This window comes from Mycobacterium sp. OAS707, assembly GCF_014873705.1.
In the GTDB taxonomy this organism is placed as follows: Bacteria; Actinomycetota; Actinomycetes; order Mycobacteriales; family Mycobacteriaceae; genus Mycobacterium.
In genome coordinates, this window is the sequence record NZ_JADBDS010000005.1 from 229,248 (window position 1) to 343,349 (window position 114,102).

105 protein-coding genes and 1 pseudogene (2 of these 106 running past the window's edge) are annotated in these 114,102 nt (G+C 63.9%); 60 read left to right on the forward strand and 46 right to left on the reverse strand.

The window, feature by feature from the left end; translation table 11 throughout:
* The 3 genes in view from GGC64_RS29640 to GGC64_RS29650 are tightly spaced (at most 7 nt apart) and all read right to left on the reverse strand, a layout consistent with a single transcriptional unit that may run on beyond the window.
* On the reverse strand, window positions 1–308 hold the 5' portion of the coding sequence (locus tag GGC64_RS29640; RefSeq protein WP_192726167.1) for an acyl-CoA thioesterase. Its footprint begins 112 nt before the window's first position; 308 of the gene's 420 nt are visible here — the first part of the coding sequence; the start codon lies at window positions 306–308; its stop codon lies off the left edge, out of view.
* Entirely contained in the window at window positions 298–1,215 is a 918-nt protein-coding gene (locus tag GGC64_RS29645; RefSeq protein ID WP_192726168.1) for an SDR family NAD(P)-dependent oxidoreductase, read from the reverse strand. Before GGC64_RS29645 ends, GGC64_RS29640 begins: the two co-directional genes overlap by 11 nt.
* A 7-nt stretch (window positions 1,216–1,222) precedes the next feature.
* Window positions 1,223–2,698 carry an aldehyde dehydrogenase family protein gene (locus GGC64_RS29650; RefSeq protein WP_192726169.1) on the reverse strand — a complete coding sequence of 492 codons (1,476 nt, stop codon included), beginning with the start codon at window positions 2,696–2,698 and terminating at the stop codon, window positions 1,223–1,225.
* A 139-nt stretch (window positions 2,699–2,837) separates the two neighbouring features.
* On the opposite strand from GGC64_RS29650, the gene GGC64_RS29655 reads away from it, so the two are divergent.
* From GGC64_RS29655 to GGC64_RS29670, 4 genes are read left to right on the forward strand one after another with little or no spacing between them, the layout of a single operon-like run.
* Window positions 2,838–3,371, forward strand: coding sequence for a PaaI family thioesterase (locus tag GGC64_RS29655; RefSeq protein ID WP_192726170.1), 534 nt, complete (start codon window positions 2,838–2,840; stop codon window positions 3,369–3,371).
* On the forward strand, window positions 3,368–4,186 hold the full coding sequence (locus tag GGC64_RS29660) for a mycofactocin-coupled SDR family oxidoreductase (RefSeq protein ID WP_192726171.1): 819 nt from the start codon (window positions 3,368–3,370) through the stop codon (window positions 4,184–4,186). Before GGC64_RS29655 ends, GGC64_RS29660 begins: the two co-directional genes overlap by 4 nt.
* A 22-nt stretch (window positions 4,187–4,208) precedes the next feature.
* Window positions 4,209–4,931 (forward strand): FadR/GntR family transcriptional regulator, encoded by a 723-nt coding sequence (locus GGC64_RS29665; RefSeq protein WP_192726172.1) that lies wholly within the window; start codon window positions 4,209–4,211, stop codon window positions 4,929–4,931.
* A 39-nt stretch (window positions 4,932–4,970) separates the two neighbouring features.
* A complete protein-coding gene (locus tag GGC64_RS29670; protein WP_192726173.1) occupies window positions 4,971–5,720 on the forward strand; it encodes a FadR/GntR family transcriptional regulator in 750 nt (249 codons plus the stop codon).
* Here the strand turns inward: GGC64_RS29670 and GGC64_RS29675 are convergent.
* Genes GGC64_RS29675 through GGC64_RS29685 form a run of 3 tightly spaced genes read right to left on the reverse strand, consistent with a single transcriptional unit; the run spans window position 5,717 to window position 9,221 of the window.
* Window positions 5,717–6,760 carry a hypothetical protein gene (locus GGC64_RS29675; protein WP_192726174.1) on the reverse strand — a complete coding sequence of 348 codons (1,044 nt, stop codon included), beginning with the start codon at window positions 6,758–6,760 and terminating at the stop codon, window positions 5,717–5,719. The genes GGC64_RS29670 and GGC64_RS29675 overlap by 4 nt on opposite strands.
* A gap of 26 nt (window positions 6,761–6,786) precedes the next feature.
* On the reverse strand, window positions 6,787–8,001 hold the full coding sequence (locus GGC64_RS29680) for a CaiB/BaiF CoA-transferase family protein (RefSeq protein WP_192726175.1): 1,215 nt from the start codon (window positions 7,999–8,001) through the stop codon (window positions 6,787–6,789).
* Window positions 7,998–9,221 carry an acyl-CoA dehydrogenase family protein gene (locus GGC64_RS29685; protein WP_370582402.1) on the reverse strand — a complete coding sequence of 408 codons (1,224 nt, stop codon included), beginning with the start codon at window positions 9,219–9,221 and terminating at the stop codon, window positions 7,998–8,000. Before GGC64_RS29685 ends, GGC64_RS29680 begins: the two co-directional genes overlap by 4 nt.
* Window positions 9,222–9,313: 92 nt before the next feature.
* Here GGC64_RS29685 and GGC64_RS29690 point away from each other — a divergent pair, with 92 nt between their 5' ends.
* From GGC64_RS29690 to GGC64_RS29720, 7 genes are read left to right on the forward strand one after another with little or no spacing between them, the layout of a single operon-like run.
* Window positions 9,314–10,105: an enoyl-CoA hydratase-related protein gene (locus GGC64_RS29690; RefSeq protein WP_192726176.1), complete on the forward strand. Its 792-nt coding sequence runs from the start codon at window positions 9,314–9,316 to the stop codon at window positions 10,103–10,105.
* 10 nt (window positions 10,106–10,115) lie between these two features.
* The gene (locus tag GGC64_RS29695) at window positions 10,116–10,982 is read left to right on the forward strand and encodes an amidohydrolase family protein (RefSeq protein ID WP_370582404.1); all 867 of its coding nucleotides are present in this window, start codon (window positions 10,116–10,118) and stop codon (window positions 10,980–10,982) included.
* 20 nt (window positions 10,983–11,002) lie between these two features.
* Window positions 11,003–11,896: an SDR family oxidoreductase gene (locus tag GGC64_RS29700; protein WP_192726177.1), complete on the forward strand. Its 894-nt coding sequence runs from the start codon at window positions 11,003–11,005 to the stop codon at window positions 11,894–11,896.
* Entirely contained in the window at window positions 11,889–12,725 is an 837-nt protein-coding gene (locus GGC64_RS29705) for an enoyl-CoA hydratase-related protein (protein WP_192726178.1), read from the forward strand. Before GGC64_RS29700 ends, GGC64_RS29705 begins: the two co-directional genes overlap by 8 nt.
* Window positions 12,718–13,509, forward strand: coding sequence for an enoyl-CoA hydratase-related protein (locus GGC64_RS29710; protein ID WP_192726179.1), 792 nt, complete (start codon window positions 12,718–12,720; stop codon window positions 13,507–13,509). The genes GGC64_RS29705 and GGC64_RS29710 overlap by 8 nt, the downstream gene beginning before the upstream one ends.
* On the forward strand, window positions 13,509–14,675 hold the full coding sequence (locus tag GGC64_RS29715; protein ID WP_192726180.1) for an acyl-CoA dehydrogenase family protein: 1,167 nt from the start codon (window positions 13,509–13,511) through the stop codon (window positions 14,673–14,675). Before GGC64_RS29710 ends, GGC64_RS29715 begins: the two co-directional genes overlap by 1 nt.
* 7 nt (window positions 14,676–14,682) lie before the next feature.
* Window positions 14,683–15,798, forward strand: coding sequence for an acyl-CoA dehydrogenase family protein (locus GGC64_RS29720; RefSeq protein WP_192726181.1), 1,116 nt, complete (start codon window positions 14,683–14,685; stop codon window positions 15,796–15,798).
* On the opposite strand, the gene GGC64_RS29725 is transcribed toward GGC64_RS29720, so the two are convergent.
* On the reverse strand, window positions 15,795–16,598 hold the full coding sequence (locus tag GGC64_RS29725) for an enoyl-CoA hydratase/isomerase family protein (protein ID WP_192726182.1): 804 nt from the start codon (window positions 16,596–16,598) through the stop codon (window positions 15,795–15,797). The genes GGC64_RS29720 and GGC64_RS29725 overlap by 4 nt on opposite strands.
* Before the next feature lie 67 nt (window positions 16,599–16,665).
* Between GGC64_RS29725 and GGC64_RS29730 the strand changes: the two genes are divergently transcribed.
* The 6 genes from GGC64_RS29730 to GGC64_RS29755 all read left to right on the forward strand — a co-directional run bounded on the left by GGC64_RS29730 (window position 16,666) and on the right by GGC64_RS29755 (window position 22,037).
* Window positions 16,666–17,769, forward strand: coding sequence for a serine hydrolase (locus GGC64_RS29730; protein WP_192726183.1), 1,104 nt, complete (start codon window positions 16,666–16,668; stop codon window positions 17,767–17,769).
* Complete coding sequence (locus GGC64_RS29735) at window positions 17,769–18,569, forward strand: enoyl-CoA hydratase/isomerase family protein (protein WP_192726184.1); 801 nt, start codon at window positions 17,769–17,771, stop codon at window positions 18,567–18,569. Before GGC64_RS29730 ends, GGC64_RS29735 begins: the two co-directional genes overlap by 1 nt.
* A 178-nt stretch (window positions 18,570–18,747) precedes the next feature.
* A complete protein-coding gene (locus GGC64_RS29740) occupies window positions 18,748–19,956 on the forward strand; it encodes an amidohydrolase family protein (protein ID WP_192726465.1) in 1,209 nt (402 codons plus the stop codon).
* A 7-nt stretch (window positions 19,957–19,963) separates the two neighbouring features.
* The gene (locus GGC64_RS29745) at window positions 19,964–20,404 is read left to right on the forward strand and encodes a Zn-ribbon domain-containing OB-fold protein (RefSeq protein WP_192726185.1); all 441 of its coding nucleotides are present in this window, start codon (window positions 19,964–19,966) and stop codon (window positions 20,402–20,404) included.
* The gene (locus GGC64_RS29750; protein WP_225952639.1) at window positions 20,404–21,573 is read left to right on the forward strand and encodes a thiolase family protein; all 1,170 of its coding nucleotides are present in this window, start codon (window positions 20,404–20,406) and stop codon (window positions 21,571–21,573) included. Before GGC64_RS29745 ends, GGC64_RS29750 begins: the two co-directional genes overlap by 1 nt.
* Window positions 21,574–21,575: 2 nt before the next feature.
* Window positions 21,576–22,037: a hypothetical protein gene (locus tag GGC64_RS29755; protein ID WP_192726186.1), complete on the forward strand. Its 462-nt coding sequence runs from the start codon at window positions 21,576–21,578 to the stop codon at window positions 22,035–22,037.
* On the opposite strand, the gene GGC64_RS29760 is transcribed toward GGC64_RS29755, so the two are convergent.
* From GGC64_RS29760 to GGC64_RS29785, 6 genes are all read right to left on the reverse strand, one after another.
* Window positions 21,992–23,200, reverse strand: coding sequence for a cytochrome P450 (locus tag GGC64_RS29760; protein WP_192726187.1), 1,209 nt, complete (start codon window positions 23,198–23,200; stop codon window positions 21,992–21,994). The genes GGC64_RS29755 and GGC64_RS29760 overlap by 46 nt on opposite strands.
* A gap of 1 nt (window position 23,201) precedes the next feature.
* Entirely contained in the window at window positions 23,202–23,906 is a 705-nt protein-coding gene (locus GGC64_RS29765; RefSeq protein ID WP_370582406.1) for a TetR/AcrR family transcriptional regulator, read from the reverse strand.
* Entirely contained in the window at window positions 23,903–25,138 is a 1,236-nt protein-coding gene (locus GGC64_RS29770; RefSeq protein ID WP_192726188.1) for a CoA transferase, read from the reverse strand. The genes GGC64_RS29765 and GGC64_RS29770 overlap by 4 nt, the downstream gene beginning before the upstream one ends.
* A gap of 116 nt (window positions 25,139–25,254) precedes the next feature.
* Window positions 25,255–26,037: a GntR family transcriptional regulator gene (locus GGC64_RS29775; protein WP_192726189.1), complete on the reverse strand. Its 783-nt coding sequence runs from the start codon at window positions 26,035–26,037 to the stop codon at window positions 25,255–25,257.
* 43 nt (window positions 26,038–26,080) lie between these two features.
* Complete coding sequence (locus GGC64_RS29780) at window positions 26,081–27,076, reverse strand: LLM class flavin-dependent oxidoreductase (protein WP_192726190.1); 996 nt, start codon at window positions 27,074–27,076, stop codon at window positions 26,081–26,083.
* 134 nt (window positions 27,077–27,210) lie between these two features.
* Window positions 27,211–27,633: a hypothetical protein gene (locus GGC64_RS29785; protein WP_192726191.1), complete on the reverse strand. Its 423-nt coding sequence runs from the start codon at window positions 27,631–27,633 to the stop codon at window positions 27,211–27,213.
* A 1,224-nt stretch (window positions 27,634–28,857) separates the two neighbouring features.
* Between GGC64_RS29785 and GGC64_RS29790 the strand changes: the two genes are divergently transcribed.
* The 8 genes from GGC64_RS29790 to GGC64_RS29825 are packed head-to-tail and all read left to right on the forward strand — an operon-like array spanning window position 28,858 to window position 38,380.
* On the forward strand, window positions 28,858–29,574 hold the full coding sequence (locus GGC64_RS29790; RefSeq protein WP_225952700.1) for an ABC transporter permease: 717 nt from the start codon (window positions 28,858–28,860) through the stop codon (window positions 29,572–29,574).
* On the forward strand, window positions 29,571–30,425 hold the full coding sequence (locus tag GGC64_RS29795) for an ABC transporter permease (RefSeq protein WP_192726193.1): 855 nt from the start codon (window positions 29,571–29,573) through the stop codon (window positions 30,423–30,425). Before GGC64_RS29790 ends, GGC64_RS29795 begins: the two co-directional genes overlap by 4 nt.
* A gap of 5 nt (window positions 30,426–30,430) precedes the next feature.
* Window positions 30,431–31,981, forward strand: coding sequence for an MCE family protein (locus GGC64_RS29800; RefSeq protein WP_192726194.1), 1,551 nt, complete (start codon window positions 30,431–30,433; stop codon window positions 31,979–31,981).
* A complete protein-coding gene (locus GGC64_RS29805; RefSeq protein WP_192726195.1) occupies window positions 31,978–33,006 on the forward strand; it encodes an MCE family protein in 1,029 nt (342 codons plus the stop codon). Before GGC64_RS29800 ends, GGC64_RS29805 begins: the two co-directional genes overlap by 4 nt.
* On the forward strand, window positions 33,003–34,391 hold the full coding sequence (locus GGC64_RS29810) for an MCE family protein (RefSeq protein WP_192726196.1): 1,389 nt from the start codon (window positions 33,003–33,005) through the stop codon (window positions 34,389–34,391). Before GGC64_RS29805 ends, GGC64_RS29810 begins: the two co-directional genes overlap by 4 nt.
* The gene (locus GGC64_RS29815) at window positions 34,388–35,779 is read left to right on the forward strand and encodes an MCE family protein (RefSeq protein ID WP_192726197.1); all 1,392 of its coding nucleotides are present in this window, start codon (window positions 34,388–34,390) and stop codon (window positions 35,777–35,779) included. Before GGC64_RS29810 ends, GGC64_RS29815 begins: the two co-directional genes overlap by 4 nt.
* Window positions 35,776–36,912 (forward strand): virulence factor Mce family protein, encoded by a 1,137-nt coding sequence (locus tag GGC64_RS29820; protein ID WP_192726198.1) that lies wholly within the window; start codon window positions 35,776–35,778, stop codon window positions 36,910–36,912. The genes GGC64_RS29815 and GGC64_RS29820 overlap by 4 nt, the downstream gene beginning before the upstream one ends.
* A 1-nt stretch (window position 36,913) precedes the next feature.
* On the forward strand, window positions 36,914–38,380 hold the full coding sequence (locus tag GGC64_RS29825) for an MCE family protein (protein WP_192726199.1): 1,467 nt from the start codon (window positions 36,914–36,916) through the stop codon (window positions 38,378–38,380).
* Between the two features lie 4 nt (window positions 38,381–38,384).
* Here the strand turns inward: GGC64_RS29825 and GGC64_RS29830 are convergent, their stop codons facing one another.
* The 7 genes from GGC64_RS29830 to GGC64_RS29860 form a co-directional block, all read right to left on the reverse strand.
* On the reverse strand, window positions 38,385–38,993 hold the full coding sequence (locus GGC64_RS29830; RefSeq protein ID WP_192726468.1) for an isochorismatase family protein: 609 nt from the start codon (window positions 38,991–38,993) through the stop codon (window positions 38,385–38,387).
* Between the two features lie 8 nt (window positions 38,994–39,001).
* Window positions 39,002–40,180 carry a cytochrome P450 gene (locus GGC64_RS29835; RefSeq protein WP_370582407.1) on the reverse strand — a complete coding sequence of 393 codons (1,179 nt, stop codon included), beginning with the start codon at window positions 40,178–40,180 and terminating at the stop codon, window positions 39,002–39,004.
* A 371-nt stretch (window positions 40,181–40,551) separates the two neighbouring features.
* Complete coding sequence (locus GGC64_RS29840) at window positions 40,552–41,379, reverse strand: mycofactocin-coupled SDR family oxidoreductase (RefSeq protein WP_192726200.1); 828 nt, start codon at window positions 41,377–41,379, stop codon at window positions 40,552–40,554.
* A 417-nt stretch (window positions 41,380–41,796) separates the two neighbouring features.
* Entirely contained in the window at window positions 41,797–42,576 is a 780-nt protein-coding gene (locus GGC64_RS29845) for an SDR family oxidoreductase (protein ID WP_192726201.1), read from the reverse strand.
* A complete protein-coding gene (locus GGC64_RS29850) occupies window positions 42,573–43,661 on the reverse strand; it encodes an acyl-CoA dehydrogenase (RefSeq protein WP_192726202.1) in 1,089 nt (362 codons plus the stop codon). The genes GGC64_RS29845 and GGC64_RS29850 overlap by 4 nt, the downstream gene beginning before the upstream one ends.
* The gene (locus tag GGC64_RS29855; RefSeq protein WP_192726203.1) at window positions 43,658–44,806 is read right to left on the reverse strand and encodes an acyl-CoA dehydrogenase family protein; all 1,149 of its coding nucleotides are present in this window, start codon (window positions 44,804–44,806) and stop codon (window positions 43,658–43,660) included. The genes GGC64_RS29850 and GGC64_RS29855 overlap by 4 nt, the downstream gene beginning before the upstream one ends.
* A gap of 11 nt (window positions 44,807–44,817) precedes the next feature.
* Window positions 44,818–45,681: an SDR family oxidoreductase gene (locus GGC64_RS29860; protein WP_370582409.1), complete on the reverse strand. Its 864-nt coding sequence runs from the start codon at window positions 45,679–45,681 to the stop codon at window positions 44,818–44,820.
* 108 nt (window positions 45,682–45,789) lie between these two features.
* On the opposite strand from GGC64_RS29860, the gene GGC64_RS29865 reads away from it, so the two are divergent.
* The 3 genes from GGC64_RS29865 to GGC64_RS29875 are packed head-to-tail and all read left to right on the forward strand — an operon-like array spanning window position 45,790 to window position 48,993.
* The gene (locus GGC64_RS29865) at window positions 45,790–47,016 is read left to right on the forward strand and encodes a Zn-ribbon domain-containing OB-fold protein (protein ID WP_192726205.1); all 1,227 of its coding nucleotides are present in this window, start codon (window positions 45,790–45,792) and stop codon (window positions 47,014–47,016) included.
* Complete coding sequence (locus tag GGC64_RS29870; protein ID WP_192726206.1) at window positions 47,013–48,173, forward strand: beta-ketoacyl synthase N-terminal-like domain-containing protein; 1,161 nt, start codon at window positions 47,013–47,015, stop codon at window positions 48,171–48,173. Before GGC64_RS29865 ends, GGC64_RS29870 begins: the two co-directional genes overlap by 4 nt.
* A gap of 10 nt (window positions 48,174–48,183) precedes the next feature.
* Window positions 48,184–48,993, forward strand: coding sequence for an enoyl-CoA hydratase/isomerase family protein (locus tag GGC64_RS29875; RefSeq protein WP_192726207.1), 810 nt, complete (start codon window positions 48,184–48,186; stop codon window positions 48,991–48,993).
* Window positions 48,994–48,996: 3 nt separating this feature from the next.
* Here GGC64_RS29875 and GGC64_RS29880 read toward each other — a convergent pair whose 3' ends face one another.
* The 5 genes from GGC64_RS29880 to GGC64_RS29900 all read right to left on the reverse strand — a co-directional run bounded on the left by GGC64_RS29880 (window position 48,997) and on the right by GGC64_RS29900 (window position 54,022).
* Window positions 48,997–49,830: a PaaI family thioesterase gene (locus GGC64_RS29880; RefSeq protein ID WP_192726208.1), complete on the reverse strand. Its 834-nt coding sequence runs from the start codon at window positions 49,828–49,830 to the stop codon at window positions 48,997–48,999.
* The gene (locus GGC64_RS29885) at window positions 49,827–50,567 is read right to left on the reverse strand and encodes a FadR/GntR family transcriptional regulator (protein ID WP_192726209.1); all 741 of its coding nucleotides are present in this window, start codon (window positions 50,565–50,567) and stop codon (window positions 49,827–49,829) included. Before GGC64_RS29885 ends, GGC64_RS29880 begins: the two co-directional genes overlap by 4 nt.
* A gap of 103 nt (window positions 50,568–50,670) precedes the next feature.
* The gene (locus GGC64_RS29890) at window positions 50,671–51,813 is read right to left on the reverse strand and encodes an acyl-CoA dehydrogenase family protein (RefSeq protein ID WP_192726210.1); all 1,143 of its coding nucleotides are present in this window, start codon (window positions 51,811–51,813) and stop codon (window positions 50,671–50,673) included.
* Window positions 51,814–51,827: 14 nt separating this feature from the next.
* Entirely contained in the window at window positions 51,828–52,817 is a 990-nt protein-coding gene (locus tag GGC64_RS29895) for an acyl-CoA dehydrogenase family protein (RefSeq protein WP_225952640.1), read from the reverse strand.
* Window positions 52,814–54,022 (reverse strand): acyl-CoA dehydrogenase family protein, encoded by a 1,209-nt coding sequence (locus GGC64_RS29900; RefSeq protein ID WP_192726211.1) that lies wholly within the window; start codon window positions 54,020–54,022, stop codon window positions 52,814–52,816. Before GGC64_RS29900 ends, GGC64_RS29895 begins: the two co-directional genes overlap by 4 nt.
* A 114-nt stretch (window positions 54,023–54,136) precedes the next feature.
* Here GGC64_RS29900 and GGC64_RS29905 point away from each other — a divergent pair, with 114 nt between their 5' ends.
* Genes GGC64_RS29905 through GGC64_RS29915 form a run of 3 tightly spaced genes read left to right on the forward strand, consistent with a single transcriptional unit; the run spans window position 54,137 to window position 57,788 of the window.
* A complete protein-coding gene (locus GGC64_RS29905; protein ID WP_192726212.1) occupies window positions 54,137–55,633 on the forward strand; it encodes an aldehyde dehydrogenase family protein in 1,497 nt (498 codons plus the stop codon).
* Complete coding sequence (locus GGC64_RS29910) at window positions 55,630–56,841, forward strand: CaiB/BaiF CoA-transferase family protein (RefSeq protein WP_192726213.1); 1,212 nt, start codon at window positions 55,630–55,632, stop codon at window positions 56,839–56,841. The genes GGC64_RS29905 and GGC64_RS29910 overlap by 4 nt, the downstream gene beginning before the upstream one ends.
* Window positions 56,841–57,788, forward strand: a complete 948-nt coding sequence (locus GGC64_RS29915; RefSeq protein WP_192726214.1) for a VOC family protein — start codon at window positions 56,841–56,843, stop codon at window positions 57,786–57,788. The genes GGC64_RS29910 and GGC64_RS29915 overlap by 1 nt, the downstream gene beginning before the upstream one ends.
* Before the next feature lie 79 nt (window positions 57,789–57,867).
* Here the strand turns inward: GGC64_RS29915 and GGC64_RS29920 are convergent, their stop codons facing one another.
* From GGC64_RS29920 to GGC64_RS29935, 4 genes are all read right to left on the reverse strand, one after another.
* Entirely contained in the window at window positions 57,868–58,779 is a 912-nt protein-coding gene (locus tag GGC64_RS29920; RefSeq protein ID WP_192726215.1) for an SDR family NAD(P)-dependent oxidoreductase, read from the reverse strand.
* A 9-nt stretch (window positions 58,780–58,788) separates the two neighbouring features.
* The gene (locus GGC64_RS29925) at window positions 58,789–59,910 is read right to left on the reverse strand and encodes an acetyl-CoA hydrolase/transferase C-terminal domain-containing protein (protein ID WP_192726471.1); all 1,122 of its coding nucleotides are present in this window, start codon (window positions 59,908–59,910) and stop codon (window positions 58,789–58,791) included.
* A 112-nt stretch (window positions 59,911–60,022) separates the two neighbouring features.
* Window positions 60,023–61,165, reverse strand: a complete 1,143-nt coding sequence (locus GGC64_RS29930; RefSeq protein ID WP_370582411.1) for an acyl-CoA dehydrogenase family protein — start codon at window positions 61,163–61,165, stop codon at window positions 60,023–60,025.
* Between the two features lie 4 nt (window positions 61,166–61,169).
* The gene (locus GGC64_RS29935; RefSeq protein WP_192726506.1) at window positions 61,170–61,334 is read right to left on the reverse strand and encodes a hypothetical protein; all 165 of its coding nucleotides are present in this window, start codon (window positions 61,332–61,334) and stop codon (window positions 61,170–61,172) included.
* Between the two features lie 197 nt (window positions 61,335–61,531).
* Between GGC64_RS29935 and GGC64_RS29940 the strand changes: the two genes are divergently transcribed.
* Window positions 61,532–61,810 (forward strand): SDR family NAD(P)-dependent oxidoreductase, encoded by a 279-nt coding sequence (locus GGC64_RS29940; RefSeq protein WP_225952641.1) that lies wholly within the window; start codon window positions 61,532–61,534, stop codon window positions 61,808–61,810.
* Window positions 61,811–61,917: 107 nt separating this feature from the next.
* Here GGC64_RS29940 and GGC64_RS29945 read toward each other — a convergent pair whose 3' ends face one another.
* The 5 genes from GGC64_RS29945 to GGC64_RS29965 are packed head-to-tail and all read right to left on the reverse strand — an operon-like array spanning window position 61,918 to window position 67,796.
* Window positions 61,918–63,066: an acyl-CoA dehydrogenase family protein gene (locus GGC64_RS29945; RefSeq protein WP_192726216.1), complete on the reverse strand. Its 1,149-nt coding sequence runs from the start codon at window positions 63,064–63,066 to the stop codon at window positions 61,918–61,920.
* Window positions 63,063–64,556 carry a class I adenylate-forming enzyme family protein gene (locus GGC64_RS29950; RefSeq protein WP_192726217.1) on the reverse strand — a complete coding sequence of 498 codons (1,494 nt, stop codon included), beginning with the start codon at window positions 64,554–64,556 and terminating at the stop codon, window positions 63,063–63,065. The genes GGC64_RS29945 and GGC64_RS29950 overlap by 4 nt, the downstream gene beginning before the upstream one ends.
* A complete protein-coding gene (locus GGC64_RS29955) occupies window positions 64,553–65,407 on the reverse strand; it encodes an alpha/beta fold hydrolase (RefSeq protein ID WP_370582412.1) in 855 nt (284 codons plus the stop codon). Before GGC64_RS29955 ends, GGC64_RS29950 begins: the two co-directional genes overlap by 4 nt.
* A gap of 3 nt (window positions 65,408–65,410) precedes the next feature.
* The gene (locus tag GGC64_RS29960) at window positions 65,411–66,625 is read right to left on the reverse strand and encodes a cytochrome P450 (protein ID WP_192726218.1); all 1,215 of its coding nucleotides are present in this window, start codon (window positions 66,623–66,625) and stop codon (window positions 65,411–65,413) included.
* Window positions 66,626–66,641: 16 nt separating this feature from the next.
* On the reverse strand, window positions 66,642–67,796 hold the full coding sequence (locus tag GGC64_RS29965) for a thiolase family protein (protein ID WP_192726219.1): 1,155 nt from the start codon (window positions 67,794–67,796) through the stop codon (window positions 66,642–66,644).
* Window positions 67,797–67,943: 147 nt separating this feature from the next.
* Between GGC64_RS29965 and GGC64_RS29970 the strand changes: the two genes are divergently transcribed.
* From GGC64_RS29970 to GGC64_RS29980, 3 genes are read left to right on the forward strand one after another with little or no spacing between them, the layout of a single operon-like run.
* On the forward strand, window positions 67,944–69,437 hold the full coding sequence (locus GGC64_RS29970; protein ID WP_192726220.1) for a class I adenylate-forming enzyme family protein: 1,494 nt from the start codon (window positions 67,944–67,946) through the stop codon (window positions 69,435–69,437).
* 16 nt (window positions 69,438–69,453) lie between these two features.
* Window positions 69,454–69,753, forward strand: coding sequence for a hypothetical protein (locus GGC64_RS29975; RefSeq protein WP_192726221.1), 300 nt, complete (start codon window positions 69,454–69,456; stop codon window positions 69,751–69,753).
* Between the two features lie 2 nt (window positions 69,754–69,755).
* Window positions 69,756–70,637, forward strand: a complete 882-nt coding sequence (locus tag GGC64_RS29980; protein ID WP_192726222.1) for an alpha/beta fold hydrolase — start codon at window positions 69,756–69,758, stop codon at window positions 70,635–70,637.
* A 514-nt stretch (window positions 70,638–71,151) separates the two neighbouring features.
* Here the strand turns inward: GGC64_RS29980 and GGC64_RS29985 are convergent.
* Window positions 71,152–72,378 (reverse strand): amidohydrolase family protein, encoded by a 1,227-nt coding sequence (locus GGC64_RS29985; RefSeq protein WP_192726223.1) that lies wholly within the window; start codon window positions 72,376–72,378, stop codon window positions 71,152–71,154.
* A gap of 141 nt (window positions 72,379–72,519) precedes the next feature.
* Between GGC64_RS29985 and GGC64_RS29990 the strand changes: the two genes are divergently transcribed.
* A complete protein-coding gene (locus GGC64_RS29990) occupies window positions 72,520–73,116 on the forward strand; it encodes a TetR/AcrR family transcriptional regulator (protein WP_192726224.1) in 597 nt (198 codons plus the stop codon).
* Window positions 73,117–73,209: 93 nt separating this feature from the next.
* Here GGC64_RS29990 and GGC64_RS29995 read toward each other — a convergent pair whose 3' ends face one another.
* A complete protein-coding gene (locus tag GGC64_RS29995; protein WP_192726225.1) occupies window positions 73,210–73,848 on the reverse strand; it encodes a TetR/AcrR family transcriptional regulator in 639 nt (212 codons plus the stop codon).
* 118 nt (window positions 73,849–73,966) lie between these two features.
* Between GGC64_RS29995 and GGC64_RS30000 the strand changes: the two genes are divergently transcribed.
* A complete protein-coding gene (locus GGC64_RS30000; RefSeq protein ID WP_192726226.1) occupies window positions 73,967–74,968 on the forward strand; it encodes a Rieske 2Fe-2S domain-containing protein in 1,002 nt (333 codons plus the stop codon).
* Window positions 74,969–75,010: 42 nt separating this feature from the next.
* Here the strand turns inward: GGC64_RS30000 and GGC64_RS30005 are convergent, their stop codons facing one another.
* The gene (locus tag GGC64_RS30005; protein WP_192726227.1) at window positions 75,011–76,021 is read right to left on the reverse strand and encodes an acyl-CoA dehydrogenase family protein; all 1,011 of its coding nucleotides are present in this window, start codon (window positions 76,019–76,021) and stop codon (window positions 75,011–75,013) included.
* Window positions 76,022–76,864: 843 nt separating this feature from the next.
* On the opposite strand from GGC64_RS30005, the gene GGC64_RS30010 reads away from it, so the two are divergent.
* The 4 genes from GGC64_RS30010 to GGC64_RS30025 all read left to right on the forward strand — a co-directional run bounded on the left by GGC64_RS30010 (window position 76,865) and on the right by GGC64_RS30025 (window position 81,119).
* The gene (locus tag GGC64_RS30010; RefSeq protein ID WP_192726228.1) at window positions 76,865–78,049 is read left to right on the forward strand and encodes an amidohydrolase family protein; all 1,185 of its coding nucleotides are present in this window, start codon (window positions 76,865–76,867) and stop codon (window positions 78,047–78,049) included.
* Window positions 78,050–78,227: 178 nt separating this feature from the next.
* The gene (locus tag GGC64_RS30015; RefSeq protein WP_192726474.1) at window positions 78,228–79,079 is read left to right on the forward strand and encodes a mycofactocin-coupled SDR family oxidoreductase; all 852 of its coding nucleotides are present in this window, start codon (window positions 78,228–78,230) and stop codon (window positions 79,077–79,079) included.
* Between the two features lie 217 nt (window positions 79,080–79,296).
* Window positions 79,297–80,208: an LLM class F420-dependent oxidoreductase gene (locus GGC64_RS30020; RefSeq protein WP_192726229.1), complete on the forward strand. Its 912-nt coding sequence runs from the start codon at window positions 79,297–79,299 to the stop codon at window positions 80,206–80,208.
* Between the two features lie 77 nt (window positions 80,209–80,285).
* A complete protein-coding gene (locus tag GGC64_RS30025; protein ID WP_192726230.1) occupies window positions 80,286–81,119 on the forward strand; it encodes an enoyl-CoA hydratase-related protein in 834 nt (277 codons plus the stop codon).
* A 203-nt stretch (window positions 81,120–81,322) separates the two neighbouring features.
* Here GGC64_RS30025 and GGC64_RS30030 read toward each other — a convergent pair whose 3' ends face one another.
* On the reverse strand, window positions 81,323–81,775 hold the full coding sequence (locus GGC64_RS30030; RefSeq protein ID WP_192726231.1) for a Zn-ribbon domain-containing OB-fold protein: 453 nt from the start codon (window positions 81,773–81,775) through the stop codon (window positions 81,323–81,325).
* A gap of 776 nt (window positions 81,776–82,551) precedes the next feature.
* Between GGC64_RS30030 and GGC64_RS30035 the strand changes: the two genes are divergently transcribed.
* Window positions 82,552–83,331, forward strand: a complete 780-nt coding sequence (locus GGC64_RS30035) for an SDR family oxidoreductase (protein WP_192726475.1) — start codon at window positions 82,552–82,554, stop codon at window positions 83,329–83,331.
* A 6-nt stretch (window positions 83,332–83,337) separates the two neighbouring features.
* Window positions 83,338–83,970 (forward strand): cysteine hydrolase, encoded by a 633-nt coding sequence (locus tag GGC64_RS30040; protein WP_192726232.1) that lies wholly within the window; start codon window positions 83,338–83,340, stop codon window positions 83,968–83,970.
* Window positions 83,971–84,484: 514 nt separating this feature from the next.
* Here GGC64_RS30040 and GGC64_RS30045 read toward each other — a convergent pair.
* Window positions 84,485–85,678, reverse strand: coding sequence for a thiolase family protein (locus GGC64_RS30045; RefSeq protein WP_192726233.1), 1,194 nt, complete (start codon window positions 85,676–85,678; stop codon window positions 84,485–84,487).
* A gap of 591 nt (window positions 85,679–86,269) precedes the next feature.
* Here GGC64_RS30045 and GGC64_RS30050 point away from each other — a divergent pair.
* The 7 genes and pseudogenes from GGC64_RS30050 to GGC64_RS30080 all read left to right on the forward strand — a co-directional run bounded on the left by GGC64_RS30050 (window position 86,270) and on the right by GGC64_RS30080 (window position 94,222).
* Window positions 86,270–86,428 (forward strand): hypothetical protein, encoded by a 159-nt coding sequence (locus GGC64_RS30050; protein ID WP_192726234.1) that lies wholly within the window; start codon window positions 86,270–86,272, stop codon window positions 86,426–86,428.
* A 19-nt stretch (window positions 86,429–86,447) separates the two neighbouring features.
* The gene (locus GGC64_RS30055; RefSeq protein WP_192726235.1) at window positions 86,448–88,598 is read left to right on the forward strand and encodes an acyl-CoA dehydrogenase; all 2,151 of its coding nucleotides are present in this window, start codon (window positions 86,448–86,450) and stop codon (window positions 88,596–88,598) included.
* Between the two features lie 320 nt (window positions 88,599–88,918).
* On the forward strand, window positions 88,919–89,458 hold the full coding sequence (locus tag GGC64_RS30060; protein ID WP_192726236.1) for a hypothetical protein: 540 nt from the start codon (window positions 88,919–88,921) through the stop codon (window positions 89,456–89,458).
* Window positions 89,459–89,474: 16 nt separating this feature from the next.
* Window positions 89,475–90,515 (forward strand): hypothetical protein, encoded by a 1,041-nt coding sequence (locus GGC64_RS30065; RefSeq protein ID WP_192726237.1) that lies wholly within the window; start codon window positions 89,475–89,477, stop codon window positions 90,513–90,515.
* Window positions 90,516–90,895: 380 nt separating this feature from the next.
* Window positions 90,896–92,365, forward strand: coding sequence for an aldehyde dehydrogenase family protein (locus GGC64_RS30070; RefSeq protein ID WP_192726238.1), 1,470 nt, complete (start codon window positions 90,896–90,898; stop codon window positions 92,363–92,365).
* A 116-nt stretch (window positions 92,366–92,481) separates the two neighbouring features.
* The gene (locus GGC64_RS30075; RefSeq protein ID WP_225952642.1) at window positions 92,482–93,717 is read left to right on the forward strand and encodes a CaiB/BaiF CoA-transferase family protein; all 1,236 of its coding nucleotides are present in this window, start codon (window positions 92,482–92,484) and stop codon (window positions 93,715–93,717) included.
* 66 nt (window positions 93,718–93,783) lie between these two features.
* A pseudogene (locus GGC64_RS30080) lies at window positions 93,784–94,222 on the forward strand (hypothetical protein).
* A 52-nt stretch (window positions 94,223–94,274) separates the two neighbouring features.
* On the opposite strand, the gene GGC64_RS30085 reads toward GGC64_RS30080, so the two are convergent.
* From GGC64_RS30085 to GGC64_RS30100, 4 genes are all read right to left on the reverse strand, one after another.
* A complete protein-coding gene (locus GGC64_RS30085) occupies window positions 94,275–95,144 on the reverse strand; it encodes a hypothetical protein (protein WP_192726239.1) in 870 nt (289 codons plus the stop codon).
* 334 nt (window positions 95,145–95,478) lie between these two features.
* Window positions 95,479–95,991 carry a hypothetical protein gene (locus tag GGC64_RS30090; RefSeq protein ID WP_192726240.1) on the reverse strand — a complete coding sequence of 171 codons (513 nt, stop codon included), beginning with the start codon at window positions 95,989–95,991 and terminating at the stop codon, window positions 95,479–95,481.
* 34 nt (window positions 95,992–96,025) lie between these two features.
* Entirely contained in the window at window positions 96,026–98,350 is a 2,325-nt protein-coding gene (locus tag GGC64_RS30095) for a pyruvate dehydrogenase (RefSeq protein ID WP_192726241.1), read from the reverse strand.
* 58 nt (window positions 98,351–98,408) lie between these two features.
* A complete protein-coding gene (locus tag GGC64_RS30100; RefSeq protein WP_225952643.1) occupies window positions 98,409–99,638 on the reverse strand; it encodes a S9 family peptidase in 1,230 nt (409 codons plus the stop codon).
* A gap of 393 nt (window positions 99,639–100,031) precedes the next feature.
* Here GGC64_RS30100 and GGC64_RS30105 point away from each other — a divergent pair, with 393 nt between their 5' ends.
* From GGC64_RS30105 to GGC64_RS30115, 3 genes are all read left to right on the forward strand, one after another.
* Window positions 100,032–101,339, forward strand: a complete 1,308-nt coding sequence (locus tag GGC64_RS30105) for a response regulator transcription factor (RefSeq protein WP_192726242.1) — start codon at window positions 100,032–100,034, stop codon at window positions 101,337–101,339.
* Between the two features lie 159 nt (window positions 101,340–101,498).
* Window positions 101,499–102,140, forward strand: a complete 642-nt coding sequence (locus tag GGC64_RS30110) for a VOC family protein (RefSeq protein ID WP_192726243.1) — start codon at window positions 101,499–101,501, stop codon at window positions 102,138–102,140.
* A gap of 71 nt (window positions 102,141–102,211) precedes the next feature.
* Window positions 102,212–103,522 carry a TetR/AcrR family transcriptional regulator gene (locus tag GGC64_RS30115; protein ID WP_192726244.1) on the forward strand — a complete coding sequence of 437 codons (1,311 nt, stop codon included), beginning with the start codon at window positions 102,212–102,214 and terminating at the stop codon, window positions 103,520–103,522.
* Here GGC64_RS30115 and GGC64_RS30120 read toward each other — a convergent pair.
* The gene (locus GGC64_RS30120; RefSeq protein WP_192726245.1) at window positions 103,519–104,730 is read right to left on the reverse strand and encodes a CaiB/BaiF CoA-transferase family protein; all 1,212 of its coding nucleotides are present in this window, start codon (window positions 104,728–104,730) and stop codon (window positions 103,519–103,521) included. The genes GGC64_RS30115 and GGC64_RS30120 overlap by 4 nt on opposite strands.
* Before the next feature lie 301 nt (window positions 104,731–105,031).
* On the opposite strand from GGC64_RS30120, the gene GGC64_RS30125 reads away from it, so the two are divergent.
* The 3 genes from GGC64_RS30125 (at window position 105,032) to GGC64_RS30135 (ending at window position 107,533) form a co-directional block, all read left to right on the forward strand.
* Window positions 105,032–105,481, forward strand: coding sequence for a pyridoxamine 5'-phosphate oxidase family protein (locus GGC64_RS30125; RefSeq protein ID WP_192726246.1), 450 nt, complete (start codon window positions 105,032–105,034; stop codon window positions 105,479–105,481).
* Window positions 105,482–106,052: 571 nt separating this feature from the next.
* Complete coding sequence (locus GGC64_RS30130; RefSeq protein ID WP_192726247.1) at window positions 106,053–106,241, forward strand: ferredoxin; 189 nt, start codon at window positions 106,053–106,055, stop codon at window positions 106,239–106,241.
* Window positions 106,242–106,279: 38 nt separating this feature from the next.
* Complete coding sequence (locus tag GGC64_RS30135; protein WP_192726248.1) at window positions 106,280–107,533, forward strand: cytochrome P450; 1,254 nt, start codon at window positions 106,280–106,282, stop codon at window positions 107,531–107,533.
* Window positions 107,534–107,575: 42 nt separating this feature from the next.
* Here GGC64_RS30135 and GGC64_RS30140 read toward each other — a convergent pair whose 3' ends face one another.
* On the reverse strand, window positions 107,576–109,069 hold the full coding sequence (locus GGC64_RS30140; RefSeq protein ID WP_192726249.1) for a class I adenylate-forming enzyme family protein: 1,494 nt from the start codon (window positions 109,067–109,069) through the stop codon (window positions 107,576–107,578).
* Window positions 109,070–109,265: 196 nt separating this feature from the next.
* Here GGC64_RS30140 and GGC64_RS30145 point away from each other — a divergent pair, with 196 nt between their 5' ends.
* From GGC64_RS30145 to GGC64_RS30160, 4 genes are all read left to right on the forward strand, one after another.
* Window positions 109,266–110,438 carry an acyl-CoA dehydrogenase family protein gene (locus GGC64_RS30145; protein WP_192726250.1) on the forward strand — a complete coding sequence of 391 codons (1,173 nt, stop codon included), beginning with the start codon at window positions 109,266–109,268 and terminating at the stop codon, window positions 110,436–110,438.
* Window positions 110,439–110,519: 81 nt separating this feature from the next.
* Window positions 110,520–111,761: a cytochrome P450 gene (locus GGC64_RS30150; protein ID WP_192726251.1), complete on the forward strand. Its 1,242-nt coding sequence runs from the start codon at window positions 110,520–110,522 to the stop codon at window positions 111,759–111,761.
* Window positions 111,762–111,873: 112 nt separating this feature from the next.
* Complete coding sequence (locus GGC64_RS30155) at window positions 111,874–113,091, forward strand: CaiB/BaiF CoA-transferase family protein (RefSeq protein WP_192726252.1); 1,218 nt, start codon at window positions 111,874–111,876, stop codon at window positions 113,089–113,091.
* On the forward strand, window positions 113,091–113,999 hold the full coding sequence (locus GGC64_RS30160; protein ID WP_192726253.1) for a hydroxymethylglutaryl-CoA lyase: 909 nt from the start codon (window positions 113,091–113,093) through the stop codon (window positions 113,997–113,999). Before GGC64_RS30155 ends, GGC64_RS30160 begins: the two co-directional genes overlap by 1 nt.
* A gap of 20 nt (window positions 114,000–114,019) precedes the next feature.
* On the opposite strand, the gene GGC64_RS30165 is transcribed toward GGC64_RS30160, so the two are convergent.
* A protein-coding gene (locus tag GGC64_RS30165; RefSeq protein ID WP_192726254.1) for an acryloyl-CoA reductase crosses the window boundary here: on the reverse strand, window positions 114,020–114,102 show its end. It continues 1,813 nt past the right edge of the window; only the last 83 of its 1,896 coding nucleotides appear in the window; its start codon lies beyond the right edge, outside the window — the gene reads right to left on this strand; the stop codon is at window positions 114,020–114,022.

Below are 114,102 nucleotides of genomic sequence, written 5' to 3' on the forward strand. Positions count from 1 at the left end.
ACCGTCGAGCACTTTCCCTGGGCGGTCGCGATGACGCTCACCGTCGTCAGTGATGTGGTGCCGACACTGTCCACCACCGACGACACCTCGACGAGATCCAGTTCCTCGACCGGATGGTGATAGTCAACGGCGTTGTGGACCACCACAACCGAGTTCCATGCGTCAGGAAGCACATCGCGCAAGAAGACCGCTCGAGCTTCCTCCGCGTAGACCAGATAGACGCTGTTGTTGACGTGACCGACGGGATCGAGATCGGTCCACCGCGGGATGAGCCGTAGGACCGGGCCCCCGGTTCGGCTAGCGGCCAAGCTGACCGCGCAGCTCTTCGGGAATGGCTCCAGACGTGATGTCGTCGCTCTGGCCGAGGTCGGTGGGGAAGATGATGGATGTACGGGCGAAGTTTCCGCCGTCCGCGGACTGAATCACCTGTCCCGACATGTATGCCGACTCATCGGACGCCAGGAACAACGCGAGGTTCGCATTGTCGCGGATGACCGGCGGCCGGTCGAGGCGAAGCGGCATTGCCCGTTGTTCGGGCTCCCACGGCGTCATCTCCTCATACGACTTGCCCAGCACATCGGCTTCGGGTGGTAGTGCGAAGTTGACCGACATCCCATGTGTGGGCGCCAAACCATTGGCCCGGATCCCATACTTCCCAAGCTCGAGAGCGGCGGCCCGCACCAGACCGTTGGCGCCGGCCTTGGACGCCGTGTACATCGGAAATCCCGGATACGCGTTGAACGCTGCCGCCGAAGTGGTGGCCAGCAGCGTGCCCCCGCCATTGGCGATCATCCATTTCGCAGCGTGCTTCCACGCGAGGTAGATCCCGGTCAGGTTGACCGCGATGATGTCGTGCCAGTCGTCGAGTTCGGAGTCGGCGAACGAGTCCATGCCGAATCCGGGCTCTGGAACACCAGCATTGGCCCACATCACATCGATCCGCCCGTAAGCGTCGATCGCGGCTTCGACCAACCGCTTCATGTCCGCTTCGACGCGCACATCGGCGTCAATCGCGCTGGCCGTCCCGCCCGCAGCCTCGACCTCCTTGGCGACTGCCTGCGCCCGACCCGGAACCTTGTCGCTGGTGACGATGGTCGCGCCTTCGGCCGAGAACAGCAGCGCGCCTTCACGTCCCAGCCCGGAGCCTGACCCGGTGATCACCACCACCTTGTCGGCTAGCCGTAATGGCCTTGGGCTAGAAGTTATTTCGCTCATCCGGTCGTCACACCTTTGCCGGGCTGGCAACGGTCTTGATCCGCAGGTAATCGCGGAAACCCGCAAGGCCGTGCTCGCTACCTACGCCGCTGATACCCCAGCCACCGAACGGCGCGTCGGGAGACAGGTAGAACGAGTTGTTGATGTTCACCGTGCCCGCTCTCAGCCGATTCGCCACTCGCCACGCACGTTCCTCGTCGCGGGATTGGACGTACGCCGACAACCCGTAGCGGGTGTTGTTCGCGACGCGGACGGCCTCATCGTCGTCGCCGTCGTACCGGATCACGCTCAGCACCGGCCCGAAAACCTCTGACTGGGCGATCTCGGCGTTTTCGTCGACGTCGGCGAGAACGGTTGGCTCATACCAGAATCCCTTGCCCCCGCGATCAGCACGCTTGCCGCCGCACAGCACCCGGGCGCCGGCGTCCTTGGCGCGATCCACCAGCCCGACGATGCGCTCCAACTGCTCGCCGCGGATGATCGGTCCCACCACGTTGGTCGGGTCGGTCGGGTCGCCCCACGGTAGGTTGCTCACCATCGCCTCGAGACGCTGCAGCACCTCGTCGTAGATATCCGCGTGCACGATCATCCGGGTGGGGAGCGCGCAGCCCTGGCCGCTACTCGACATACACATCCCGACCCCGAGCGCGGCCGCCATGTCCAGATCGGCATCCGGAAGCAACACGTTCGCCGATTTCCCGCCGAGTTCCAGTACGACGTGGCGGATCCCATTCGCGGCGCGCTCCATGATCCGCTGACCGACGCCGGGTGAACCTGTGAAGTGGAACATGTCGACCCGCGGATCACCGGTCAGCGCGTCGCCTGCGATCGCTTTGTCTTCCGAGCTGATCATGTTCACGACGCCGGCTGGGATATCGGTCGATTCGCCGATGACCTGAGCCATCTTGGCCGCCGTCAGCGGGGTGTCCGGAGCGCTCTTGAGCACCACGGTGTTGCCGGTGGCCATCGAGTGCGTGACTTTCCAGATGGCGGTCATGAACGGAGCGTTCCATGGGGTGACGGCACCGACGACGCCGTACGGCTCGTACCGGACCCGCCGGTCGCTCTGCATGCCGAGCAGCTCGTAGGGCCCCAGATCTTCTTCCCACATGAACGACGTGGTCAGGTCGTTCCAAAAGTCCATCCCGTCGATCATCCTGTCGACGTGGGTCACGATGACCGAGCTGGCGACACCCGCCTCTGCGGTGACGAGTCTCTGGAATTCCTCGGCCTCATTGCGCAACGCCGCTTGAAGCTGCTCGAGGCAGTGCCGCCGGAACTTGTGATCGGTGCCCCACGACGTCTCGTCAGCGACCCGGCGTGCGGCCGTCACCGCGTCGTGAACGTCTTCCGGGCCCGCGTCGGCGGCACTGGCGACCACCGACTCGTCGGCGGGGTTGATGACGTCATAGCGGCGAGACGAGCGCGCCTCGCGGAACTCTCCGTCGATGAAAAGGCGACCCTCGTATTCGGTCCGCGCCATTGGTGACCTTCCTTCAGATACAGGCATAGAGGAGCTGTCCCGTTGAAACATCTAACTCCTTTACACTGTAACGTGGCGTGGGATACAGCACAACCGCTGTCTGCTGAGGGTGGTTCACCTTACGGTGTAAGGTCATGCCATGCGTGAGGAAGCGCCAGTCGAGACACTGGGTCGGATCCACCACGACGGCCCTGACGACGGCCTGCGCGCCGTCCAATCTTTCACCGGCGTGGTGTTGTGCGGTTCTTGCCAACGCCTCTCCCGATGTCGCTTGGGTATGCGCCGCGAAACACTCGGCGCCGACGGGGTCGTCGTCAGCGAGATCGAGTGCCCGCGTGACAACGAGGGCGGGCCGAACGTCGCGCACGGTGGCTGGACGGCCGGAATCCTCGACGAGATGGTCGGTCACGCGCTGCTGCTGCAGGGAGAGTTCGTGGTGACCGGGACCCTCCAGGTGAAATTCGTCAAGCCGGTGCCAATCGAGCGGCCACTGATCGGCCGCGCCTGGGAGGCGGGCCGAGAGGGCCGACGCGTGTTCGTCCATGCGGAAATCGTGTTGGCAGGCACGGATGTCGTCGTCGCGGCCGCAGAAGCGATCATGGTGCGCCGCCCTGCAGATCATTTCGCACGTCACGAGAAATGGCTGAAGAGTCTGAACGGAGAAGCACGATGACGTCTCTGCTATCTGACCGCGTGGCGTTCGTGACCGGTGCCGCACGCGGCCAGGGTCGAAGCCACGCCGTGCGGCTAGCGCGCGAGGGCGCCTCGATCATCGCAATCGACATCGCGGGCCCGGCTGCGAATGCCAACACCTATCCGGCACCGACGGAGGCCGACCTGAAGGAGACCGTGCGACTGGTCGAAGCCGAAGACGCGCCCATCATCTACCGGGTCGTCGATGTCCGCGACGGAGAGGCGCTGGGCGAGGTGCTCGGCACAGGGGTCGCTGAACTCGGTGGCCGGCTCGACGTCGTGGTGGCCAACGCGGGCATCTGCAACTGGGGGCGGTTCTGGGAGATGCCCGACGAGCAGTGGGAAACGCTGATCGACATCAACCTCACCGGCGTCTGGCGGACGATGAAAGCCGCTGTGCCGCACATGCTCTCAGCGGGCAACGGTGGCTCGATCGTCACTGTCAGCTCGGTCGCAGGCATCAAATCGCTGCCGGGTCAGGCGCACTACAGCGCCGCCAAGCACGGCGTGGTGGGTCTGACCAAGAGCGCGGCAATCGAACTCGGCGAGTACGGGATCCGGGTGAACTCCATCCACCCGTGGGGTGTGGCCACGGCGATGGCCGAGGATCCGATGACGGCGACCATGCTGACCGAGCATCCGGCGTACGTCATGTCGTTCGGCAGCGCCATGCCGCAGATTCCTCTCGCGGCCCCCGAGGACATCTCCGACGCCGTGGTGTGGCTGGCGTCCGACCTGTCACGCACCGTCACCGGGACGCAGTTGACTCTGGACATGGGTGCCACGAAGATCTGATTTCACTCGCTACTGTGTATCGATGAGCCTGAAGGCCGCCGATGTCGTTGCGACCGCACTGCGCAGGCGGATCATCCTCGGCGAACTCGAGGAGGGGGACTCACTGCCGCCGGAGAGCGAGTTGCTCGCCGATCTCGGAGTATCCAAACCGACCCTGCGGCAGGCCATCAGGATCCTGGAGTCGGAGTCATTGGTTTCGGTGCGCCGCGGTCCGCGTGGAGGAGTCCATGTCAGCGTGCCCAAGGTGGAGACCGCTGCCGGTTACGCGGCCACGGTGCTCGAGTATCGGCGAGCCACTACGGCCGATCTCTTCGCGGCCGCAGCGGCGCTGGAAGGGCCCTGCGTCGCGATGCTCGCGCGGTCGCACACCGTCGATCAGCTTCAACGGTTGAGGGCCGCCGTTGCGGCCGAGGCGGAGGCAGTCGGCGATCCGCAGCGGCTTTTGGCTCTGGAGAACGACTTTCACCGCCTGTTGATCGAGTGCGCGGGCAATGCCACGCTGCGGGTGCTGTGTGAGATGGTGCGCGTCGTCATCGACGCTGCGACGAGCCGGTACATGTCGGTCACCAGGCCCGCCGTTCACGGCCCGGCCCTAGCCGCGGGAGCCCGCACGCATCGCCGCGTCGTCGACCTGATCGAGCGCGGTGACTTCGCGGCAGCAGAGACTTTGTGGCGGAAGCACATCCGTGAAACCGCCGCGCAGGTTGGCGGCGGTGCGGAGAACCTAGTCGACATCCTCCGCTAATCCCTCAGATCGCTAGGTTGAGTTATATCATCTATCGATATGACCGGTAAATCGTCAGTGGTGACGGTGCCCAAGGCCAGCGCGCTCATCGCCGCTGACCTGCGCCGCCGCATCGTCACCGGAGATCTGGCCCCAGGGCGGATGCTTCCGAGCGAGACCATCCTGATGACGGAGTTCGGAGTGTCGCGCCCAACGCTGCGTGAAGCGTTCCGGATTCTGGAGGCCGAGTCGATCATCACCGTGGTTCGCGGACCGAGAGGCGGCGCCCGGGTGCTTGAACCCGATGGCTCCATGGCGGCGCGGTATGCGGGAACGCTTCTGCAATACCAGGGAACTCCGCTGAGTGACGTCTATCGTGCGCGGACAGAACTCGAGGTGTCGGCGGTTGGAATGATCGCGGGCGCCCGCGCCAAGGCGCCATTGCGCGCCCTTGAGGACCTGGTGCGCGAGGGCGACGCCATCATCGACGACGAGGCGGCGTTCGCCGATTACAGCCTGCGGTTCCACGTCGGCGTCGTCGAGAATGGGGGCAGCACAACGCTTGCCGTTCTCGGCCGCATGCTCTTCGACATTCTCGAGACACACAACGCTCAGTTCATCGCGTCTCATCCACCGGGCTATGAACGCGCAGCCAACAAGAAGGCGCAGAGCGCCTACCGCAAGCTCGTCAAGCTGCTGAAAAACGGTGAAGGCGCTGCAGCGCAACAACAGTGGCGACGTCACCTCGAAGCGGTCGAGAAGTTCATGGTCGGTAGGTCCGACGCTTCGTTGGTGGAGGTGTTGAGCTAACGCCTGCGGTTACCAGCCGCGGGAACCGTCTCGCCCCATGCCATCCAGACATCTGGCACCCGCGTGTCATCGACCCGATGGATTCGACCCTCTTGCTGCGGGTTGGGCATCTTGCCGAGCCCCTGCATCCTGCCTTGGGGATCGGGTTCACAGACCCAATCGATGCCATCGATCGTGTAGTTGATGCCGTCGTGCCAGTAACCGTCGTCGGCGCGGCTGATCACGGCATCCATCGTGCGCGCGGATGTGACATTGCCGGTGTTGTCTGCGATGACCCCGACGTGGAAATCCTTCTGGCCAAACAGAAAGTGCCCGACCTCGCACTGGCCGTCCGGCCACAGGTCCGCCCACGAATACCAGGTCAAGTACTCCGCGTCGTGCAAGGGATCCTTGGCAACGTAGAGCTGGCCGCCCGGCGGCATCCACGCCTCCTCCCAAAATAGAAAGCCGCGGGCCTGCTTGCCGAGCAATTCGCCGTCCACCAGCCAGGTATGGCTGATATAGAGCAGCGACGACTTCGGACCCGGCAGATACCACTGCAGCGGCGGCACCGCCAGCCGGCCCGTTACGTCGATGACGTCCTCCTCAACGTAGGAGAAATCGTCGTCGGACAGGAGCATCTGCATCGGCCTGCCCGGCGCGTCGGCTCCCGAGGCGAAGCGCACGGCATTGTCGTTGTGCGGCCGACGCTCGATGTCGGTGCTGTCGACGGCGCCGCGTGGCTCGCGCCGCAGCTGAAGTTGGCCCGCGGGCGTTCCCGTGGACACCACAAGCAACTTGCCCGCCAGCGATTGCCCGGCTCCCTGTGCGGCCCCCGGGGGCGCAATACGGCGCATCACGGAATACAGTTCGCCGTCCTCGTCGCGCAGCGTGCCCCAAATGTAGCCCGCTTCACGCTGTAACCCGAGCATCGGCTCGTCGGACAACAGCTCGACTGCGTCGAATCGCCTGCCGGAGGCCAGCGCGGCGCAGTTGAAGCTGCCGGTCGGCGACAGCTCAACCGAGTTTGAGAAGGCTTGCCTCGCATGCGTTGTCAACATTTGTGTCTCCTGTCGTCGGTTCTCTGTCAGATCGCTCCGCTCGCACGCAGCGCCGCGACCTCGTCGGGTGTCTTGCCGAGTCGTTGTGTGAGGATCTCGTCGGTGTGCCCGCCGAGCAGCGGTGGTGCGGTGTAGGCGGCCGCGCGGTGGATCGGGTTGGCGATCATGGCCACCGGGCCCGCCGTGGGATGGTCGACTTCAACCCGCATGCCCCGGTGCCGAATCTGGGGGTTGTCGAAGACCGCGTCCATCGAATTCACCGGGCTGACAGGCACATCGGCGGCTTCGAGCGCGGCGATCCAGTAAGCGGCCGAGTGCTGCGCGAAGATCGACGCGAGGCAGTCCAGGACCAGGTCGCGGTTGGCGATGCGCGCCGACACGGTCGCGAAGCGGGGGTCCTCGGCGAGTTCTGGCTGACCAAGCGCGCGGGTGAGCGCGGCCCACTGGCTGGGCGTGCTGGCGACAACGAAGATGTCGGCATCGGCGCATTGGAACGCCTGCGACGGAATGCCGCCGAATCCACCGTTGCCCCGCCGTGGCGCAGGCGTTCCCGATACCAGATAGTTCTGCGCGTAATGGGACAGTGCGGCGACCCCGCAGTCGAGCAGCGCGAGATCGATGAATGTGCCTCGCCCCGTTACCGTGTCGCGTTCGCGCAGGGCGGCCAGGATCGCCGACGAGGCGTACAGGCCTGCCAGAATGTCCACCATCGAGACGCCGACTTTCATCGGTCCCGCACCGGGCCGGCCGTCGGGTATTCCCGACACGCTCATCATGCCGCTCATCGCCTGGAACACGCCGTCGTACCCTGCGCGGGACGCATACGGACCGTCCTGGCCGAAGCCTGTCACAGAGCAGTAGACGAGACGGGGGTTGACCGCCTGCAGCGCCTGATAGCCCAGCCCATATTTGTCCAACACGCCTGCGCGGTAGTTCTCGACCAGGACGTCGGACACTGCGGCGAGTTCCCGGATGAGGTCGGCGCCCGCCGGGAGCGAATGGTCGATCGTGATCGACCGTTTGTTGCGATTGGCGCTCAGGTAGAAGCCGGACTCCAGTGAATCCCCGCCACCGTGTTCGTCGAGAAAGGGTGGCCCGTACTGGCGGGCGTCGTCGCCGACGCGCGGGCGCTCCACCTTGATGACGTCGGCGCCCAGGTCACCCAGAAGTTGGGTGGCGAAGGGGGCCGCCAGAATTCGGCTCAGGTCGAGAACGCGCAACCCTTCCAGCGGACGGCTCATGTTGCCGGCTTCGGCTCGCGCGGCATCCCCAGCACTCGCTCACTGATGATGTTCTTCTGTATCTCGCTGGTTCCCGCATAGATGGTCTCGGCGCGCGCCCGGAAGAACGCGCGTCGCATTCCCTCCGATGCGGCGTCAGGCCCGTCACCCCATGACGTGCCAAGGAGCGCATCCGGTCCCAGCACGTCCATCGCAAGTTCGGTAAACGACTGATGCCAGCGCGACCAGTAATACTTACCGATCGACGCCTCGGGTCCGAACTGTCCGTCGACCAGCGCACGGGCCAGCGAACGCATGTTGTTGTAGCCCATGATCTCGAGGCCGATGTAGGCGTCGATGAGCCGATCGCGGAGCAGTTCATCGTTCACCGCCCTGCGTCGGGCGGCCAGTTCGCGCAGCTGACTCATTTCTCGGACGAACGAGAACTGGTAGTTCAGTACCGAGGTGGCTCGCTCATGTCCGAGCGTGGTCATCGCTGCCGTCCAGCCGGCACCTTCGGCGCCGATCAGGTTGTCGGCCGACGTGCGAGCATCCTCGAAATAGACGCTGTTGAACCCGCTGTCGCCGAGCATCGTTCGGATCGGTCGGACCTGAATACCCTGCTGATCGAGCGGAATCAGCAGGTAGGACAAGCCTGCATGGCGCACTGACCCCGGCTCGGTTCGAACGATCGCGAAGATCCAGTCGGCGTGGTGGGCGAATGTCGTCCAGATTTTCTCGCCGGATACCACCCAGTCGGAGCCGTCTCTGTGGGCGCGGCATGCGACGTTCGCCAGATCGGATCCTGCGCCCGGCTCGGAATATCCCTGACACCACACCACTTCGGCACGCGCCATCGGCGGCAATAGCCGCCTGCGCTGCGCCTCTGTGCCGTGCGCGAGCACGGCTGGGGCCATCAGGGTTTCGCCGTGGAAGGCCGCACGCGGGGGCGCGCCCGCCTGCGCATACTCCATCGCGAAGACGATCTCCTGGGTGAGCGTTGCCTCCCGCCCACCGTACTCACGGGACCAGCTCAGACCCAGCCAGCCGCCTGCAGCCAGTTCGGCTTCCCAGGCGCGACGGAGATCCCAGTTGTCGTCGTCATCGGGCCCGCCTCGGTAGGCCTGACCGGTGAATTCGCCGACCAGATGTTCGTCCAGCCACGTTCGAACCTCGTCGCGGAACTCGACATCGGCCGCGGAGAGCGGCATCTCCGAGATGCACTCCAGTCGTCGCACCACGCCGTGTATCGTACAATGAGTTAACGATATAGATCGAGGGCCCGGCACAGATCAGCGACGTCGGATGTGCGATCCGAGGATGAGGAGGCGGGGTGGACGAGCTCGGCTGGGCGGTTGACGACGGGATAGGCACCATCCTGCTCAACAGGCCCCAAAGTCGAAACGCCTTCACGTTCCCGATGATTCGCGAGTGGGAGCGGTTGCTTCGCGAGGCAAAGAACGATGACGACGTTCGGGTGCTCGTGCTGACCGGAGCGGGGGACAAAGCGTTCTGCTCCGGGGTCGATCTGTCATCGATCTCGAACGCGAGTCCGAACCTGACGCCGCTGCAGCGCAAGGCGCAACTGCACGACGACATCCATCGCGTCGCACTGGCGTTGGAGGACCTCGACAAACCGATCATCGCCTCCATCAACGGGGTCGCCGTGGGCGCGGGCCTCGATATGGCGCTGATGTGCGACATGCGCGTCATGTCGACCTCGGCGCGGGTCTCCGAGGGATATGTGAAGATCGGCCTTATCCCCGGGGACGGCGGCGCGTACTACCTGCCCCGGATCGTGGGCACGGCCAAGGCCTTGGAACTGCTGCTCACCGGCGACTTCATCGATGCGGAGGAGGCGCTGCGGATCGGGCTCGTCAACCGCATCGCGGCTCCGGAGGCGCTAGCCGACGAGACCACCAGGCTGGCCAGGACGATCGCAGACCATGCGCCCATCACCGTGCGGATGATCAAGCGCGCCACCTACCAGTCCGCCAACACCGATCTGCGCACCTCGCTCGATCTGGTCTCGTCGCATTTCGCGGTGGTAGCGGCGACGGAGGACGCGGCAGAGGCGCTGGCCGCCATGAAAGAAAAGCGGACTCCGCGGTATCGCGGGCATTAGGGATGCGAACGTGAACGAACCAGAGGTCTTCGATGCCTGGCTGAACCTGCCCTATCTTCCGGGCGAGGTGACCCCCGATCCGTCGGTGGTGGCGCGATTCAAACGCGGCAACAGCGCCTACGAGGGCGGCGAAACGATGGCCGATGTCGTCGCTGAAATGGACAGGCTCGGGATCTGCGGCGGAGTCCTTTCGAAGGCTCCGCGCGACATCACGCCCGCGTTCGTGCACGGAACCAAGACCGGCGAGGCCGTATTGCGCGAAACATGCGAACGTCTGGCCGGGTTCCAGCGCGACTATCCCGGGCGGTTCGTCACGTCGGTCGGCATTGACCCCCGGCTTGGCTACGCGGCGGCTAAGCATGTGCGAATCGCCGTGCGCGAGTATGGCATCAAGTGCATCCGCGTCATCCCGATGTTCACCGGCATCGCGATCAACGACAAGCTGGCGTATCCGCTCTACACCGCGGCGTGCGACGAGGGCGCGGTGGTGTCGATCAACGTCGGTGTGCCAGGACCGATGAAGCCGGCCAAGCTGCAGCGCACCATTCTCGTCGACGAGGTCGCGCTGGCGTTCCCGGAATTGGCGATCGTGATGAGTCACCTTGGCGATCCGTGGATCTCCGAGACGATCGCCATGCTGCTCAAGCATCCCAATGTGTACGCCATGACGGCGGGATGGGCGCCCAAGTACGTACCGGAAGAGGTGCAGCGTTTCGCCGAACGGCGCAATCCCCGAAAGCTGATGTGGGCGTCGGACTACCCGATTCTGCCGCTGGACCGGACCGTGACCGAGGGCCGGGCGCTGGCGCTGACGGGGGACAGCCGCGCCGGATACCTGGGCGGCAATGCGCTCACGGTGTTCGGCCGCCCGAGATGAGCTGAAAGAAGAGGATTTTCATGGGACTGCATGACGGCCGCGTCGCGGTGATCACCGGCGCTGCAGGCGGGATCGGCCGTGAGCACGCGCTGGAGTTCGCGCGCCAGGGAGCAAGGGTCGTCGTCAACGACGTCGCTGCGGCACAAGAGGTCGTCGACGAAATCGTCGCCGCGGGCGGCGAAGCGGTGGCCAACGACGACGACATCTCCGACTGGGACGGTGCCGGGCGGTTGATCGCCACTGCCCTGGATAACTTCGGAAACCTCCATGTGCTCGTCAACAATGCGGGCATCCTGCGCGACAAGATGTTCGTCAACATGGACATCGACATGTGGGATGCGGTGATCCGCGTTCACCTGCGGGGGACGTTTGCGCCAACCAAACATGCGGTCGCGTACTGGCGTGAACAGCACAAGGCCGATGATCCCGTATCGCATCCCCGCGTGATCAACACGTCCTCGCCGTCGGGTCTTTATGGCAACCCGGGTCAGACCAACTACGGCGCGGCCAAAGCCGCGATAGCCGCCTTCACTGTCATCCTCGCCGACGAACTCGTACGAATGGGGATCACGGTCAACGCCATCGCCCCGAGCGCACTGACCCAGATGACCGAAGGTCTCGAGACCTACGTCGCGCGTATTAAGGAGATTCGAGAACGAACGGGTTTCGACGCGGGTTCGCCTGCCAACATCGCTCCACTGGTGGTGTGGCTGGCATCCGCCGAGGCGGCAGACGTCACCGGGCGCGTGTTCAACGTCAAGGGCGGCGCGATCTCGGTGGCCGAGACCTGGATGGCAGGTCCAGGCGTGGAGATCGAGGAACGCTGGGCCACTGAGGAACTCGGATCCGTCATCCCGGATCTCCTTGCGAAGGCGCGGCCTAACTCCGATGGGTCCGGACGCCCCCGTGCCTGACGGAATCACCATCGAGCCGGCCGGAGCCACCACGGTTCTCTGGCTGGATCGGCCCGAACACGGAAACGCGTTCATCTCGGCTATGCAGATCGAACTTCATCGCCAACTAGAACTGCTCGATGCCGACGAATCGGTCCGGGTCATCGTCGTCACCGGACGTGGACGGCATTTCTCGACCGGCGCCGCCATGGAACAGGGTGGTGTGAACTTCGCCTTCGACGATGAGCAACACCGCAGCGCCAGAGCGGAACTCGCCGAACGACCGCGACCCTGGCGGTTGCGCACACCGGTGATCGGAGCGCTGAACGGCTCGGCCGTCGGCATCGGCCTCACCTTCCCACTGCAGTGGGACATCCGGATCGTCAACGAGGCAGCCAAGTACGGCTTCGTCTTCACCAGGCGGGGCCTGATCCCCGAGCAGAACTCACTGTGGCTGCTGCCGCGGCTGGTCGGGTTCGGTCGCGCGTTGGAGCTGCTGCTGTCCGGACGAATCTTCTCCGGTGCCGAGGCCAAGGAGTACGGCCTCGCGACCGAAGCACTCCCAGGCGCCGAGGTGCTGCCGCGCGCGCTGCAGATCGCGGACGAGATCGCGCAGAACACCGCGCCCGCCGCCGTGGGGGTCACCAAATCGCTCGCGTACGAACTGCTCGGCGAGACCGACCGAGAAGCGGCGTTCTACTGCGAGTGGGAGGCGTTTCGTTGGCTCGGCCGTCAGGACGACGCCGCCGAGGGGGTGGCGTCATTCTTTGAACATCGCGCCCCGAACTTCACCTTGCCCAAACACATTCCGATACCGAAGTCGGATCGTGGCTGGAGGCCCGATGAGTGACACCACCGTGCTGTATGACGTCGACGACCACGGAGTGGCACTGTTGACTCTGAGCCGTCCCGACCGGCGCAACATGTGGACCGCGGCAATGGAAACCGAGTTCTACGACTGCCTCGACCGGGCCGCCGCGGACACCGACGTTCGTGTCATCGTGGTGACCGGCGCGGGATCGTCCTTCGTGCCAGGCCTCGACCCCGAGGTGCTCGCCGCGCTGAGCGCCGGGGACACATACACCAGCAACCGGCGCCCGCAGACCCACGCGACCACCGTGCCCAAGCCGATCATCGCCGCCATCAACGGGGCGTGCGCGGGCATCGGCCTGGCCCAGGCGTTGATGTTCGATTACCGATTCGCGGTGCACGGCGCGAAGTTCTGCACCGCGTTCGCCAAGCGCGGACTGCCCGCCGAAGACGCCACCGCCTGGATGCTCACCAGACTGTGCGGGCCATCGCACGCATTCGAAATACTCGCCAGCGCCAGGGTTTTCCTCGCTGAGGAAGCCGCTCAGATCGGTGTCGTGCAACAGCTTTCGGAACCCGGCCGCGTCGTCGCCGACGCCGTCGAGTTCGCTCGAGGGCTGGCCGCCAATGTGTCGCCGGTCGCGATGGCGATGATCAAGTCTCAGGTGTGGCGGGACAGCGAAAGCACCATCGAGGCCGCGCGCATCCGTGCCCAGTACCTGTTGAAACTCGCCAAGGAACAACCGGACTTCGCTGAAGGCACGGCCAGCCTTAAGGAAGAGCGCACTCCGGCGTTCCTCCCATACCCGGGCCTGAACCTCTGATGGACCCGATCCATGCACCGGAGTACAGGGACTTCCGAGAGGAGGTGCGGACGTGGCTTGCCGAGCATCTGGTTGGCGAGTTCCATGCGCACCGGGGTGTCGGGGGCCCGACAGACGACACCGCGTGGGAGGTTCGCCTGGCATGGGAACGCGAACTCGCCGAAGGCAATTGGCTGGGGCTGAGCTGGCCGGTGGAATACGGAGGTAGAGGCGCAGGGCTCGCTGAGGAGATTGTCTTCGAGTACGAGTACGCGCGGGCAGCGGCGCCAGCACGGGTGAACATCCAGGCTCTGGAGCTTCTCGGACCGACGCTGCTGGCGCACGGCACGGAAGAACAGAAGCGACGTTTCCTACCGCGGATCCTCGCCGTCGAGGAGATGTGGGGACAAGGCTTCTCCGAGCCGGGCGCCGGGTCCGACCTGGCGTCAGTGCGGACCAAGGCTGCCCTTGCCGACGGTGACTGGCACATCGACGGCCAGAAGGTGTGGACCACGTTCGGTGATCGCGCCGATTGGCTGTATGTGTTGTGCCGCAGCGACCCTGACCCGTCACTGCGTCACCGCGGGCTGACTTTGCTGCTGGTTCCGGCGGACCAGCCGGGTGTCGAGATCAGGCCGATCGCCAACTTGGCGCGGTCGAGGGAGTTCAGTGAGTGCTTCTTCAACGACGCGCGAACCTCGGAGGACATGGTCGTCGGCGGCATCGGTGAGGGCTGGCCCGTGGTGATGACCACGTTGAGCCGCGAACGCGGCAGTGCGCTGATGCCGATGCAGTTGGCGGTCGAGAGAGAGGTGGGCGAGCTGATCGAGGCGGCAAGGAATTCCGGCGCCCTCGATGACCGCCGGGTGCGCCAGCGTTTGGTCGATGCCCTGATCGTTGTGCACATAATGCGCTCCACCAACCTGCGCGTGGTGAGCGACCTGCTCGACCCGCGCGCGTCGGGCGCCGCGACCGCGGCGGCGACAACGAGCAAGCTGTTCGCATCGACACACCATCAGCGGTTGGGCGAGCTGGCTATCGAAATCCTCGGAGCAGAGGTGATTTTCGGTAGCGACGGCAGCGCCCGCAAGCTGTTCCTGCAGAGCCGGGCCGAAACAATCTACGGCGGCACGTCGGAGATCCAGCGCAACATCATCGCCGAACGCGTACTCGGCTTACCCCGCTAGGAGTGACATGGCGTTGATCACCACTGACGAGCAGGAAGCACTGCGCGAGGTGATGCGTGGCTTTCTGCAGAAGTTCTCGGCCGAATCGGATGTCCGCACGGTCATGGACGGCGACACCGGCTACGACCCAGCAGCCTGGCGAACGGCCGCCGAACAGATCGGCGTACAGGGATTGGCCATTCCTGAGGAGATGGGCGGCGGTGGTTACGGTTTCGACGAGCTCGCCATCGTGATGGAGGAGTCCGGCCGGACCTTGTTCCCGTCGCCGTTGCTGTCGACTGCTGTGTTGGCGACGGGCGCGCTGCTGTCGGCCGGAGGCTCGCAAGCGGGCGAACTACTGGCCCGGATCGCCGGCGGCGACCTGATCGCTACGGTAGCCGTGCCCGAGGCGAAGTTGCACTGGGATCAGGACGACATCACCACGGTCGCTTCGGAATCCGATGGGCGGTGGGCCTTGTCGGGGAAAAAGCCGTACGTCCTCGACGGCGCGCAAGCCGACGTGATCCTCGTCGCTGCCCGCACACCCGCGGGGCTCTCGTTGTTCGCGGTGAAATCCGGGGCCGACGGACTGTCGGTCGACCCACTCGACGCGATGGACCAGACCCGCCGCGTGGCGTCCGTTGTCTTCGGCGACACCCCGGCCGTCCTGCTAGGCGAGGACGGTTCGGCATGGGAGATATTGCACGGCGTGTACGACCGTGCGCTCGCGGCATTGGCCTGCGAGCAGGTCGGGGGGGCGCAGGCCGTACTCGAGATGACGCTCGAGTACCTCAACGTGCGCCACCAGTTCGGGCGGCCCATCGGGTCATTCCAGGCGATCAAACACCGCTGCGCGGACCTGTTGGTGGAGGTGGAGTCGGCCCGTTCGGCTGCTGCGTATGCCAGTGCGGCCGTGACTGCCGGCAGCGATGACGCCTCTGTCGCGGCGTCGATCGCCAAGGTGTACTGCTCGCAGGCGTTCTATCACGTGGCCGCGGAGAGCATCCAGATGCACGGCGGCATCGGGTTCACCTGGGAACACCCCGCGCATCTGTACTTCAAACGCGCGAAGAGTTCGGAGGCGCTGTTCGGCTGGCCTGCCGACCACCGCGACCGCATTGCAAAGCTGATCGGTCTCGTCTAGGCGTTCTTGGCGCGGGCGTTCGCTACGGCATCGCGGTGCTCAACTGACCCCATGCTGTGCAGCTCGCCGGTGAGCGCCGACTCGAACGCCCCGTCGAGCTGGGCTTCGAGATAGCCGTTGAGCGCGGACTTCGTCCGCTGCAACGCCGCAGGGGGGACAAGCGCCAGTCGGTTCGCCAGCGCTAACGCCTCAGGCATCAGCTCGTCGGGCGCCAGAACGCGACTGGCGAGACCGAATTCGACTGCCTTGTCGGGCGGAATTCGCGATCCGAGGAAAAGGTATTCCTTCGCCCGGGACAACCCGATCAGCGCGGGCCACACCATTCCGCCGTCGCCGGGCACGAGGCCCATCCGCAGGTGCGGGTCGGCCAGAAAGCTGCTCTCCGCCATCAGCACGATGTCGCACAGTAGCGCGATGCTGCAACCCAGCCCGACGGCTGGACCGTTCACCGCGGCGATCACCGGCAGGGGACAACCCACCATGCCCCGGATGATGGCGCGCCCCTCACCGATTGTCTGCGCACGCATGGCTTCGTCGTCAATGTTCTCCTGCATATAGTCGAAATCGCCGCCCGCGCTGAAGGTGGGCCCCGTGCCGGTGACGATGACCGCTTGGGCGTCGGCGTCATTGCTGAGGTGCTCCCACACCCGGGCCAGCGACTGATGCATCGCCCGATTCGTGCCATTGAGCTGGTCGGGACGGTTCAGCCGGACAACTCGCACAGGGCCCTCCGTGGTAACGACCAACTCATCGCCGAGGCCGTACAACGTCTCGGACCGCTCGGAAACTCGCTGAACCATGGCCACCTTCTTTCGCCGCACCGGTATTTACTTTACGGTGTACATGAGCTGGCGGAAAGGGCACGCGATGACTGACAGGCAGCACATCAAACCCGACCAGAAACGTCTCGACGTACTGATCGACCGCTGCAGGCTCGAAGTGGAGAACGGCGCGCTGCCATCGGTCCAATTGGCCCTCCACGTCGACGGCCAGGAGTACGTCTCGGAGACGTTCGGCACCGCAACGCCATCAACCCGTTATGTGCTGCAGTCCACCGGCCGCAGCATCGTCGCTGGTGTGCTGTGGAAACTCATTTCCGACGGGTTGCTCGACACATCGCGAACGGTTGCGTCCTACATCCCCGAATTCGGCACGAACGGAAAGGATTCCGTCACCGTCGAACAGGCCGTCACCCACGTCGGTGGGTTTCCGCTGGCGCCACTGGGATACCCGGCGATGCTCGATCGTGATGAACGCCTCAAATCTTTCTCGAAGTGGCGGTTGACCTATGAACCGGGCACCGAACTGCAGTTCCATCTGACGTCGGCGGCCTGGGTCATCGCCGAGTTGTGCGAACGACTGACCGGCAAGGCGATCGGCGACTACCTTCGATCGACACTGACCGGCCCACTGGGATTCGACAGCATCGAGGTCGGACCGTCGATTGAACGTCAGCATGACGTCGCGCCGTTCGTTCGAACAGACCGCGGCTCTGACGACGATGTCTACGTCTGGGGCCCTTGGTATCTCGCGAGGCCGGAGATCCTGGCCGCGGGCGAACCGAGCCATTCGACCGTCGCGACGGCGTCCAATCTCGCTGGTTGGTATCAGGCTCTGATGTCGTCCGACTTGTGGCGCCGTGAGGTCGTCGAGGACGCGACGAGGATCCGGGTGACGCTGCCGGTCACTGGAGAACGCGGCGGCAGTCCCAGCGTCGCAGGCAATGTCGCGTTGTTCATCCAGGTCGTGGGCGACGACGGCCTGTCCCATGGTTTCCTGCCGACCGCAACGGGACCGCAGACATTCGGTCACGGCGGGGCCCCGTGTCAGCTCGGATTCGCCGACCCGGAAACCGGGCTGTCGTTCGCATTTCTGACAAACGGATATCCGAGCACCGGTTACGAGCAGTCACGGATGGGCCTGAACCGCATCATCAACATCGGCAACCTCGCCGCGGACTGCTTCAGCTGATGGCCGGTCGGCATGCCCGCTTCGACGTGCCGGAAGAGGGGATAGCACGCATCACCCTCAACCGCCCTGAGCGGCTCGGCGCGTACACCCCGCGGATGTGCGCCGAGATGCTGGTCGGCCTGCGCACCGTACGTCTCGACGACGCCATCCGCGTTCTTGTGCTGACAGGGACGGGCCGGGGGTTCTGCACTGGTGGCGACGTCTCCGTCGATGCCGGCTTCGACGACCACACCAGCCACCAGATCGGCAGGGCCCGCGAGCTGCGGGAGGACGCCCACGCGGTGATCACGACACTGCACAAGCTCGACAAGCCGGTCGTGTGCGCAGTGAACGGCATCGCGGTCAACGGCGGGCTCGCCTTCGCGCTGTCGTGTGACATCCGAATCGTCGCCGCAAGCGCGCGGCTCGGCGACACCAGCGCCCGCGTCAGTCTACTGCCCGACGAAGGCGGCGCCTGGCTTTTCCCCCGAACCATGGGCTACGACAAGGCTTTTCGGATGGTAGCGTTGTCCGAAGTCTATGACGCGCAGACCGCACTCGACTTCGGGCTCGCTACCGAGGTGGTGCCAGACGACGATCTCGAGGCACGCACGCTGGAGGTCGCGCGCGGGCTCGCCGCGGGCGCACCGTTGGCGCTGCGCGCGGTGAAGATGATGATGCGGCGCGCGCTCGAGTCGACCCTCGATTCGTCGCTCGGCGATGCGCAGCAGGCGGTCCTCTGGGTAGGGCCAAGCGCGGACGCCGCCGAGGGCAAGGCGGCGTTCCTGGCCAAGCGTCCGCCAAACTTCACCGGCTTCTAGGACGGTCGCCCTGCTTTGGCCGAACGTGGATTACCGGCGCGCGAAACCGCCTTTCGGCCTGCATCAACTACACACTCGTGCGCCTATCCGGCGGCACGACGGGCAAGAACGACGGGTTGTGACATTCAACTTTACTCTGTATAGTAAATCGAAAGCGACCTACGGAAGGATGCTGCTCATGGCACTCATCGAGAACAGCGTCGGAGAGCTCCCGTACCGGTTGCTCGACTTCGATCAGCATTCGTACGAGGCCGAGGACTGCTTCACGCGGCACATGCCCAGGGCCAAGCTCGATACCGCGGTGCGGCCGATCACGCTGCCAAGCGGCCATAAAGCGCTGCTGGCCAACGAACGCATCGTCACCGCCTTCGAAAAAGAACACGACCTTTCGAAGGCGTATGTGCCGGGCTCGTTGGCCGAGATGTTGAAGAAGCGGTCCTCGGGTGATCCGGCCGATGCCGAGCGGTTCTTCGAGCCCATCCAGCCGGAGTACCTCGACAAGGATGCTCGGCTGAAGCAGTTGGAGGAGCAGCAGATCGAGAAGTCGATCATGTACCCGGGCGGGTGGGCGTTGCTGGCCGAGCCGTTCCTCGATGACACAGATGCTTTGTACGACAACTATGAGTCGTTCAATAGGTGGATCAACGAGGATTGGGGTTTTAACTACCAGGAAACCATCTACGCGCCAGCGATGATGTCACTGCGCGACCTCGACCGGGCCGTCGCCGAACTCGACCGCGTCCTGGCCGCAGGCGCCAAGTTCGTCTATTTACCGGCTGGCCCCGCCTACGGCCGCAGCCCCGGCGATCCGTATTTCGACCCGTTCTGGGCGCGCATCAACGAGGCTAAAGCTGTTGTCTGCTATCATATTTCGGAGTTCTACTACCAAGAAAATGTGGCCGCCGACTGGGGCTGGAAGCTCGGCCCGCCGTTCCAGTTCTCGGCATGGCAATGGCAGAACAGCTACGGCGAACGTCCCGTTACCGACACATTGTCGGCACTGATCTTCGACAACCTGTTCGGCCGATTCCCGAATATTCGGGTACTGGTCAGCGAATACGGCGCGTCTTGGATACCGCACTTCATCGGTCACATGGACAAGAGTCGCGGCATGGCCAGGCTGGGACCATGGCTGGGCGGCCAGCTTAAGGAACGGCCAAGCGCAATCTTCAAGCAACACATTCGCGTGGTGCCCTACCCAGAGGACGACACGGTGGCCCTTGCCGAACAGCTCGACGGCACCGAAGCGCTCGTCATGGGATCCGACTGGCCACACGCCGAAGGACTGCGGGAACCCGCTGAGATGTACCACCGCGTCGAGGGTCTTGGTGAACAGAAGCGCCGGCATTTCTTGCGGGACAACGGACTTGACCTGTTGAAGGGCTGACGTGTCGATGACCCTCGAAGCGTCCCATGACGAACTAGTTCAACGGTTTCCAGGCGAGGCGATCACCCACGACAACGCCGCGCACTATCGTGGCCGGCTTCGACGGGAACTGCTGCTGAACCGTTGCGGTGATTGCGGGCGATGGCACGCGCCCGCCAAGCCGATGTGCCCGGACTGCTGGTCGTCTCGTGTCTCTGCCGAGCCCGTGAGCGGTGACGGGGTGATCTTCATGGCCATTTTCTTGCACCGGGGTCCGGCCGCACCCGGCGTCGACTACCGGACGCCCTATCCAGTCGTCACAGTCGAACTCGACGAACAGGAGGGCCTGCGATTCACCTCGACGGTGGTTAGGGCGGCGAACGAGGACATTCGTATCGGCACGCCCGTGCGCCTTGCCTGGACGGAGCGCGCAGGATCACCGATGCCCGTGTTCGAGTTGACGGTTTGATGAGCGCACGCAACTCCATGAAGGACAAGGTCGCCATCGCTGGCGCGTCCACCACGGGCTTTGTTGCGAAGAACACTGACCGCAGCCAGGCCTCGCTGGCCGCCGAGGCGTGCATCGACGTCATCAGAAAATGCGGCATTGCGCGCGAGGACATCGACGGACTGTGCGGCAGCTGGCCGTCGACCCCGGTCCTTCAATCCGTGCTCGGCATTCCCCAGCTCACCTGGTCGGGCAACCCCGTCATTCCGATGGTCGATCACGTGGCGACCGCGGCCGCGGCGGTGCACGCAGGTTTGTGCGAGGTGGTGCTCGTCTACCACGCCGCCTACCGCGCGGCCTGGAATAGCGGTTCGGCGCTCAAAGATCCGTTCCGCAGGATCGCGACGCCTGGCCTATCCGATCCGAAGCCCGGCCCCGAGACGATCGCAGGCGCAGTCGGGTACACGGCCTGGGCATCGCGCTACATGTACGAATACGGCGTGACCCGAGAGGATTTCGGGCTGGTAGCGGTCAACGCCCGATCGAACGCGCGCCGCAACCCGGCCGCCGCGATGCGCGAGCCGTTGTCGATGGACGACTATTTGAACGCCCCGATGATCCGTGAGCCGCTCTGCCTGTACGACATGGACCCGGCCGTCGACGGCGCCGACGCGTTCATCATCACCACGACAGAACGCGCGGAGGACATGGCACTGCCGCCGGTGCTGATCAACGCCGCTGTTCTCGGGCAAGTCCGCCACAACGAAGAGGACCAGACCGTCAGCCTGCGCCAGCACGCGCAGCACGTCGTCATCGAAAGGCTGAAAGCCAAGAGCGACTTCTGGATCGACGACATCGACGTCTATTTCCCCTACGACGGGTTCACGCCCATCACGTTGAACTGGATCGAAAATGCCGGGTGGTGCAAGCCGGGGGAGGCCGGCGCATTCTTGCGCGAGCACTGGGATGCCGACGCGCAACGGGCACTGATCAACAACCGGATTCCGGTCAATCCGCACGGAGGATCGTTGTCCGAGGGCGCGACGCAGGCCTCTGGCCACATGCGCGAGGCAGTCCACCAGTTACAGGGCGTTGCAGGCGATCGCCAGGTTGCCGGCGCCCGTCGTGCATTGATCACCGCGGGCGGATTCTTCTTCAACGCACAAGGCCTGACCTTGCACAGGGTGTGACCATGCTGGACAGGTTCCGGTCGGCCGTCGCGTCGGCAGGAGACCGACCGTTTCTGCGTTACTTCGACTCGGTACCGACGTTCGGCGACGTCGACCGGCCGTCGGACGCGTTCGCTGTCACATTGGCGGACAAAGGGTTCGGCCTAGGCGATCGGCTCCCGCCGGATCGCGTTGCGACACCTGAAGGCGCAGAGAACTTCTGCAGTCTTGTCAATGAAAGCGACGGACACGTGCCTGAGCCGGTCTCCGTCGACGCCGACGAGGTCGCGGTCGCGGTCATCACCCACATCTCCGGCGCCACCGGGGCGCCGAAGGGCGCAAAACACCCATCGCAATGTCGAAACCGGCGGCTTGGCCTACCGCGAGTGGTTCGCCCTCGGCCACGACGACGTTGCGTGACGGTCGGCGCGGCTTTCCTTCAGGCTTTCCAACGCAATTCGAGTGAGTTGAGCCCGAATACCTGACCGCCGTGCTCAATGGGCTCGGTCGCCAATTCGTACTCGGGAATGCGCTCATGCCATTCCTCGAGCAGGACCGCGAGCTCTTGGCGGGCCAAGTGAGACCCGAGGCAGCGATGCGGGCCCCCGCCGAACGCGATGTGGCGCGTAACGCCCCGGTCAAGGTCAACGCGGCGGGCATCGAGAAACATTTCATCGTCGCGGTTTGCAAATGCGAGCGGAAACGCGGCCATGTCACCGGCTTTCACCGGACAGCCGTGGAAATCCATGTCCTGGGTGGCTTTCCGCGCAGTCTGCACGATCGCATACACCCGAAGTAGTTCCTCGACTGCGTGGGGTATCACGGCGGGGTCGGTCGCAATCCTCTGGCGGTCACCGGAGTGCGTGGCCAAATGCAGCATGGCATAGGACGATTGGCTCGCCACGGTGTCCAGGCCGGCCATGAAGAGCAGCAGGAGACAGTTCAGCAGCTCCATGTCGTTCACCGGTTCACCGTCGATCTTCCAACCGATCGCCGCACTCACGATGTCGTCAGCATCCGGTTTGCGCTCGGCTCTGCGCTGTTCGATGAGCCCTGAGAAGAATCCCATCACCTGTGTCATGCCCTCGAGTCGCCGCGCGTTTACATCCTCACCGACGCCTTCGGTGTGAAGGATTAGGTCCTCCCACTTGAGGAAGTCATCGAGGTGGTCCAGCGGCATTCCCATGATGTTCAGGAACACGATGGATGGAAAAACGCGCGCCATTTGGGTGACGAATTCGCAGCCGCCCTGGGTCTTGAGCTCGTCGATCAACTCACCCGCGAGCCGATGTTGTTCTGCCTGCATGCCTTTGACGCGTCCAGGCGAGAAGTATTCGGCCAGCACTTTGCGCCACTTACCGTGCTCGGGCGGATCAACCATGACCGGGATCCACTTGAACGGCGGATCCGGATCGGTGGGCGTGATCACGCTGCTGGACCACAACTCCGGGTGTTGCAGACCGTCGAGGATCGTGGCGTAGTCGGTGAACATCCAGTAGCCATCAGCCTCGGTGCTGCGCAATGCGGGACGAATATCGTCCTGGAGCGAGTCGAGCATCCGGAAGTTCGTCAGCGCTGGGGACGAGGCTCCCGCCATCAACTCCACATGCTTGACGGGACACGCTGAAATTGCCTCCTTGTCGGCCATGTCATCCTTCCTGATCTTCTTGGGGCTGTCTGTCGCATTGCAGGTGACGGGCTAGATTGGTCAAGACGCTGATCGCTGCGCCGACTGCGTCCTCGGCATCTCTCGTCAGCGAGAGCCGTTCTCCGGCCGACCCGCCGGACGCCGCAAGCGCTGGAACGATGAAATGCCGAAAACGCCTACACACGGCGGCATCTGAGCGGTCGACTTCCTCGGCCGCGATATACGTCTGCTCGACTAGGAAGTCGACGATCTCATCGATGCCCAGGTCGGTGCGGACCTCGCCACTGCGTTGGCCTTCTTGTAGCGCCGGTCCCATGGCGCCCACCGCCATCTGGTGCACACGCGGATGGTGCACGGAAGCGGACCGTTGAGCTATCAACGCCGAGATCGATGGATCCGTCGGCAGTTCGCGTGTCGTGTACAGCAATGCCGTTTCGATCTTGGCGAACACACTCACCTTGGTGGACATCAGTGTTTCGACCGCTGCGGTGTGGCGGCGCGCTCGCAGTAGTGCAACCTGCACCAGCATTTCGGGAACGGTGCCGAGTTGCCGGAAAGCGGTGGCGCGGGACACGCCTGCCCGGATCGCGACCGTCTCCATCTGGATGCTTTCCATACCGCGCTCGGTAATTTCGGCATCTGCGGCGCGGATCAGTCGATCGCGCACGGTGCCGTCGTCGATGGGACTGATGGGGACGGCCGTCACGTGATAGCCCCGGCGATCTTGAGTTCGATGAGGCGGTCGTCGTCCACGCCTAGTTCTCTGATCACCTCGTCGGTGTGCTCTGCGAACAACGGAGCCCGTGTCAATCCAGTGGACTCGTCGTCGAACTTCACCGGACTATTTACCAGCCGTCGGGGATTGCCCTCGGCATCAACGATTTCGGTGATCCGCCCGTTGGCGATCAGTGCTTCGTCATTAGCCAGATCCCACGCGTTCTGCACGGGTGCCCACTGCCCAGTGCCCCGGCTCAGCCGTTTCTTGCACTCGGCCAGGCTCAACTGAGCAATGGCGGTGCAGACGATCTCATATGCGGCGTCACAGTTGTCCAGCATGGATTCGAACGTGCCGAAGCGCGGATCCTCCGCGAATTCGTCGACGTCCATAAGGCCGCAGAACTCCTGCCAGTACTTCGTCGGCTGCAGCATGGACAGCTGGATGAAGCGACCGTCGCTCGTACGGTATGCACCGGTCAACGGATTCCCCGGTGCCTGAGTCTTGCGTTCGGCCTTTGGCAATGGCCCGTCGACCAGCATCGCCATGTTCACGCTGAATTGCGTCGCCCACGCACCGACGGCAAGCAGCGATACGTCGAGCACCGAAGTCTCACCGGTGACTTGCCTGCGGTACAGCGCCGCCGCCACCCCACCTGCGATCGACATGCCGCCGATGTTGTCGCCATACGCACCGGCGGGCATGAACGGTGCGCTGTCGGCGTCGGTCGCCGCCATCACGCCGTCCGCGCTGCCGCCACGCGCCCAGAAAGCTGTCGCATCGTAAGCACCGGTGTCGCGATCCGGTCCACTGGAACCGAATCCACTCCCGACGACATAAATGATGTCCGGGTTGACGCTGCGAACGTCCTCGATGTCGATCGCCAGCTTTGTTCGCGCCGAGGGCAGATAGTTGGTGAGGAAGACGTCGCTGCGCCGGATCAGTTCCTCGAGTAGCGGGCGGGCCTCAGGATTGTCCAGTGCCAGACCAACACTGCGCTTGCCCCGATTGGGCGCCTCCATGATGGGTGCGAACGACGAGCCCTGCGCGGTCACCGCGGCTCCGAGTATCCGGACGAGTCCGCGCTGGGCGTCTCCGGTTGCCGGATGCTCGATTTTGACAACGTCGGCCCCCCAGTCAGCAAGCACCGCACCGGCCGATGGCACGAACGTGAACTGTGCTACCTCGAGGACGCGAACCCCCTCAAGTGCTTTCGGTGCCACCGAGCCTCCTGCGATCCTCACTGATCGGGCGTCTCACCGTTGCGACTTAATGAGGTAAACGTATCACTGATTCGGTGGAATGGCGAGACCCGTCTCAACCAACTCCTCAGTAGGCCTCAGTCGATGATGTCGCGCACCTTCGTCTTCTCGTAGCCCTTGAGAAGTGCGGCGCTGGCTGCCTGCATATGTTTGCGCCAATGCGCTTCGGTTGCGTCGCCCTTGCGGGCGTTGACCAGGCTCACGAGCCGGGCGTAGGACTTGACCAGTCTTGCGTACTCGTCCTTCGGTGGGCCGCTGATACCGAGAAGTGCTGCCGCGGTGTGCCGTTCGCCGATCTCGTGGATCATGCCCGCGATCATTCCCAGTGTCGCGTTGCCCGAGAGTTCGACCATGCGGCGGTGTAGGTTGGCCGTCGCGGCCGCCAGTGTTCCGGCCCCCCAAGCGCGGGGTATGTCCTCAACGAGGCGACTCAGCTCAACGTGCGCCTCGGCCGCGCCGTCCTCGGCGAGCAGCTTGGCCGCTGCAGGCTCGATGGCGGTTCGCGCGGTCATCACGTCGGCGAGTGTCGTACCCGACAATGCAAGCAGCAGCCCCGCTGGTCGCGCGACGATCTCGGGTCCCGGTACGCAGACCCTGGCTCCGGTCCGAGAGCCCCGCCGCACCTCGACGAGCCGTTCGGACTCCAGGACGCGCACTGCTTCCCTCAGAGTTGGCCGGCTGACCTGAAAATGCGCGATGAGATCCGCCTCGTGTGGCAGGAAGTCGCCATCCTTGAGCTGGCCATCCACCACCATTCGGCGCAATGTCCCAGCCACCAGTTCGGCAGTCTTAGGCGACCGGACGGCGCGTGATCGCGACTCTGGCGAGATCATCTGCGCAAGCGGTTCAGGTCGAGACACCGTGGTCTCCTTGCTGTTTCAGTTGTAATGCTTCGGAAACCGTTCATCCCACGTCGCGGACCAGTCGTATGGCGGCCGCGCCATAAGAAGACCGTCTGTGTGTACTCACCAGGAAGCTCGGCGGCGCCAGAAATGCGGTCTCGGGCAATCTCTTCCGGCTCGACAACATCTCGCGGGCCTGCTCGGCACCACCGCAGATCGCCACCGCCCACAGCATGTCGTCGGTGACGTGGTCTGCCATGGACTGGGGTCGACCACCACGGAATGCCGCGCGTATCGCGGCCACCTGATCCTGCCATCCGTGCAGGTCGACCAGGGAGTCGTATGTGCGCACGGTCAGATAGAAGGCGATCTGCTGCCGCGCCTCTTTGATGGCCCGCTCGGGATTGGCGTCGTCGATCGCGGTGATCAGCCAGCCCCAGCGTTTCTGGGCGGCGGTAGTTCGTCCGGCGATTTCAGCGCCTCGCGCGAGCTCCAGGTCGACCACCTCCTCCCACCATCGATCGGTGAACAGACCATGACCCAGTACGCCGTCGGCGACGCGACCCGCAGTGCGAATCATGATCCTGTTGAAAGCACCGATGAGGATGGGCACGTCGAGCCGGCCGAACACCGGTGCACGGATGTCGGCGTCGATGGCGTAGAAGTCGCCTTGGTATCGGAGCGGTTCGCCGTTCTCGGCGTGCAGGAACATCCTGATGACATCGATCAACTCGGCCATCCGCGCTGCAGGGTGATCGGCGTCGACGCCGAACCAATCCCGGTTCATCCGCGGGGTCCCCGCACCAAGGCCGAGGAACACTCGGCCACTCGCGCGCTTCGACAGGTGGCGGACAGCCGCCGCATGAATAAACGGAGATCGCGCGAACGCGTAGGCGATACCGGGGCCGATCATCGCTGACGCCGTGGAATGCGCCATCTCGGTAGCGGTTACATACGCACTGACGTCGGCGAACTCGCCAGAGCAGAAGGCGGTCGCACCCGCGGCCTCGGCCTCAGCGGCCATTGCCTCACCTGGCCAGGGCAATCCCCACAGCATGCAACCGTCCCATCGAACATCGCTTACTTAGTAAGATATGTAACAGTACACGGCGGTGCACTGTTGTGCCCGGCCGTCGAGGAATGGGACAGCTGACGGTTCTTGGACGACGCCCCGGACGACTGAGGCATGGGTCAAAGCGTTGCCGTCTTGGGCCCCACCGATGTGCAGATCGCGCCTTCAAAGGTGAACACCGATCCGCATCCCCGTCCCGTCGACTCGTACGTCGTGCCGGGCCGATAGGGGGCGAAGAGGACCCGGGCCGGTATCGGTTTCGCTTCGAGCACACAGTTGCCGTTGGACGAATCCCCCTGCGCAGACACGCACACCGTCAACGAATTGGGGTTGATCGAGCCCGTGCAGGGGAACGGGGCGAGTGTCGCCGTCACCATCAGTACTCCTGACACCGACACCAGCTCTGGCGCCGACAACGTGTACACGCACGACGGGTCGGACGACGGTCCATCCGTTGGCTCAGCAGCTGCAGTCCCGGCGACGCCAACAGCGACGGCGATCGATGACAGCAGGCTGGCGGTGGGGGTCAGAGACCGAATCATGCTCGGATATTACAAGCGAACGTGCCTCGGTTGAGCGTGCTTCGCACGTTGCTCGTCACGGCGAACCCCTCCGGCGAAGGGGCGAGGGCGAATCGAATGATCGTCATTGTCGCGATCCGGCGACCATATCTGTCCTCCGAGCAATCGCTTCTTAACGGCTGTGAGCACGCCGGGAAAAGCGGCCGGTGAGGTCTCTCGCGCGATGAGACGCGTATCACGAAATTAGTTAATCCGATAAATGGATAGATAATTTGCTTGATAGCTGTCGTCCGTCTCGATGACGATTCTGAACGCACGGCGTCTCGACGCACTGGATTCCGAACGATTCCGTCGAAGGGGCATTCGCGGCGGAGCCGCTCGGCGGCCGTCTGGGGCCTGTTGTCGTCGCTGCGAAGTCCCTCAAGCGGGACTTCTCGGTAGTCATCGCCCCGCTTGGTGACGTGGCGGTCACCCGGCGCGAGAGCTGGCGAGCCCGGCACCGGGAGCGCCGTCATGTGCGGGGTGGACAGGCAGGGCGAGTTAATAGCCGAATTGGAATAGTTGCTCCCGGCGCTTACCGATCGAATTCACTTGTGAATCCTGAAAACGAGTTCCCATCCGAACGCGGTCTGAAATTAAGACGGTCACGGTTTTTTATTGGCGTTTATCCGCTCCCTCAATATAGCGAATAGTGAATTGCTAGCAACCTTTGTGCGAATTTATACGTCCGAGAAGTTGATTTTTAGCTCGGTCGAATGATGCGCTGTTGGCAAAAGCTCGCACTGCCGGACTCGGCAAGCGCTGAGCAACTAGTGGTCCACGCCAAGACCCGCAGGCCAGTGCCCGACGGCAGCCTTCCAGCCTAGGCACCTGTACTTATGCTGTCGAAAACCTGGGATAGCACGTAACTAGAACGTGTGCATTAGCGAACGGTGTCCTCGGCATGGGGCGCCCCGTACGGGGTGGTCGTGTCGGTTTGTAGCAAAGCCAACTACTTCTACTGCGCTGACCCCGTGAGGTCATAACCGAATGTCTGAGAATGTTGCTCGTTGAGAAAATTGTGGTGTACGGTTTCCCGGCAGTACTTGAGTTAAGTGGTTCAGGTACATGGAGAGTGTCCAGCATTCGGGGCCCCGAAGGGAATCAGCCGTACATGCGAATAAGCACTGAGCATCGGAGAAGTGGGTAGTGGTTACCACTGATGCTCTCGCGAAGCCGGTCCGCTCGGTCGGCGACTTCTTCGCGATGTCGTTGGACACCTTCGTCCAGATGTTCCGCCCCCCGTGGGCGTGGCGAGAGTTCCTCCTGCAAGCCTGGTTCGTCGCGCGGGTGTCGATGTTCCCGACGGTCATGCTGGCGATCCCGTTCACCGTCCTGACCGTGTTCACCATCAACGTCCTGCTCGTCGAGATCGGTGCCGCTGACTTCTCGGGCACCGGCGCCGCGCTTGGCGCGGTGACGCAGATCGGTCCGATCGTGACGGTGTTGGTGATCGCCGGCGCCGGCGCGACGGCGATGTGCGCCGACCTCGGAGCCCGAACGATCCGCGAAGAGATCGACGCGCTGCGCGTGTTAGGCATCAACCCAGTGCAGGCGCTGGTGGTGCCGCGCGTACTTGCGGCGACGCTCGTCTCGCTGATGCTGACCGCCATCGTGACGATGGTCGGCATCATCGGCAGTTTCGTGTTCGCCGTGTACTTCCAAAACGTGACGCCTGGTGCATTCGCGGCCGGACTGACCCTGCTGGTCGGACCGACGGAAATCGTTATCAACCTGATCAAGGCGGCGATTTTCGGCTTGGCGGCCAGCCTGATCGCCTGTTACAAGGGTCTTTCCGTCGGCGGTGGCCCTCAAGGCGTCGGTGATGCGGTCAACGAAACCGTTGTCTACACCTTCATGGCGCTGTTCGTGATCAACGTGATCGCCACAGCCGTCGCGGTGAATGCGACCTTCGGCGCATGAGCCAGGCGGCTACATACAGTCCACTGCCGAAGGTGGCGCGTACCCTGCGGTCGGGCTACTACGGGTGGAACCGGATCGGCGAGCAGACTCACTTCTACGTCCGCACTCTGCGGGGAACGTGGGATGTGGTCGTGCACTACCGAATCGAGCTGGTGCGCCTAATCGCGCAGATGAGCCTCGGCTCAGGCGCGTTGGCGATAATCGGCGGCACGATCGTGATCGTCGCCTTCTTGACGCTGTCTGCGGGTTCATTGATCGGCATCCAGGGTTACACCCAGTTGCAAGAAGTCGGCGTTGAGGCGCTGGGCGGGTTCATCTCGTCCTTCCTCAATGTCCGGCTCGTCGGACCGCTGGTCGCTGGAATCGGGTTGGCCGCGACGATCGGAGCAGGGGCCACTGCACAACTGGGCGCGCAGCGAATCAGCGAAGAGATCGACGCGCTTGAGGTGATGGGCATCCGCTCGGTGGCCTACCTCGCGTCGACGCGTGTCATCGCGGGGGTGATCATCGTCATTCCGCTGTATTGCATCGCGGTGCTCGCGGCTTTCCTTGCGACCCGCGTCGCGACCACCGCCGTGTACGGGCAGTCGACCGGCGTCTATGACCACTACTTCTACACTTTCCTCAATCCACTCGACCTCGTTTACTCGTTCCTGCAGGCGATTTCGATGGCGGTCGTGGTGATGCTGGTGCACACCTACTACGGCTACAACGCATCGGGCGGGCCTGCGGGTGTCGGTGAAGCGGTCGGCCGTGCCGTGCGCGCCTCACTGGTCGCCGCCGTGTTCGTCACGTTGTTCGTTTCACTGGCCATCTACGGCCAGTCCGGCAACTTCAACCTTTCGGGCTAGCAGCAATGGCGGAGGCGGGGCAGAAGAAGCGTGGGGGGGAGTCGCGAATCCCCCCCGCGGGATGGACTCTGATCCTCTTCGCCGCGATCACGCTGTTGATCGCGGTGACCTCCTTCATGTTCGCGGGGACGTTCCGGTCATATGTTCCAGTCACTTTGACGTCGGATCGCACCGGCCTGGTGATGGAATCCGGGGCGAAGGTGAAGTTGCGTGGCGTAAAGGTCGGCGAGGTCAGGACGATCGAAGGCGGTGGACGGGGGGTCACGCTCAACCTGGAGATCGATCCGGACAAGGTGAAGTACATCCCGGCGAACGTCGGCGCCGAGATCCGCGCCACCACGGCGTTTGGCGCGAAGTATGTGGACCTGCTCTATCCGAGCGATCCGAGCCCGAAACACCTTGCCGCCGGGCAGGTCATCCAATCGCGCAACGTCAGCACCGAAGTCAACACGGTGTTCGAGAACCTGACGAAATTGCTTCACCAGATCGACACGCCGAAGTTGAACGGTGCCCTCACGGCGCTCGCCGAGGGCCTGCGCGGTCAAGGGCAACGACTCGGTGTGGCGATCAGCGACGGCAATGACGTGCTCAAGGAGATCAACCCGCGCGCGGATACCATCCGGCGAGACTGGCAGTCGCTCAAGGGTTTCAGTGACACCTACGGAGCCGCCGCGAAAGACATTCTCTCGGTACTGGACGCCGCCAGCACGACCAGCGTCACCATCACTGAAAACGCCAAACAACTCGACAGCCTGCTTCTGACCGTCAGCGGCTTTTCCCAGAGCGGCATTGACGTGCTCGGCCCCAGCAAGGACAACCTGGTCCACGCGGTCAATGTTCTGGAACCGACGACAGCCCTGCTTTTGAAGTACAACCCGGAGCTGACATGTGTGTTGCAGGGCGGCGCGAAGAATCTCGACGACTTCATACCGGTTACCGGCGGGACCAACGGCAAGTCGGTGATCCTGGACAGCACGCTGATGTTTGGCGACGATCCGTACAAGTACCCGGACAACCTTGCGATTTACGGCGGCAAGGGCGGTCCCGGGGGAAAGCCCGGTTGTGGATCGCTGCCAGACGTCGCCAAAAACTGGCCGGTCCGCTATCTGGTGACGAACTCCGGTTGGGGAACCGGCAACGATATGCGGGTCAACCCCGGAATCGGATTCCCGGGGTACGCCAACTACTTCCCGACGACTCGCGGAGTGCCCGAGGCTCCGAGCATCCGGAACGGGAACGGGCCTGCGCCCGGCCCCATCCCGTACCCGGGCGCACCACCATACGGTGCGCAGCAGTACGCGCCCGATGGCACGCCGCTGTACCCGGGTCTGCCGCCTGCGCCGCCCCCTGGCGCGCCGCGCGACCCGAAGCCCGCGCCGGGCTCGGAGCCGTACGTGGTGCCGTTCCCCGCGCAGGTGCAGCCGACTCCGTTCCCGCACCCGTCGGCCCCACCGCCGCCGCCACCTCCGCTGGAGGGGCCGCCGCCACCACCGCTCGACGCTGAAGCGCCCGCGCCTCCACAGGCGCCGCTGCCCGCAGAGGAGCCGACACCGTGAGAGACAACTTGGGAGGCGCCATCTGGCGGCTTGTCCTATTCCTGATCGTGTGTAGCTTCGGCATATTTTCGATGTTCGCGATCTTCGGACATCTTCGCTTCCAGTCGGAGAAGAGCTACAGGGCCGCCTTCACAAACGTGACGGGCCTCGAGCCCGATGACTACGTTCGCGTTGCCGGTGTCGAGGTTGGGAAGGTCAAATCGATTCGGATCCAGGATGATTCGACTGCACTAGTTGAGTTCTCGGCAGAGGACGCCCTTGTCATGACCGAAGGCACCCGTGCAGTGATCCGATATGACGACGTGATCGGTGGCCGGTATATGGCACTCGAGGACGGTGTCGGGGATACCAAGAAGCTCAATCCCGGCGACACCATTCCGCTGACGCGTACGGCGCCTGCGTTGGACCTTGACGCACTGATCGGCGGGTTCAAGCCTCTTTTCCGGGCGCTCAATCCTGACCAGGTCAATGCCTTGTCCGGCCAGTTGATCGCCGCCTTCCAGGGTCAGGGCGCGACGATCGGATCGTTCCTTCGCACGACCGCGCAGTTGACCAACACGCTGGCGGATCGAGATCGGTTGCTCGGTGAGGTGATCCACAACCTCAACGTCGTCCTCAAATCATTCGCCGACCAGGGTGACCAGTTCGGCAAGGCGGTCACCTCGCTTGACCAACTGGTCGACGGCCTCGAAGGGCGAAAGCAGGACATCAGCAACTCGGTCGCCTACACCAACGCCGCCGCAGAAACCGTTGCGGACTTGCTGACCAAAGCAAGGCCGCCGCTGCAACGCGTCGTCGCCGAGACGGATCGAACCGCGGGACTTGTGCTGGGCGACAAGGATTACGTCGAGAACTTGATCGACACGCTGCCGGACGCGTACAAGGTGCTCAACAGGCAGGGTCTCTATGGCGACTACTTCAGCTTCTATTTGTGCGACGCCGTCTTGAAGCTGAACGGCAAAGGGGGACAACCGGTCTATGTCAAGGTGGCGGGTCAGAGTACGGGGAGGTGTGCGCCCCGATGAAAACCTTCTCTGAGCGCAATCCGCTCGTCGTTGGCGGCGTGGGTGTCGGCGTTGTGCTCGCTGTGACGGTTGGCGCCCTCAATTACGACAAGTTGCCGTTTCTGGACCAGGAAAAGACGTACTCGGCCTACTTCGCGGAGGCCGGTGGCCTGATTTCCGGAGCGCCGGTTCAGGTCTCTGGCCTACGGGTTGGCAAAGTCGACAGTATCGAACTTGACGGAGCCCGGGTGTTGGTGACCTTCAATGTCGCCAAGGACATTCGGCTCGGCGATCGCACTGAGGCGGCTGTCAAGACCAAGAGCCTGCTGGGCGCCAAGATCATCGAGGTGACTCCGCGTGGTGACGGCAGTCAGGCGGGTCCCATCCCGATCGAACGAACCCGTCCGGCATACCAGTTGCCCGACGCACTCGGCGAGGTGACCAAGGCCATCAGCGGATTGAACACCAACCAGCTCTCCGAATCCCTTGCAGTGTTGGCGGATACGTTCGCCGATACCCCGCCCGACTTGAAGGTCGCCGTCGAAGGCATTGCCCGATTCTCGGAAACGCTGGACAAGCGCGATGCTGCGTTGCGAGACCTTCTCACTGACGCGAACAAGGCCACGAAGGTGTTGTCGGAGCGCAGCGACCAGGTAGTCGATCTGGTGGTCAAGACGAATTCGTTGCTGGCCCAGCTGAACACGCAGAGTACTGCCCTGGGCGCGCTCTCGAACAACATCGCTGCGGTCGCGCGACAGATCAAGGGGTTTATCGGTGAGAACCGGTCCACATTGAAACCCGCGCTGGAGAAGCTCAACGGCGTGCTCAAGATTGTCAACGATCGCAAGGACAAGGTGGATACGTCGCTCGTCGGCCTCAACCGTTACGCCGCCGGCCTTGGCGAATCGGTAGGATCCGGTCCCTTCTTCAAGGCCTACGTCGGGAATCTACTTCCCGGCCAGTTCTTGCAACCTTTCATCGATGCGGCCTTCTCCGACCTTGGTCTGGATCCGCACACACTTCCGCCATCCCAGATCAGCGACCCGCAACTCGGCCAGCCCGGTACGCCGGCGCTGCCGATCCCCTTCCCGAGGACTGGCCAGGGCGGCGAACCACGGATGACCCTTCCTGATGCGATCACCGGCAACCCCGGTGATCAAGGTTGTGGTCCGCCCGGCGTGCCATTGCCAGGGCCTACCGGTTGTTACCCCTACCGGGAACCGCCGTCCGCGCCCGCACCAGGTGGGCCACCACCGGGACCGCCCGCGCAGTCACCGCCGAACATGCAGTCGACGGACACGCCGCCAATGCCCACCCTGCTGCCTGCTCCTGGTCAACAGCCGCCGGTGACCGAACATGCCGCGCCGCCACCGGCGTTTGTCCCACCGGAAGGCGGGCAGCGATGAAGCGGCGCATCGCCCTGGCCGCCGGCTTGGTGGTCATGCTGGTTGCAGGCATCCTGCTCGTAAGCGGTACTGGCCCAACCGCCAAACGCACTCGCATCACTGCGTATTTCGCCAACACGAACGGATTGTTCGTGGGCGACGCTGTGTGGATTTTGGGCGTACCGGTCGGCAAGATCGAGACGATCGAGCCGCAGCCTGAGCGCGCCAAGGTGACGTTGTTCGTCGACGACAAATACAAGGTGCCAGCCAACGCCAATGCCGTGATCCTCTCGCCCCAGCTCGTGCCGGTGCGGGCCATCCAGCTGACACCGGCCTATACCGGCGGACCGGTGCTCGCCGACAACGCGGTGATACCCCAAGAGCGCACGGCGGTACCGGTCGAGTTCGACGACTTACGTAAGCAGCTCGAAAGGCTCGCGGCGACATTACAGCCGACTCAGCCCGGCGGTGTCAGCACTCTTGGAGCGTTCATCGATACCGCGGCTGACAACCTGCGCGGTGAAGGTGTCAACATCCGGGACACCGTCATCAAGCTGTCGCAGGCGTTTTCGGCGCTCGGCGACAAGAGCACCGACCTGTTCAGCACCTTCAAGAACCTCTCGATCCTGGTGTCGGCTCTACAGGACAGCAAGGACCTGCTGCGCCAGCTCAACGTGAACCTCGCCGGTGTGACCAGTGTGCTCGCCGACGATCCCGACGAGGTGGGCAACGCCGTAACCGCCATCCACGACGTCGTCGGCGATGTCCAGAGCTTCCTGGCTGACAATCGCGAAACCCTCGGCACGACAACGGATCAGCTTGCGGCCACGACGCAGTTGCTGGTCGATAATATTCCGCAGATCAAGGAAGCTCTACACGTGGCCCCGAACTCTTTTCAGAACTTCCTGAACATCTACCAGCCGGCCCAGGGCACGCTGAGCGGCACCTTGGCTGTCAACAACTTCGCGAATCCGCTCCAATTCATTTGTGGCGCAATCCAGGCGGCCTCGCGGTTGGGCGCGGAGCAATCGGCGAAGCTATGTGTGCAATATCTCGCTCCGATCTTCAAGAACCGGCAATTCAACTTCCCTCCGCTTGGCGAGAACCTCTTCGTCGGTGCTCAGGCGCGGCCGAACGAGATCACCTACAGCGAGGATTGGCTGCGGCCCGACTACGTTCCACCTCCGGCCGGCAGCGAAGGAACGCCGCACGGGCCGCTGCCGCCCGCCGGTAGCGTCTTCACGAACTTTGGTGAGCCGGCGGCAAATCCTCCGGGGAACCCGCCGTTCGTTCCGAGTACGCCACCGCCACCTGCAGGTCCGGTGGATCAATCGACGTCCGGCGCCGTCGTGACAAATCCAGCTGATGGGCTTACCGGAATGATGGTTCCCTCAGGAGCCGGTTCATGATGCGGCATAAGCGTCTTGGTGCCGCCTGCCTGGCCATGCTGGCTGTGCTAATTCTGTCAGGCTGCAGTGAATGGCGCGGTGCGAACTCTCTGCCGCTGCCGGGCACCGAGGGGACCGGCTCGGATTCCTACACCATTCAGGCTCAGCTTCCTGACGTCGACAACATCGAACGGAACTCCCGTGTGCGTGTTGGCGACGTCAACGTCGGTACTGTGACGAAGATCGAACGCCAAGGTTGGCATGCGCTGCTGACGATGAAGATCAACGGTGACGTCAGCCTGCCCGCCAACGCGACTGCGGCGGTCGGTCAAACGAGCCTGCTCGGATCGCTGCACGTCGAACTCGCGCCGCCAACTGGTGTACCACCCGAGGGGAAGCTGAAGGACGGGTCGCTGATTCAGCTGGCGGCAGGCTCGTTCTATCCCAGCACCGAGCAGGCGCTGGCATCGGTCTCGCTGTTGCTCAACGGCGGTGGCATCGCGCAAATACAGGAAATTACCCACGAACTCAGTACCGCGTTCCGCGGTCGCGAAGCCGACCTCAGAAGTCTGATTGGTGAGCTGGACAAGTTCGTCGCATATCTCGACGACCAGACCGGCGACATCATCGCGGCCACCGACAGCCTGAATAGTCTGGCAGGCCAGGTCGCAGAACAAAAACCGGTCGTGGACAAGGCACTCAAAACCCTTCCGCAGGCGCTCGACGTGCTCAAGAACGAGCGCGACACGCTTGCCGACGCTCTGGACCAGTTAGGTAAATTCGCCGCACTGACTGCCGACGCGACGAACCAAAGCAAGGAAAATCTCGTCAACAATCTGCGGAACATTGCACCGGTGCTGAAGTCGCTCGCCGACGCGGGGCCGGCGCTGACCCGCTCGCTGGATTTCTACTCGACGTTCCCGTTCCCCAAACCGACGCTGACCAAGTGGATCCGCGGGGACTTCGCGAATCTCACCGCGATAATTGACCTCACGCTAAGCCGCCTCGACGCGTCGTTCTTCACCGGCACCCGCTTCGAAGGTGAGCTCACCGAACTCGAACTCCAGTGGGGTCGCACCATCGGCCAGATGCCAAGTCCGTACACCTCGCGCAACCCACTCATCGCGCCATACCACTTCGATCAGGGGCCGTGACATGCGTATGACAAGGCGGACCAGTATCCAGATCGTTGTCTTCTGCGTAGTGTCTCTGGCCGCGCTTGCCGTGATGAGCCTCGGCTTCGTGCAGTTGCCGAGCCTGGTGTTCGGCGTCGACCGCTACACCGTCACTGTCGAATTGCCCGAAGCCGGCGGCCTATACGAGCGCAGCAACGTCACCTACCGCGGCACGGAAGTGGGCGTGGTGAAACAGGTCGACCTGACCGACAGCGGCGTCGCGGCGAAACTCTCGCTTGATTCCGACATCAAGATTCCCTCGGACCTCAGCGTCGAGGTGCATAGCCAGAGCGCTGTCGGCGAGCAGTATGTCGCGCTGTTGCCCAACAACAGCACCTCTGCACCGTTGAAGGACGGCGATGTCATTGCGCGCGATCGTAGTTCGGTCCCTCCAGATATCAACGAGCTACTCGATGCGACCAACCGCGGACTCGAAGCGATTCCCGGAGACAGCCTCAAGACCACGGTGGACGAGGCCTACGCCGCTCTGGGTGGGCTAGGACCTGAGCTTGCAAGGGTTTTCAAGGGCGGCTCCAACTTGGCGATCGATGCCAAGGCAAACCTTCCAGACCTGGTCAACCTGACCGATAACGTTGCTCCGATCCTCGACACGCAGACCGACACTTCAGATTCCGTTCACGCATGGGCCGCTCACCTGGCCAGCGTCACCGATCAGCTGAAGACCAACGACGCAGCGGTGCGAGGCACCCTGCAGGGTGCACCCGGAGCGGCGGAGGAGCTTCGTGCGCTCTTTGACCGCGTGAAGCCGACGCTGCCCGTGGTGCTGGCGAACCTGGTCTCAGTGGGCGACGTCGCGCTGGCGTACCAGCCCAACATCGAATACCTGTTGGTGCTGCTGCCGACGGGGACCGAGGCCATCCAGGCGGTCGGCGTAGCCAACCGCAATACGAAACAGGACTACAAGGGTGCCTACCTGAGCTTCAACCTGAACCTCAACGTGCCGCCCGCGTGCACCACTGGCTTTCTGCCGCCCCAGCAGATGCGTTCGACAGCCCTCGAGGACTATCCCGCGCCGCCGCCCGGCAACCTGTACTGCCGCATCCCCCAGGATTCCCCCCTGAACGTGCGGGGGCAGCGCAACATTCCGTGCGTGACGAAACCGGGCAAGCGCGCGCCGACGGCCGCGATGTGTGAGAGCGATGAGGTCTACGTTCCGCTCAATGACGGCTGGAACTGGAAGGGTGACCCTAATGCGACGCTCACCGGCCAGCCCGTGCCGCAGCCGCCGCCGGGCACGCCTGGGTCGACGGGTGTGCCGCCTGGTGGTACAGGACCGACCACCGCAGTGCCGATTGCGGCCGCTGAATATGATCCGGCCACCGGCACATACGTGGGCCCCGACGGGAAGGTTTACACTCAGTCGAATCTGGCACGCGGTGGCGGCGCGCACACCTGGCAGGACATGCTGGCACCCCCAGGGCAGTGAACGTTTACAGGCGGTCGTCCGTCCATTCGGTGATCAGATCGTCTGCGGTGGTGATCCTGCCGAGAACAGCAATAGTGTTGTCCAACACCTGGTTTCCGTAATCGGCCGGTGTCCCACCGACGACATCACGAGGGACGATCAAGCCGAAGCCGGCCTGCGTGATATGCCCCGCCGTGATAGGCAATGCAAGGTTCAGCGAAACACCCGCGAGAACTATTGTGCGCACACCGAGGCCCCGTAGTACCGGCAAAAGCTCGGAATCCATGGTGGGGAACAGGCCATGGTGGCGTGGTAGAACGAGATCCGTCGATGCCAGAAGCTCTGGTAACACCTGGGTTTCGTGGCTTCCAGGCGTCCAGGACGCCGTCAACGGGCCCAGCGCGTGCCAAAGGCGTGCTGTCCCCGGATGCGCACCACCGAAGGTGCCCTCGTAAGTCGCGTGGACCACCCGCGCGCCGTACGTGCGCGCCGCGTCGAGCAGTCGACGCAGGTTCGCGACCAGTCCCGCGCTGTCAGCGGCCAGTTGAGGCAATACCGACTCCGGTCCGAGTACGCCGTTCTGGCATTCCACGCAGACCACCGCAATGCTTGCTGCATCCACGCTGTTCGTCATCGTCACCGTCAGTACCTCAGAAGCAGCGAGCCAAGCCCGAAGGTGTTCGCGGGGAACACGATCTCGGGCACCTCGTCCGTGGCGAGCTCGAAGTCAGGAACCCGTTTGAGCCACTCTTCGACGATGAGCGTGAGTTCCATCCGGGCCAGATGGGAGCCAAGGCAGCGGTGCGGGCCACCGCCGAAACCCCAGTGGGGGTGCACCTTTCCGTCCATGACTACGTCGTTGGTGGAGATAGAGTCACTGTCGTCACGATTGATCGCCGCGAGGCACAGCCGTACTCCGGTGTTCGGGGGGAAGGTCACGTCGGCGACGGTAACCTCTTCGGTGGTCACCCTTGGCACGATGGGAGCCGGCGGCTCCAATCGGACGATCTCCTCGACGAAAACCTTGATCCCCTCAGGGTCGTCACACAATTTCCGTCGAAGCTCCGGATTGCGCGCGAGCTCCAGCATCGCAAAACCCATCGACGAGGTGACGGTGTCCAGACCAGCCAAGACGAATAGGAAGCTGAGTCCAATCGCCTCGGCATCGTCGAGCGGATCCTCGCCCGTGAGCACCTTCGACAAGAGGTCGTCGCCCGGGCTCTCACGTCGTTGATTGATCGCTTCAGAGACGTAGGCGACGAGTTCGAGCGCAGGCGTAAGGTCGGCGCCTTCCATCGACGGCAGCTCCGACAGAGCGATGACATTGTCTTTCCACGCGACCAGGCGGTCCCGGTGTTCCAAGGGAAGCCCGAACAAGGTGAGGAACACCTGCGACGGGTACGGGATGGCGATGTCTGCCATGACGTCGCACTCACCCTTAGCCGCGACAGCGTCAACGATGTCGATCGCCTGCTTCTGCAGCGACGGCAGCATGTCCTTGAGCGTGTGCGGGCTGAAGAACGGTTGCAGGATCTTCCGGAAGCGGGTGTGCTCGGGCGGGTCGAACGAGATCGGTACGAGCGGCAACGGGCTGCCCAGCATGTCAAAGGCCTTCTTCGACGAGAATCGATCCGGGTCGCGCAGCGCCGTGAGCACGCCGTCACGCTGGGTCAGGAAGTACCACCCGTCGATCAACACCACAGGTCCGGCGTCCCGCAGCACCTTCCACCCGAGTCCGCGATCGCCCGCCATCGGCAGAGTTGCCCATTCGAGTTCCGGTACGCCCGCGATCACGGGATGTCTATCAGACTCCATGCTCATTGCTCGACTCCCACTCGCTCCGGTCCGAACTCGTTCTCGCTGCGGTCCTCACTCGCGGTCGTCTTCGGTGCTCATCGCTCTCCGTCGTTCTCAGAACGCTGACTGGCGGAGTCCAGCTCGCAGAGAAGACTTGGCTCATCGTGCACGCCTCGAAGGACTCGCGATAATCGTTCAGGTCTTTGATGTCGGCGAAGTCGCCGCGCCGTTCGTATATGGCCTGCCCGATCACGATCAGCGGCCCTCCGATCCCACCGCTGAGCTGACAGACGGTCCGCGGCAAGCATTTTGGCCACTTCAAGACCCATTCCCTTGCTGCCGCCGACGATCAGTGCAGACTTGTTCCTGATGCCGTAGTCCACCGGTGCGACCCATTACCGGCGGACATCCATGCCCGCATCGACCTTCAGCACGCTCCCGGTGAACGAACGTCCGGCGTCGGAGATGAGGAACAGGATGGCATTGCTGACGTCCTTGGGTTCGATCAGCGGCAGGTCCGGCAGCGCCGTTTGCATGGCGTTGGCCAAGTGCGGCATCTGTTCGATCACCTTGAACAGCGCGGGGTTCTCGGTAACCATCGGTGTCGCGCAGTTGGTCGGCGCCACCGCATTTACGCGGATCCGTTCTGGTGCAAGCAAATTCGCGTACGCACGCACCAATCCGGTGATCGCCAGCTTTGCCATGAGGTAGGCATCTGAACCGCCACGGCCGTCGGTCATGTCCAGCAGGGCCGCCATCGAACTGGTGGCGATCAGGTTGCCGCCCTTGCCGCGTTCCTTGAGGTGGGGGATGGCAACCTGGAAGGTGTTCCAGACGCCGGTCTGCATGATGTCCAGTCCGACCCGCAGCGCCTCCGAGGCGTCGCGCTCGTCGGGATTGGTGAGAATTACGCCCGCATTGGCGATGACCGTGTCGATGTGGCCGAACTGATTCACGCCGGCGTCGAAGGCAGCCTGCAGGGCGGTCTTGTCGCGGACGTCGGCACTCTGGAAAATCATTTCCTGACCGGTCTTTTCGACAAGCCGCGCCGTCTCCTCGAGATCCTCGGCGGTTCCGAGTTTGTAGGGCACCACGTCGAGGTCTGCACAGATGTCCACGCCGACGATGTGGGCGCCCTCCTCTGCGCACATGACCGCATGTGATCGGCCTTGCCCGCGAGCGGCTCCGGTGATGAATACGACCCTGCCGTCCAGTGAACCCATTCTTTTGCCTCCAGTAGCTTGCTATCGCCGCGCTCGGTGGGGTGCTACGGGCACGTTGCAGTGACGTGCGCCACATCACGCATGCTACGCCGGGAAGGTGAAATCATACAACTATTTGCCTAATTTCTCCCGGGGCGCAGCGTTATCCATAGGATCAGCCGGCGGGGGCGGTCGTTGACCGGTTGTCGGCTCCGGCTTACAGATGTGACGCCTTGGCAACTGAAGTACGTCGAACTGCTGAGCTGGACGGAAGACGGTGTGGTTTCCGGTCGCCCTACCGGGGCGCGGCTTAACGGGTTGATAGCTCGCAGTATTTGCGAGCAATCAACCCGTTACGCCGCTAGCCGAGCATCGTGGGGGCCGACAGCGGGGCTTTGCCAGTGCTAACGCCGACATCGACACCACGGCTGTGAACGTCTACTTGGGCGTGAAGCGCTGCGCGCCGTCCAGGCGCATGACCTCACCGTTGACGTAGCCGTTGGTGAGGAGAAATGCCGCGGCGTCTGCGAATTCGGCAGGTGCGCCCAAGCGCTTCGGAAACGGTACGTTGGCCGCGAATTTGGCAAGGGCTTCCTCGCCGACCGACTCCATGATCGGCGTCTTCATCGTGCCAGGAGCGATGGTGTTGACCCGGATGCCCGCTGAGCTCAGGTCGCGGGCCGCTGCGATAGTCAGGCCGATCACGCCGGCTTTGGCCGCGGCGTACGCGCTCTGTCCGATCTGGCCCTCATAGCCCGCGATGGAGGCTGTCAGCACCAGCGCGCCTCGTTCGCCTGCCTCATTGGGCTCGGCAGTCGCGACGGCGGCGGCCACCAGACGCGCCACGTTGTAGGTGCCGTTGAGGTAGAGGTCGATCGTCTTGGTGAAGGCGCCGAAGTCGGCTGGGCTGCCGTCGCGGCCCACGATGCGTTGCGCCACACCGAACCCTCCGTGAGCGGCGACCGCATAGCGCAGGCGCCCAAGCTGATTGGCCTGCTCGATGGCATCGAGGATTGAGTCTTCGCTCGTCACGTCCGTGCTGGCGAACAACGCCCGGCTACCCAGTTCATCGGCCAGCGCCTTGCCCCTGTCGGCGGCGAGGTCGGCGATGACGACGCCAAGTCCGTCGGCGTGTAGCCGTCGCACCGTCGCCTCGCCGAGGCCGCCTGCGCCGCCGGTGACGATTGCCGATGCACCCTCGAATTGCTTGGTTGTCACGAGTTCTCCATTTCTATATTGCCGATTACCAGGTCCCACGGATCGTTGGCCGCCAGGGCCATCCGGCCGAGGCGACGAGCGTGGTGCGCGGTGGTGCCATAGTCCTGAGTCCAGCTTTGCGCCCGCATGGTCGCCGACCACAACGGGTGTTCAATGGTGACCCCGATCGCTCCGTGCAGCTGATGTGCGATCGTGGTGACCTGCCCGACTGCCTGGCCGACCGCGACCTTGGCAACGGTGACCGCGTATTCGGTTTGCGCTGAACCGAATCCGTGGTCCGCCGCCGCGGCGACGGCCAGTGTCGCTGCGGCCCTTGCACGCTCGATCTCGCCGGCCATAGCGGCCAAGGCGTGCTGGACCGCCTGAAACTTGCTGAGCGGGCGACCGAACTGCACGCGCCCAGCGGTGTGTTCGACGGACATCGCGGCTGCCGCGTCGAGCGCACCGATGGTCTGCACGCAGCGGCACCACGCGCCGCGTCGCGACAATTCGGTCGCGATTGCACCGTCGATGGCGGTCAGCTCGTCGGCCGCTATGTCGAAGGTGATTCGATCGCGTGGTTCTCCGGCCAGGTTGTGGCCCTCCTCGACGGTTGCGTTGTCGACGTCGAGCACCCCGACCCACAACTCGTCGCGACAGCGCGCGGCCACAAGCACCGCCGCGCAGACTCGGCTCCACGGCGCGTCGATCGCGGTCCCTGTCACCCGGCCCTCGGCGCGTTCGGCGTCGGCGATCGCGACGGTCAGGGGCCCGTCCGGGACATCGATGCCGGCCCGCTGGGCCAGCCAGCCGGCCAGCGCGTCGGTCTCGGCCAGTGGCACCGCGCCTGCATGCCGCGCCACACCGTAGAGCGCGATGGCGAGCTCCTGCGGTCCCGCGTCCAGGTCCGGTGTGCTCGTCAGCCGTGTCAGCCCGGTGTCCTCGAGATTGCGCCACAGGTCGGCGTCGAACTCTTCGGGAACCCGACGGCGACCGAGCTTGGCGTCGAAGGACCGCCGGCCAATGTCGTCGATCAACTGGCGCAGTTCTGCGCCGTCGTCATCTGCGGTGCCGGTATCGAACACACCGCCCGAAAGTGCCGTCACCGTAAGCCCATTCCGCGCGCGATGACCCCGCGCAGTACCTCATTGGTGCCGCCACGCAATGTGAACACGGGCTTGTGCAGCCATGCAGTGGCCAGCAAGGCAGCGATCTCGGCCGTCTTCGGCGACTGGTCGAGCAGGTCGGCGCTCACCCCGACCGACTCCTGCTCGAAACGCGTGCCGAGATCCTTGACCAGGGCGGCTTGACTCGCCGCGTCTTTCTCGTCCGTCAGCGTCCTGGCCACCCATACCGACAGCTGTCGAAGTGAGATCAATCGCGCCAGCAGGTGACCGATGTCGGCGGCGGTGCGGTCGTCGGGCGGTGGCCCCGCGCTCAGCGCCCTGATCGCGGCGGCGATCAGTGGAAGGGTGGACAACATCCGCTCCGGACCGCTTCGCTCGAAGGACAGCTCAGCGGTGACCTGATGCCACCCGTTGCCGACCTCGCCGAGCACGTCAGCGTCGGGCACGAAGACCTCGTCGAAAATGACCTCGTTGAAGTGGTGCTCGCCGTTCATCAGCACGATCGGCTCGACACGAACGCCGTCGACGTCGCACGGCACCAGGAACTGGCTGAAGCCGGCGTGGCGATGCTCAGGATCTGGGGGGCTGGTGCGCGCCAGCACCACGACCTGATGAGCGAGATGGGCTCCGCTCGTCCAAACCTTTGTGCCGCTGAGCAACCAACCGCCGTCGGTCTGGACGGCCTTGCTGGCCACGGCGGCCAGATCCGACCCGGCGCCGTGTTCACTCATGCCGATCGACGAGTAGAACCTGCCCGCCGCGATGCGCGGCAGCAGCCGGTCCCGCTGTTCTTGATTCCCGTAGGCCAGCAGGCCGGGAGCCACCTGCCGGTCGGCGATCCAGTGCGCCGCCACCGGGGCGCCTGCGGCCAGTAGTTCCTCGGTCACCACATATCTGTGGAGATGGCTCATGCCGTGGCCGCCGTACTCTGCAGGGATGATCATCCCGACGAAACCGGCGTCGCCGAGGCGGGCGCTGAACGCCTCGTCCCACTGACCCAACCACGAGTCGACAGCGGGTTCCCAGCCGAACTCGGCACGGTCGGCCCGCAGGAAATCTCGCACGGAGGCCCGCAGCTTGGCCAGGTCGGGCTCGTTGGCGCTCAACGCGTCAAATGAACTCACAGATCAGACTCCTACACCGCGGGCAGCGGGCTCGACGATAGGTAGAAGTTGGGGGCCAGGTCGTCATCGCTGGCCGCCAGCCGATATCCCGACAGGTCGACGACGCCCTGCTCGCGCAATACCTCTTCATCGGTGTAGAAGTGGCCGCTGCAGTCCGCGGCCGGTCGGGTGACCAGAGCGTGCACCGCGTCGGCCATGATTCGCGGGTGGCGGGCCTGTGCCCGCACCACGTCCTCACCCATCGCAACGATCATCCCGGTGCTCGCCACGGTGGTCGCGGGCCACAGCGAGTTGACGGCAATGGGTATCGATGCGAACTCCGCGGCCCATCCGAGTGTCAGCAGACTTTCGGCGTACTTACCCACCGTGTGTCCGACGTGCGCGCCCACCCATCGTGGGTCCAGGTTCAACGGCGGTGAAAGGTTGACGATGTGGGCGTTGTCGGAGTTCCGCAGGTAGGTGAACGCCGCCTGCACCACCGCGAAGGGTCCTTTGACGTTGATACCGAGCAGACGGTCGAAGTTCTTCGGCGGCAATTGCGGGGTGGGCCGAAGGTCCAATGCTCCCGCATTGTTCACCACCACGTCGATTCCGCCGAACTGCTCGGCAGCGGCGGCGATCGCGCTCGCGACCGCATCGGCGTCACGGACGTCGACCGCAAGCGGAAGCGCGCGACCGCCAGCGGCGCGGACTGCCTCGGCGGTCTCGGTCAGTGTGCCCGCGATTTTCGGGTTCGGCGTCTGCGTCTTGGCGAGCAGAGCCACCGCCGCTCCGTCCGATGCCGCCCGGACCGCGATTTCGCGGCCGATGCCGCGACTGGCGCCGGTGACGACGACGACGCGATCCTTGAGGGTGTGAGTACCGAGAGTTCCCACGACGGTGTCTTCTCCCTGGCTTAGGCTGCCGATGAAGTGGAATGCTATAACTATATAGCTCATTAAGAACACGGGGACCGCGGTATCCCGGGTAGGGGAGAAGCGAACATGACGCATGTCGTCTCGATCGGCACGTACCTGCCGCCATGGACGGTGCGTGAGCGACGGGTCAAGGGGCCGGACGAGGATGCGCTCACGATGGCGGTCGCCGCAGGACGAGCCGCCGACCCCGACGCGTCTGCAGCTCGCGTCGTGTTGGTGTCGCGCGATTTTCCACTGTTGGAAGGCGGCAACGGCGCCGTGCTGCTGGCGGCGCTGTCGCTACCCGCCGATACCCCGGTGGCCGAGGTACTAGGCGGCGCGCCCGCCGCACTCGACCAATTGGTGAGCGCAGCGCCGGGCACCCTGCTCATCGGCGCCGACGATAACGATCTCGCCGTCGGCGCTGCGGCCGCGCTGACCGGTGACGTCGGCGCGACCGTAACCGAGGCCGCCCGCCAGACCCGGAGTCTGCCGCTGACCGCCCGCGGCGAGGATGGCGTCAGGCACTTTTACGCCGACCCACGGCTGCAGCGCGAGGTCGGGGTGCGTTCAACGCTTGCGCGACTGGGCCTGACCGGGACACCAGCGGTGGCAGCGGTGGCAGGCGTGCCGCCGGCGCAACTCGGCAGCGGCTTCGACACCTCGAGCGCCATCGCGGACGCCGCGGGCTCGGCCGCAGCGATCATCCGGCTCGTGGCTGAAGTGATCGAGACTGGAGCGCAGGGCCTGCTGCTCGCGATCGAACAGTCCAGCATCTGCGCGGCGGAGTTCGTCCTCGACGGCACGATGCCACAAGTCTTTCGCGACGAGTTCCCGCCGCGGGAACTGCCGAAGACTCGCGTCGCCGACGGCGTCGGCATCCCGATCTCGATGCCGGCCTACGCGCGCGCCTTCGAGCCGAAAATTCGTTGGGAGGCAGCGGTTTTCGACGCGAGTCCGGGCATCGACTCCGCGCCGCAGTTCCCGCCACGGTTGCGCGTGAACAACGCCGGGCAACTGGCGACCGAATACCAGCTCGAAGCGCTGCCACGAACTGGCACGGTGTACACACACACCACCATTCGGATCTCGGTGCCCGATCTGCCCAGCCCCTACTCGCTGGCGGTAGTGCAGCTCGACGACAGCCCCGTGCGGGTGCTGCTGAAGGTGACCGGCGTACCCGCGGGCGAGGCGACGATCGGACAGGAGGGGGCCATCGTGCTGCGCAAGATCGCCACGCGGGCGGGCATCCCCGATTACGGATATGCGTTCTGGCCCGGGCGCTCACTCGTTTCGCAAGGAGTCGACGCATGAGGAAAGTCGCCATCGTCGGCGCCGGGATGACGCCGTTCGCCGAGCACTTCGAACTCGGCATCAAGGACCTGGTGCCGATGGCGTACGCCGAGGCGGTCGCCGGGGTCGACAAGGGCATCGTCAAGGCCGAGATCGAGGCAGCCTGGTTCGGCGAGCTGTCCACAACCGACGGATTCCCCTCGGGCATTCTGGCCGACACGCTCGACCTGACCGACATTCCTGTGACGCGGGTCGAGAATGCTTGTGCCACAGGCAATGACGCCATCCGCAACGGGACCATGGCCATCGCCTCGGGACTCTACGACGTGGTGCTGGTGGTCGGCGCGGACAAGGTCCGCGAGACGTCGTCGAACACCACGTTCTGGGACTGGGCAGCAATGACCCGCGACAACGCCTGGGACTACCCACTGGGGCTGGTCGCCCCTGCCAACTTCGCCCTGCACGTCATCCGCTACCTGCACGAGTCGCCCGCGACCAAGGAGCACATGGCGATGGTGGCGGTCAAAAACCACTTCCACGCGCTGAAGAATCCAAAAGCCCAACTGCGGTATGAGATCACCGTTGAGCAGGCCCTAGCGGCGCCGATCGTGGTCGAGCCGTTCGGGCTTTACGATTGCACCCCGCAGAGTGACGGCGCCGCCGCAGTGATCCTCGCGGCGGAAGACGTCGTGGACCGCTACACCGACCGGCCGGTCTGGGTGCGCGGCGTGGGGCTGGGCATGGATCGCGTGATGCACCAACACAAGACGGATATGACAACCTTCCCGCCGACCGTGCGTGCGGCCAAGACGGCGATGAAGATGGCGGGATTGACGCCTTTCGACATCGACGTCGCTGAGGTCCACGACTGCTTCACCGGCGTGGAGCTGATCAGCTACGAAGATCTCGGGTTCGCGAACCGCTTCGAAGCCTACAAGCTCGTCGAGGGTCGTGAACACTACGTCGGTGGGTCGATCCCCATCAATCCCAGCGGCGGCCTAAAGGCCAAAGGCCATCCGCCCGGCGCAACCGGGGTGGCCCAGTGCTACGAATTGTTCAACCAGCTCCGCGGCGAGGCCGAGAACCAGGTTGACGGTGCCCGAGTTGGGTTGGCCCACAACATCGGTGGGCCGACCGCAGTCTCAGCGGTGACGATTCTCTCCAGCGACAAGAATTGATAGGAGTCCCATGACCACCTCCGAGATCGCCACTCTGGCCGGCTATGAGCAGTTCGCCCCATGGCTGTTGGTGGAGAAACGCGGCAACGTTCACGTCGTGAGTATCAACCGCCCGGAGGCGCTCAACGCCGTCACCGAAGAGGTGCATCACGCGTTCGCCACAATCTGGAAGGTGCTCGACGCCGACGACGACGTCAAGGCGGTCGTGACCACCGGTATCGGCAAAGCGTTCTCCGCCGGCGGGGACATGGTGATGTTCGGTCGCCTGATCGAGGACGAGGTGGCGCGCACTTTTCAGATTCACGAAGCCCGCACGGTCTTCCTCGAGGTGATCAACTTCCCGAAGCCCCTGGTGTCCGCGGTAAACGGGCCGGCGGTGGGACTGGGCTGTTCGATCGCCCTGCTGTCCGACCTGATGGTGATGGGGGAGAACAGCTATCTGGCCGACCCGCACGTCGCCGTTGGACTCACTGCCGGGGACGGCGGTGCAGCGATGCTGCCCTTGCTGATTGGCATGATGAAAGCCAAAGAGTATGTTCTGCTTGGTGATCGGATCACCGCGTCGATCGCGGAAAAGCTGAACTTGGTCACCAAGGTCGTCCCCGACGACGCGGTGCTCGACGAGGCGCTGGCACTCGGCGAGCGGTTCGCCGCACTGCCGCCGCAGGCTCTGCGGTCGTCGAAGGTCGCGCTCAACATGCACTTGGCCCGCGCCGCGCAGGGAGTGCTCGAATACGCGCTCGCCGAGGAGTTGACGTCCTTCTCGACACCGGAGTTCAAAGAGCGGGTCGCGGCTTTCCGTGCCCGATCCAAGAAGTAGTGCTCAGCGGTACGCCGTGATACGCGCGGTCAGCGCTGGTCTGCCGTCCTCGGCAACGGCCTGTGCATCCGCTACCGCGGTCGCTCTGCCGATCCTCAGCGGCGAAGCCTCGTAGCGCGAATGGTCACCGGCGAAGAAGGGTCGCAGGAAATTCACCCTTAACGATGCCGTACGCATCGCCGGCCCGTCGGCGTTCACCACCGCCGACGCGGCCAATTCGAGCCCGGCAGACGCGACACCGCCGTTGACAACGCCGACGGCGTTGTTGAGGAACGGGTCCGGCTTCTGGCGTAGCACGCACAAGTCGTTTGAGGCGATGGCCGTCTCCACCGCCATCAACTCCGACAGAACCGTCTTCTCGGTTCTGTTCAACGTCTCGTCAGGCTCGTCGAGTACCACTTGATCGGGGGTGAAGAAGAAGGAGCGCACGGTACCGCCTCCGATCACCACGTCGCCACACATCAATGTGCAGAAGGACAATGAAGTGCTGCCGCGCGGACCCAGCAGTCGACCCAGTGCGACGACCGGTGGGGCGCCTTCGGCCGTGGCCCTGTCGCTTCCGTCGGGACTCAACTCCAGGGCCAGTTCGGTGGATACCGTCCATTCTCCGGTGTGGTGCCGGAAGTGGTTGACGAGGCCGCTGACAGCGTCCACCAGGACGCCGAGCGGTCCCACCGTGGGAAGACCGGTGAACGGATTGCGCATCCCCGCCAACGACATCGACATCTCGGCGGTTTCGTTGTCGACATCCGCGTCGAGCATCTCGATGCCGAACCGCCGCAGCACATGCATGGGCGTCTCGATGAGGACATCAGGGCGCCCGTCGATCTCCGTCATTCGAGAAGGTCGACGACCGTTGACAATTCGGTCCCGGCGAGAACGAACTCCTCAGCCTTGAGAAGGTGTTTGCGCCAGAGCTCGCCGGCCTTCTCGGCGTCACCGGCCTTGATCAGATCCAGCACCATCCGGTGTGTCTTGGCCGAGCGGCGCACGGCCCCTTCGGCCCTGTCGCCCTTCGTCGGCTGAAGCGATCGGTTCGCCTTCTCGATGATGTGGTGCAACATGGCGCTGATGATCTGCAGGGTCTTGTTGCCGGAGAGGCGGGCGATCGCGGCGTGGAAGTCGGTCAACTGGTCGACGGCGTCACTGCCGGGTTGCAGCTGGCCCTCGCGCTCGACGATAGCCTCCAACTCTGCGATCACCGCGGCGTTACGGCTCTTTGCCAGCTCGATGACCATCGGCGTCTCCAGCGCCATCCTCGCGGCGTAGACATCCTTGACCGTCACGCCCTCGTATTCGAGAATGAGCCCGGCGTAGCGGGCCAGCGTCTCGCGCCTCGGTCGGGTCACCCGCGCGCCGCCGCGCACACCGCGCTGCACCTCGATGAGCGACTCGGATTCCAGAACCCGGAAGGCCTCGCGCAGCGTCGGTCTCGAGACCCCGAACCGCTCCATGAGCTCCGATTCAGGTGGCAACATGGTGCCCTCGGTGATCTCACCGCGGATGAACATCCGGCGCAGCGCTGTGGCCACCCGATCGGCCATCTTCGGCTCTCGAAGGCTGGTGACCTCCATATCGACCCTCCACAGGTAATCGAATCAACTAACTATTTGGCAGGTTAACTGAATTGCGCCGCCGACCCGGGTATCCGCGCCAGCGCAGTGATGAACCTCATCGTCAATATCCCATGGCGCGGCCCATCAGATCCTTCATGATCTCGGTGGTGCCTGCGTAAAGCCGCTGTACCCGCGAGTCGCGCCAGAGCCTGGCCACCTCGTACTCGTTGATGTAGCCGTAGCCCCCGTGAAGCTGCAAGCAGCGGTCGATGATCTCCCACTGGACTTCCGAGGTCCACCACTTCAGGCCTGCCGCGTCCTGGTCTGACAAGGTGCCGTCATTGACCGAGAGCACGCACTGGTCTAGATACGTCTGCGCTGCGTCGAGTTTCGTCTGCATCTCTGCCAGAAAGTGGCGGTTCACCTGGAACGTGCCGATCGGCTGACCGAACGCTGTGCGTTCGTGCGCATAGGCCTTGGTCAGGTCCAACGCTCGCCGCGCCGCCGGCAGTGCGTAACACGCGACTCCCACCCGTTCATTGGGCAAATTTGAAACCAGATGGTAGAAACCGCGATTGAGTTCGCCGACGAGGTTCTCTTTGGGAACGCGGACGTCCTCGAAGAACAACTCCGCGGTGTCGGCGGAGTACTGGCCGATCTTGTCGAGCTTGCGGCCGCGGGTGAAGCCCTCCATGCCGTCTTCGATCATCAGCAGGCTGATGCCCTTGCGGCCTGCCGAGGGCTCAGTCTTGACCGCCGTGAGCACCAGTTTGGACAGCAGCCCGTTGCTGATGAACGTCTTCTGCCCATTGACCACCCAGTGGTCGCCCTCGTCGCGTGCGGACGTCTTTATGCCTGCGAGGTCTGAGCCGGCGACGGGTTCGGACATCGCCACCGAGCCGATCAGCTCGCCGGAGATGAACCCGGGCAGCCAGCGTTCCTTCTGTTCCTCGGTGGTGAGGTTGTTCATGTACGGCATGAGGATGTCGTTCTGCACGCCGAGACCGATGCCTACCGATCCGGTCATGAACATCTCTTCGGAGATGATCTGATTGAACCGGAAGTCCTTGACGCCCAGCCCGCCGTAGCGCTCGTCGAACTCCCAGCCGATCAGGCCGTGCTCACCTGCGGCCAGCCACGCCTCGCGGCTGACCTTGCCCTCGCGTTCCCACTTCTCGACGTTCGGTACGCACTCGCGCTCGAAGAACGCGCGCGCGGTCGCGCGGAAGTCCTCGTGCACCTCGTCGAATATGTTGCGTCGCATTCGTTTCCTCTTCCTCAGCCCCAGGTGACGATCGACGGCAGGGCGCGGCCGGGTGCGTACATCTCGAACAGCCGGTCGGCGAGCAGCCCCTCGAGCTGATGATGCGATCCGCAGAGCGAATCGATTTGGAAGCCCCGGGTTACGTAGCGGTGCAGGTCGTGTTCTGCGGTCAGTCCGATCGCGCCGCATACCTGCAGTGCGGCGTCCGATACGCATCTGTGCGCGCGGCCTGCAGCCGCCTTCGCGGTCATCGCGGAAAGACTTCCGCCATAACGCCACGTCTCGGCCAACAGCGCGCGGGCGCCTTCCAAGTTCGCCGATGCGTCGGCCAAAAGATGCCGTGGCGACTGGAATGAGCCGATGGGAGAACCGAATTGGATACGGACGCTGACATGCTCGACCGCGATGCGCAACGCCTCGTCGGCAAGCGCGACCAGTTCGGTCGCAAGGGCGCGTTGCGCCGCGGCGACGGCGCGGCCGAATTCGGTTGAGGCGTCGGCTAGGTCGCCACTCATTGGACCACTCACACGCGTCCAGAACACCGTCGGGTCGAAGGTGTCGAGCTTTTCGCCTGACAATCGATCGGTGGCGACGACGCCGATCGACACCGTGGCCATGGGGCCCAGTACTGGCACGGCAAGTCGCCCGGAGTTTGGCAGCGGCCCAAGCACTAATCCGGCAACCCGTTGTGCGTCGGAGCCCGGCGCATAACCGTCGGTGGGCAGCACAATCCCGTCGACGGCACCGTCAAGCAGCGGGCTCAACTCGGCAAGCATCACCGTGCTGAGGCAGTCAGTGTGCGCCAGTGAGCGGCCCTGCGCGCGAAAGAGCAACTCGCACGCCTCAATCGGATACTCCGCCTCGATATCCGACCACCCGAGTTCTGCGAGCGCGGGTCCAACGGCAGTGTGCTCGTCTACTCCCTTGCCCGCCAGCTGGTCGAACAGCCTGAAGACGGCCTCTTCGATCATTGGCCACGATTCGTCGGTCACGGCCGGGCTCATCGCTTCTCCTTTGGCAGCCCCAGCAGATGGTCGGCGATGATGCCGCGCTGTACCTCGGCGCTGCCGCCCATGATCGTCGCCGCGCGGGTGTACCACCACTTCGCCCTGACGGCATCGAGTTCCTTGGCGTTGTCGGCGCCGACACCGCAGATAACCCAATCCCGCCGGGTGTCCATGATGAGGTCGTTGACGTCCTTTTCTGCCTTCGCGAAAAGCAACTTGTCCACGCTGCTGTTCGGGCCGACAGCGCGGCCCTCGGCGAGCGCACGCACCGTGGTCGCGGCGCGCGCCTGCGCGGCAAGCACCGCAACGTAGATCTGAGCGAAGCGGCGCCTGGCGGCTGAAGACGAGCCGTGCACGGCCATCTCGCCGCGCAACCAGCTCAGTTCCGTCAGCGCCGTCGTCAGCGTCGCATAGCCGTACATTCCGCGCTCGTACTGCATGAGGTACATCACGACGCCCCAGCCTCCGTCGGCCTCGCCGATCAGCCGTTCGCGCGGCACGCGCACGTCGTCGAAGAACACCTCGGCCAATTCGCGGCGACCGCTGGCGAGTGCGATCGGTCGGACGGTCACTCCAGGGGCGTCGGCGTCGACAAGGATGGTGCTCAGACCTCGGTGGCGGCTTTCAGGGGTGCCGGTGCGGGCCAGGACCAGAAACCTCGTCGCCGTGGGGCCCTGGCTGGTCCAGATCTTCTGTCCGCTGAGGACGAACCCGCCTTCGCCGTCGTCGACACCCCGGCAACGAAGCGAAGCCAAGTCGCTGCCCGATTCGGGCTCGGAGAAGCACTGGCCCCACCACTCGGCACCGCGCAGGTAATGCGGCAGATATTCGGCGGCCAGCTCCGGCGCGTACTTGATGACCGCCGGGCCCAACACCTCGAGTGTCCAGTGCTGCTCGGGCACCGGCAGCATCGCCGAGGCGAGTTCTTCGAAATACACCGCCCGGTGGATCTCGGTGCCTCCGAATCCGCCCGCCTGCTCCGGCCAGCCATAGCGGTTCCATCCGGCCTCGTACATGCGCGAAAGAATGAAGGAGTGGTACGCCAGCTCTTCCTCGGTGTTGTCGAAGGACGAGTTGCGCCATTCGTCGGCCCAGTCCAGGTCGCGCAGGTAACGCCGGAAATCCTGGCGGTATGTCGCGATCTGCGAAACGTATTCATGCTGACGGCTGGCGTTCACCGCGTCGTCGACCGGGGCTGACAACGGACACCCCTTTCGTCGTTCGACCTGATTCGTCTGCGGGAGACGAATCAGCTAAACAATTATCTATACCAGGTACACTATCGCACGACGACAACTTCGCCATAGGGAGCGCCAATGACGGCATCGCCGGTCGCCACTTCAACCGTCCAGTTCAACCCGGAGAGTCGCCTCTACATCGACGGTCGGTTGCGCGAATCGTCCACGGGCAAGACGGCCGACAACATCAATCCGGCCACCGAGGAACTCCTCGGTACGTGTACCGACGCGGGCGCGGGCGACATGGACACGGCGATCGCGGCCGCGCGTCGGGCCTTCGACACCACCGACTGGTCGACGAACCACGAGTTTCGCCAGCGCTGCCTCATGCAGTTGCATGACGCGCTTCAGGAGGAGAAGGAGGACATGCGGGCCGAGCTCGTTGCCGAGGTCGGTTGCCCAGTCTCCGCGACGTATATCGCGCAGCTCGAGTGGCCGCTTTCCGACGCGATCCGCTGGCCCGCCGAATACATCTCGCAATTCCCCTGGGAGCGCGAACTCCCCGACGCGGCGTTGATCGGCACGCCCTACCACCGCAAGGTGGTCAAGGAACCGATGGGCGTCGTCGGCGCGATCACCCCGTGGAACTTCCCGGTCGAGATCATCAGCAACAAGATGGGCCAGATTCTGGCCACCGGAAACACGATGGTGCTCAAGCCTGCCATCGAGACACCGTGGAGTGCCCTGCGGTGGGGCCGCATCATCGCGGAGAAGACCGACATCCCCGCCGGCGTGGTGAACATCGTCCCGGCCTCAGACAACAATGTCGCCCAGATACTCGCCAGCGACGCCCGCGTCGACATGGTCTCGTTCACCGGGTCGACGGCGGTCGGCAAACTGATCCAGAGTCTGTCCGGGAAAACGATGAAACGGAATCTGCTCGAGCTGGGCGGGAAGTCGGCCTACATGGTGCTCGACGACGCGGACATGGACGTCGCGCTGCCGGGCTGCATGGGAGCCCTCATCCATTCCGGCCAGGGTTGCGCTCTGACCACGCGAATGCTGGTGCCGCGCCAGTTCTACGAGCAGGCCGTCGAGGTCGCCACCGCGACGTTCGGGGCGATAGGCGTCGGAGACCCCACCGACCCGGCGAACTTCTGCGGCCCGCTGGTATCGGCCAAGCAGCGTGACCGGGTCCTCAACTACATCGAGATCGGCAAGCAGCAGGGGGGACGCATCACCATCGGCGGCGGCGCGCCCGAAGGACTGGACCGCGGCTACTTCGTTGCCCCGACGGTCTTCGCCGATGTGGAGCCCGATCACCGCATCTTCCAGGAGGAGATCTTCGGGCCCGTCATCGCGATCACGCCCTACGACGGGGGTGACGACGGCCTCGTCGAGCTTGCCAACAATTCCATCTACGGGCTTTCGGGCGCGGTGATGGGCTCCAACGAGCGGGCGATGGCAGTGGCGAGACGGATCCGCACCGGAACGATGAACATCAACGGCGCGTTGTTCTACGGCGCCGATGCCCCGTTCGGCGGATATCGGATGAGCGGCCTCGGGCGGCAGAACGGCCATGAGGGCTTCGAGCAACATCTGCAGACCAAGTCGATGGGATATCCGATCGCATGACCGACATCCTCAACGGGATACGCGTAATCGAGCTTGCCGCTTGGACGTTCGTCCCGGCCGCGGGTGCGGTGCTCGCCGACTGGGGTGCCGACGTCATCAAAATCGAGCACCCCGAAACCGGCGATCCGCAGCGCGGCCTCATCAGCTCCGGAATCGTCACCGGCGCGGGCGGGGTGAACCACTTCATTGAACAGCCCAACCGCGGAAAGCGCAGCGTGGGCCTGGACACGTCCAGTGCCGAGGGGCTTGAAGTTCTGATGAAACTAGTCGAGACCGCTGACGTCTTCCTGACGAACCTGTTGCCAGATTCCCGGCAACGCATGGCAATCGACGTAGAACAGGTGCGTGCACGCAACCCGAGGATCATCTACGCCCGTGGCCACGGCTACGGAACGAAGGGTGAGCTCGCGGCCCAAGGCGGGTTCGACCTCGCCGCGTACTGGTCCCGCGGTGGAATCGGTGAGGCCTACGCCGCGGGCGACGGCTCGTACCCGCCGATTCAGCGGCCGGCGTTCGGGGACGTCTACGGCGGCCTGTCGATCGCTGCGGGCATTGCAGGCGCGTTGTTCAAACGGGAGCGCACGGGCGAGCCGTCGGTGGTCGACGTGTCACTGCTCGGCGCGGCGATCTGGCAGCTCGGCCCCGACGTGGTGGGCGCGGGCATCACTGGCGCGGACATCCCGAGGTTCCAGCTGGAGGAGATGCCGAATCCGGCGGCGAGCATGTACCAAACGCGCGACGGCAGGCACATCGCATTCGTGTTGTTGCAAGCCGACCGGTTCTGGGCCGAATTCTGCGCACGGCTGGGCCGAACCGACCTGGTCTCCGACGAGCGGTTCGCGAACGCGGTGGTTCGGTTCGAGAACCGCGCCGAATGCATCGTCGAACTGCGCAAGACGATCGGGGCGCAGGATCTTTCCCACTGGGAGAAGGCGTTCGAGGGTTTTGACGGTGTGTGGGACGTCATGCGCACGGCCCGCGAGATTCACGACGACCCGCAGGCGATCGTCAACGGGTATCTGCCGCGCACCACCGACGCCAACGGCAATGAGTTCGCGTTGGCGGCCAGCCCGGTACAGTTCGACGAAACCCCGCTGGACCTGACGTGCGCCCCTGGTCATGGTGAGCACACCGACGCGCTCCTTGGCGAACTGGGTTACAGCGAAGACCAGATCATCGAGTTCAAGATCAATTCGGTTGTGCTGTAGTGGGATCGGAGGATCTGGCTCGGCGCTTCTTGCACGTCAACCTGAACTGCGAATCGCTCCACTCGACTGAGGAGCTGTATGCCGGCAAGCTCGGGCTCTCAGCGCGGATGCGAACAGACCCCGACGTTCCAACCAATGGCTCGATCCTCGGTCTCGACGGCGAGACCTACTGTGAGACATCGTTTCTCTACGACGCACGAGGTGGCCGAGCCGGCTGTGCACTGGAGGCTATCGAGTACCGAAGCCCCGCGCTCAAGCGCGACTCGAACGACGATCCGAAACGGCCCGGCCTACGGTCGACGCTGATGACCGTGGCGGATCTGGCCGGTACCGTCGCGGCGCTGCGGGCGGGGGGCGTCTCTGTCGGCGAACCCATCGACGGCCTGATCTCCGGAACCAAATCGGTGTTGGCAACCGGTCTCGACGGCGTGGTAATCGAACTGGCAGAGCGTGTTGCCGACGATGTGGCTGCCGGCGCGTTGTTCGGCGGAGTTCGCGTCGCGGCCATCGATGCCGTCGCGACGGGGCAGTTCCTCACCGCGATCGGCTTCGTCGAAGTGCAGGCGCCGAGCCTGACCGGCATCGCCGGCGACCAACTGGATACGGGTGGATCGTCCCAAGCGGTTGAATGCGTGGTGTCGCGTTATGCGGTCCCCGAGGATGCCAATCAGTTCAGCCTTACAGTGGTGCAGCATCCAGAGACTCGACACCAGGATCCGGTGCCATGGGGCGGCAACCACCAGGGGCTGTACCGGTGTGCTATGCGGGTGGAACACACGGAGAAGGCCCTCGCTGCTCTGCCGGATTCCATTGAGGTGATGGGAGATCCGGTCTGGTGCCCGTTGCCCGGCACGAAGATCGAGGGTCTCTACATCGCGTTCCTGCGCTCGCCCGACGGGGTGGTTTTCGAGTTCGTCGAACGCCCACTCAAGTACTTCACCCGCTAACCTTTCTCTCGCGAGCAGACGCAGAGTGTCCCTTTCGCGCGGCGTGTCGGGGCCATTTGCGCCTGCTCGCGCAAAGAGCCTAGGCCGTCGGTAGCGGGCCGGCGAGGCCGCGTGGTGAGGTTCCGTATAGCCAGCTGACGGCTTGGCCGATCTCCGAGAATTGCAGCGAGGCACCGTCTTTGGCGTGATAGTAGGCAGGCGCCTCGGTGAAGCCCTCGATGCGGCTCAGCGTGTGTCCGTTCACCCGCAGGATCTGGCCGGTCAGCCAGGAGGACTGCGGCGACTGCAGCCACGCCACCACGCCCGAACTGCGGGCAGGGTCCAGCGCGGGGTCGTCAGCCTTCTCGCCGCTGAAGAAGTTCTCGCTGATTCGGGTTATGGCCAGTGGCGAAATCGCGTTCACCGCAACCCCGTAACGCGCCGCCTCCATCGCAGTGACGGCGGTGAGGTTGGCGATGGCTGCCTTGGCGGCACCGTAGGCGCTCTGGCCGACGTTGCCCCACAGCCCCGCGCCCGACACAGTGTTCACAATGCGCGCGTCGATCTGATTGCCCGCCTTGGACAGTGCGCGCCAGTACTCGCAGGCGTGCTTGGTGACCGCAAACGTGCCCTTGAGGTGGACGGCGATCACCTTGTCCCAGTCGGCCTCTGTGGACGTGGCAACCATCGCATCACGGACGATGCCTGCGTTGTTCACCACGCCAGTGAGCGTCCCGAACGTGTCGACCGCCGTGTTGATCATGTCGGCAACGTCGTCCCAGGACGAGACCGATCCAGTGTGGGCGATCGCCTTGCCACCCGCTGCCTCGATCTCGGCGACCACGTCGGCCGCAGGTCCCGACCCATCCCCTGCGGTACCATCGCGGCTCACGCCTGGGTCATTGACGACGACCGAGGCGCCCTGAGCGGACAGGGCCAGGCAGTGGGCGCGCCCGATGCCTCGCCCGCCCCCGGTGACCAGGACGACGCGTCCGGAAAGTGATGCAGTCATTGCGCTCCTTTATTCAAATAGCTTGGTGATGAGACGGCGTCGCTGCGACCAGTCCGCGCCGCGCAGGTCCGCGTGGCTGGACTCGGTGACGATCATGTCGACGTCGTGGGCCGGGGTGGAGACTGGGCGGCTCAATTGGTCGATCAGCGGTGAGTGCCCGTTGACCACCGTCGGGACGGCGATGATCGACAGCCCGCCGTGGCTCATCCGTGCGGCCGCGCAATAGTCGGGATGACCTCCGATGCCGCCGATCACTTTCTCGCCACGGCCTTCGACATTGACCTGTCCGTACGGGTCGATCTCGACGGCGGTGTTGACGGCGACGAACGACTCGCCCCTGGACAGCCTGGTGAGGTCGTGGGTGTACTCGATGCCTCGAAGAATCGGCTTGCTGTCCGCCCAGTCGTACAGCTTCTCGGTGCCAAACAGGTAGGTGGCCGAGGGCATATCGATCAGCATGCCGCGCGTGTCCATGTCGACAACCGCGTCGGTGAGCAGGCCGGTGTCGATCCGTAGCGGCACCGGCGCTCGCCGCAGCAGTGCGGTTCCGAGTTGCCCCGGCCCGTACTGCAGGCGGGCGCCCTCGGGCACGAACCTCAGTACTGCGTCGGCGAGCGCATCGTGGATCGGATCGGGATCCTTTTGCGGCAACCGGACGGGGCCGTCGTTGCTGTGGCCGACAATTCTCACGATGTCGGGATCCAGCGGCGGACCGGCGTCCGCGCAAGGCGCAGTGTTGTCCACAACGGCGAGTACCGGCACACCGGCGAGTCCCCGTTGCCAGGACACCTCGCTGCCGAAATGGAGGCGTCCCTCGCGCCCCACCACACGTGTTATCAGCACGTCGGGACGCAGCACGCTGGTCAGCAACGCGGGGATGACGGTGAGCCGAGTCGGCACGAAACGTGCTGTCGAACTGCTCAATACATCTCGCACACCCCAGCCCGGCATCACCGCAATGGTCTCGGAGAAGGCTTCCACCTCGAATCCGTCGAGCGGCGCGGGCATCCAGCCCAGTACCAGCCGAACCGAACCAACTTCACGGGCAACCGCCGAGACGACCGCTCCTACCGATAGGCCGTCGTCGAGGCAACGCAGCGCACCGACGCCGTCACCGAACGCAACAGTCATGCCCGGACGCAGCCGATCACGCAACGCAGCGGCGAACTGCGCCGAGGTCGACGATTTGGCGCGCGCTACTCGCACTACTGCGCCCATCCGTTCGTTTGGGCGAAAGGGGCGCTCACCGAGGCTCTTTGGGAAGGCCCAGCACTCGTTCACCCAGAATGTTGCGCTGGATCTCACTGGTGCCGCCGAGGATGGTCTGGGCGCGACCGACCAGCATGTGATGTACGAGTTCGTTGTCCGCCGGATCGACACATGCATCGACGCCGAGCACCTCGGTGGCAAGATCGCCCAGATCGCGGTCGGTTTCCGAGGTCATCAGCTTGAGCACTGAGAACGCCGCCGACGACGTGTTGCCCGCGTCGATGGCGCGCTGCCAGGTGAATCGCAGCAGCCACATTCGCGCCCACAACTTGGTCATCGACCGCGCCAGCACGGGGTCCAGCAGATCGTGGGCCCTGGCCGCGTCGGCCATCCGCTCGTGGAGCCGGAACATCGCGACCGCTTGTGAACCCAGGGTCAGCCGCTCGCGTCCGAGTGTCATGATCGCGATGGCCCAGCCCTGGCCGACCTCGCCGATCAGCGCGTCGTCGTCCAGTTCGGCGCCGTCGAAGAACACCTCGTTGAACTTGCTCTCGCCGTCCATCTGTGTCAGCGGCCGCACGGTGATGCCTGGCGTATCCATAGGTACCACGAACATCGACATGCCGCGATGCTTGTCGGGACCCGTACGGGCCAGCAGCAGACCGTATTTCGCGGAGTTGGCAGCCGAACTCCACACCTTCTGGCCGTTGATCCGCCAGCCAGTCGGCGTCTTCTCCGCCTTGGTGCGCACTCCTGCCAGATCGGAGCCGGCGCCGGGCTCGGAGAACAACTGCGTCCAGATGTCATCGCCGAGCCGGATGGGTTCCAGATACCGCGACTTCTGCTCATCGGTGCCGAAAGTGATCAGGACTGGCCCGGCCAGGTCGATCGCGGTGATACCGAGTTGACGCGGCACACCGGCACGTGCGCACTCCTCGGCGAAGATCGCTTGGAAGCTGACGGACGCGTCGGCACCCCCGTACTCGACGGGCCAGTGCAGGCAGACGTACTTGTGATCGGCAAGATAACGATGCCAGGCGCGGCCGGGCTGCACGTCGGCGGCCGTCGGAGTCGGCCCGTAGTTGCGCAGACCCTCCGGCTTGGGCGCGTCCTCCAAAAAAGAGCGAATCTGCGACCGAAGTGCGGCGGTGCCTTCGGTGCTTTTGGCGGCTACCAACAGCTCACTTTCTGTTGAGGTAGTGGGTGTACTCGTCGCGGACGGACTCCATCGCAGGCAGCCGTCGCTCCTCGTCGACGAATTCGGTTGCACCAGGGCCCGCCTGCACGAGTGGACGGCCGCAAGCACCGACGACCCGGAAGTCCGGTTGCTGGAGCTGCAAGCGCACAGCGACTCCTTTGGCGTCCAAAACAGGGAAATATTTAGTTATTTTCAGCGTAGTTCACCATAGGCGGCCGCGGCAAGCAGTTCCTGCGGCGGCCTGCCGGTCTCGCTGAACAGCGGAGATGGAACGACTGCATGGAGCCACCACCGTCGGGGCCGTAATGACTTCGGGCAGTGGAATGTGAAAGGGGGACCGCGATCATGAATTTCGACCTGGATGGCAAGCGAGCGCTCGTCACCGGAAGTAGTTCCGGGATCGGTGCGGGCATCGCCGCGACGCTCGCCGCTGAGGGCGTAGCGGTGGTCCACGGGCGCAACGCGGAGCGAGCTTCGGCGGTGGCGGACCAGATCCGGGAGAACGGCGGACGCGCTGACACGGCAGTGGGCGACCTTGCCTGCCGAAGACGGCGCAGCGCACGTCGCCGATGCCGCGGCATCGGCGTTCGGCGGGATAGACATTTTGGTCAACAACGCCGGTAGCAGCTGATCACACGTGAAGCCCAAAGACGTGGTGACCGTGCGAATTCGCATGCTGCGAGCGGGGCGGCGTGTTGCGTACAAAACCGCACACCGGGCCGGTGCTCGTGTCAGAGGATCTTGGCCGCGGCGGCCAGCCGGTCCCAGTGCTGTGCGGGGCCGCCGAACAACACCTCATCGGTCCGGGCACGCCGAAGGTAGAGATGCGCGGAGTCTTCCCATGTGAATCCGATTCCGCCGTGGATCTGGACGTTGGCGTGCGCTGCATCGCGCAAGGCCTCCGAGCACACCGCTTTCGCCATGCTGGCGCGCCAGTCGCACTCGCTTGCGGTTTCGCCGGCGTCGCCGTCGACCGACGCCAGCGCCGCCGCTGACGCCGACCGTGCCCACTCGAGGCCAACCAGCATGTCGGCACATTTGTGTTTGATAGCCTGGAAGCTGCCGATCGGGCGGTTGAATTGTTCACGGGTGCAGGCGTATTCGGTGGCGATCTCCAGCACCCGTTCGCACGCGCCGACCTGCTCGGCCGACAGCACCGCCAACGCCAGGTCGACGTTCCGCTCGATCGTGTCGTCGACAGGCCGGTCACCGGACAGCCGTATCGCAGGCGCAGCGGTGAACGTGATCGTGGCCATTGGCCGGGTGCCGTCGAGGGTGCGCTCTGATTCAACGACGACGCGGTCCTCCGTCGGGTCCACCAGGAAGACTGCAGGTTCGTCGGCGTTCATCGCCACGACGACGAGATCATCTGCGGCGGCACCGTTGAGCACGTGGCGGGCCTCTCCGGCCACGGTCCACGCGCCTTGGGCCGGTGCGGCGGTGAGCGTCACCGAGGCGCGACGCCAGAGCCCGCCGTCACCGGTGATCACCACCGCGGCGGTGCGTTGGCCTTCGAGCAGCCTCGACAATCGCTTCTCTGCGTCGGGGCCCCGGTCCTGCATGTCTAGCAACAGGCCGGTGGCGAGCACCGCCGAAGCCACGAACGGCACCGGCGCCAGCGCGCGGCCCAGTTCGTGGGCCACCACGCCCAACGCGGAGGCGCCGTAGCCTGCCCCGCCGAGATTCTCCGGCACCGCAATTGCTGCCACCCCGACTTGGTTGCAAAGCACCCCCCACAGCTCGCTGTCGAAGCCGCGCTGCGGGTTCTCGGGGTGGTCGTAGGCCACTGCCCGCACGCGCTCTTCGGATGCGAACCTCTCGCATGCGGCACGCACGGAGTGCGCGAGCTCGTCGCGCTCGTCAACGGACAACACCGTCATTGGCTCCCTCCTGAAATGAGTTGTGCCAATTCGTTTTTCGCGACCTTACCCAGGCCAGTCAGCGGGAACTCGTCGACAACCAGCAGTTGCTCAGGCCACTTCTGTTTCATCAGCCCGCGCTCGTCGAGGAATGCGCACAGCTCATCTAGCGTGACATCGCGGTGACGCGGCGAGCGTCGCACGACCGCGCAAACCATCTCGCCGCGCAGCTCGTCGGGGCGGCCGAGGACCGCAACCTCGTCGACCAGGGGATGCGCCAGCAGCTCGTTCTCGATCTCGTCGGGCGCGATGTTTTCGCCTTTGCGGATGATCAGATCCTTGATGCGGCCGGTGATCACGGTGCGTCCGTCGGGCCTCAGCCACCCGCGGTCACCGGTACGGAACCAGCCGTCGGCCGTCGTCGCGTGCGACCACGGCTCGGCGTCGACGTAGCCCGGCGTCACGTTGGCCCCGCGCAATTCGACCTCACCGGTCGGTGCGATCCGGATCTCCGCGCCTGGGATCGGCCGGCCGCAGCTGTTGGTCTGCTGCTCCTCCGTGTCGGTGGCCTCGCTGACGCAGATCGTTGGCGCCTCGGTCATGCCGTAGGCGTGCACGATCGGTACGCCCATGTGCCTGCGCACCTTGTGGTGGAGTTCGGGCGCGCAGGGTGCACCGCCGCCGATCAACATTCGCAGCGTCGGAATGATCGGCTGGTCGCTGCTCGAAGCCAGTTGTGCCGACAGAAGTATCTGATAGAAAGCCGTGCTCGAGCCCGAGATCGTCACGCGGTTCGCCGCCAGCACGCCGGCCAGCTCAGGGCCGTCGACCTTCGGCACCATCAGCGCCGAGAAAGCGCCGATCAGGGCGCTGGCGATGTAGAGGATGCCTCCGATGTGCGCGATGGGGAAGTTGATCGTCCCGATTTCTTCAGGGTGGTCGCCCAACCCGAGATGTGTCACGTAGCCGCGGGCCGCGGCCAACAAGGTTGCATCGGTGTGCCGGACACCTTTCGGGCGGCCGGTGGTGCCTGAAGTGAAGTAGATCCATCGCCTGTCGTCGGCCGAATGGGGTTGGCCCAGTTCGGAATGCAGGGCGGCAGGCAAGGCTCGCAGCTGCTCGACGAAATCGTTCGGCAGCCTGACGACGCGGACCCCAGGTGGCGCGTTGGCGGCTCTCGACTCGTCGACGACCAGAATGTCTGCGTGAGCGACTTCAAGCGCCGCGCAGACCTCTCGCTGCCGGTATATGTGCAGCACCGGCGCCTGGACTACTGCGCTGCGGGCAAGCGCCAGCATCAGCAATGCCGCCGAGGTATTCGCGGGCAGCTGCCACGCAACAGTCATGCCGGGACGGATGCCCGCATCCCATAGCCACTGGGTGCCCGCGGCCGACAGCGCGGCTACCTCAGCGACGGTCAGCGTCGCGCCTGCGCAATCGCGCAACAGCGGCCGATCCGGTTGGTTCACGGCGGACTCGTCAAGCAAGCCGACGACGGTATCAGCCCTCACCGCGCGACCTCCTCCTTCGGCCCGGCGACAAATTCCCGTATGGCCTCGGCGGACTCGTCCGGGCGGTCCAGCATCACGTAGGTCGAGCTGTCCTCGATGGGGCGCACAACCGCGGCGGGGAACGTCTCGGCCAATCGGTGGGCATGCGACAACGGAAACAACTTGTCGCTGGTTCCCCACGCGATCAGCACCGGCTTTTTCCAAAGCTTCAACGCGTTCACGGCCGCCATGGTGTGGGTGGGCTTCAAATCGGCGGTGAACCTGGCCGCCTCGCGGCGCACCGAGGCCGACGTGAGGAAGCCGCCGAAGATGGCGGGTCGGCGCGCAGCATCGATCCCGTTTTGGGTCACGGCCGAACTGAACACCTTCAGACCCGGTCCAGTAGTCAACCCCTTCAGAACAATCGCGCCCGCGGCTTGATTTAGCGCACACAACCGCACGAGCGGGGCGAAGGACTTCGGCGGGAAGTGTTCGAAGCTATCGCAATTGGTGAAGACCAGTCTGGACACCCGGTCCCAGTCCAGCATCGCGTTTCCGAGCGCTGCGAGCACGATCCCGCCACCCGTGTCGTTGGCCACGAGTGTGACGTCGGACAGATCGAGCGCCTCGAGGAGTCCAACGATCCGCCTGCCCGACGAGCGGACGCTGAGATCGACGCCTGCGCCCACAGTTTCGGATTGTGCGCCGAAGGGCCAAGTCGGTGCGATGCAGCGATGACTGTCGAACAGCCGACGCGCCACGTCGTCCCACAACGCCCCGGTGACGTAGGCGCCGTGGACGAATACCACCACCGGCCCGGATCCCGTGTCGGTGTACTCGATTTCAATCTCGCCGACGGCGACTGACCTCACCAGTCAGCCTATGCGCCGACCTGGGGTGAACCTGATCGGCAACTGGCGCACGGCGTGCACCTCGCCCGCGTCCTCGAACCGCTTGACTTCCCCGGCGAGTTCGAAGTCGGGCAGCCGTTCGAGGATCTGGGTGAGCATGACCTGGAACATCATCTTGGCGTAATGCGATCCCAGGCAGCGGTGGATGCCTACGCCGAACGCCATTTGTTTCCTGGCATTTTCGCGGGACAGGTCGAGTTTGTCGGGATCGTCGAACATTGCCGGGTCTCGGTTGGCCGCCGCCCACATCAGGATCGCCCGGTCACCTTGGCGCAGCGGTTGCCCGTGAAACTCGGCGTCGCGCGAGACGGTGCGAGCCAGGCCAAGCGTCGGGGTGAACAGCCGAAGCAGTTCGTCAGTGCCCTTCTTGATCAGGCCCGGATCGGCGATCAGCTGACGGCGCAGTTCGGGGTCCGCACACAGCCGCAGCAGAACGTTGCCGGTGAATCCGCTGGTGGTGTCCATTCCACCGAGCATCATCAGGAACCCGTACATGGTGATCTGGATGTCGTCGAGCGGCTTGCCGTCCAACGTGCCGCGCAGAATGTCGCTGAACAGGTCATCGCCCAAACCCTCGGCCCGTCGCTGTTCCAGTTGCTTGTTGATTTCGCCGAACATCTCCATGCCGGCTAGAGCAGCCCGGTCGGGGTCATGGGTGCGCTCGTGAACTGTGGTGTGCACCCAGTTCACCCAGTCCATTGCGCGCGACTCATCCCATTTGAGCAGACGCAGGATGATTCGGGCAGGCACGGGTGTGGTCAACTCGCCGACGATGTCGCACTCGCCGCGTTCGATGAACTGGTCGATCGCCTCGTTGGTGATGTCGATGGCCATCGATCGGGCTCGGTCAGCGGAGCCGGGGGAGAACTGCCGCAGCGTGACCTCGCGCAGTTCCTGGGTGTGCGGGGGATCGGATTCGATGGGCAGAATCGGGAACGGCATGCCGCTGGCGGGCACACCCACCGAGGGGCAGGAGTTGAACAGATCGTCGTCGCGGGATGCGTCGAACACCGACGCGTAGTCGACGAGCGTCCAGAAGCCGTCGTAGTGATCGGAATACGCTACCGGACAGCCGGATTCGCGCATCTGCTTGAACGTGCCGTACGGATCCTCCCGAAACTCGGGGGAGTGGTGGTCGAGGTCGACGTGTGCGCGAGGGCGCGAATCAGCCTGTGTCATAAGTGTTTTCCTCCCCTCACCGGCTCAGGATTGCGACCGCTGCCGTTCCGGGTGAGCCGTACAGTTGGGCGAGTGCCACCCGCGGCTCGTTGGGCACCTGCCGGTCACCGGCGGTGCCGCGCAGCTGATGAACGAGTTCGTACACCTGCCGCAGCCCGGACGCCCCGACGGGCTCTCCATTGGCGAGCAGGCCGCCGTCGGTGTTGATCGGCAGCCGGCCGCCGATCTGGGTGACTCCGTCGGCGAGCAGGGCTTCTTGTTCGCCGTCCTTGCACAACATCGTCTCGGCCATGTGAATCACCTCTGAGCCGGAGTCCGTGTCCTGCAACTGCGCGACGTCGATGTCCTCGGGGCCGATGCCTGCGATCTCGTAGGCGGCCTTCGCGGCCTCCGCGGTGGTGCCGGGCACGATCGGTAGTTCGATCGAGGTGCGCAGCAGTTCATACGCGCCCTCGCGGCGGCTGCGCAGCGCGCTCGAGCGGAGATAGATCGGTGTGTCGGTGTATTTCTTGGCCGCATCCGCGCGGCAGACCACCACAGCCGCAGCGCCTTCGTTGGGATTGCAGTACATGTACTGCCGAAGCGGGGCGTTGACGACCGGTGAAGCCAGGATCGCCTCAACGCTCATCGGCTTGCGACGCCAGGCGTTCGGATTCTTTGCGCCGTTGTCGAAGTTCTTGGCCGCTACGCGCGCGAGTGTCTGCTCGCTGATCCCGTGATCGTGCATGTAGCGCATGATCTTGGTACCGAAGTAATGCGTGGTCAGGAACATGCCCTGGTCTCCGTACCACTGCGGCAAGCCCGCGACCGATGGATCGGCGCCAAATGCGCCGCGCGGATGCTTGTCGAGCCCGACCCCGACCGCGATCTCCGCCTCGCCGAGTGCGACGTCACGCGCGGCGAGCGTGAGCAGCGAGTTGCCAGTGGCGCAGCCGCTCAGCGTTGCGCGCGCAGGCACTCCGGTCATGCCGACCAGGCCGGTGATCGCCTCCGGATTGGCCACCTCGAGGCTGCCTGCATAGAGACTGTCCACATCGGAGAAGTCCACACCTGCGTCGCGCAACGCTCTACTGATCGCAACGGCGCCCATTTCCAGGGCCGAGCGGTCCTCATATCGTCCGAACGGGTGGAGTCCGACACCGATGATCGCGATATCGGGCGTGCTGCTCATTGCGCTCCTTCGGTGCATACATGCGCAATCGGGAGGCCGGTTACGGCCGAGGTGCGCGCTGATTTGACGTCCGTAAGTCTATAAACATATACCTGATTCTCAGGCTGGAGTCTAGAATCGCCGTACCCGCGAGTGAAGGCTGAGGCGTTGAGCATTTCGTTGTTGTTGGAGATGGCGGTGTCCGAGGACCCCGACCGGGTTGTTCTGGTGGACGGGCCCAGTCGGCTGACGGTCGCTGAGCTCGGTGGGTTGGCCGACGGCGGGGCCGGCGTGGTCGCCGCATCGGGTGCTCAGCACGTGGCGTACGTGGGCTCCGGTGGCATCATGGCTCCGTTGCTGATTTTCGCCTCGGCCCGCGCAGGCAAGGCGTACACGCCGATCAACTACCGGCTGAGCGCGCAGGGTGTTCAGGAGCTGATCGAACGACTGCCGGATCCACTGGTCGTCGTCGACGGTCGCTACCGCGACATGGTCGGCGACGTCGGCAAGTACGTGATCGAATCCGACGATTTCCTGGCCGCAGCGCGCACTGCAGAACCGGTCGCGGAGTTCGCTGATCCCGATGACGTGGCGATCGTCCTCTTTACGTCGGGCACGACCTCGAAGCCGAAGGCGGTCGAGCTATCACACGGCAATCTGACCAGCTACATCACCGGCACGGTCGAATTCGGTTCGGCCGAAACCGACGACGCGGCGCTGATCTGTGTGCCCCCGTATCACATCGCCGGGGTCAACGCGGCAATATCGAACCTGTACGCGGGCCGAAAGATGGTTTATCTGACCAACTTCGAGGCGCAGGATTGGGTGCGACTGGTCGCAGACGAAAAGGTGACGACCGCGACCGTCGTGCCCACGATGCTGGACCGCATCGTCACCGCTCTGGAACAGGAACCTGTCGAACTGTCCTCGCTACGCAATCTGGCCTATGGCGGCTCGAAGGTGGGACTTCCGTTAGTACGCAAAGCACTCGACCTGCTTCCACACGTGGGATTCGTCAACGCTTACGGCTTGACCGAGACAAGTTCCACTATCTCGGTGCTCACTCCCGACGACCACCGCGATGCGCACGGCAGCGCTGACGAAGCGGTCGCCAAGCGTCTCGGTTCGGTGGGCAAACCAGTGCCGGGTATCGAGGTGCAAATCCGTGACGAGACCGGGCGGGTGCTCGGACCGGGGGAAGCCGGTGAGTTGTTCGTGCGGGGCGAGCAGGTCTCGGGAAGATACTCCGGCATCGGGTCAGTGCTCGACGACGAAGGCTGGTTTCCCACAAGGGATCTCGCAATTCTCGATGAGGGGGGATACCTTTTCATCGGCGGCCGATCCGACGACACCATCATCCGCGGCGGCGAGAACATCGCGCCCGCCGAGTTGGAAGACGTCCTCGTCGAGCATCCACATGTGCACCAAGTCGCAGTCGTCGGTGTCGAGGATGCGCAGTGGGGTCAAGCCATCGTCGCCGTGGTGGTTCCGGCGGCGGGCGTCAAGCCGGATCCCGACGAGCTGCGCGCGTATGTGCGGAGATTCCTGCGCGGATCACGGACACCGGACCGGGTTGTTTTTCGTGACGAGTTACCAACCAACGCCACCGGCAAGGTACTGCGCCGAGAAATCATCGACAGCCTTCGCGACGCGAACGCCTAAAGTTAAGGGAGTCAACATGATCAAAAACGGCACTCGGCTGCAGAGCCAGGTGTGTGACACGCAGGTGATCGTCGTTAGGACCGCCGACACCCTCGACGACTTGCGTTGCGGCGGGCACCCGATGGTGGCGATGGGCACCGAAAAAGCTGGCGGTGCCCCCGATCCGGCGTTCTCCGACGGTGCGGTGATGGGCAAGCGGTATGTCGATGACGGCGGCGCCGAGGTGCTCGTGACGAAAGCCGGAGCTGGCACGCTTAGCGTGGGTGAGACAGCACTGACCCTCAAAGAGGCGAAGCCTCTTCCGGCCAGCGACTGAGGATGGAGCAAGCCCCTGTTTCCATTCCGGCGGGCGACATCACGATGGCCGCCGACGCTTTCGGCGACCCGGCCGATCCGCCTGTGGTCCTTCTGCACGGTGGCGGCCAGACCCGGCATTCGTGGAAATCGACGGCGGCGGATCTGGGTGGCCAGGGCTGGTACGCGCTCACAGTCGACCTGCGCGGGCACGGGGACAGCAGCTGGTCACCCGACGGGCGCTACGGCCTCGATCGCTTCGCCGGTGATGTGATTCGAATCGTCGATTTTCTCGGCCGCCCGCCGGTGTTTGTCGGCGCATCGCTCGGCGGAAATGCATCCCTGGCCGCGATCGGCTTCAGGCCAGACCTCGCCCTTGGACTGGTACTGGTGGATGTGTCGCCCTTTCTGCAGCCGTCCGGAACGAGCAGGATCCGTGACTTCATGGTCTCGCACGCCGAGGAAGGGTTCGGCTCGCTCGAGGAGGTCGCTGACGCTGTGGCAGCCTACGTCCCCCACCGTCCCCGACCGCGCAACCTCCATGGCCTGCGAAAAAATCTAAGGCAACGCGATGGGCGGTGGTACTGGCACTGGGATCCCGCATTCATGGGTTCACCGACAGACCAAGCGGTGCAGCGTGACCAACTCATCGACCCCGCGCGGCTGGGTGCCGCAGCGACCGGGCTGCGGCTGCCCACACTGCTGGTGCGCGGCGGGGAGTCCGACGTGCTCAGCATCGAAGATTCGGTTCGTTTCCTGGACTTGGTCCCGCACGCGGAGTTCGCCTCGGTCGCCGGCGCACACCACATGGTGGCCGGCGACGACAACGCTGTTTTCGAGGACGTGCTCGGCGACTTCCTGGAGCGGCGGGTTCGGTCTCGGCTCAATTTGTTGGGCCAGCGATAGTCGACAGAACTATGGCGCCTGGCCGCGATCGCCTCGGGCAGCGCCTGTGTGTTCCAAATTGAATAAGCGTCGCCACTAGCTGGTCCGCGGTGGCTCAATTCGTTCGATTGTGTCGACCCGATCGATGGACCGGTCGCACGACGCAATCCGACTGACACCAGTGGTTTCGGCACACGCCACCAGGTATGCCTCGGGGAAGTCGATCCGGTCGGTCTCAGACCTCGATGAGCGCAGGACAAGTGCGGGGTCGACGCAGAGAATCGATTCGACGGCGAGCATCGAGCGCCGCATTACCAATGCCCACCGCCTCGGTCACGACAAGGTCGACTCGGCGATGCCACGTGCAGACATCGCTGCCTTTCTCGTCGCCCAACTCACCGACGAAACTTCGTCAATGCCCTACCGGACATCAGCAACTGAATCCAATCGTCCTGAACCGGAGAGAGAACCTGGCGACATTCGATCCTTGGGGCTTGGCGCGCACACGTCGCTGAATACGTTGTGAACCGAAGAATTACGCGTTGGCCAGTGCTGGCGGCTTAACGGCGTTCGGATCGGGGTTGGCGATCGGCAGGCCCATGAAGCGCCGGGCGTTGTCGCCCATGAAGTCGTAGGTGCGTCGCACATCCATGCCTTCGGCGTACTGCCAGTATCGCTTGGGCTCGGCCAGGCCTTCGGGATGCGGCCAGTCCGAGCCGAACATCACCTTGTCCCATCCGACCGTCTGCACGACGTCGGCGACCGAGCCCTCCCAGAACGGGCTGACCCAGACGTTGCGGCGGAACACCTCGTGCGGATGCTCCGGGAAGTTCTGTGGCATCTTGTTGTGCGTCGACTGGAGATCGTCGAAAAGTGGCTTGATCCAAGCACTTCCGTTCTCCACGCTGGCAATACGCAGCTTCGGAAAGCGGGTCAGGGTGCCGTGGCAGATCAGGCTGGTCAGCATGTCAGCGATCTCGCGGTGGCCGAGAGCAGTCCACTTGAACGCCGACATCTCGAACGCGCTACTGGTCGACGGGGGTTCCCACTTGTCGATGTACTCCTGCAGCGGAGGTTGGCTGGCGTGCAACACGATTGGCAGCCCGGCCGACTCGACGTCTCGCCAGAACGGATCGAACTCCGGCAGCGCGGGGGAGCGCCAACCCTTGTAACCATTCACCGGGGCTGGCTTGATCAGTGCGACCTTGGCCCCGTTGTCAAGGATGTACTCGAGCTCGCGACGCGCCTCGTCGACGAGGCCCAGATTGAGCACCGGCGTCGAGTAGACCCGGTTGGCGTGATTGAATCCCCAATGCTCGAGCATCCACTGGTTGAGCGCGTGAATGATCGCCACCGTGAGGTCGGGGTCCTCGGCCGATGAGTGTTCGACAAGGTTCGCCAGCGTCGGATAGTTCAGGCACGCGTCGACACCTTGGCGGTCGAGCTCGGCGAGCCGGTCCTCGGGGTTGCGCGCACCCGGCGGCGTGTCGATGCCGCGGCCCGACATCTCCCGCATCGAAAGCCCTTCGGGATTCTGGCCGGAGTAGAACTTTTCGTGCGCGCCAGGAGCAGCTACCCGTTCAAACGTCGGGTTTGGCATGTAGTCGGTGATCTTGTTAAGGATCGCGATCCGTGTGTGCCTACCCATCTGAACGAACTGCACCTTCGGCCGGAACTCGTCGGGCAGGTATTTGGTCAGCGCGTCGGGGGTCTCGTACATGTGCTGGTCGGCATCGAAGATCGGTGCCTCGGTGAACTGCATGATCGGTGCGTGCCTCTCACTGCTCGACTTGGGCTTGGTTAGGAGCTTGGTCCAACTTGACGAATATGTCAAGTATTGTCCAAATTATCGTCTTGAGCAGCTCTTATTGCACTTGACACTATCGCCATATACAGTTTCGGCATGACCGTGACCTCGGCGCCCGTCAGGCAACTGGACGGCGGCCGCGGTGAACGTACGCGGTCGGCGATCCTTGACGCGAGCCGCCGACTGTTCTTGGAGCGTGGCTTCGCGGGCACGCCGATCAACGCGATCACCGAGGCGTGCGGCATTTCGCGGGCGGGCTTCTACACGTACTTCAAAGACAAGCGAGAGATCTTCAACGTCCTGGGCAAGACTGCGTATCACGACGTCCTCGCCGTCATCGCCGAATGGGCGGACGCTCGAGAACCCTTCGGCCCGGAGGACATTCGGGCCTGGGTGGGCCACTACTTCGACTACATGGACGACCACGGCGCCTTCGTGCTGGCATCAGCGCACTCGGCGCCCGACGACAACGAGTTCCGAAACTCGCGCAACCGCATGGAGACTCGGGCGTCGTGGAAGCTAGGGCAGGCCATTGCAGGCAACAGTGCGCATTCGCCGGATGCCATCGGTGTCGCGGTGATGGGCCTGCTGGACCGGGCTTGGCACACGGTGCACCAGCAGACCGTGGCCGTCGACCGCGACGAAATGATCGCGGTGGTCGCCGAGATGATTATCCCGATGGCCCGAGGTTGACCGGTACGGCCGTCGCCCTCGATGCAATTTCAAAGGTCCATTGCCTAGTGGGAACGCCATTCCCAAAGGTTCGAGATTAACGCATAGGACAGCTCACCGAGGCGCAATTCCGGCCGCGTCCGGGTGCACCGCGGGGGCCGAGAGTCCGGTCAACATCAGCGTAACCACCTGGTCGCGCACCTCATCGAAGTCGGTGTCCAGCCGACCCCGGATGCGCGCTTCGAGGTGACGCACGGCCACCGCGTGAATCGCGAACGAATCGAGTTCGGGGCGTGCGTTGGGCAGGCTGCCGTCGGCAAGGCCCGCGACCAACACGTCGGTAAGCACTTGTCGGTGCCGGGCATAGGTGGCCTCCAACGCTGCGGCGATGCCAGGCGCGCCGGTGACATCCGACGACATGAAGGCCAACGCGTCGCGAAATCGTGCCTCGTTCCAGCCGATACTCAGGTAGTTCTCGATCCAAGCCGCAACCGCCGCGGGACGGGTGTCTGCGGCGGCCACCGCGTTCTTCAGATCGGCCAGGATCAAGTCGCCCGCCCACTCCTGCATCGCGATGATCAGGTCGTCCTTGCAGGAGAAGTGCCGATAGAAGATCCGCCGGTTCACGCCCGCCGCACGCAGGATGTTCTCGATCGACGTGGTCGCCCCGGTATGGCTGCCGCCGCGGCTGATCAACCGGTACGCGGCCCGCATGATCGCGTCGCGATCCGACTGGCGACCGCCGTCACTCATTTCGTGCTCCATCTCCTGGGAATTCCTTTCCCAAATTAGCACGCACGTTGCATGGGAACGCCATTCCCAGTAGCGTGGATCCGTCCTTATTCGAAGCGTGCGATCTGACGGAGTGATCATGAACGGCCTGCCCAGCATGCAGCCAACGGGATGGTTCCAGGTGGCCTGGAGTGCCGATCTCGCTGAGGGCGACGTCATGCCACTTCGTTACTTCGGCGTCGAACTCGTCGCGTTCCGGGACCTGCGGGGTGCGGTGCATGTCCTCAACGCCCACTGCCAGCATCTCGGGGCGAACCTATCCAGGGGTGGCTGCGTCGTTGAGGACGGAATTCAGTGCCCGTTCCACGGCTGGGTGTGGAACGGAGAGGGCCGCAACGTGCGGATCCCGTACGAGAACCGGCCCAATCGCGGCCGCAGGGTGCGGTCGTGGCCAGTGACCGAACTCAACGAGTCGATCTACATCTGGCACGACGCGGCCGGACGCACTCCGATGTGGGAGGTGCCCGACGGCCACCAGGTACTCGGTGATCACATTCACGACAGGGCTTACCTACCAGTCGGACCCGAAGCGCGCATCAAGTTCGCCGGAATCCATGTTCACCCGCAGGTCATCGCCGAGAACGCCGTCGATCCCCATCACTTCCGGTTCGTGCACAAGACTCCCGTCAGTCCGACCGTGCTGCGGGAGGACGTCGATGACGTGACTTGGTCGGCCAAGGTCGGCTTCGGCCGCAGGTGGAGCGACGGAGTCGACCAGCCGGGGGAAACCAAGAACACCTTGGAGATCTACTGGTCGGGCGTCGGCATTTCGTTCAACGGCGAGCACTCCCGGGAGGGATTCCGCGTGATCGCGATATGCGCCACGCCCGTGGACAACGAGACGTCAGACATCTTCTCCACCTACTGGATCGACGAGGCGAGCGGCAATTACGACGAACGCCTGGCGGCCGCGCAGGCGGCGTTGCCGGATGACGTCGCGATCTGGGAACACCAGATCTACATGGATCCGCCGGGTCTGACGACCTCGGAAGCCGCCGGGTTCAAGCAGTTGCGAACCTGGGCGCGCAGCTTTTATCCGGAGCCGGCCGAGCCCCTGGTGACGACATCGGGCGGCGGTTGACCATGAGCGCCGAGAACTGGTTCGAACTAGTGCAGAGCACGATCAGTTCTGCGCGAGGTTCATCGCCGCAGCGCTGGCGCGCAGGTCGGCGCGTGTGTCAACGGCTAGCGACGCATGATCACCAAGCGCCACGTCGAGCGCAGCTGCGCGCGCGACGTAGCGGTGCAAGCGCTTCTCCGTGGTGAGTCCCATCTCTGCGACCCCTTGGACGGCGTGGCGCATGACAACCTGGGCACGGCCAGCGCGTATCTTCGCGATCCGAGCGGCCCACGCTGCCTGCTCGGGACTTGCGGTACTCTGCCACGCCGCATCAAGGCTCGCCCAGGCCGACGAGATCGCCAGGTGGGCTTCGGCCAGTGGATGCCGGACCGCCTGAAACGACACCGGCGGCCCGCCGTTTTGATGACACACTCTCACGTGGGAGGCCGCCAATTCCACCGCCGCGGTGCATAATCCGCAGATCTCTGCGACGAGTGCACGTCTACCCGCAGCCTGCGCTCGGCGCCAGCGGAGGTTGGCATCCCAGATGGGCGTGACTTTCTGAGACAGTTCCGCACCATTTACGCGGTACCACCGGAGCGTTGGATCCAATCCGACGATGGCGTCCAACGACTGGTCAAGCGCTTCCGACGGCAGCACCGCAACGCATGCTGTCTTTCCACAGCGCAGGGGGACCACGACTTCGGCAATGCCGGTTAGGTCGCCCATCAGTAAGCCTTGCAATGGACCAGGAAACCTATACGGCGCCGCCTCAACGGAATCCGGATAGAGCACTGCGCGTCGGCCGCTCGCGATGGGCAGGACAGGTGCAAGCTCACGGAGAATGACCTCATCGAGGATGCGCGAATTGGCAAGTGCTCGACCGTGTTCGGTGAACAGGATCGTCGTCGCGGCAGCTGGGTCTGCTTCGAACACGTCGTCCCAACCAAGCTGCTCGAGCGCGCGCCCCACACCGTTGGCCGTTGTGGCCGTGGCGAAGAGGTCTCTAAGCGATCCGGTGAGCAGTTCGGTCTTGCCGGCATCGAGTCCGTTGCCTGGGTTTGTTGATGTCATGAAGTCGACTCCCAAGTTAGTTCACGGACGTAGGTTGCCGATGATCGTGAGCTGCGCATCGCCTGACCCACCACGGATCGTCGCGGAGCGGAGGAACCGCCATGCGGCCCGCACCGATCGAGTGCAGGTGAGGAGCCGAGGATGACATCTGCGTCCAATAGCCGCATGCGATTTCAATCACGCTCCAGGCTGCGAGCGTCTCGGGTATGTCGCTGAAGAGAGGTTGATTCGACGGGCCGCTGCACCACGGCGGCAACTACCCGCTTGGCCAGTTCGGTCGCGGGCATATTTGTCAGCGTGCCGCTGCGCGCCGTTCTGATCGCTGTACCGGCAGCGGCCGCGACCGCTGCGCCGGAAGTGTTAAGGGCCACGTGTCTCCCTTCGTCTGCGGTTAGATAGCTGTTCCGGAGGCGGGCGCGCTGTGAACGGCCATCGGCTGTTGCCCGTCGCTGATCTGAGAAGTCCTCACCGACGTAATCACCATGCGATGCTATGAGTCGCTGGATGTCGCGCACGTGTCACTTCTTGACACACCATCGACATCCGAGGGCAACGACCCTGGTGATCGTGAACTTCCTGCCCCACGATCGGCTATCTGGTAACTCGATGGCCACTAGTGGCGACGTCGAGGTGCACCGCGTCGACCTGCCAGGTCGGATCCCGTTGCGCCATCGGTCGAACATGTCGAGCAACTCACCGCGGTTGGGACGGACGTGTGAGCCAACGGGGCAGACGACGATGAACGCGTTGTGCAGTCTGCGATCTCGTCAGAAATATTTCGTCAGAAACGTAGACGAGATTTGAATACTCGCACTTATCGGATGACAAAGGCAAAGGAGCATCGTGCCGCTTCGGGATGAACATCAGATCGTGTCGGTCGATGATCATTTGGTTGAGCATCCGCGGGTGTGGCAGGAGCGTCTGCCGCAGAAGTATCTCGAGCGGGGTCCTCGGATTGTCGAGGAGAACGGGATGCACTTGTGGCACTACGACGGTCAGGTGTTTCCGACCATTGGTCTCAATGCGGTCGCGGGTAAGCCGCCCGAGCAGTGGGGTATGGATCCGGTGCGTTATGAGGACATGATCCCTGGTTGTTATGACCCGGTGGCGCGGGTGGCCGACATGGACCTCGACGGTGTGCAGTCGGCGTTGTGTTTTCCGTCGTTCCCGGGTTTTGGTGGGGGGACGTTTCAGCGCGCCGAGGATAAGGATCTGGCGCTGTTGTGTGTCAAGGCCTGGAATGACTTCTATATCGAGGAGTGGTGCGCGGTTGCACCTGAACGCTATGTGCCGTTGGCGATCTTGCCGACGTGGGATATCGATGCGTGTGTGGCCGAGGCCGAACGGGTGGCGGCTATGGGTGCGCGCACGATCTCTTTCCCGGACAGTCCGGTGCCGCTGGGTCTGCCGTCGTTTCACTCTGATTACTGGGACCGGTTGTGGGCGGTCTGCTCGCAGGCCAAGATGCCGGTGTCGTTGCACTTTGGGTCGGGTTCTTTTGTGCCGGGGTTCTCGTTTTCCACGGTCAAGCCCGTCCCTGGTCAGATGGCCGCCCCGGATGCGCCGTTCGCTGTTGCCACGGCGTTGTTCTCGACCAACCTGATGTGGTCGACGGTGGATCTGTTGTTCTCGGGCAAGTTGCAGCAGTTCCCTGATCTGCAGTTCTCGCTGGCCGAGGGCGGCATCGGTTGGGTGCCCTACATCCTGGAGCGCACCGATTACGTGTGGGAGCGGCACCGTTACTACCAGAAGATCGACTTTGACACCCGTCCCTCGGATCTGTTCCGCAAGCACTTCTGGGGTTGTTTCATCGATGACGAGCACGGGCTGACAAACCGCCACGCGATCGGTATCGACCGGATCATGTTGGAGATCGACTTCCCCCACAGCGATTCCAATTGGCCCAACTCGCGCAAGCGTGCCGCCGAGGTGCTGGCCGACGTGCCCGACGACGAGTGCTCGCTCATCGTCGAGCACAACGCCCGCCGCATGCTCAACTTCCCCCGGATACTAAGCGGCATCTCGTGATCGACGGACGTCTGGCGCCCCTCGACGCCGTCGGGACCAAATCGGTTGCGGCCCAGTATCTCGAGGACCCGCGCGCGTGCTGCGCCGAGCGGTACCCGGACTCAAGGGGCGCAGCATCGAACGATGCAGCATCGTCATTGGGCGGACAGAGCGAATGAACCCGAACGGAAGGCAGTTCATGGGACGAGTACAGGACAAAGTGGTTTTGGTTACGGGTGGTGCGCGCGGCCAGGGCCGCAGTCACGCGGTCAGATTGGCGGAGGAGGGTGCGGATGTCATCCTCTTCGACATCTGTCACGACATCGAGACGAACGAATATCCGTTAGCGACACCGCACGATCTGGTGGAGGCCGGCCTGGAGGTGGAGAAGACGGGGCGTAGGGCCTACACCGCCGAGGTCGACGTCCGCGATCGTGCCGCCGTATCCGTCGAACTAGCAAGGGCTGTAGCAGAATTCGGCAAGCTCGACGTGGTGGTCGCGAATGCGGGCATCTGTCCAATCGGTGAGAACCTTCCGGTTCAGGCCTTTGCCGATGCATTCGACGTCGACTTCGTCGGTGTTGTCAACACCGTGCACGCGGCATTGCCGCACTTGAAAAGCGGCGCGTCGATTATTACCACCGGGTCGATCGCCGGACTCATTGCAGCGTCTCAACCGCCCGGGGCGGCTGGTCCAGGGGGTCCCGGTGGAGCCGGGTATAGCTATGCCAAACAGTTGGTGGATTCCTACACTGTTCAGCTCGCCCGCCAACTGGCCCCACAGTCGATTCGTGCCAACATCATTCATCCCACGAACGTCAACACCGCGATGCTCAATAGCGAGCCTATGTACCGGCAGTTTCGCCCGGACCTACAGGAACCCACACGCGACGATGCACTGCTTGCATTCCCCGCCATGCAAGCGATGCCCACACCTTACGTTGAACCATCGGACATCTCGAACGCTGTCTGCTTCCTGGCGTCCGACGAGTCCCGTTTCGTAACCGGTTCGCAGTTGAAGGTCGACGCCGGCGCCATGCTCAAATTTTGAACCCAGAACACGCGACAGAACCGAAATATCAGATCTCAGAGCCGACAGCTCGTCCTTTCAAACTCCCACCGAAAGGGCCAGGGCCACAGGGCGTCTGACGACGGGACAGGCCGGATACGAGCAGGAGGTTTGTGATGGCACGCCCAGCTGAGTGGTTCGTCATTCCGCGAAGGTGCAGCACAAAGTCGTCTGATCGTCTTTGTGAGATGGGAATGCGATGCGCTACAACCTGATATTTCCGATGCGAGCCGTCAAACACTGGAAGCGGTGGTGCGAGGGCGCCACCATCGGTGACGTGGCAAAACTGGTGGAAGAGGCCGGCTTTGACGCATTCTCGATGACCGAACACCCGTTTCCGGATAAGGACTGGCTGGCCCACGGCGGCCATCACGCATTCGATCCGTTCGTGTCGCTGAGCTTCGCAGCGGCCGCGACGACCCGGATCCGGGTGATGACCTACGTCTTGGTGTCGGGTTACCGCAACCCGTACTTGGCGGCCAAAGGGGCCGCAAGCCTCGACCTGCTGTCAGGCGGGCGCTTCACGCTGGGCACCGGCGCCGGCTACCTGAAATCGGAATTCGACGCGCTCGGTGCTGATTTCGGTCGTCGCGGCAGCCTGCTCGACGAGGCGATCACGGCATGGAAAGCGACCTGGGCAGGCGTCGACCACACCGGATCGGAATTTGGAGTAAGCGGCCACATCGCCCTGCCAGGTCCGATGACGCCCAATGGCCCACCGATCTGGATCGGTGGCAACGGTGCAGCAGCGCAACGCCGCGTCGTCGAGGTCGCCGACGGCTGGATGCCGCTGGCTGCTTCCGGCGCGCTTGCCGCGAACACCGGCATGCGACCGCTCACCGAACTGCAGACACTCGGTGATTGGGTGGCGACGGTGAACAAACGCCGCGCAGACTTGGGCCGCGGCCCTGCCGACGTCGCGTTCCTCCCGTTCGAGGCCGCGTCGATCGGCGGCGGCGATTGTGCAGCGTTCTGTGCGGCCGTTAGCCCTCGGGTGGCGGCCTATGCCGATGCCGGCGTCACATGGCTCTCCGTCGAGCCGGCGAGTAGGAGTTTCACCGACTTTCGCACCGACGTCGACGTGCTGGCCTCACAGCTAATCCATCGTTGAGCTGGTACCAGCCATCGTCGAATGAATTAACTCAGCAATCACCGACAAGCACCCAGAGCAAAGTAATGGAGCACGTAATGGCCGGCAACGAAAACCGCGATCTCGGCGTCGTGCGCTACGAGCGAGACGGGGCGGTCGCTCGCATCGTGTTGAACTGGCCCGCACGCGCGAACGCACAGTCCTCGGAAATGGTGCACCAGGTCGATTCCTGCCTCGACGAGGCCCGCCGGGACTACGGGGTCAAAGTGGTCATCGTCAAGGGCAGCGGCAAGGGCTTCTGCGCCGGACACGTCATCGCCCCCGACGCCTATCCCGAATTCGCGGAATCGAAGGCCAATATGGGCAACAACTTCCAAGGCAGCAAGGAGCTCTTCCTCTGGCCCACCCTACGATTCTGGGAGTTTCCGAAGCCGATGATCGCCCAGGTGCACGGATACGCCATCGGCGGCGGCACCTACTGGGCACTGCTGCCCGAAATCACGATCGCATCCGAGGACGCGTATTTCCAGATGCCGTTGGTCCCGGGGCTCGGCTTCCCCGGTGGTGAAACGATGATCGAACCGTGGGTCTTCATGAACTACAAGCGGGCCGCTGAATACCTCTACACGGCTCAAACCGTGTCAGCCGATGATGCTCTGCGAATGGGTTTGGTGAACCGTGTCGTGCCCCGCGAAGATCTTGAAGACGTGACTGAGGCCTTGGCGGCCAACATCACCCGTGCACCGCTATCCACCTTGATCGCGACCAAGACGATGCTGGTGCGAGCCTGGGAACAGATGGGCATGCGTCAGCACCTCCAATTGTCGGCCGACCTGATGTCGGTGCTGGAGAACACATCTGACGCCCAGGCCCTTCGAGCCGACCTGCAGGCCCGCGGCCGACTCCCCCGCCAGCATGCTGGCGAGGACTAGGGTCCGGCGCCAACAAAACGTCCCCCAGGCGATGCCGGAACGCCGATCGTCCCGCCAAAGTGCGGGTACCGCTCACTGGCCCAAGAGGATCAATAGCGCGAACAACATTCAAGTACACATGAAGCGCCGTTGGTTCCTTGCCGATCCAACCGTCACAGGGCAGGACGCGCGCGGCTCCGGTCTCGGGCGCAAATCGAGGATGGTTAGTCCATCGGGCGGAACAACGGAAGCCACGCCCGACTCTCTTCTTCACCGGACATCGCTGTCCAGTCTTCGAAGAACACCTCGACCGGCAGGCCGACGCGGATGTCGTCAATCGACACATCGACGATATTCGTGATGAGCCTGACATCTGGCTCATCGGCGAGTTGCACCATCGCCACGATGTACGGAGGGTCGAGCCCGGGGATCCATGGCTGCCGATTGACGGTGTAGGCGGCGACGGTGCCCTTGCCGGAGACTGGCTCCGGTGCGACATCGGTGCTGCGGCAGCGCCAGCATGCGGGTCCCGGCGGATGGAAGAAGTGCCCACAGTCGTGACAGCGGTTGATCAGTAGTTCCCCGTTGCGGCCGCCCGTCCAAAACGCCGTTGACTCGGCAGTCGGAGTGGGCGCTACCCGCGTCTGGGGTCTGCTGTATGCGGTGTCGCTCGTCATGCCCTAGCCTTCCTGGCATTCGCGGCCGGTCAACGCTTTGGTGTCAACCTGACGATCGGGAATGGTCGCTGGGTCCTCTTCTGATATTCGTCGTAGATTCTCTGCGCTTGGTGACGATTAGCCTTCAGGTTGTGACACCACCCGGCTCGGTTGCGGCCCGCCGCCGTTGGAGGCGACTATTTAGGTAGTCACCAGTCAGACCGCTGGTCCGCTGATAGACGGTGTTGTCGAAGCACGCATGTGTACCCAAAGCCTTTTGAACCAGGGACGCCATAGCCCTGACTCTGGCACAGCGGCTCCGACTTGACCATGCTGGTCGCTGCGGCGACAGACTCCCGACATGCTGGTCTTGCCGCGATGTTTAGAGTGAGCCGCCCCGGGTTCGATGCACACCCAGCCACATCTCCTGTCGCCGAGGACCACATGTCGGTCGCATGTCGGCAACGCATTTCGGATTGAAGTAGGCGCTTTGAAGGTAGTACCGTGCCGGTACTGCTCGAAATCCGAGTCCCCAATGGCACCGCTGGGGCCCGCCCCGCCACCCGTCGCTGCCGTTCAATGTGGCTCTGCTACAGGCGAATTCATCGGCCCGGCACGTGGCAGAAGATGCTGACCCCGCCAACCGGCAACCGGTGACGTCGACGACACCCGCTCATCGGAGATCAGGAAGACTACAGTGGATCAGGGCCGCCTCCCGGCATTAGATTGCCACCAGAGTGCTCAGCCATATCTCCTGGAAACCCAACTCAGAAACAACAACGGATAAGGGAGAACTGCTGGTGGCACAGCAATTTGACGGCGCGTCGGTGATCGTCAGCGGCGGCGCGGGCGGCCTCGGTGAGGCGACGGTGCGACGGCTCCACGCCGACGGTCTGGGAGTGGTCATCGCCGATCTCGACGCCGACAGGGGCAAGGCACTGGCTGACGAGTTGGGCAGCAGGGCGGCTTTTGTCAGCACCGACGTCACCAGCCAAGACAGCATCTCGGGTGCCATCGAGGAGGCCAATCAGCTCGGACAGCTGCGTTACGCAGTAGTCGCCCACGGCGGCTTCGGGGTCGCACAGCGGATCGTGCAACGCGACGGCACACCAGCCGACTTCAGTGCGTTCACGAGGACCATCGACCTTTACCTCAGCGGAACCTACAACGTGGCCCGACTGGTGGCCGCGTCGGTTGCGGCCGCCGAACCCCAGGCGAGCGGGGAGCGGGGCGCGATGGTACTGACCGCCTCGATCGCCGGTTATGAGGGGCAGATCGGCCAGACCGCCTATGCCGCAGCGAAAGCCGGCGTCATCGGGCTGACAATCGCGGCCGCGCGTGACCTCAGTTCGGCGGGGATCAGGGTCAACACGATCGCACCGGGAACAATGAAGACGCCGATCATGGAGGCGGTCGGCGAAGAGGCCATCGCCCACTTCGCCGCCAACATTCCGTTTCCGAAACGGCTCGGCAGACCGGCCGAATTCGCCGACGCTGCAGCGTTTCTGCTCACCAACGGCTACGTCAACGGTGAAGTGTTGCGCCTCGACGGTGCGCAGCGCTTCAGCCCGAAGTAGCACCGAATGCCCTCACCGCTCTTTGACAACAAGGCCGGTACCTTGGCCGTCGTATGCGTGGAATGTCAAAACGGCATGCTAGGACCGGATGCGGTACTGCCTGGGCTGGCCGCCGATGCCGGTAAACTGGTGGAGAACCTGAGTCGGCTGCTGTACGCGGCCCGCGGCCGCGGTATACGTGTGGTTCACGCGACGTACGAGGGAACATCGGGCGGCAGGCCTACAGGGACGGCTCGTCTTTGGCGGGCGCTGGGGCCCGCCATTGCCGAGTGGGAACCCGGCGCGACGGCCACCAAGGTGATCGACGAACTACTCGCACCCAGCGATCTCGTTCTCGGGCGACACCACGGACTGTTCCCCACCCTGGGCACCGAATTGTTGCCGGTGTTGCGGGACCTCGGCATTCAGACCATCGTATTAGGGGGGGTGTCACTAAATTTAGCCTTGCCGCTCACGGCGGGACACGCAACCCAGGCGGGTTTCGAGGTCGTCGTACCTCGAGACGCGGTGGGCGGCAGCCCCACCGAGTACGGCGAACAAGTTTTGGACAACACCATCGCGGTGTTGGGCCGGCTCACCACCGTTGACGAACTCATAGCCGAATGGTCGGACCCCGATGCGTTCGGTGTTAGCTCGTGATGAGCGGCCCGACCCACCGCTACCCGAATCGGTTGCACACCAAGGTCATCACCTACGTGATCACAGACATCCGTAGCAGGATACATTTCGTCGGACTTGGCAGCATGGATGTTCGTCCCTGCAGCGGGTGCGGCGCTTGCCGGCCCAGGACTTGAATCCGTCCAGAGCGGTGGGCCGTGACCGGGCAGCGAGTAGGGGGGTAAAGCTCAGTTGAGCGTTTCAGTCCCGCTCGAAATCGGCGGTATCGGCTGACTCCAACCGAGTTACACTGCCGGGCGGCATATTCGGTCGACCACCGCGGACCTTAGTACGCTTGCCGAGGGCGTTTCGGTGGTGCCGGGTCCGGGCGCGGGTACACCGTGTATGCGGGCACTCGGGGACCGCGGCTGACCTTCTTCTCGGCGCGGGCGAACCTGCTCGTCATGACATTGAACCATCGTTTTCGTCGGCCGCACGTTGTTCCCAAATGCATCCCGAGTGGCCGCGAATTCCTGCACAACCCGTTTGGCCGCCTTTACCGGATGGTCAGCAACATCGACCCGGCCACCGGTCCGCCACCCACTCCCACGGCGACGACCTCGGGAGACTTTGGAGCTTGCCGATGGCCGCCTTCGCTCCACATTTGCACGCACGCCTCGTGCAAGAAGCCCATCCCGTGCAAGCGTCCGCCCGAGAGTTGCCCGCCGCTAGTGTTGATTGGAAGCGGGCCGTCCAGTGCGATGCGCGCTCCGTCGTCGAGGAACTGACCGACCTTGCCGTGGTCGCAGAAACCCATGGCTTCCAACCACATAACGGTCAGGAAAGAGAAGCCGTCATATAACTGTGCCATGTCGACGTCCGTGGGAGTCAGGGTCGTGTTCTCCCACAGTGTGGCGGCCGAATCATGGGCGGCCATCGTGGTGATGTCGAAGCGCTGATCCCAAGTAGCGCGTTCGAACAGTCCCGGTCCTACCGACTCCACCGTCAAAGGGTGCCGCGGCAAACCGTTCGCTGCGTCACGGCGCGACACGATCACAGCAGTCGCGCCGTCACAAGGCACGTCACAGTCGTAGAGGCACAGGGGCTCGGAGATCATTCGGGCGCCAAGGTAGTCGTCCATGCTCATCGGTTCGCGATAGATCGCGTCCGGGTTCAGCCCGGCGTTCTTGCGAGCGTTGATTGCGATGTGGCCCAAATGCTCCCGGGTCAGCCCGAAGTCGTTCATGTAGCGCTGGGTGGGCATTGCCAGCCAGTTCACCGCCGACAACGCGCCGAAAGGCGCCACCCATTCCAGGTGCGGTGGCAGTTCGCCACCGTCGAAGAGTACCGACGCTCGGCCGCCGCCGGACTGCTGCGCCGCGGTGGACTCCCACACCGATCGGTACACGACGACGTGGTTGGCCAATCCCAGGGTGACTGCCATGCATGCCTCGATCACCGGGCCGATTTGGCCCGCGGTCTCGGTCGCCGAAACATACCAGCGGGACCGCAGCCCCAGCGCATTGCGGACCTCCTGGACGGTCGCGCCGGAAAACCCGGGGTCGGGCACGCCCGGCCCGGGGTAGCTGGCGATTCCGTCGACGTCGTTGACGTCAAGCCCGGCGTCCTCGATCGCTCGCACCACCGCCTCGAGCGTGAGATCGAGTCCCGTTCGGCCGAGCCTGCGGCCGACCTGCGACTTGCCCGCTCCGGTTAAAACTGCTCTTCCGTTGAACGGACCGCCGCTCATGTGAGCGCCTCACGAAACGCTGACGTTCTGGCGCGCCGCGGCCCTGACCGTCGCGCAGATCCAGTGGCCCGAGGCATGGCTGTTCCTCTCTGCGTTAGCACTACCCGACGCGCTTGAAGGCTACGGGCGCGGCGATGTCACTTGCGTGTAGATCTGCGACGGTCCCAGCCCTCACGCACACCTCGGAATTGGCTACCAACGGAAATCGGTTCTGCCGCGGCCGCGGTCGCCTCGAATTGAATCGCGGTGTCGACTTGTGCCCTGTCTCCAAGTCACCCGAGACGCAACGTGTCGGCCGGATCTCGATCCGGGAAACCATGCCAGTGTGGTCCACCGAGCTGACATGGCACCGACATGAAACTGGCCTGACACTCGCCGGAAGGTAGCAGCCCAGCTTGGAGTTCTAGAGATGTCGTTGGTGGCGTTGCTAACTGTCGGACGGATTTGGACGTGCCGCTCATCTTCAGTGCAGGGAGCAGAGCAAATTGACTGTTCGATCGATCGGTTTGCTGCGCGGAGGCAGGACCGACGCGTCGACATGCGCGGCGTGAGGCGCTTCGACGCGACGGATGAGTTTCATTGTGCAAGCGAATGACTGAATCGGCCGCGGGTAGCTGCCCGACACGCTGCTGCCCACTGCCCGCGGTGTACCTCGGCAAGTCCGCCCGCAGACTGTCGCCACCGCGTCGCCTCCCTGCCGTCAAGGCGACATACCGCGAGCAGTTCGACAAGCCGTGGCGACAATCATGATGAGAATGGAGTACTGCCAATGCCTTTGGCGATAATCGAGGACCACCGCGCGCTCGCTGACGTCGCCAAGTCGATCGTCGCCAGACGCTCGGGAACGGCGGGTGCGCGCCGCATCCTGCTCGAGCCAAAGACGCAGGACCGCTGGTGGCTAAAGGACGGCCTGTGGAAGGAGATCGTCTCCACGGGATGGCTCGGCCTGCACGTCGACGCGCAGTTCGGTGGTGAGGGGTATGGACTGCCCGAGTTGACGATCGTGCTCGAGCAGCTGGGCCGCGCGGCCATCGCCGGCCCGTTTCTGCCGACCGTCGCTGCCTCGGCGATCATTGCCGAAATCGGGACCGCCGAACAGTGCCAGCGATGGCTGCCGGGGCTGACATCAGGTGACATCGTCGCGGGTATCGGCGCGGCCAGCGATGCCACTCGGTCGGAGTCGGTCGTAACTGCGAATGCCGTTGCCGCTCTCGCTGAATCGGCCGCAGATATCTTCTTGATACCCGTCGGCGACGATCTGGTGCTCGTCGAGTCGGGCGCCGGCATCGTGACGCGAAGCATCGAGACCACCGACCAGGTCATGCGCCCGATCACGGTGCTGGGCCTATCGTCGGCTCCTGTCGCCGAAGTCTTTCCGGAGGCCGCTCCCGTCGCGGCCCGGCTCGTCGCGCTACTCGCGGCCGCCGAGGCAGTGGGTGGTCTGGCCGCCTGCACCGAGATGGCGACGGCCTACGCGGCGACACGCGAACAGTTCGGTCGTCCGATCGGCTCGTTCCAGGCCGTCAAGCACCATTGCGCCAACATGCTCGTCGACACCGAACTTGCGGTGGCGGTCACGTGGGATGCTGCGCGCGCCAAGGGGTCCGAGGCCGAACTGGCCGCGACGATGGCCGCTGGCTACGTGTTGCCCGCCTATCAGCGGGTCGCGTTGCAGAACGTGCAGGTGCACGGCGGCATCGGCTACACCTGGGAGCACGACGCCCACCTGTACGTCCGGAGGGCAACGGTGCTACTCACGTTCGCGGGCGGGCAAGAGGCGTTGCACGACAAGGTGACCGAACTACAGAAGGAGGGCCAACGCCGCCGTGATTCAGTAGACCTGCCACCAGAGGCAGAGCAATATCGCAAAGCCGCTGACGAATTTCGGGCGGAGCTGATGCGCACCGACGCCGCCGAACAACACAAACTTTGGGCTCACAGCGGATATCTCCAGCCGCATTGGCCGAAGCCGTATGGCAGGGCGGCGGACTCCGTCGAGCAGTTGATCATCGAGGACGTGCTCGACGGACTCGAGAAACCCAGCATCGGACTGGGGGCGTGGGTGATGCCGACGCTGCTGCAGCACGGCAGCGACGAGCAGATCGAACGCTTGTTGTGGCCCAGTCTGGAGGGCGCCCTGCGGTGGTGCCAGCTCTTCAGTGAGCCGGGCGCGGGCTCGGATGCGGCGGCGGTGGCCACCAAGGCCAAAAAGGTCGACGGCGGCTGGTCAGTCACCGGACAGAAGGTGTGGACCAGCGAAGCCATGGGCTGTCAGCGGGGCCTGGCCACGGTGCGCACCGATCCGAATGCGCCCAAGCACAAGGGCATCACCGCGATGATCATCGACGTCGCCGATCCCGGTGTCAGGATCCAGCCGCTGACCGAAATCACCGGCGAGACATTGTTCAACGAAGTGTTCTTCGACAACGTTTTCGTGCCCGACCGCGACGTCGTCGGCGCGGTGAACGCCGGCTGGAAAGTCGCAATGGCGACGCTCGGCAATGAGCGGGTGTCGATCAGCGGCGGTTCGGTGACCATGGCCGCCGATGCGCTGCTCGACTTGCTCGCACGTCACCGGCCCACCGACGGCGGGCTGGCACGCGACGTCGGTGCACTACTCATCGAGTCGTATGCCGCTGGCGCACTGAATCTTCGGCAGGCCGCCCGTGCGGTGTTCGACGCCGGACCCGGTATAGAGGGCAACATCGCCAAACTGTTCGGCGCCGAGCATGCCCAACGAGTCGCCGAGCTGGCGCTGCGCATCGCGGGGGGCTCCCTGCTCACCGGAGACGAAAGTGAAGTCCTGCGCGACCATCTGTTCAGCCGGTGCCTGACCATCGCGGGCGGGACGTCCGAAGTCCTGAGAAATCTCATCGCCGAACGCATTCTCGGGCTGCCCCGAGAACCGATGGCCAAGTAGATCGGAGAATCAAATGCCCTGTGCCACAGTAGGAATCGGCTGCGTCATATACGCGCGCCGGTCCGGTTGCGCCACGCGTGCCATGGCGGTGACCGCCTACCGGCAGGTACATGCCAAGCGGTGCGTGTCCATCGATTGCTCAACTGCCGCTCGGGGCACCGGTTCGGCCGTATCGAGCGGCCGATACAGGTGGATTACGACGATTAGTTCGACACCGTCTCAGGAAGGGACTAGGACACTCGTGGATGACTCCGCGACGTCTGTCAAGCATTGCGCGACCAAATGGTCGTCGACACGTTTGTTCGACGGAGGGGAGCGAGATGCCCAACCTGAAGGTCGTTGACCCGACCGCACCGCGGTTCACCGTCGAACGCCATCAGATGTCGGACCGTCCCACCACCGTCAACGGCATGGTCGTCGGTTTCCGCGAGTTCTGGGCCAAGTTCGACGTGTTCACGCGGGCCTTCGAGGAGCTCATCTCCGCCAAGTACGACGTGCGCGGCTCGGAGCGGGTCGACGGCACGCACCCGCGTTCCGGGGCGGTGCTCGCGCGGTGGCACGAGTTCGGCCGCACCGTTGACTGGGCGATCTCTGGCCTCGGCGGCTGTGGGGGTTGCGCACCGTGGGCTGTGATGGACGCGTGCGAGCTGGAGGCCCTCGGCGTGCCGACGGTGACGCTGATCACGCCCGACCTCGTCGGTCTCGCTCGACGCACCGCGGAGGCGCGTGGCTGGCCCGAGCTCCGCATCGTGACCCTGCCGCAGTTCCTCGACGACCTCACCGACGACGAGGTCCGCATCCTCGCCGAGGAGAAGTACGAGGAGATCATGGCGGCACTGACCACGCCGATGGGTCGTTAGTTCCGTGCCGGCAGGGATGAACACGGTCGACCTCACGGTCGACGGCGACGGCTTCGAGCTTCACTGGGAGGCCCTCCTCGACAAAGGCTGGTCCGACGGCTTGCCGGCCGTGCCGCCGACGCCAGAACGCGTCGACGCCATGCTCGGTGGACGGGATCCGCGCCAGGTACACGTGACCCTCGGCGGTGATGCACCCGGTGCGATGTACAGCCTCGGGAACGCCAGCACTCCCGCGACCAACGTCCAGATCGCCGCCAACGCAGTGATGGCAGGTTGCCGGCCCGAGTACTTTCCCGCCGTTCTCGCCTCCCTGAAGGCCATCACGGCGTCGGACAACGGGGCCAACTTCCTCGCAAGCTCGGCGCCGCTGCTCGTGTTCAACGGCCCCGTCCGCCGCGAGCTGGGCATCAGTTCGAGTCATGAGATGTTGAGCATGGTGCACCGGGCCAATGCGACGATCGGCCGGGCGGTACGTCTGGTTCTGCGCAACATCGGCGGCGCCACGCCTGACCGCCTGTTCGACGTGCAGTTCGGGATGCCTGGGCGTACCGCGATGGTGATGGGCGAGCACGAAGAAGAGAGCCCGTGGGCGCCGTTCGCCGAGGGCGGTAGCGCTGTCACGGTATTCGCGGCCACCGGCACCATGCCGGTCAACTACCACCAGGTACCGCAGCGAGTCGAGGAGCTGTTGCTGATTCTCAGCAGGTGTCTCGACTACGTCCGCGGCAACCGGCTAGGTCCGTGGCCGGACACGAGCGCACTGTTCGTGCTCTCACCGAAGCACGCACGCGCCTTCTGCGCCGAAGGGTGGACGAAGGAGCGCGTCGAGGACGAGCTGACCGCGGTCATGAACGACCACTACGACATCGAGCTGCCGTCGATCGCGGAAAAGCTCGAGCTCATCAACCGCGGCCGTGACCCCCAGGAGCCGCCGACGACGATCCCTATGCCCGAGGACCGCGTGCACCTCCTGGTGGCCGGGGGCGTCGCCGGCTGGCACTCACTCATGATCCCGACGCGCGCGTTCACGGTGCCGCAGACGGTTCCCATCGCTTGATCGAACCCATTGCCCCGACGGCATCCGGTGAGTCTCGAGTTAGATAGATGTCCCGGTGGGGTGTCAGTTGTGTCGGCGAACCCTGGAGCGCGACGGGTCTCTCAGGAACAAGCTGAGCCCGGAGATCGCCTGGGGGAGCACGCAAGTGGACTAATTCCAAGAGCGACCACTGGCCTGGTGTCGGTTGGGTGCCGAACTCTCACCTTCGCAGCCAACGGGCCTTGACCATCGACATTCAAGTGACATTCTTGCTCCCGTAGCGTCGGCTAACCAGCAGGGGGTTGCCCACGGGACCCAAAGCCGACGGAAGGAATCCTTGTCGTATGTGGTTCTTGGGCAGCGTGTGCGCCCTCACCAGCAACTGACACTCGGAGGGACGCATGACCGCGATCTTGACCGGAGAGAGCCGGATGCTCATCGACGGCAGCTTGACCCCGGCCAGCTCGGGCAGACTTTACGACAACATCAATCCCGCCACCGAGGAAGTGCTCGGGCAGACCGCGGATGCAGCCTCCGATGACATGGACCGCGCCATCGCCGCAGCACGGAGGGCTTTCGACGAATCGTCTTGGGCCACAGACCGAGAGCTGCGCAAGCGGTGCCTGAGCCAGCTTCAACATGCCCTCGAGGACGAGAAGGAGGCGTTGCGCTCAGAACTCGTGGCCGAGGTGGGCACCCCCGTCTCGATCACATACATCGCCCAACTGGAATGGCCGTTGGCGGAAGCGCTTAAGACGCCGATCGCGATGATGGACACCTTCGCGTGGGAGCGCGCGCTTCCCGACACCAACTTCTTCGCGCCCAGCCACCGCGTGGTATGGCGCGAACCGGTCGGCGTAGTGGCCGCCATCGCTCCATGGAACTTCCCGTTGGAGGTCACACTGAACAAGCTCGGCCCAGCCCTCGCGACGGGGAATACGGTCGTGCTGAAGCCGGCGCCGGACACGCCGTGGAACGCGACACGTTTGGGACGGCTTGCCGTCGAACGGACGGACATGCCCCCGGGTGTGCTCAACGTGGTACCCACGTCAGACAACACGGTGGCCGAACGGCTGGTGACCGATTCGCGGGTGGATATGGTGTCCTTCACCGGCTCGACCGGGGTTGGGCAGCGGATTGCGCGGCTAGCGACCGACACGCTGAAGCGAACGTTCCTCGAGTTGGGCGGAAAGTCGGCGCTGATCGTGCTCGACGACGCAGACCTGGACGCGGTACTTCAGCAGGCCGCGTTCGTGGGATGCGTGCACGCGGGGCAGGGCTGTGTGATCAATACCCGGGTGCTGCTCCCGCGCTCGCGATACAACGAGGCCGTAGAAATCCTCGGTGCCGCTGTAGGGCAGGTGCCATATGGCGATCCCACTGACCCGCAGACGGTTTCGGGCCCGCTGGTCAACCGCCGCCAATTGGAAGTAGTCCTCGAATACATCGAGAAGGGCAAGGCTGAGGGCGCCCGCGTGGTTACCGGTGGCGGCAGGCCGGAACACTTGGAGCGAGGCTACTACGTCGCGCCAACGCTTCTGGCCGATGTGGATAACAGCATGACCGTCGCCCGCGAGGAGATCTTCGGACCGGTGCTCTGTGCCATCCCGTACGACGACGAAGATGACGCGGTGCGGATCGCGAACGACAGCAAGTATGGCCTGGCCGGCGGCGTGGCGTCCGCATCGCAGGAGAGAGCCATGAAGGTGGCCCGGCGAATCCGATCCGGAATCATGTCTGTCAACGGCGGTATGGCGTACGGCGCCGATGGGCCGTTCGGCGGCTGCAAGATGAGCGGCTGGGGCCGACAGGGCGGCGCAGAGGGATTCGACGAATACCTGACTATCAGAACCATCGGCTACCCCGACTAACGGCGGAAACTGATTCATCTCCATCCTCATTCTGGCACCGACACGGCCTGATCATTCGGAGTACTCACGGTCATCCAGCCGCTCAGAGTAGGCACACAGATAGCGAGGTTTCGGTCATGCCCCCAAAACCGATGGAAGGCATCCGTGTTCTGGAGGTCGCTCAATTCACCTTTGTGCCGGCTGCCGGCGCCGTCCTGGCGGACTGGGGCGCGGACGTCATCAAGGTCGAGCACCCCGAAACCGGTGATGCCCAGCGCGGTTTGGTGAAGGTGCTAGGTCTGGACACCGTCGTCAAGGGGTCGTCATTCGTGCCGATCATGGAAGGTCCAAACCGGGGCAAGCGCAGTATCGGATTGGCGCTCGATAGGCCGGAGGCCACGTCGGTTCTGCACGAATTGGTCAGCGCCAGCGACGTGTTCCTGACGAATTTCTTGCCACAGGCGCGGGCGAAACTCGGCATCGACGTCGCCGACATTCAGGCGGTGAACCCCGACATTATTTACGTGCTGGGCACCGGTTTTGGCTACTCCGGTCCAGAAGCCGACAAGGGAGGCTACGACAGCACGGCGTACTGGGCACGGGGCGGCAGCGGCGACGCGGTGACACCAGCGGGCTCCGATGCGTTCATCGGCATGCCCACCGGTGCCTACGGCGATTCGATAGGTGGAATGACCATCGCCGGCGGTGTCGCTGCTGCGTTGTTCGCTCGCGGCCAGACGGGGCAACCGTCCGTCGTCGACGTGTCGCTGCTCGGAGTCGGCGCGTGGGCGACGCAGTTCAAGACGAACCTCTCGCTGATGGCAGGCGGACCGCTGCCGAAAGTGGTTGCACCCAAGCATGGTTCAGCCAGCAACCCTTTGGCGGCGGCCTACCGAACCGCCGACGATCGGTGGCTGATGTTGACCATGCTGCAGCCGGGGCGATACTGGCCGGAGTTCTGTCGCACCGTCGGGCGCGAGGAGTTGGCGTCCGACGAGCGTTTCGACTCCGCTGAGAAGATCATGGCCAACGCGCTGGATGCCAGCGAAATTGTCTCGGACATCATCGCTGGCCGGACGAAAGACGAGTGGGTGCAGGCCTTTACCGGAATGGAAGGTCAATGGTCCGTTGTCCAGAACGACTGGGAGGTGGGCAACGATCCGACGCTGCGGGCGCTCGGCCAGATCTGCGAGGTCACGGATGCGGAGGGCGTGCCGCGTCGATTGGTGGCGAGCCCGGTGCAGTTCGACCGGACTCCGCCGCAGCTGACCCGGGCGCCACTGTTCGCCGAGCACACCGACGACATCCTGCGCGAACTGGGCCGCTCCGACGAAGAGATCATCGAACTCAAGATCGGTGGAGCGGTCAGCTAGCAGGTGAGGTGGCAATCGGGTGCGACCCGAGCGTCCGCATCTCACAGACCTTCTCGAGAGGACCGAATGCGCACAGTAGTCGAGTTCTCTACCGGCAACGTCGGACAGCATTCGTTGCGGGCCATCATCGGCAGACCGGATCTCGAACTCGTCGGTGTGCACGCCGCGAGTCCACAAGGTCGGCCGGGACGCAGCCGAGCTGTGCGGTTTGACCGAGCCGACCGGCATCGTCGCGACGGACGACGTTGACGCAGCCGCCGCGCCACACTGGGAGTACCCGCCCGACGGCAAGCCCGGGGTGCACCGTGTGGTGGTCGAGGGCGAACCGCGTGTCGCGCTGAACACACACGTTTCGCACCCGACGCTCGACGTCACCGAGGCGGGATGTGTCTCCACCGCGGCACGCATCGTCAACACCATCGACTGGATCTGCGGTGCGCCCGCGGGATTGATTGCGGCGGAAGATATCCCTCAGGCCGAGATCATCCGCGGCCTCGTGTGGTGAAGATTGCGTGGCGAGCAGAGCGAGTGCCACTCGCGCGAGTAGGTGCGTGAACCTAGACCATCTCGGCAGCCAACGGCTGGTGCCGGCGGTCGGCGACGACGATCGCCAGCTGGCATCCGCTGGGACCCGCGACGATCGCATCCATCGGTTCGTCGGTGGCCTGTATGCGCATGTCGCCGCGGGCGTACTCGTGAGAGCCGATGTCAGCACTGCCGGCGATGACGACCATCAACTGCTCGGTGCCGCAGACACTGGCCGGACGAATCGTCTGGCCAGGTGTGGCGCGCACCATCTCGACGGATGGGCCCACCTCGGCATCGCCCCACTCACCGGTGAACGATGTCCCGTCGTCGAGGTCGGCTAGCGACCGGAACAGATATCCGCGCGAACAGGCGCCGTCGCTGGTGGCGATCGCCGGAATTCCCTTGGGCCCGGCAGGATGCGCGTAGGCGTCCGCCTGGGCGGGCTGCAAGTACTCGCCACCGTCGATCATCGACTCGCGGTCGGCGTCGTTGATGATCGTGGGCAGTGCGCCCCGGCGGTCGCCCATCACCAGGACGAGCCAGGCGGGGTCATCGCATGCGGGATGCTCACGGTAAACCTTGCCCGCTTCCTGAAAAACGAATCCGCCGGCGTGCAACGGTCTGCCGGCGACGTTCCATTCGCCGCCGACGAGCACCCGGAACTGATCGCAGCCGTGAAAGTGCGGCGGATCGACGACGTGGCGCCAGTCCAGTGGTTCATGGGCCAGGGTGGTTATCAGGCCGAGCTGAACCACGGGACCGGACTGAGGGTCGCCGATGCCGAACGCGTAATACTTGATCGACCCCGCCGGGGTCATCGACGGCCAGGCCTCTTCGGCACGGAAGCTGATGTCGAGGTGATCGCCGTCAAGTGTGATGAGATCTTTACCATCGAACATCGCGTCTCCTCAAACTGCCTACCGCTCTTACGATTTGAACACAAAGAGTCTATTTCAGTTTAGAGCATCATGGAGACACTTGGCGACGTTAGACGGCTTCACATCCGGACGTCGACATGTTGTCGACATGTTGAGGATCGCCTGTCGCGCAGCAGATTCCAATCGATAAGAGAGCCGGGATTTGCCATTGACTATGGCGTCTTACTTGACCCCGCTGTCGTCTTCGTGAGGTCGCGACGCCTTTACGCTCACCGACGTGACCGAGCGAGCCGAAGGCGGTATCGACTCACCGCCGAGCGGTTCAGCGATACACGACGCGAGCGAGTCGGTCAGCTCACCGGATGCGACCATCGGCATCCCACTGCGTGACCGATGACGTGAAGTCGCCGCCGAGCTTGGCGAGTATCCACGGTGGAAGGTGTTTAGGCATGGGCAGCGGAACAGACTGAGCCCCCCTGGCTTTCAGCAGTGCATCGTAGGCGGCGGTGTCACCGCTGAACGGCTGGCCCTCGCCCGCGATGAACCCGTACAACTCACAGCCGTGTGGGCCGGCTTCCCAGGGTCCGAACACGTCGCCCCATTCGAGCATGATGTGTGTTCCGGCGCGCGCGACGATGTCCCCGCAGCGGAGCTCGCCAGCCAGTATGAAATTGCTGTGATCGCCGACGTGGCCATGCCGTGGGGAAATGGCGCCAGGATCCCATTTGTTCCAGAACGCAACGTATCTCGGTGACAGTTCAATCCACTTTTCCCATATCGACGCCGTACGGCCATCGGCGAATTCATAGCGCAGCATCTCCTCGGCCGGTACGTCATCGAGGTGCTTGATCGACGGTCCACCCCTCATACGACGATCCCTTTCATTTCTACGCGGTGCGCAGTCAATTGACCAGGTCGAGCGCGGCGCGCACGATGCTGTCGGTGTCGATGCCATGCCAGCCGAAGACCTCCTCTAGGGCGCCGGACTGGCCGAACTCACTGACGCCCAGCGACCTGCCGGGCACCTTGTTGATGGACGGTAGAAAGGCCAACGTATGAGGGTGCCCGTCGAGAACAGTCACCATGGGCGCCGCATGCTCGGCCGGGAAGACCTGGTCGAGTATCCAGGTAGGAGAGTCACTACGGCCATGGCGTCCCTGCATCGCCTCGAAAAGCAAACCCGCGCTGGTGATGCAGACGACTTCGGCGCTGATTCCCATGTAGGCCAACCGGTCTGCGGCATCAAGAGCTTCGGTGACCATAGCACCCACGGCAGCGATCGTCACCGCCGGCCGCGGGCACGGACGCACTGGATAGGCGCCGGCGATGACCTGGCGTCTGCGCCGTTCGACCGCGGCCGGATCGTGCGGAAGCGCGCACAGTTCTTGCTGGACTGGGCGGGTGGACAGTCGAAGATATGCTGAGCGCCCATCGGCGCGGCCCAGCCGCGACAGACAATGCAGCAGTATCCACTCGACCTCGACGGCGAATGCCGGTTCGTATGCCGTACAACCGGGTTGCTCAACGCCGATCGACGGCGTCTTGATCGATTGGTGGGCCCCGCCCTCGGCCGACAAGGTGACCCCGGCGGGTGTACCGACGAGAATTGATTGTCCTCCCGCATAGATTCCGAAAGACCATGGCTCCAAGGCACGCTCAACAAACGGGTCATAGACAACGCCGATGGGAAACAAGGGTTGACCCCAGCGACTCCACGTCACACCAAGCTCACCCAACAGGCTGACCAGGTTGGTTTCAGCTATGCCGAGTTCGATGTGCTGACCGGTGGGCCGCTCGCGCCAGTGCATGATGGTCTCGGTGTCGTCGTCAAACCAGTTGAGTCGCTCGCTCGGAGACCAGACGCCGACCTTGTTCAGCCATCCGGCGAGATTGGTAGTGGAGGTGACATCGGGGCTGACCGTGACGACCCGGCTTGCGACCTCTGGAGCCTCCCGCGAGAGGTCCAGCAGTGTACGGCCGAGCGCGGCCTGGGTGGTTGTGAGGGCCAATGGTTTTCGTCCAAGTGCCACGGGAACGGCTGGGGGGGCGACAGGATCGATTGCGCTGCGGCGCAGGCGCTCCGCGGCAGCCCGGCAGATGCCTGCGGCCGGCGAGTTGGCGGTGGGCCTAACCCATGGCCGTGCTGGATCTTTGGCCAACCGCGTCGCCAGCGTGTCGAACTGTTCGGCGGTCAACAACGACGAATGATTCTGTGGATGCCCCTGGATCGGCAGCCGGTGGCCTTTTATCGTGTAAGCGATGATGGCCGTTGGCCGGGTGTCGTCGATTTGAGTAAACGCTTCCCGTAGTGAGCGCAGATCGTGCCCGCCCAGGTTGGCGAAAGTGCGGACCAGTGCATCGTCGTCGAGGTCGGCGATCAGTGTCGCAATGGCTGCGGCATGGGGGCCCTCGCCGGGCAACCGTGACCGCAGATCCTCGGCAGAGCAGCGTAAGAGGCGTTGATATTCGGAGTTCGGCATGTCAAGGATCCGCTGTCGCAGCCATTCACCGCCGGGTTGCTCGAACAGTGTGTCCAAGAGCTTGCCGAACTTGAGGTCGATGACCTGCCACCCATTTGCCGAGAACATCTCTGCGATCCGACCGGCTGCGATGTTGGGCACGATGCGGTCGAGCGACTGACGGTTCATGTCGATGATCCATACGAGCTCACCGAGTTCGCTCACCGAAGGATCGAGGATCGCCTCCCACACCGCTCCTTCATCCAATTCCGCGTCACCGACAAGGGAGTACTGCCTGCCCTTTCCTGCGCCGCCGAATACGGTGTCGACATAGCGGCGCGCGACCGCGCCCCAAATCGGTGCGGTCGCTCCGATTCCGACCGATCCGGTCGAGTAGTCGACCGGATCGGGGTCCTTGGTTCGACTGGGATAGCTTTGCAGTCCGCCAAGTTCACGCAGTCGGCTCAGATGGCCCTCATCGAGGGTGCCGAGCAAGTAATTGATGCTGTGCAGCACCGGTGAGGCATGCGGCTTGACCGACACCCTGTCACCTGCTTGCAGGTGCTCGAAGTACAGCGCCGTCATGATTTCGACCATCGACGCGCAGGAAGCCTGGTGGCCGCCGACCTTCATCCCACCAGGATTGGGACGAATCCTGTTGGCGTGATGGATGATTGCGGTGGCCAGCCATAGGACATGGTCAGCGATCTCTTCCAGCGCATCGATGTCATCGGTCGGCGATGAATGTGTGGTCTGTGCTGTCAGCATGCATCGCCCTTCTATGCCAAAAAGTGAGCCAGGTGCAAAGGCGAACGCCCATCACGTCTTAGAGCAAGTTGTGCTGGTCCAACCATTGGTGGATCTGCTTGGACACTGTGTCGAACAGGTCGTGTTTGCCCTCGAAGTAATGCGTCACCCCCGGCAGCTGGTGGTATTCCCAGTCGTCGTGGGTGATGTTGGAGATGAAGTCCTGCACATGCACGGGAGGTACCGCCTCGTCAGCCGTCCCATGCAGGATCAGGATGGGTACTGAAACGCTTCGCAGATTATGGGCGCCTCCGTTCGTGTCAGCCAGGCTCCACTGGCTGAGCCATGACCGCAATGAGCTGAAATGTGCCAGCGACGTCGGCAAGTAGTTCGAGACGTCTGGACGCCCCCACAAGGTCTTGCCCAACGGGCGATCACTGGGGTCGATCGATCCGTCGAGCGAGCGCAAGTCGGCCGTCGTCCCGTGCACTACGAAGGGCATGTCGTTGAGCGCTCCATCGAAACGCTGGTTGACTTCGGCCATCTTGGCTTTCACCCATGCGGTGATCTTTTCGGCGCGGCGCCGCTGTCCCGCCCGATAGGCGGTGACGAACTCGTCGGAGTACGGCGGGCCGTTCTGCGCGTTGAACATGTCAAGGGCTGGATCGCGATCGAACGGGCGATCCTCGTCGATGATCGCAGGGTCTAGCCACAGAGTCCGGATCATCGCTCGGCTGGGATGCGCGTTGAGCAGAATCACGGCATCGGCGGGTTCCAGTCCCGCCTTGGTGAGGTCCACCCCGCCCCCGCCCGGGTAACCGGTGATCGTGGGCTTCTCGGCTTGACCCTGGAATAGGGGAGTGAGCTCGCCTCCGCCAGAATTGCCGAGCAGCACAATATGGTCATAGTCACGTCGCAGGTGCTTGACCGCCGCGTCGACGTCGAGCACGCAGTTCTCCAGCATCAAGGTGCTGTCGTTGCCGACATAGCGAGTACACATGCCGACCGCGGCGACACCGGTCTTGGCGAGCGACTCGAGCAGGTAATGCCCGAGGAAGTTCGAGGTGGGGTGATTGAAGAGCACCGCAGTGCGGCAGCCGGCATCAGCGGGGCGAACTTCGCGTGCCCAGATCCGCCCGGAAAGCCTCGCGACTCCCGAATACACGTCCACGTCGCCGCTGGTGGCCATCGGGATGCCAAGTAACCGTTCGTTGAGCAAGTCGTCCACGATTCCCAGGATCATCGCCATCGGATGTCGTTGGTGTGTCGAGAGGAATGGCGCCTCGAGTTGGGCGGAAAATCGGCCCATCTCGTTCTCGGTGACGCAGACGAAGTTATCGGTTACCCCGTCTGATTTATCGAGACACGGCGTCTAGGTTGATCCAGGCCGCGCGATCTGCGGAGGCGGCCAATGGTGCCGCGGACCGCACCCGAAGGTGATCACGTCAGCTCTCGCAAGTCAGTGCACACCACTGCGCGGCTGGCGGCCAGGGATCATGACTGATCCTCCCACCTTGCCGTCCCTCGCAGGGCCTCGATCAATGAGGTTGCGCAGGGTGGTGGACGCGGCCTTGTAGCGCGGAGTATATTCCCGTCGTACTGGTACTCCGTGTCAGAAATACGGTTGGATCGGACGATCGAACAGGAGTGGTGTGATCGTGAGCGAAGTCTTTGGCCATCGGAGTCCGGGGTTGGAACCGCGATGAGGCGCATTGAAGGCGCGACCGTCCAGCAGCAAGTAGGTGCGGCACCGCAGGGCGGCAACGCGCTAGTGGTCCTCGAGTCCGCCGCGCAATTCAGCGACACCGCGCGCCAGCTCGGCAGTGCCGGTTGGAATCCAGTTGTCACTTGCGATGCCGAGCGCGCTCAATGGCTGGCTTCGATCCGAAGTTTCGGCCTGATCGTGGTGTGTGGGCACAGTTCGAGGTGGCTATCTCAGGTGCTCAAGGCGTTGCGGCCTGTGACCACGGCACCCGTGCTCGCCTTGTCGTCTGAGCTCGAGCAGCGGCAAGCGACCATGTTGCGTCTGGGTGCCGACATGGTGTTGGCGTCCACCTCGCGCTCAGAACTGGTGCAGTCTGCTGCGAAAGCGCTGGTCCGCCATGCCCGAATCAACGAACCAACGCTGCGGTTTCTAGAGGCCGAAGATCTGACGATCGACCTATGGGCACGACGCACGTTCGTCGACGGACGCGAAGTCGATCTCACCCCAACCGAATTCGACATCCTCCGACTGCTCATGGCACGGCCGCAAATCGCGGTCAAACACGACGACATCCTGAAGTCGGTTTGGAACTGGAAGTACACCGACGAGCGGAACGCGCTGCGCCTGCAAATCAATCGATTGCGCAACAAACTCGTCGATGATTGCGGACAAGTTCGCTTCATCAAATTGGTTCGCGGACTCGGATACTTGTTCGACCGGCCGGTAGTGGAGTTCGGTGACGACCGCGATTCCGCGCGCAGTGGCACCGCGCAGGAGAGCACCACGTTGGTGTTAGCCAGGATGCTACGCAGCCTGAACAAGTCCTTGATCAGTGCGCAAGACCGCACCCACGCGTGCGAGCTGCTGGTCCAGGCCGTGGTCGAGGCCGGAATTTGTGACGGCGCCGCCGTTTTCACCCGGGGGGTGAGTATGGACCAGCTCAGACTTGTAGTTCAACAGGGGATGCCGCCGGAGTGGGAACATGCCGTGGCCGCGGGCATCCCGCTGACCGAATCATCCCTAGCGGCCGACACCGTCAACTCCCGGCAGATACGTAGCTATGTTGAAACCCCGCAGGCCGGTACGCGATACCGTCGTTCGTCGCGTTTGATGCGGGTCGCCGAGTGTCGATCCCACTTGTCGCTACCGCTGATCGACCACAATTCGGCGTGGGGACAGGTTGGCTTCGCCCGCCGCAGCGGCAATGCGTTCACAACTCAGGAGTGCATCGTGCTGGAATCTGCAGCGGCGGTGTTGGGAACCGTGTTCAGCGGCGTCGACGAACCGGCGGTCGCCGTCTGTTGATGCATTGGGCTTGTCAGAGCCGCTGACCGGTCAAGTGCCCCTCGATCGCAGTGTGCGCGCATACGCCCGGGCGTTCACGTCAAAGACGACATCTCCATGACACGTCACGGCTCCTACCGTCGAGTCATTGCACCCGTACCTACGTCGTCTAGGACATCGATGAGCCAAATTGATTCTTCCCCACGCAGCGCGGCGCCCGCTGTGGTCAACACCCCGCCTCGCATGCTCAACCATTTCGCCCGCGTGACGCCCGACGCCGAGGCCACCGTGGACTTCTACACCCGCGTGATGAACATGAAATTCGTCCAAGCGGTGGTGGACGGCAAGATTCCGTCAACGGGTGAGCCGATTCCCTACTTCCACATCTTCTTCCGGCTGGGAGACGGGTCGACCCTGGCATTCTTCGAAGCGCCTGGCCTGCCTGACCGTCCTCCACCTCCCCATGCCGCCTACGACACGTTCGACCACCTGGCGTTGCACGCCGATTCGGTTGCCGAGGTAGATGCATGGCACCGGCATTTGCTCGCGCACGGACTCGAGGTCGTCGGCCCAGTCGACCACGGCATCGTCTATAGCATCTATTTCCGTGACCCGATCAACGACGTTCGGCTGGAGATCACCACTCCGCTGGAACCGGATTGGAACGATCAAGCCGATGCGGCGGCGACGGCGTTGACTGAGTGGGTCGCCGCCAAACGTTCGGCAGTCCAACTGGCCGAGGAGAAAGGGACCGCCGTCGGCCCCGAGTTGTCGGCGATGATCGCCGAGCTGCACAAGCCGCCACCTTCCCACGACAGCTGACGCGGCGATTCCACTGGTTCCGACGTGCGCAGATCCTCCGCGGACCGCGCGGCTGACGTAGCCTGTACATGATGTCAGAACGTCAGCTTTTGCGTCGCGAGGGATACTGGCCCACCAATCCAGTCGTGGGTAGCAAGGGCGCCCGCACCCGGCAGCGTGTTTTGTCAGAGGCGTTAGGGCTGTTCGGTGAGCGCGGTTTCTATGGCACGCAGGTCGACGAAATCGCCGATGCCGCCGAAACTTCGCGTGCCACCCTCTACCAATACTTCAGCAGCAAAGAGGAGATCTTCACCGAGCTACTGGAGTCATGCGGCGCGGAGCTGATGCGGCTGGCTCGCCGGCTTGGGCCGCTCGGACCCACCGCCCAAGGGTTCGAAACGCTGCACTGGTGGATCGGCGCTTGGGCATGGGTCTATGACCGCTACGCGACGATGTTCGTCGAGGCGACGAAGGTGGAAGCCTCCGACGCCGATGTTCGAGCGATGGTGGTGCGGTTCATCCGTTCCTATAGCGCGCGCGTGGCGGAACGTTTGATGGCCAGCGGCATGGCGAGCATGGAGGCTGACACTGGGGCGTTGTTGCTCACAAGTCTCGTGCACCACTTCAACTACCTGCGCTGTGAGGCCCTTGTGCCACTACCGGACGCCGAGCACTCCATCGATGGGTTGGCGGTGTGCATGCAGTTGATGTTGTTTCCGGAGACCCCGGCCGCGGTGTTCAGTGAAATCCACGCTGCCCCAACGACTTCACGCCAACCTTTGGTGGAGCTTGAAGCCGAGTCCGCCGCGCCCGGGTCCACGTTGGGACCCCGGGCCAGTGAGACCGTCGGGCGAATCCTGACTGCAGCGGCTCGGCTGTTTGCCGACCGGGGCTACAACGGCACAGGTATCGATGATTTGGCCGCAGCGGCAGGGGTCGGCCGTGCCACGTTCTACCGCTATTTCGGGGATAAACCGGCACTTTTGCGCACACTGGCCCGCGAGTACCGCGCGGCCGGCGTCGGACTCGTAGAACGACTCATAACTCTCGAGCCGACCAACGAGTCCAATGACCAACTGCGAGAATGGCTTTCGGACTACGTCTTATTCAGCCGCCGCTACATTGGGGTGTTTCGCACCATCGCGCAAGGTGTCGTTGCTGATGAGGAGCTGTTGAGAAGGCACCGTAACGGTATGGTGGTGACCCACCAGACCGCGCGGGCGCTGTTAGGACGGGTGCGGCGTCAGTATCCTCTGGATGTCGACGTTGCTGCGGCTGTGTTCGTCGCCATGCTCGACCGGCTGCCTGAGGCCCTGATGGAGATCGAGCCGGACGTTTCCGACGAGCGGATCGTATCGGTCATGCAGGATGTCGTTCAACGCGCGCTGTTCAACGGTGGTTAGCGGTCGCCGCGCCCGGCCGAGTCCGCCGAGGAGCCGGTGATTTTCTGCACCTCGGCGGGCGAATAGCCCAATTCTGAGAGCACTTGCCCCGTGTGCTCGCCGAGCCTGGGAGCCGGCGTGATCATGGCGGGCGGCGTTTTCGACCAATTGGCGGGTCCGCGAACGCTCAGCAGGGTCCCTTCAGTTGGGTGCTGCGTGCGCTGGAAGAACCCGGTGGCGTTGAGATGCGGATCGTCGAAGATCGTTTCCAGCGTGTGCAATGGCGTTGCCGGAATATCGGCTTCTGCTAACAGTTTCAGCCATTCCACTGTCGTCCGTGACGGCATGATCTCTCGAACGAAGGAATACGTGTCGTGGGCGTATATGGTCCGTGACCGCAGCGTCGCGAACCGCTCGTCCTCGTCGATCAGGTTGGGCCTGCCAACCAGCTTGCCGAACGCCCGCCAATGGTTGTCGGTATAAATGATCGCGCACACATATCCGTCTGCCGTTTGGTACGGGCGACGCTCGGGAGTCAGCGTGCGGGCGTAACCCGGAGGGCCCAACGGAGGTTCGAAGGAGCGGCCTCCCATGTGGTCCCCAAGCACGAACTGGGCCATGGACTCAAACATCGGCAGTTCGATGTGTTGAGCCTCACCGGTGCGGAGCCGGTGAAACAGGGCGGTGAGTATCGCCGCGACGGCATACAACCCGACCGCGCGGTCATTGAACGCGACGGGAACATACTGCGGCTGTGGCGAACCAGCCTGCATAAGCAGGGAAGGCACGGCCGTAAGCCCCTGAATCAGGTCTTCGTATACCGGTCGGCCCGCATAGGGACCACCTTCACCGAACCCGACCAAGCTCACCGTGATCAGTTGCGGGTTAAGCGCTTCCACCTCCTGGGGGGATAATCCCAGCCGCGCCATCGCGGCGGGGCGAACGCTGTAGATGAAGATGTCGGCGGTCTTGAGCAGTGCGCGCATCGCATCCCGATCGGCGTCGCGCTTGAGGTCGAGCACCACGCTGCGCTTGTTGCGATTCAGCTGCAGGTATGCCACGCCCATGTCTGGACTTTTATGCGGAGGCACTTGTCTGGTGGTGTCACCCGCGGCTGACTCCACCTTGATCACGTCCGCGCCGTGGTCGCCAAGCATTTGCGTGGCCGACGGTCCCATCACCGTCGACGTCATGTCGATCACGCGGATCCCGCTCAGGGCCCGAGCCATGGCTGTTCCTCTCCGCGTGCGCACTGCCCGACGGTCTTCAAGGCTATGGGCGCGGTGATGTCACTTGTGTGTAGACCTGCAGTGGTCCCAACATCACAACGACCTCTTGAGAACAGCTGGGGCTGTTGATCGGTAGCGGACGAGCCGACCGTGTCTTAGGGGTTGGAAGATCGGGCGTTTGACCGCGGGGCGCCGCGGCTTGGGTCGCGGCTCCGCAGGGGGCGGCGGATGACATCACGCCAGAAAACTTCCGCGACGTCATGACATCAACGCGACATGAAGAATTGGCTAGTTTCCGGGCATGAGACCGTTCACTGAAACCGAACGCCAGCAGTTTCTCGCCGACCCGAAGCGTATCGCGGTGCTGTCAGTGGCGGCCACTGATGGCCGGGCCCCCGCCAGCGCCCCGCTCGGGTACGACTACACGCCGGGCGGGAACATTCGGATCATGACCGGGAAGGGAACCCGTAAGGCGCGGCTGATGGACCGGGCCGGTGTGGTGACGCTGTTGGTGCAGCGCGAGGAGCCGCCTTATCAGTACGTGGCAGTCGAGGGCACCGTCGTTGAAACCGTCTGTCCCGCCCCGGCGGACATGCTAGAGGCCTCCGCCATCAAGTACCTCGGCGAGGAGCGTGGACGCGCACACCTCAAAATAATGGAGGGTAGCGAGGAAGAGTGGGCAGCGAATTTGGTGATGTACACCATCCGCCCCGACCGCTGGATCAGCGCCGACTTCACCGGCGACGTGTGACGTCTCGGCTAGTCGTATTCGGCGTTCTCCCTGACTTGGGCTCGGCTCGTCTGCCTAGGCCACGGATCGCCTGACCGGCGAGGCGTTCTACCGTTCGCTTTATCCACTCCTATCGCGCACCACCGCCTACGTGATGCGCTGGGGCCGCATGAAATACAGACGGTTACGGGACCATCGCAAGGCCGCGGATTGCTGGCTGCACCTCACCGGCCCGGCCACGCAAGGCCACCACCATGAGTACCAGAAACGGCTAGGGCCAAGGGATCCGGACACCAGATCGAGCCCACCCACCGCGCTTCCAGAACGTGGCACGTGGGCCGGCAACCCTTACCCCGCCGGTCAGCATCGGCCAAGAGAACGGTATCGGTGCATCGACATTCAACGGACATCCTTTGTTTTCTACATTTGGTTCACATCGGTTGCTGGGGGAGCCGGATGGAACCGGGACTGAGAGGGCGTCGATGACTGTCAGAAGGACGCAGTGCCCGCGCGGGGCAGGTAAACCGTTCGGTGCCGACACCCGTTGGGGGCACGAATTGCGGGTAACCGGCCACTTTTCGAAGGAGTAGCGATGCACATCGAGATCGACAGCTCAAAATGCCAGGGTCACGCGCTGTGTGCCCTGATGTCTGATGACTACTTCACGCTCGACGACATCGGCCACATCGCCTCGACATCGGGTGAAGTGCCACAAGAGGACGTCGACAGAGCGCGTCAGGGTGCAGAAGCCTGCCCGGAACGCGTCTTCACCCTCTCCTAACCGCCGACGACAACACGAGAACACCACGGGGTCAACAGATGACATCAACCGAGAACTCGCCGCGGCGAGAAGCCGACGAGTTCGATACCGACCTGGACCACCATTCTGCGGAGTACGCACGCGATCCGTTCCCGGCTCTCTCGGAGTTGCAGTCGAAATGCCCCATCGCGAAATCCAGCCAGTGGGGCGGATATTGGCTGTTGACTGGATATGACGTGGCCTTCGAAGCCCTGCACACACCTGAGGTATTCAGCAGCAGACCCACCGAGCACGGTCGCGGGGTACCGCCGGTGCCCGGCACCGGCGGTCTGGTACCTATCGATTACGACTCGCCAGAACTAGGCATGTACCGCTCATTCCTACTGTCGGCCTTATCGCCCGGCTCGGTTCGTGAGATGCAGCCGATCATCCGAGAGATGACGACCGATTTCATCGATCAGTTCATCGAGCGAGGAACAGCCGACGTGGCGGAGGAGTTGTTCACGCCGCTGCCGGCCCAGTTGATTCTGCGCATGTTAGGGCTTGACCCTTCGCGATGGGCGGAGTGGGTCTCGTGGGTACACGGTTTTGTTCACGATCCGACTGTTGACCCGGAAGGCGCGGCGACAAAGGTGATGACCATGTTCGCCACGATCTACCAAGCAATCGGCTCGGCGAGGGCGGAGCCCCAGCCGGGGCTGCTGGGCGAACTGGTCGTCGCAGAACGCGACGGTCGCGCGCTCACCGACGACGAACTGGCCAACATGGTGTTCCTGCTCATCCTCGGTGGCATGGACACGACGGCCGGCCTATGCGGAAATGCGTTGCTGCTCATCGATGCCCAGCCCGAGTTGCGCAAACAAATCCTGGCCGATCCATCGGTACTGGACCAGGGCACTGAGGAGTTCCTGCGCTATGCAACTTCGACGCTGGGACTGCCGCGGACGGTGGCCAAGGACACCGAGTTCCACGGACGACAGCTCAAAAAGGGTGAGCAGGTATTCGTCATGTATGCCGCGGCCAACCGTGATCCGAACCACTTCGACGATCCTGACACGATCGACCTATCCCGCAAAGCTACTCGTCACATGGCATTTGGACTCGGCGTGCACCGGTGTCTGGGATCAAATCTGGCCAGGGCCATGTTCAAGATCATGATCAGTGAGTTGCTCACGCGGGCACCGGATCTGGCTGTGCGCAGAAGTGAAGTGGTTCGCTATGCTGATGCCAGTGCGGTATACGCGGTACGGCACCTTCCGATCACCTTTACGCCCGGGCGGCGTAAGTCCGCAGAGAGCCGATTACCCGGTTAAGCGCGACGGCCGGCTGTCGGACGGCCACGGCCGACGGAACCGTCAGCGCAGCAAGAACTTCCGAATCTTGCCGACAGACGTGCGGGGGAGTTCGTCGACGAAGATGTATTCGCGTGGACGCTTGAGCGGGCTCAGCCTGGCGGCGCACCACTGCGCCAGCTCGTCTGCTGTCGGACGGGCCACGTCTTCGTGGGTGACCACGTAAGCCACTGGCACTTCGTCGCGGATCGGGTCTGGACGTCCTACGACGGCCGCTTCGAAGACCGACGGATGCTCGGCAAGCACCGCTTCCACTTCCGGCAGCGACACGTTCTCCCCGGCGACCTTCAGCAGGTCGTTGCGTCTGCCGGCGAAGTAGTATCGCCCGCCCTCACATCGGGCCAGATCCCCGGTGCGAAACCAGCCGCCCTCAGTGAACGACTGTGCCGTGGTAGCGGGGTCGTCCAGGTACTCACGGAACAGCTCCAGTCCAGGCCTACCCCCCACCAGCAGCTCCCCGATGCCATCGCCGTCGACGTCTGCGAGGGTGACAGCGCATCCAAGTGTGGGCTGACCCATCGAGCCGTCCCCATCAGCGTCCTGGACCGATGCAGTCAAAACCGCGGGGATGGTCTCCGTCATACCGTAGAGCTGCCGCGGCCGGCACCCCAGAAGCGCGCTGAGCGACCGATATTGCTCGCCGGTGACGTTCTGCGCATACCAGACGTGGCGCAACCTGAGGTCGTCGCGACCGAAGGCGCCCCGTGCCAGGATCATTCGCATCGGCGCGGCGAACAGACTGGCATGGGTGGCGCCATGCCGCGCCGCCTGCGCGGTGAAGCGCGATGCAGAAAACCCGCTCATCAGCGCGACGCTGGCGCCCACCGCAATGGCGGAGGCGAAGGAGTAGTACTGGGCATTGGCGTGGAAGAGGGGCAGGACAACCAACTGGCGGTCTTCAGAGCCCAAATCGGCAGCGGCAGCCATGATTTCGCCCGCGAAGGCATAGTTCGCCTGCGTGATGACCACACCCTTTGGGGTACTCGTCGTGCCCGACGTGAACATGATCGCGGCGGTGTCCAGCGGTGCGGGATCCTCGAGCGCGGTAGGCGCGGAACAGCCGAACATCTCGAGTGCGACGTCGTCCTCATCCAAGCTGAACATCTCGACTTCCCGCGGTGAGGCCGCCCGGCGGTAGTCCTCGAGGCGGCGCACGGAGGCGACACCGACGGCCGGTTTGGTGCGTTGGAGTTGGTGGGCAATCTCCGGAGCCGCGGCGTGCGGATCACAGGGGATGATGAACGATCCCAGGCGGACCGCGGCCAGCCAAATCGCCACGAACGCCGGTGAGTTGGTCAAAGCCAGATGGACACCGGCCTGCGGACCCACTCCGGCCGCGTGCAGTGTTCCCGCGACCCGGTCGACCAGGCGGTCGAAGGCCGCATAACTCCACTGCGTGACCTCGCCGGCCGACGACTCCGACACCAGGAACGGCCGGTCTGGCCCCATCAGCACCGCACGGGACCAGCTGTGTGCGAACGTCTGCTCAAGCGGCATGCGACAAGGCTCCCAACGGTCATGCATCACGTTGTCTCGCCGAACGTTATCGAGGCCAGCATTTCGAGACCATGTCCTCGACGCCGCTGGACGGCCTACTCGACACCTGCGGTACTAATCTGTACGCGGTGTCAGAAACGTCGGACCGGGCTCGATCCCGAGCCACTGGCCGGCCGACAGTTCGAGGAGACGCATCGTGGACTTGCAATACCCGCCCGAGTTACGGAAGTTTCGGGACGAGGTTCGAAGCTGGTTGGGCGAAAACGCACCTCGCGACGAACGTCCGGGCGAAGCCAAGGCCATCCGCGAATACGATCTGGCCTGGCAGCGCACACAATGGATGGGCGGCTGGGCCGGAATCGATTGGCCAACAGAATATGGCGGCCGGGGCCTCACGTTGTTGCAACAGCTCATCTGGCACGAGGAGTACGCCCGCTGCGGGTTGGAAGTGATGGACTCCTGCTTCGTCGGCTTGCGTCACGCCGGGCCCACCCTGATCGCCATGGCCACCGAAGAGCAGAAGCGCTTTCACCTTCCGAAAATCCTTCGTGGCGAATCACTTTGGTGTCAGGGATTCTCCGAACCTGGTGCGGGATCGGACCTGGCAGCGTTGTCCACGCGCGCCACGGTCGACGGTGACGCGTTTATCGTGAATGGTCAGAAGATCTGGACAAGCTTCGCCGACATGGCCGACTATCAGGAGCTGCTGGTACGCACCGGGGAGCCTGACAGCAAACACCGCGGCATCACGTGGGTGATTTGCGATATGCACAGCCCCGGCGTGGAGGTCCGCCCGATCGAGACGATCGATGGCGCGGCAGATTTCTGCGAGGTGTTCTACGACAACGTCCGCATCCCATTGAGCAATGTGGTCGGTGAAATCAACTCGGGATGGGCGGTGGCAATGTCGACGTTGTCGTTCGAACGGGGCACGGCCTTCACCGCCAACCAGGTGACCCTGGCGGTCATGGTCGAAGAGCTCATCGCGCTGGCCAGTGGTGGATTCTGTGAGGACGGATCGCGCGCCGTGATCGAAGACCGCTCCGTGGTAAGGCGATTGGCCACCGCGCGCGCCGAGGTGGCATCGCTGCGGGCAATGACCTACGCGGGAATCTGTCGCAACCTACAGGCGGACACACCGGGTCCTGAAGGGTCAATGCTCAAGCTGTATTACGCCGATCTGGTAAAAGAAGTCACTCGTCTGGCCTTGGACATTCTTGGACCGGAAATGCTGCAGTACCCGTCAAACACTCTGGCGGGAAACTGGACCGGGCGTTACTTGTGGGCGTTCGCCCAGGGGATCGGCGGCGGCACCTCCGAAATTCAGCGCAACATCATCGGTGACCGGGTGCTCGGCTTGCCGCGCTGAGCTTTTCGACACGCAGCCGACAGCCGCCGACTGGCACCCTCGATCACGGAATGCGCCTCGTCACAGCTGAAGGGTACGCACATGGACTGTCCGGTCGTAGTCGATTTCGATCCGCTGTCGGACGGCTTCGCGCGGGACAATCCGTACCCTTTGCTACAGCAACTCAGCGACAAGCACCGCGTCTTCTATTCGCCCGAGATGCAGATGTACTTCGTCACCCGCCATGCCGACATCGTTGAGGTGCTGTCCACCAGCGACGGCGAGCGGTTCTCAGCCGCCAACGCATCTGCGCCCGTGTGTCCCATCTCCGAGGCCGCGCAGGCCGTGCTGGCCGAAGGCGGCTACCGTCGCCTGCCTGCGCTGACCAACGCAGATCCGCCGCGGCACACCATGATCGCCGCAGGGGTTCGCAAATGCATGTCGGTGCGCCGCCTCAAACTGCTCGAACCGACGGTGCGCGCCAAGGGCGAAGAACTCGTTCACGCGATGGTCGCGAAACCCACGGCCGACCTCGTGGCAGCCGTCGCGTTTCCGCTGCCCGCATTCGCCGGGCTAGGTCTGCTGGGCTTCCCGGAGGAGGATTTCGAACAGATCAAAGCGTGGGCGGGCAACCGAGCACAATTGACGTACGGTCGCCTCACTGCCGACGAACAGGTGCAGGCTGCCCGGGATGTCGTCGACTTCTGGCACTACTGCGCACAGTTTGTGACTCATCGCGCCGAGGATCTGCGCGACGATTTCACCAGCGACATGATCCGACTGCACCAGGACGATCCCGACACTCCCGACCTCACCGACCTGGTCAGCATCGTGTATTCGATGGCGCTGGCCGGGCACGAAACCACGACGAACTTCATCGCCAACGGGGTGCTGACCTTGTTGCGCCAACCCGATTGGTGGCAGCGACTCGTCGATGATCCTGCCGCGATCCCGCGCGCGGTCGAAGAACTGCTTCGGTACGACCCGCCTGTAACCACGTGGCGGCGACAAGCCGTCGTGGACACCACAATTGGAGATGTCGCCGTTCCCGCCGGAGCCCAGGTGGCGTTGCTGTTTGCAGCCGCCAACCGGGACAATAACCAGTTCGCGAACCCCGACGAACTGGACCTGGCGCGCCCCAATGCCACCGAGCATCTGGCTTTCGGGAAAGGCCCGCATTACTGCAAAGGTGCTCCGTTGGCACGCCTCGAGATGAAGGTGTGCCTGGAGGCGCTGACCCAGCACGCGCCGCGCCTGCGGCTGGAGGGAGACGTCAGCGCGGACGATTACCCGCCGAATCTGTCACTGCGCGGGCCAAGGCGTCTGCTTGTGCGCACCGCGTGATCAGCAAGCTCGTGTGCGGTGTGAGCCAGCGCGCATCGGTCACCACGGCGATCACGTTGTCCCGCAGTGGAATCCACTGAACAGAGACCACATTGGCAAAGGAAGGAAGACAATGACGGCCGGTACGAACGGCGGTGTCCTCGAGGGCCTGCGAGTGCTGGAGCTGGGACAACTCCTTGCCGGCCCCTTCGCTGGTCACCTGGTGGCCGACATGGGCGCCGAAGTGATCAAAATCGAACCGCCTGGGCGCGGCGACCCGATGCGCGAGTGGGGACATCACGACGCAAGTGGCCACGGGTTGTGGTGGCCTTCTCTCGCCCGCAACAAAAAGTCCGTCAGCTTGAACCTGGCTCACCCAGAGGGACAACGGCTGCTAGGTGAACTCGTGAAGCAAAGCGACGCATTGATCGAGAACTTCCGCCCAGGAACGCTGGAAAAGTGGAATCTCGGGCCGGACAAGCTACGTGAGCTCAACCCTCGGCTCGTGGTGGTGCGAGTATCGGGATACGGCCAGACGGGTCCGTACGCCGACCGCGTCGGTTTCGCCAGTGCGGGAGAGGCAATGGGCGGCCTGCGCTACATCAACGGCTATCCCGATCAGCCACCTCCACGCGCAGGCATCTCAATGGGGGACATGCTGGCCGGAATGTTCGCCGTGCAAGGGTTGCTGGCGGCTCTCTACCGCCGCGACGGACTGAAGGCAGGCACCGGCCAGGTCGTCGATGCCTCGATCCTCGAGTCATGCATCGCGATGTTAGAAGGTGCGATCACCGAATACGACAAACTCGGGATCGTTCGAGAGCCGACCGGAACAGGGCTGCGCAACGTCGCGCCGTCGAACATATACAAGTCGCTGGACGGCAGGTGGGTCGTGATCGCCGCCAACGCCGATACGCTGTTCGCCAGGCTGTGTGCGGCCATGGAAAAGCCCGGCCTGGCCGCCGATGAACGGTTCGCCACCCATCTGGCGCGCGGCGCGAACGCCGAAGAACTCGACGGCATCATCGCCCAGTGGGCCGCGGGATTCGAGGCACAGGAGATCGACAAAGTCCTCACCGCACACGGGGTGGTGACCAGTCCTATCTACACCGTCGCCGACATCGTCGCCGACGAACACATCCGGGCCCGCCACATGGTTATGCGCGTGCAGGATGACCAGATCGGCGAGCTCGCCGTGCCCGGATTCGTGCCCAGATTCAGCGACACCCCCGGCCGGCACCGCTGGACGGGCCCCGGGCAGGTCGGTCAGCACAACGCTGCCGTGTTGACTTCTCTACTGGGACTGGCCGATCAAGAACTCGCGACGCTGCGGGAGCAGGGGGCGATCTAGTGGCGCCGGTACTGGTCTGCGAGGTGGGGCCTCGGGATGGACTGCAGAACGAAGACCGCGTGTTGTCGGTGTCGGCTCGCGTCGAGTTTGTCGACCGATTGTCGGAATGCGGCTTTGAACGAATCGAGGTGGGAAGCTTCGTCAGCGCCCACCGGGTGCCGCAAATGGCCGACGCCGAGCGGGTTTTCGACCACATCGTCCGTCGCCCAGGCGTTGAATACACCGGGCTGGTGCTCAACCTCAAGGGCGCCCAGCGTGCGTTGGCCTGCGGCGTTGACCGCCTCAACTGTGTGGTGGTGGCTACCGAGACCTTCAACATGCGAAACCAGGGCAAGGCCGTGGCAGAGACCACGGCCGAACTGGATGAGGTCATTGCCCTGGCCGCACAGTCGTCGGTGCCGGTCACGGTGACGATCGGCGCCGCCTTCGGCTGCCCGTTTGAAGGACCGGTGGACCCGTCGGCTATCGCTGCCCTTGCCGCCCATTTCGCGGCAGGCGGTGCGGCGGAGATCACGTTGGCCGACACGATCGGCGTCGGCGTGCCGACCCAGGTGCAGAATCTGTTCGAGGTGGTGTCCGATCAGATCAGCGGCCCTCCCGTGCCCATCGGCTTCCACTTCCACAACACCCGAAACACCGGTATTGCCAACGCTTTTGCGGCACTGCAGGTAGGCGCTAGCGTGCTTGACGCTTCTGTTGGCGGTGCCGGCGGCTGCCCATTCGCGCCGGCCGCGACCGGAAACATCCCCACTGAAGACCTGGTGTACATGCTCGACGGCATGGGAAGGCAGACGGGGGTCGACATCAACCGCGTTGTGGGGGCGGCACATTGGCTCGCCGGCCAACTGGGGCGCGAGCTGCCCGGTATGGTCAGCCGCGCCGGCGCCGACTGGTGCGCCGCGACCTGACGCCGTGCAGGAAGTGAGCATCAGCGTGTGACGTCGATGACCACCCTGCCGCGGATCTGCCCGGCCAGAATCTCGTTGGCAAGTTCAGGCAGCTTGGACATCG

Excerpts from the sequence above, each read along its gene's own strand:
- GGC64_RS29815 (WP_192726197.1), top strand. The coding sequence starts at position 34,388 with ATGAAGCGGCGCATCGCCCTGGCCGCCGGCTTGGTGGTCATGCTGGTT.
- GGC64_RS30090 (WP_192726240.1), bottom strand. The coding sequence starts at position 95,991 with ATGAGGGGTGGACCGTCGATCAAGCACCTCGATGACGTACCGGCCGAG.
- GGC64_RS30140 (WP_192726249.1), bottom strand. The coding sequence starts at position 109,069 with ATGCCGCTTGAGCAGACGTTCGCACACAGCTGGTCCCGTGCGGTGCTG.
- GGC64_RS29740 (WP_192726465.1), top strand. The coding sequence starts at position 18,748 with ATGGCACTCATCGAGAACAGCGTCGGAGAGCTCCCGTACCGGTTGCTC.
- GGC64_RS29680 (WP_192726175.1), bottom strand. The coding sequence starts at position 8,001 with ATGAGCCGTCCGCTGGAAGGGTTGCGCGTTCTCGACCTGAGCCGAATT.
- GGC64_RS30055 (WP_192726235.1), top strand. The coding sequence starts at position 86,448 with ATGCCTTTGGCGATAATCGAGGACCACCGCGCGCTCGCTGACGTCGCC.
- GGC64_RS30110 (WP_192726243.1), top strand. The coding sequence starts at position 101,499 with ATGAGCCAAATTGATTCTTCCCCACGCAGCGCGGCGCCCGCTGTGGTC.
- GGC64_RS30025 (WP_192726230.1), top strand. The coding sequence starts at position 80,286 with ATGGCCGGCAACGAAAACCGCGATCTCGGCGTCGTGCGCTACGAGCGA.
- GGC64_RS30005 (WP_192726227.1), bottom strand. The coding sequence starts at position 76,021 with ATGACATCAACAAACCCAGGCAACGGACTCGATGCCGGCAAGACCGAA.
- GGC64_RS29945 (WP_192726216.1), bottom strand. The coding sequence starts at position 63,066 with ATGACGGTGTTGTCCGTTGACGAGCGCGACGAGCTCGCGCACTCCGTG.
- GGC64_RS29750 (WP_225952639.1), top strand. The coding sequence starts at position 20,404 with ATGAGCGCACGCAACTCCATGAAGGACAAGGTCGCCATCGCTGGCGCG.
- GGC64_RS29890 (WP_192726210.1), bottom strand. The coding sequence starts at position 51,813 with ATGCGACGCAACATATTCGACGAGGTGCACGAGGACTTCCGCGCGACC.
- GGC64_RS29825 (WP_192726199.1), top strand. The coding sequence starts at position 36,914 with ATGCGTATGACAAGGCGGACCAGTATCCAGATCGTTGTCTTCTGCGTA.
- GGC64_RS29920 (WP_192726215.1), bottom strand. The coding sequence starts at position 58,779 with ATGACTGCATCACTTTCCGGACGCGTCGTCCTGGTCACCGGGGGCGGG.
- GGC64_RS29745 (WP_192726185.1), top strand. The coding sequence starts at position 19,964 with ATGACCCTCGAAGCGTCCCATGACGAACTAGTTCAACGGTTTCCAGGC.
- GGC64_RS29720 (WP_192726181.1), top strand. The coding sequence starts at position 14,683 with ATGGCGTTGATCACCACTGACGAGCAGGAAGCACTGCGCGAGGTGATG.
- GGC64_RS29645 (WP_192726168.1), bottom strand. The coding sequence starts at position 1,215 with ATGAGCGAAATAACTTCTAGCCCAAGGCCATTACGGCTAGCCGACAAG.
- GGC64_RS29820 (WP_192726198.1), top strand. The coding sequence starts at position 35,776 with ATGATGCGGCATAAGCGTCTTGGTGCCGCCTGCCTGGCCATGCTGGCT.
- GGC64_RS30130 (WP_192726247.1), top strand. The coding sequence starts at position 106,053 with ATGCACATCGAGATCGACAGCTCAAAATGCCAGGGTCACGCGCTGTGT.
- GGC64_RS30100 (WP_225952643.1), bottom strand. The coding sequence starts at position 99,638 with ATGGGCCGATTTTCCGCCCAACTCGAGGCGCCATTCCTCTCGACACAC.
- GGC64_RS29780 (WP_192726190.1), bottom strand. The coding sequence starts at position 27,076 with ATGCTGTGGGGATTGCCCTGGCCAGGTGAGGCAATGGCCGCTGAGGCC.
- GGC64_RS29700 (WP_192726177.1), top strand. The coding sequence starts at position 11,003 with ATGGGACTGCATGACGGCCGCGTCGCGGTGATCACCGGCGCTGCAGGC.
- GGC64_RS29710 (WP_192726179.1), top strand. The coding sequence starts at position 12,718 with ATGAGTGACACCACCGTGCTGTATGACGTCGACGACCACGGAGTGGCA.
- GGC64_RS29965 (WP_192726219.1), bottom strand. The coding sequence starts at position 67,796 with ATGAGCAGCACGCCCGATATCGCGATCATCGGTGTCGGACTCCACCCG.
- GGC64_RS29875 (WP_192726207.1), top strand. The coding sequence starts at position 48,184 with ATGACCACCTCCGAGATCGCCACTCTGGCCGGCTATGAGCAGTTCGCC.
- GGC64_RS29840 (WP_192726200.1), bottom strand. The coding sequence starts at position 41,379 with ATGGGTTCACTGGACGGCAGGGTCGTATTCATCACCGGAGCCGCTCGC.
- GGC64_RS29660 (WP_192726171.1), top strand. The coding sequence starts at position 3,368 with ATGACGTCTCTGCTATCTGACCGCGTGGCGTTCGTGACCGGTGCCGCA.
- GGC64_RS30135 (WP_192726248.1), top strand. The coding sequence starts at position 106,280 with ATGACATCAACCGAGAACTCGCCGCGGCGAGAAGCCGACGAGTTCGAT.
- GGC64_RS29895 (WP_225952640.1), bottom strand. The coding sequence starts at position 52,817 with ATGAGCCCGGCCGTGACCGACGAATCGTGGCCAATGATCGAAGAGGCC.
- GGC64_RS29870 (WP_192726206.1), top strand. The coding sequence starts at position 47,013 with ATGAGGAAAGTCGCCATCGTCGGCGCCGGGATGACGCCGTTCGCCGAG.
- GGC64_RS29975 (WP_192726221.1), top strand. The coding sequence starts at position 69,454 with ATGATCAAAAACGGCACTCGGCTGCAGAGCCAGGTGTGTGACACGCAG.
- GGC64_RS30155 (WP_192726252.1), top strand. The coding sequence starts at position 111,874 with ATGACGGCCGGTACGAACGGCGGTGTCCTCGAGGGCCTGCGAGTGCTG.
- GGC64_RS30075 (WP_225952642.1), top strand. The coding sequence starts at position 92,482 with ATGCCCCCAAAACCGATGGAAGGCATCCGTGTTCTGGAGGTCGCTCAA.
- GGC64_RS30115 (WP_192726244.1), top strand. The coding sequence starts at position 102,212 with ATGTCAGAACGTCAGCTTTTGCGTCGCGAGGGATACTGGCCCACCAAT.
- GGC64_RS30150 (WP_192726251.1), top strand. The coding sequence starts at position 110,520 with ATGGACTGTCCGGTCGTAGTCGATTTCGATCCGCTGTCGGACGGCTTC.
- GGC64_RS29905 (WP_192726212.1), top strand. The coding sequence starts at position 54,137 with ATGACGGCATCGCCGGTCGCCACTTCAACCGTCCAGTTCAACCCGGAG.
- GGC64_RS29810 (WP_192726196.1), top strand. The coding sequence starts at position 33,003 with ATGAAAACCTTCTCTGAGCGCAATCCGCTCGTCGTTGGCGGCGTGGGT.
- GGC64_RS29990 (WP_192726224.1), top strand. The coding sequence starts at position 72,520 with ATGACCGTGACCTCGGCGCCCGTCAGGCAACTGGACGGCGGCCGCGGT.
- GGC64_RS29865 (WP_192726205.1), top strand. The coding sequence starts at position 45,790 with ATGACGCATGTCGTCTCGATCGGCACGTACCTGCCGCCATGGACGGTG.
- GGC64_RS30120 (WP_192726245.1), bottom strand. The coding sequence starts at position 104,730 with ATGGCTCGGGCCCTGAGCGGGATCCGCGTGATCGACATGACGTCGACG.
- GGC64_RS29910 (WP_192726213.1), top strand. The coding sequence starts at position 55,630 with ATGACCGACATCCTCAACGGGATACGCGTAATCGAGCTTGCCGCTTGG.
- GGC64_RS30050 (WP_192726234.1), top strand. The coding sequence starts at position 86,270 with ATGACTGAATCGGCCGCGGGTAGCTGCCCGACACGCTGCTGCCCACTG.
- GGC64_RS30065 (WP_192726237.1), top strand. The coding sequence starts at position 89,475 with ATGAACACGGTCGACCTCACGGTCGACGGCGACGGCTTCGAGCTTCAC.
- GGC64_RS29785 (WP_192726191.1), bottom strand. The coding sequence starts at position 27,633 with ATGATTCGGTCTCTGACCCCCACCGCCAGCCTGCTGTCATCGATCGCC.
- GGC64_RS29800 (WP_192726194.1), top strand. The coding sequence starts at position 30,431 with ATGGCGGAGGCGGGGCAGAAGAAGCGTGGGGGGGAGTCGCGAATCCCC.
- GGC64_RS29940 (WP_225952641.1), top strand. The coding sequence starts at position 61,532 with ATGAATTTCGACCTGGATGGCAAGCGAGCGCTCGTCACCGGAAGTAGT.
- GGC64_RS30085 (WP_192726239.1), bottom strand. The coding sequence starts at position 95,144 with ATGTTCGATGGTAAAGATCTCATCACACTTGACGGCGATCACCTCGAC.
- GGC64_RS29650 (WP_192726169.1), bottom strand. The coding sequence starts at position 2,698 with ATGGCGCGGACCGAATACGAGGGTCGCCTTTTCATCGACGGAGAGTTC.
- GGC64_RS29835 (WP_370582407.1), bottom strand. The coding sequence starts at position 40,180 with ATGAGCATGGAGTCTGATAGACATCCCGTGATCGCGGGCGTACCGGAA.
- GGC64_RS30045 (WP_192726233.1), bottom strand. The coding sequence starts at position 85,678 with ATGAGCGGCGGTCCGTTCAACGGAAGAGCAGTTTTAACCGGAGCGGGC.
- GGC64_RS30105 (WP_192726242.1), top strand. The coding sequence starts at position 100,032 with ATGAGGCGCATTGAAGGCGCGACCGTCCAGCAGCAAGTAGGTGCGGCA.
- GGC64_RS30095 (WP_192726241.1), bottom strand. The coding sequence starts at position 98,350 with ATGCTGACAGCACAGACCACACATTCATCGCCGACCGATGACATCGAT.
- GGC64_RS30015 (WP_192726474.1), top strand. The coding sequence starts at position 78,228 with ATGGGACGAGTACAGGACAAAGTGGTTTTGGTTACGGGTGGTGCGCGC.
- GGC64_RS30060 (WP_192726236.1), top strand. The coding sequence starts at position 88,919 with ATGCCCAACCTGAAGGTCGTTGACCCGACCGCACCGCGGTTCACCGTC.
- GGC64_RS30125 (WP_192726246.1), top strand. The coding sequence starts at position 105,032 with ATGAGACCGTTCACTGAAACCGAACGCCAGCAGTTTCTCGCCGACCCG.
- GGC64_RS30030 (WP_192726231.1), bottom strand. The coding sequence starts at position 81,775 with ATGACGAGCGACACCGCATACAGCAGACCCCAGACGCGGGTAGCGCCC.
- GGC64_RS29995 (WP_192726225.1), bottom strand. The coding sequence starts at position 73,848 with ATGAGTGACGGCGGTCGCCAGTCGGATCGCGACGCGATCATGCGGGCC.
- GGC64_RS29960 (WP_192726218.1), bottom strand. The coding sequence starts at position 66,625 with ATGACACAGGCTGATTCGCGCCCTCGCGCACACGTCGACCTCGACCAC.
- GGC64_RS30040 (WP_192726232.1), top strand. The coding sequence starts at position 83,338 with ATGCCCTCACCGCTCTTTGACAACAAGGCCGGTACCTTGGCCGTCGTA.
- GGC64_RS29655 (WP_192726170.1), top strand. The coding sequence starts at position 2,838 with ATGCGTGAGGAAGCGCCAGTCGAGACACTGGGTCGGATCCACCACGAC.
- GGC64_RS29670 (WP_192726173.1), top strand. The coding sequence starts at position 4,971 with ATGACCGGTAAATCGTCAGTGGTGACGGTGCCCAAGGCCAGCGCGCTC.
- GGC64_RS29665 (WP_192726172.1), top strand. The coding sequence starts at position 4,209 with ATGAGCCTGAAGGCCGCCGATGTCGTTGCGACCGCACTGCGCAGGCGG.
- GGC64_RS29925 (WP_192726471.1), bottom strand. The coding sequence starts at position 59,910 with ATGACTGTTGCGTTCGGTGACGGCGTCGGTGCGCTGCGTTGCCTCGAC.
- GGC64_RS29795 (WP_192726193.1), top strand. The coding sequence starts at position 29,571 with ATGAGCCAGGCGGCTACATACAGTCCACTGCCGAAGGTGGCGCGTACC.
- GGC64_RS30020 (WP_192726229.1), top strand. The coding sequence starts at position 79,297 with ATGCGCTACAACCTGATATTTCCGATGCGAGCCGTCAAACACTGGAAG.
- GGC64_RS29880 (WP_192726208.1), bottom strand. The coding sequence starts at position 49,830 with ATGACGGAGATCGACGGGCGCCCTGATGTCCTCATCGAGACGCCCATG.
- GGC64_RS29830 (WP_192726468.1), bottom strand. The coding sequence starts at position 38,993 with ATGACGAACAGCGTGGATGCAGCAAGCATTGCGGTGGTCTGCGTGGAA.
- GGC64_RS29725 (WP_192726182.1), bottom strand. The coding sequence starts at position 16,598 with ATGGTTCAGCGAGTTTCCGAGCGGTCCGAGACGTTGTACGGCCTCGGC.
- GGC64_RS29885 (WP_192726209.1), bottom strand. The coding sequence starts at position 50,567 with ATGGAGGTCACCAGCCTTCGAGAGCCGAAGATGGCCGATCGGGTGGCC.
- GGC64_RS29715 (WP_192726180.1), top strand. The coding sequence starts at position 13,509 with ATGGACCCGATCCATGCACCGGAGTACAGGGACTTCCGAGAGGAGGTG.
- GGC64_RS29980 (WP_192726222.1), top strand. The coding sequence starts at position 69,756 with ATGGAGCAAGCCCCTGTTTCCATTCCGGCGGGCGACATCACGATGGCC.
- GGC64_RS29730 (WP_192726183.1), top strand. The coding sequence starts at position 16,666 with ATGACTGACAGGCAGCACATCAAACCCGACCAGAAACGTCTCGACGTA.
- GGC64_RS29985 (WP_192726223.1), bottom strand. The coding sequence starts at position 72,378 with ATGCAGTTCACCGAGGCACCGATCTTCGATGCCGACCAGCACATGTAC.
- GGC64_RS29735 (WP_192726184.1), top strand. The coding sequence starts at position 17,769 with ATGGCCGGTCGGCATGCCCGCTTCGACGTGCCGGAAGAGGGGATAGCA.
- GGC64_RS29760 (WP_192726187.1), bottom strand. The coding sequence starts at position 23,200 with ATGGCCGACAAGGAGGCAATTTCAGCGTGTCCCGTCAAGCATGTGGAG.
- GGC64_RS29755 (WP_192726186.1), top strand. The coding sequence starts at position 21,576 with ATGCTGGACAGGTTCCGGTCGGCCGTCGCGTCGGCAGGAGACCGACCG.
- GGC64_RS30070 (WP_192726238.1), top strand. The coding sequence starts at position 90,896 with ATGACCGCGATCTTGACCGGAGAGAGCCGGATGCTCATCGACGGCAGC.
- GGC64_RS29675 (WP_192726174.1), bottom strand. The coding sequence starts at position 6,760 with ATGTTGACAACGCATGCGAGGCAAGCCTTCTCAAACTCGGTTGAGCTG.
- GGC64_RS29790 (WP_225952700.1), top strand. The coding sequence starts at position 28,858 with ATGTCGTTGGACACCTTCGTCCAGATGTTCCGCCCCCCGTGGGCGTGG.
- GGC64_RS30000 (WP_192726226.1), top strand. The coding sequence starts at position 73,967 with ATGAACGGCCTGCCCAGCATGCAGCCAACGGGATGGTTCCAGGTGGCC.